General features: G+C 70.2%; 105 protein-coding genes (2 of these 105 only partly in view). 63 read left to right on the forward strand and 42 right to left on the reverse strand.

Translation table 11 applies throughout. From position 1 onward, the window contains the following. Positions 1-1,682: the 3' portion of a protein kinase domain-containing protein gene (locus ACQP06_RS08400; RefSeq protein WP_433671708.1), read on the forward strand. 484 nt of this gene lie to the left of the window's left edge; 1,682 of the gene's 2,166 nt are visible here — the last part of the coding sequence; the start codon falls outside the window, past its left edge; its stop codon occupies positions 1,680-1,682. Between the two features lie 131 nt (positions 1,683-1,813). After that, a complete protein-coding gene (locus tag ACQP06_RS08405; protein WP_433671709.1) occupies positions 1,814-4,915 on the forward strand; it encodes an FAD-dependent oxidoreductase in 3,102 nt (1,033 codons plus the stop codon). A 3-nt stretch (positions 4,916-4,918) separates the two neighbouring features. On the opposite strand, the gene ACQP06_RS08410 is transcribed toward ACQP06_RS08405, so the two are convergent. Continuing rightward, on the reverse strand, positions 4,919-6,334 hold the full coding sequence (locus ACQP06_RS08410; protein WP_433671711.1) for an FHA domain-containing protein: 1,416 nt from the start codon (positions 6,332-6,334) through the stop codon (positions 4,919-4,921). A 242-nt stretch (positions 6,335-6,576) separates the two neighbouring features. Between ACQP06_RS08410 and ACQP06_RS08415 the strand changes: the two genes are divergently transcribed. Further along, complete coding sequence (locus tag ACQP06_RS08415; protein ID WP_433671713.1) at positions 6,577-6,987, forward strand: hypothetical protein; 411 nt, start codon at positions 6,577-6,579, stop codon at positions 6,985-6,987. A 102-nt stretch (positions 6,988-7,089) separates the two neighbouring features. Here ACQP06_RS08415 and ACQP06_RS08420 read toward each other — a convergent pair whose 3' ends face one another. Both ACQP06_RS08420 and ACQP06_RS08425 read right to left on the reverse strand, forming a co-directional pair. After that, a complete protein-coding gene (locus ACQP06_RS08420; protein ID WP_433671714.1) occupies positions 7,090-8,628 on the reverse strand; it encodes a glycerol-3-phosphate dehydrogenase/oxidase in 1,539 nt (512 codons plus the stop codon). A 38-nt stretch (positions 8,629-8,666) separates the two neighbouring features. Next, positions 8,667-9,269, reverse strand: coding sequence for a TetR/AcrR family transcriptional regulator (locus ACQP06_RS08425; RefSeq protein WP_433671715.1), 603 nt, complete (start codon positions 9,267-9,269; stop codon positions 8,667-8,669). 128 nt (positions 9,270-9,397) lie between these two features. Between ACQP06_RS08425 and ACQP06_RS08430 the strand changes: the two genes are divergently transcribed. Next, a complete protein-coding gene (locus ACQP06_RS08430) occupies positions 9,398-10,966 on the forward strand; it encodes an FAD-binding oxidoreductase (RefSeq protein WP_433673270.1) in 1,569 nt (522 codons plus the stop codon). Next, positions 10,963-11,889: a diacylglycerol/lipid kinase family protein gene (locus ACQP06_RS08435; protein WP_433671716.1), complete on the forward strand. Its 927-nt coding sequence runs from the start codon at positions 10,963-10,965 to the stop codon at positions 11,887-11,889. The genes ACQP06_RS08430 and ACQP06_RS08435 overlap by 4 nt, the downstream gene beginning before the upstream one ends. Before the next feature lie 50 nt (positions 11,890-11,939). Here the strand turns inward: ACQP06_RS08435 and ACQP06_RS08440 are convergent, their stop codons facing one another. Beyond that, positions 11,940-12,578, reverse strand: coding sequence for a class I SAM-dependent methyltransferase (locus tag ACQP06_RS08440; protein ID WP_433671717.1), 639 nt, complete (start codon positions 12,576-12,578; stop codon positions 11,940-11,942). Positions 12,579-12,894: 316 nt separating this feature from the next. Between ACQP06_RS08440 and ACQP06_RS08445 the strand changes: the two genes are divergently transcribed. The 10 genes from ACQP06_RS08445 to ACQP06_RS08490 all read left to right on the forward strand — a co-directional run bounded on the left by ACQP06_RS08445 (position 12,895) and on the right by ACQP06_RS08490 (position 26,333). Next, positions 12,895-15,588, forward strand: a complete 2,694-nt coding sequence (locus ACQP06_RS08445) for a valine--tRNA ligase (RefSeq protein WP_433671718.1) — start codon at positions 12,895-12,897, stop codon at positions 15,586-15,588. After that, positions 15,585-17,030 carry a bifunctional tetrahydrofolate synthase/dihydrofolate synthase gene (gene folC, locus ACQP06_RS08450; RefSeq protein WP_433671719.1) on the forward strand — a complete coding sequence of 482 codons (1,446 nt, stop codon included), beginning with the start codon at positions 15,585-15,587 and terminating at the stop codon, positions 17,028-17,030. The genes ACQP06_RS08445 and folC overlap by 4 nt, the downstream gene beginning before the upstream one ends. Beyond that, the gene (locus ACQP06_RS08455) at positions 17,027-17,431 is read left to right on the forward strand and encodes a DUF4233 domain-containing protein (RefSeq protein WP_379101236.1); all 405 of its coding nucleotides are present in this window, start codon (positions 17,027-17,029) and stop codon (positions 17,429-17,431) included. Before folC ends, ACQP06_RS08455 begins: the two co-directional genes overlap by 4 nt. An 84-nt stretch (positions 17,432-17,515) precedes the next feature. After that, positions 17,516-17,932 (forward strand): nucleoside-diphosphate kinase, encoded by a 417-nt coding sequence (gene ndk, locus ACQP06_RS08460; protein WP_357090206.1) that lies wholly within the window; start codon positions 17,516-17,518, stop codon positions 17,930-17,932. A gap of 480 nt (positions 17,933-18,412) precedes the next feature. Next, positions 18,413-21,514, forward strand: a complete 3,102-nt coding sequence (locus tag ACQP06_RS08465) for a translation initiation factor IF-2 N-terminal domain-containing protein (protein WP_433671720.1) — start codon at positions 18,413-18,415, stop codon at positions 21,512-21,514. A gap of 549 nt (positions 21,515-22,063) precedes the next feature. After that, complete coding sequence (gene rplU / locus ACQP06_RS08470) at positions 22,064-22,375, forward strand: 50S ribosomal protein L21 (protein WP_357090204.1); 312 nt, start codon at positions 22,064-22,066, stop codon at positions 22,373-22,375. Between the two features lie 40 nt (positions 22,376-22,415). Further along, positions 22,416-22,682 (forward strand): 50S ribosomal protein L27, encoded by a 267-nt coding sequence (gene rpmA / locus ACQP06_RS08475; RefSeq protein ID WP_040806195.1) that lies wholly within the window; start codon positions 22,416-22,418, stop codon positions 22,680-22,682. 160 nt (positions 22,683-22,842) lie between these two features. Beyond that, positions 22,843-24,294 (forward strand): GTPase ObgE, encoded by a 1,452-nt coding sequence (gene obgE / locus ACQP06_RS08480; protein WP_433671721.1) that lies wholly within the window; start codon positions 22,843-22,845, stop codon positions 24,292-24,294. A 184-nt stretch (positions 24,295-24,478) separates the two neighbouring features. Next, positions 24,479-25,558, forward strand: coding sequence for a glutamate 5-kinase (gene proB / locus ACQP06_RS08485; protein ID WP_357090723.1), 1,080 nt, complete (start codon positions 24,479-24,481; stop codon positions 25,556-25,558). Positions 25,559-25,844: 286 nt separating this feature from the next. Continuing rightward, entirely contained in the window at positions 25,845-26,333 is a 489-nt protein-coding gene (locus ACQP06_RS08490; protein ID WP_379273029.1) for a DUF4254 domain-containing protein, read from the forward strand. A gap of 81 nt (positions 26,334-26,414) precedes the next feature. Here the strand turns inward: ACQP06_RS08490 and ACQP06_RS08495 are convergent, their stop codons facing one another. Together ACQP06_RS08495 and ACQP06_RS08500 are read right to left on the reverse strand one after the other, a co-directional pair. Beyond that, the gene (locus ACQP06_RS08495) at positions 26,415-27,515 is read right to left on the reverse strand and encodes a methyltransferase (protein ID WP_433671722.1); all 1,101 of its coding nucleotides are present in this window, start codon (positions 27,513-27,515) and stop codon (positions 26,415-26,417) included. Between the two features lie 170 nt (positions 27,516-27,685). After that, positions 27,686-28,525, reverse strand: a complete 840-nt coding sequence (locus ACQP06_RS08500; protein ID WP_433671723.1) for an SDR family oxidoreductase — start codon at positions 28,523-28,525, stop codon at positions 27,686-27,688. Positions 28,526-28,617: 92 nt separating this feature from the next. Here ACQP06_RS08500 and ACQP06_RS08505 point away from each other — a divergent pair, with 92 nt between their 5' ends. After that, positions 28,618-29,103: a MarR family winged helix-turn-helix transcriptional regulator gene (locus ACQP06_RS08505; RefSeq protein WP_357090195.1), complete on the forward strand. Its 486-nt coding sequence runs from the start codon at positions 28,618-28,620 to the stop codon at positions 29,101-29,103. Between the two features lie 5 nt (positions 29,104-29,108). Here ACQP06_RS08505 and ACQP06_RS08510 read toward each other — a convergent pair whose 3' ends face one another. The 3 genes from ACQP06_RS08510 to ACQP06_RS08520 form a co-directional block, all read right to left on the reverse strand. Then, the gene (locus ACQP06_RS08510; protein WP_433671724.1) at positions 29,109-29,288 is read right to left on the reverse strand and encodes a hypothetical protein; all 180 of its coding nucleotides are present in this window, start codon (positions 29,286-29,288) and stop codon (positions 29,109-29,111) included. Positions 29,289-29,325: 37 nt separating this feature from the next. Then, entirely contained in the window at positions 29,326-31,443 is a 2,118-nt protein-coding gene (locus tag ACQP06_RS08515) for a RecQ family ATP-dependent DNA helicase (protein WP_433671725.1), read from the reverse strand. A gap of 73 nt (positions 31,444-31,516) precedes the next feature. After that, complete coding sequence (locus tag ACQP06_RS08520; RefSeq protein ID WP_433671726.1) at positions 31,517-31,852, reverse strand: TetR-like C-terminal domain-containing protein; 336 nt, start codon at positions 31,850-31,852, stop codon at positions 31,517-31,519. Here ACQP06_RS08520 and ACQP06_RS08525 point away from each other — a divergent pair. Then, on the forward strand, positions 31,826-32,572 hold the full coding sequence (locus ACQP06_RS08525; protein ID WP_433671727.1) for an MBL fold metallo-hydrolase: 747 nt from the start codon (positions 31,826-31,828) through the stop codon (positions 32,570-32,572). The two genes, ACQP06_RS08520 and ACQP06_RS08525, sit on opposite strands and share 27 nt — an antisense overlap. Before the next feature lie 118 nt (positions 32,573-32,690). Further along, positions 32,691-33,170, forward strand: a complete 480-nt coding sequence (locus ACQP06_RS08530; RefSeq protein WP_357090189.1) for a hypothetical protein — start codon at positions 32,691-32,693, stop codon at positions 33,168-33,170. A 7-nt stretch (positions 33,171-33,177) separates the two neighbouring features. On the opposite strand, the gene ACQP06_RS08535 is transcribed toward ACQP06_RS08530, so the two are convergent. From ACQP06_RS08535 to ACQP06_RS08545, 3 genes are all read right to left on the reverse strand, one after another. Beyond that, positions 33,178-34,401, reverse strand: a complete 1,224-nt coding sequence (locus ACQP06_RS08535; protein WP_433671728.1) for an RtcB family protein — start codon at positions 34,399-34,401, stop codon at positions 33,178-33,180. 74 nt (positions 34,402-34,475) lie between these two features. Then, the gene (locus ACQP06_RS08540) at positions 34,476-35,699 is read right to left on the reverse strand and encodes a glutamate ABC transporter substrate-binding protein (RefSeq protein ID WP_433671729.1); all 1,224 of its coding nucleotides are present in this window, start codon (positions 35,697-35,699) and stop codon (positions 34,476-34,478) included. Positions 35,700-35,953: 254 nt separating this feature from the next. After that, on the reverse strand, positions 35,954-36,511 hold the full coding sequence (locus ACQP06_RS08545; protein ID WP_433671730.1) for a TetR/AcrR family transcriptional regulator: 558 nt from the start codon (positions 36,509-36,511) through the stop codon (positions 35,954-35,956). Positions 36,512-36,595: 84 nt separating this feature from the next. On the opposite strand from ACQP06_RS08545, the gene ACQP06_RS08550 reads away from it, so the two are divergent. The 3 genes from ACQP06_RS08550 (at position 36,596) to ACQP06_RS08560 (ending at position 37,959) form a co-directional block, all read left to right on the forward strand. Further along, positions 36,596-37,018 (forward strand): nuclear transport factor 2 family protein, encoded by a 423-nt coding sequence (locus ACQP06_RS08550; RefSeq protein ID WP_433671731.1) that lies wholly within the window; start codon positions 36,596-36,598, stop codon positions 37,016-37,018. Positions 37,019-37,108: 90 nt separating this feature from the next. Next, on the forward strand, positions 37,109-37,594 hold the full coding sequence (locus tag ACQP06_RS08555) for a MarR family winged helix-turn-helix transcriptional regulator (protein ID WP_433671732.1): 486 nt from the start codon (positions 37,109-37,111) through the stop codon (positions 37,592-37,594). Then, entirely contained in the window at positions 37,591-37,959 is a 369-nt protein-coding gene (locus tag ACQP06_RS08560; protein ID WP_433671733.1) for a DUF5313 family protein, read from the forward strand. The genes ACQP06_RS08555 and ACQP06_RS08560 overlap by 4 nt, the downstream gene beginning before the upstream one ends. A gap of 22 nt (positions 37,960-37,981) precedes the next feature. Here the strand turns inward: ACQP06_RS08560 and ACQP06_RS08565 are convergent, their stop codons facing one another. From ACQP06_RS08565 to ACQP06_RS08580, 4 genes are all read right to left on the reverse strand, one after another. Further along, on the reverse strand, positions 37,982-38,440 hold the full coding sequence (locus tag ACQP06_RS08565; protein WP_433671734.1) for a DUF4189 domain-containing protein: 459 nt from the start codon (positions 38,438-38,440) through the stop codon (positions 37,982-37,984). Between the two features lie 73 nt (positions 38,441-38,513). Then, positions 38,514-39,467: an alpha/beta hydrolase gene (locus tag ACQP06_RS08570; protein WP_433671735.1), complete on the reverse strand. Its 954-nt coding sequence runs from the start codon at positions 39,465-39,467 to the stop codon at positions 38,514-38,516. 46 nt (positions 39,468-39,513) lie between these two features. Next, positions 39,514-40,266 (reverse strand): SDR family NAD(P)-dependent oxidoreductase, encoded by a 753-nt coding sequence (locus tag ACQP06_RS08575; protein ID WP_433671736.1) that lies wholly within the window; start codon positions 40,264-40,266, stop codon positions 39,514-39,516. A gap of 34 nt (positions 40,267-40,300) precedes the next feature. Further along, entirely contained in the window at positions 40,301-41,428 is a 1,128-nt protein-coding gene (locus ACQP06_RS08580; RefSeq protein ID WP_433671737.1) for an LLM class flavin-dependent oxidoreductase, read from the reverse strand. Between the two features lie 197 nt (positions 41,429-41,625). Here ACQP06_RS08580 and ACQP06_RS08585 point away from each other — a divergent pair, with 197 nt between their 5' ends. The 7 genes from ACQP06_RS08585 (at position 41,626) to ACQP06_RS08615 (ending at position 47,748) form a co-directional block, all read left to right on the forward strand. Further along, entirely contained in the window at positions 41,626-42,381 is a 756-nt protein-coding gene (locus ACQP06_RS08585) for a glucose 1-dehydrogenase (RefSeq protein WP_357090165.1), read from the forward strand. Positions 42,382-42,393: 12 nt separating this feature from the next. Further along, positions 42,394-44,073 (forward strand): 3-oxosteroid 1-dehydrogenase, encoded by a 1,680-nt coding sequence (gene kstD, locus ACQP06_RS08590; protein ID WP_433671738.1) that lies wholly within the window; start codon positions 42,394-42,396, stop codon positions 44,071-44,073. Between the two features lies 1 nt (position 44,074). Beyond that, complete coding sequence (locus ACQP06_RS08595) at positions 44,075-44,806, forward strand: glucose 1-dehydrogenase (protein ID WP_433671739.1); 732 nt, start codon at positions 44,075-44,077, stop codon at positions 44,804-44,806. A 56-nt stretch (positions 44,807-44,862) separates the two neighbouring features. Further along, entirely contained in the window at positions 44,863-45,678 is an 816-nt protein-coding gene (locus tag ACQP06_RS08600; protein ID WP_379272998.1) for an SDR family NAD(P)-dependent oxidoreductase, read from the forward strand. A 245-nt stretch (positions 45,679-45,923) separates the two neighbouring features. Further along, entirely contained in the window at positions 45,924-46,829 is a 906-nt protein-coding gene (locus ACQP06_RS08605) for an LLM class F420-dependent oxidoreductase (RefSeq protein ID WP_433671740.1), read from the forward strand. Further along, complete coding sequence (locus ACQP06_RS08610; protein ID WP_433671741.1) at positions 46,826-47,152, forward strand: hypothetical protein; 327 nt, start codon at positions 46,826-46,828, stop codon at positions 47,150-47,152. The genes ACQP06_RS08605 and ACQP06_RS08610 overlap by 4 nt, the downstream gene beginning before the upstream one ends. Beyond that, positions 47,149-47,748 carry a Dabb family protein gene (locus ACQP06_RS08615; protein ID WP_433671742.1) on the forward strand — a complete coding sequence of 200 codons (600 nt, stop codon included), beginning with the start codon at positions 47,149-47,151 and terminating at the stop codon, positions 47,746-47,748. The genes ACQP06_RS08610 and ACQP06_RS08615 overlap by 4 nt, the downstream gene beginning before the upstream one ends. Here ACQP06_RS08615 and ACQP06_RS08620 read toward each other — a convergent pair whose 3' ends face one another. Beyond that, the gene (locus ACQP06_RS08620; RefSeq protein ID WP_433671743.1) at positions 47,749-49,359 is read right to left on the reverse strand and encodes a FadD3 family acyl-CoA ligase; all 1,611 of its coding nucleotides are present in this window, start codon (positions 49,357-49,359) and stop codon (positions 47,749-47,751) included. Between the two features lie 396 nt (positions 49,360-49,755). On the opposite strand from ACQP06_RS08620, the gene ACQP06_RS08625 reads away from it, so the two are divergent. Together ACQP06_RS08625 and ACQP06_RS08630 are read left to right on the forward strand one after the other, a co-directional pair. Next, positions 49,756-51,921, forward strand: coding sequence for a pyruvate, phosphate dikinase (locus tag ACQP06_RS08625; protein ID WP_433671744.1), 2,166 nt, complete (start codon positions 49,756-49,758; stop codon positions 51,919-51,921). Positions 51,922-51,943: 22 nt separating this feature from the next. Further along, complete coding sequence (locus ACQP06_RS08630) at positions 51,944-52,705, forward strand: tyrosine-protein phosphatase (protein WP_387301229.1); 762 nt, start codon at positions 51,944-51,946, stop codon at positions 52,703-52,705. On the opposite strand, the gene ACQP06_RS08635 is transcribed toward ACQP06_RS08630, so the two are convergent. Next, positions 52,702-53,727, reverse strand: a complete 1,026-nt coding sequence (locus tag ACQP06_RS08635) for a winged helix DNA-binding domain-containing protein (protein WP_433671745.1) — start codon at positions 53,725-53,727, stop codon at positions 52,702-52,704. The genes ACQP06_RS08630 and ACQP06_RS08635 overlap by 4 nt on opposite strands. Before the next feature lie 127 nt (positions 53,728-53,854). Between ACQP06_RS08635 and ACQP06_RS08640 the strand changes: the two genes are divergently transcribed. From ACQP06_RS08640 to ACQP06_RS08655, 4 genes are all read left to right on the forward strand, one after another. Then, the gene (locus tag ACQP06_RS08640) at positions 53,855-54,694 is read left to right on the forward strand and encodes a glycosyl hydrolase family 32 (RefSeq protein ID WP_433671746.1); all 840 of its coding nucleotides are present in this window, start codon (positions 53,855-53,857) and stop codon (positions 54,692-54,694) included. 111 nt (positions 54,695-54,805) lie between these two features. After that, positions 54,806-56,224: an L-fucose/L-arabinose isomerase family protein gene (locus ACQP06_RS08645; RefSeq protein WP_433671747.1), complete on the forward strand. Its 1,419-nt coding sequence runs from the start codon at positions 54,806-54,808 to the stop codon at positions 56,222-56,224. A gap of 1 nt (position 56,225) precedes the next feature. Beyond that, the gene (locus ACQP06_RS08650) at positions 56,226-57,701 is read left to right on the forward strand and encodes an FGGY-family carbohydrate kinase (RefSeq protein ID WP_433671748.1); all 1,476 of its coding nucleotides are present in this window, start codon (positions 56,226-56,228) and stop codon (positions 57,699-57,701) included. A 33-nt stretch (positions 57,702-57,734) separates the two neighbouring features. Continuing rightward, positions 57,735-58,394 carry a TMEM175 family protein gene (locus ACQP06_RS08655; RefSeq protein WP_433671749.1) on the forward strand — a complete coding sequence of 220 codons (660 nt, stop codon included), beginning with the start codon at positions 57,735-57,737 and terminating at the stop codon, positions 58,392-58,394. A 4-nt stretch (positions 58,395-58,398) separates the two neighbouring features. Here ACQP06_RS08655 and ACQP06_RS08660 read toward each other — a convergent pair whose 3' ends face one another. Both ACQP06_RS08660 and ACQP06_RS08665 read right to left on the reverse strand, forming a co-directional pair. Next, on the reverse strand, positions 58,399-59,706 hold the full coding sequence (locus ACQP06_RS08660; protein WP_433671750.1) for a bifunctional o-acetylhomoserine/o-acetylserine sulfhydrylase: 1,308 nt from the start codon (positions 59,704-59,706) through the stop codon (positions 58,399-58,401). Positions 59,707-59,732: 26 nt separating this feature from the next. Next, on the reverse strand, positions 59,733-60,248 hold the full coding sequence (locus ACQP06_RS08665; RefSeq protein ID WP_433671751.1) for an OsmC family protein: 516 nt from the start codon (positions 60,246-60,248) through the stop codon (positions 59,733-59,735). 168 nt (positions 60,249-60,416) lie between these two features. Here ACQP06_RS08665 and ACQP06_RS08670 point away from each other — a divergent pair, with 168 nt between their 5' ends. Then, positions 60,417-60,587 carry a CopG family transcriptional regulator gene (locus ACQP06_RS08670; protein ID WP_357279684.1) on the forward strand — a complete coding sequence of 57 codons (171 nt, stop codon included), beginning with the start codon at positions 60,417-60,419 and terminating at the stop codon, positions 60,585-60,587. On the opposite strand, the gene xylB is transcribed toward ACQP06_RS08670, so the two are convergent. The 5 genes from xylB to ACQP06_RS08695 form a co-directional block, all read right to left on the reverse strand. Continuing rightward, positions 60,578-61,966 carry a xylulokinase gene (xylB, locus tag ACQP06_RS08675; protein WP_433671752.1) on the reverse strand — a complete coding sequence of 463 codons (1,389 nt, stop codon included), beginning with the start codon at positions 61,964-61,966 and terminating at the stop codon, positions 60,578-60,580. The two genes, ACQP06_RS08670 and xylB, sit on opposite strands and share 10 nt — an antisense overlap. A gap of 13 nt (positions 61,967-61,979) precedes the next feature. Beyond that, the gene (locus ACQP06_RS08680; protein WP_433671753.1) at positions 61,980-62,987 is read right to left on the reverse strand and encodes a zinc-dependent alcohol dehydrogenase family protein; all 1,008 of its coding nucleotides are present in this window, start codon (positions 62,985-62,987) and stop codon (positions 61,980-61,982) included. Between the two features lie 101 nt (positions 62,988-63,088). Next, a complete protein-coding gene (locus ACQP06_RS08685) occupies positions 63,089-64,093 on the reverse strand; it encodes a glycoside hydrolase family 172 protein (RefSeq protein WP_433671754.1) in 1,005 nt (334 codons plus the stop codon). 106 nt (positions 64,094-64,199) lie between these two features. After that, positions 64,200-65,105, reverse strand: coding sequence for a tyrosine-protein phosphatase (locus tag ACQP06_RS08690; RefSeq protein WP_433671755.1), 906 nt, complete (start codon positions 65,103-65,105; stop codon positions 64,200-64,202). A 172-nt stretch (positions 65,106-65,277) separates the two neighbouring features. After that, positions 65,278-67,668, reverse strand: coding sequence for a PEP-utilizing enzyme (locus tag ACQP06_RS08695; protein WP_433671756.1), 2,391 nt, complete (start codon positions 67,666-67,668; stop codon positions 65,278-65,280). 166 nt (positions 67,669-67,834) lie between these two features. Between ACQP06_RS08695 and ACQP06_RS08700 the strand changes: the two genes are divergently transcribed. The 6 genes from ACQP06_RS08700 (at position 67,835) to ACQP06_RS08725 (ending at position 75,163) form a co-directional block, all read left to right on the forward strand. Further along, positions 67,835-69,343, forward strand: coding sequence for an FAD-dependent oxidoreductase (locus tag ACQP06_RS08700; RefSeq protein ID WP_433671757.1), 1,509 nt, complete (start codon positions 67,835-67,837; stop codon positions 69,341-69,343). Positions 69,344-69,386: 43 nt separating this feature from the next. After that, complete coding sequence (locus ACQP06_RS08705) at positions 69,387-70,337, forward strand: LysR family transcriptional regulator (RefSeq protein ID WP_379277833.1); 951 nt, start codon at positions 69,387-69,389, stop codon at positions 70,335-70,337. A gap of 299 nt (positions 70,338-70,636) precedes the next feature. After that, on the forward strand, positions 70,637-72,442 hold the full coding sequence (locus ACQP06_RS08710; RefSeq protein WP_433671758.1) for an alpha/beta hydrolase: 1,806 nt from the start codon (positions 70,637-70,639) through the stop codon (positions 72,440-72,442). Between the two features lie 94 nt (positions 72,443-72,536). Next, positions 72,537-73,697 carry a 3-hydroxy-9,10-secoandrosta-1,3,5(10)-triene-9,17-dione monooxygenase oxygenase subunit gene (gene hsaA / locus ACQP06_RS08715; RefSeq protein WP_357090110.1) on the forward strand — a complete coding sequence of 387 codons (1,161 nt, stop codon included), beginning with the start codon at positions 72,537-72,539 and terminating at the stop codon, positions 73,695-73,697. After that, positions 73,697-74,551: an alpha/beta fold hydrolase gene (locus tag ACQP06_RS08720; protein WP_213557303.1), complete on the forward strand. Its 855-nt coding sequence runs from the start codon at positions 73,697-73,699 to the stop codon at positions 74,549-74,551. Before hsaA ends, ACQP06_RS08720 begins: the two co-directional genes overlap by 1 nt. An 87-nt stretch (positions 74,552-74,638) precedes the next feature. Beyond that, entirely contained in the window at positions 74,639-75,163 is a 525-nt protein-coding gene (locus ACQP06_RS08725; protein WP_433671759.1) for a DinB family protein, read from the forward strand. Between the two features lie 7 nt (positions 75,164-75,170). Here ACQP06_RS08725 and ACQP06_RS08730 read toward each other — a convergent pair whose 3' ends face one another. Together ACQP06_RS08730 and ACQP06_RS08735 are read right to left on the reverse strand one after the other, a co-directional pair. Next, complete coding sequence (locus tag ACQP06_RS08730) at positions 75,171-75,800, reverse strand: hypothetical protein (RefSeq protein ID WP_433671760.1); 630 nt, start codon at positions 75,798-75,800, stop codon at positions 75,171-75,173. A 32-nt stretch (positions 75,801-75,832) separates the two neighbouring features. Continuing rightward, positions 75,833-78,136, reverse strand: coding sequence for an ATP-binding protein (locus ACQP06_RS08735; RefSeq protein WP_433671761.1), 2,304 nt, complete (start codon positions 78,134-78,136; stop codon positions 75,833-75,835). A 99-nt stretch (positions 78,137-78,235) separates the two neighbouring features. Here ACQP06_RS08735 and ACQP06_RS08740 point away from each other — a divergent pair, with 99 nt between their 5' ends. Beyond that, positions 78,236-78,667, forward strand: a complete 432-nt coding sequence (locus tag ACQP06_RS08740) for an MmcQ/YjbR family DNA-binding protein (RefSeq protein WP_433671762.1) — start codon at positions 78,236-78,238, stop codon at positions 78,665-78,667. Here ACQP06_RS08740 and ACQP06_RS08745 read toward each other — a convergent pair. After that, positions 78,658-79,587 carry an alpha/beta hydrolase fold domain-containing protein gene (locus tag ACQP06_RS08745; protein ID WP_433671763.1) on the reverse strand — a complete coding sequence of 310 codons (930 nt, stop codon included), beginning with the start codon at positions 79,585-79,587 and terminating at the stop codon, positions 78,658-78,660. The genes ACQP06_RS08740 and ACQP06_RS08745 overlap by 10 nt on opposite strands. A gap of 80 nt (positions 79,588-79,667) precedes the next feature. After that, positions 79,668-80,516 (reverse strand): alpha/beta fold hydrolase, encoded by an 849-nt coding sequence (locus ACQP06_RS08750; protein WP_433671764.1) that lies wholly within the window; start codon positions 80,514-80,516, stop codon positions 79,668-79,670. A gap of 54 nt (positions 80,517-80,570) precedes the next feature. Between ACQP06_RS08750 and ACQP06_RS08755 the strand changes: the two genes are divergently transcribed. The 3 genes from ACQP06_RS08755 to ACQP06_RS08765 all read left to right on the forward strand — a co-directional run bounded on the left by ACQP06_RS08755 (position 80,571) and on the right by ACQP06_RS08765 (position 83,461). Further along, on the forward strand, positions 80,571-81,167 hold the full coding sequence (locus tag ACQP06_RS08755) for a TetR/AcrR family transcriptional regulator (protein ID WP_433671765.1): 597 nt from the start codon (positions 80,571-80,573) through the stop codon (positions 81,165-81,167). Positions 81,168-81,184: 17 nt separating this feature from the next. Continuing rightward, on the forward strand, positions 81,185-82,324 hold the full coding sequence (locus ACQP06_RS08760) for an erythromycin esterase family protein (RefSeq protein WP_433671766.1): 1,140 nt from the start codon (positions 81,185-81,187) through the stop codon (positions 82,322-82,324). Positions 82,325-82,402: 78 nt separating this feature from the next. Further along, positions 82,403-83,461, forward strand: coding sequence for a hypothetical protein (locus ACQP06_RS08765; RefSeq protein ID WP_433671767.1), 1,059 nt, complete (start codon positions 82,403-82,405; stop codon positions 83,459-83,461). A gap of 3 nt (positions 83,462-83,464) precedes the next feature. Here ACQP06_RS08765 and ACQP06_RS08770 read toward each other — a convergent pair whose 3' ends face one another. The 4 genes from ACQP06_RS08770 to ACQP06_RS08785 form a co-directional block, all read right to left on the reverse strand. After that, positions 83,465-84,685: a bifunctional 3,4-dihydroxy-2-butanone-4-phosphate synthase/GTP cyclohydrolase II gene (locus ACQP06_RS08770; RefSeq protein WP_433671768.1), complete on the reverse strand. Its 1,221-nt coding sequence runs from the start codon at positions 84,683-84,685 to the stop codon at positions 83,465-83,467. Positions 84,686-84,864: 179 nt separating this feature from the next. Further along, a complete protein-coding gene (locus ACQP06_RS08775; protein ID WP_433671769.1) occupies positions 84,865-86,673 on the reverse strand; it encodes an MFS transporter in 1,809 nt (602 codons plus the stop codon). A gap of 102 nt (positions 86,674-86,775) precedes the next feature. Continuing rightward, a complete protein-coding gene (locus ACQP06_RS08780) occupies positions 86,776-87,393 on the reverse strand; it encodes a PadR family transcriptional regulator (protein ID WP_433671770.1) in 618 nt (205 codons plus the stop codon). Positions 87,394-87,430: 37 nt separating this feature from the next. Further along, complete coding sequence (locus tag ACQP06_RS08785; protein ID WP_357090075.1) at positions 87,431-88,264, reverse strand: IclR family transcriptional regulator; 834 nt, start codon at positions 88,262-88,264, stop codon at positions 87,431-87,433. Positions 88,265-88,511: 247 nt separating this feature from the next. Here ACQP06_RS08785 and ACQP06_RS08790 point away from each other — a divergent pair, with 247 nt between their 5' ends. From ACQP06_RS08790 to ACQP06_RS08815, 6 genes are all read left to right on the forward strand, one after another. Then, positions 88,512-89,006, forward strand: a complete 495-nt coding sequence (locus tag ACQP06_RS08790) for a flavin reductase family protein (RefSeq protein ID WP_357279627.1) — start codon at positions 88,512-88,514, stop codon at positions 89,004-89,006. 109 nt (positions 89,007-89,115) lie between these two features. After that, positions 89,116-90,282, forward strand: coding sequence for a Rieske 2Fe-2S domain-containing protein (locus tag ACQP06_RS08795; RefSeq protein WP_433671771.1), 1,167 nt, complete (start codon positions 89,116-89,118; stop codon positions 90,280-90,282). 11 nt (positions 90,283-90,293) lie between these two features. Next, a complete protein-coding gene (locus tag ACQP06_RS08800; protein ID WP_433671772.1) occupies positions 90,294-90,539 on the forward strand; it encodes a hypothetical protein in 246 nt (81 codons plus the stop codon). 134 nt (positions 90,540-90,673) lie between these two features. Continuing rightward, the gene (locus ACQP06_RS08805) at positions 90,674-91,756 is read left to right on the forward strand and encodes a 2Fe-2S iron-sulfur cluster-binding protein (RefSeq protein WP_433671773.1); all 1,083 of its coding nucleotides are present in this window, start codon (positions 90,674-90,676) and stop codon (positions 91,754-91,756) included. Between the two features lie 27 nt (positions 91,757-91,783). Continuing rightward, positions 91,784-92,662, forward strand: coding sequence for a VOC family protein (locus tag ACQP06_RS08810; protein ID WP_357090061.1), 879 nt, complete (start codon positions 91,784-91,786; stop codon positions 92,660-92,662). 46 nt (positions 92,663-92,708) lie between these two features. After that, positions 92,709-93,740 (forward strand): zinc-binding dehydrogenase, encoded by a 1,032-nt coding sequence (locus ACQP06_RS08815; RefSeq protein ID WP_433671774.1) that lies wholly within the window; start codon positions 92,709-92,711, stop codon positions 93,738-93,740. Here the strand turns inward: ACQP06_RS08815 and ACQP06_RS08820 are convergent. After that, positions 93,731-94,585, reverse strand: coding sequence for a class I SAM-dependent methyltransferase (locus ACQP06_RS08820; protein ID WP_433671775.1), 855 nt, complete (start codon positions 94,583-94,585; stop codon positions 93,731-93,733). The genes ACQP06_RS08815 and ACQP06_RS08820 overlap by 10 nt on opposite strands. 127 nt (positions 94,586-94,712) lie before the next feature. Further along, positions 94,713-96,353, reverse strand: a complete 1,641-nt coding sequence (locus ACQP06_RS08825; protein WP_433671776.1) for a nitroreductase family deazaflavin-dependent oxidoreductase — start codon at positions 96,351-96,353, stop codon at positions 94,713-94,715. 189 nt (positions 96,354-96,542) lie between these two features. Here ACQP06_RS08825 and ACQP06_RS08830 point away from each other — a divergent pair, with 189 nt between their 5' ends. Continuing rightward, positions 96,543-97,118, forward strand: coding sequence for a TetR/AcrR family transcriptional regulator (locus ACQP06_RS08830; protein WP_433671777.1), 576 nt, complete (start codon positions 96,543-96,545; stop codon positions 97,116-97,118). A 3-nt stretch (positions 97,119-97,121) separates the two neighbouring features. Here ACQP06_RS08830 and ACQP06_RS08835 read toward each other — a convergent pair whose 3' ends face one another. From ACQP06_RS08835 to ACQP06_RS08860, 6 genes are all read right to left on the reverse strand, one after another. Continuing rightward, positions 97,122-97,868 (reverse strand): short-chain dehydrogenase/reductase, encoded by a 747-nt coding sequence (locus ACQP06_RS08835; RefSeq protein WP_433671778.1) that lies wholly within the window; start codon positions 97,866-97,868, stop codon positions 97,122-97,124. A gap of 16 nt (positions 97,869-97,884) precedes the next feature. Next, positions 97,885-98,748 carry an SDR family NAD(P)-dependent oxidoreductase gene (locus tag ACQP06_RS08840; RefSeq protein ID WP_433671779.1) on the reverse strand — a complete coding sequence of 288 codons (864 nt, stop codon included), beginning with the start codon at positions 98,746-98,748 and terminating at the stop codon, positions 97,885-97,887. Between the two features lie 130 nt (positions 98,749-98,878). Next, positions 98,879-99,409: a PadR family transcriptional regulator gene (locus ACQP06_RS08845; RefSeq protein ID WP_433671780.1), complete on the reverse strand. Its 531-nt coding sequence runs from the start codon at positions 99,407-99,409 to the stop codon at positions 98,879-98,881. A gap of 42 nt (positions 99,410-99,451) precedes the next feature. Then, positions 99,452-100,321, reverse strand: coding sequence for a ribokinase (locus ACQP06_RS08850; protein ID WP_433671781.1), 870 nt, complete (start codon positions 100,319-100,321; stop codon positions 99,452-99,454). A 24-nt stretch (positions 100,322-100,345) separates the two neighbouring features. Further along, on the reverse strand, positions 100,346-100,684 hold the full coding sequence (locus ACQP06_RS08855) for a GNAT family N-acetyltransferase (protein WP_433671782.1): 339 nt from the start codon (positions 100,682-100,684) through the stop codon (positions 100,346-100,348). Beyond that, a complete protein-coding gene (locus ACQP06_RS08860) occupies positions 100,681-102,201 on the reverse strand; it encodes an MFS transporter (RefSeq protein WP_433671783.1) in 1,521 nt (506 codons plus the stop codon). Before ACQP06_RS08860 ends, ACQP06_RS08855 begins: the two co-directional genes overlap by 4 nt. Positions 102,202-102,261: 60 nt before the next feature. Here ACQP06_RS08860 and ACQP06_RS08865 point away from each other — a divergent pair, with 60 nt between their 5' ends. The 3 genes from ACQP06_RS08865 to ACQP06_RS08875 all read left to right on the forward strand — a co-directional run bounded on the left by ACQP06_RS08865 (position 102,262) and on the right by ACQP06_RS08875 (position 106,000). Then, positions 102,262-103,530: a glutamate-5-semialdehyde dehydrogenase gene (locus ACQP06_RS08865; RefSeq protein ID WP_433671784.1), complete on the forward strand. Its 1,269-nt coding sequence runs from the start codon at positions 102,262-102,264 to the stop codon at positions 103,528-103,530. A gap of 75 nt (positions 103,531-103,605) precedes the next feature. Further along, the gene (locus ACQP06_RS08870) at positions 103,606-104,490 is read left to right on the forward strand and encodes an AAA family ATPase (RefSeq protein WP_433671785.1); all 885 of its coding nucleotides are present in this window, start codon (positions 103,606-103,608) and stop codon (positions 104,488-104,490) included. A gap of 88 nt (positions 104,491-104,578) precedes the next feature. Then, positions 104,579-106,000: a vWA domain-containing protein gene (locus ACQP06_RS08875; RefSeq protein ID WP_433673271.1), complete on the forward strand. Its 1,422-nt coding sequence runs from the start codon at positions 104,579-104,581 to the stop codon at positions 105,998-106,000. Between the two features lie 4 nt (positions 106,001-106,004). On the opposite strand, the gene ACQP06_RS08880 is transcribed toward ACQP06_RS08875, so the two are convergent. Further along, entirely contained in the window at positions 106,005-106,418 is a 414-nt protein-coding gene (locus ACQP06_RS08880) for a secondary thiamine-phosphate synthase enzyme YjbQ (protein WP_433671786.1), read from the reverse strand. Positions 106,419-106,488: 70 nt separating this feature from the next. On the opposite strand from ACQP06_RS08880, the gene nadD reads away from it, so the two are divergent. From nadD to holA, 8 genes are all read left to right on the forward strand, one after another. Continuing rightward, complete coding sequence (gene nadD, locus ACQP06_RS08885; RefSeq protein WP_357090029.1) at positions 106,489-107,121, forward strand: nicotinate-nucleotide adenylyltransferase; 633 nt, start codon at positions 106,489-106,491, stop codon at positions 107,119-107,121. Positions 107,122-107,146: 25 nt separating this feature from the next. Then, on the forward strand, positions 107,147-107,575 hold the full coding sequence (gene rsfS, locus ACQP06_RS08890; protein WP_357090028.1) for a ribosome silencing factor: 429 nt from the start codon (positions 107,147-107,149) through the stop codon (positions 107,573-107,575). A 5-nt stretch (positions 107,576-107,580) separates the two neighbouring features. After that, positions 107,581-108,231, forward strand: coding sequence for a histidine phosphatase family protein (locus tag ACQP06_RS08895; RefSeq protein ID WP_433673272.1), 651 nt, complete (start codon positions 107,581-107,583; stop codon positions 108,229-108,231). Continuing rightward, positions 108,221-109,021, forward strand: a complete 801-nt coding sequence (octT, locus tag ACQP06_RS08900) for a diglucosylglycerate octanoyltransferase (RefSeq protein WP_433671787.1) — start codon at positions 108,221-108,223, stop codon at positions 109,019-109,021. Before ACQP06_RS08895 ends, octT begins: the two co-directional genes overlap by 11 nt. Then, positions 109,018-109,860, forward strand: a complete 843-nt coding sequence (locus tag ACQP06_RS08905; protein WP_433671788.1) for a DegV family protein — start codon at positions 109,018-109,020, stop codon at positions 109,858-109,860. Before octT ends, ACQP06_RS08905 begins: the two co-directional genes overlap by 4 nt. 179 nt (positions 109,861-110,039) lie before the next feature. After that, positions 110,040-111,071: a helix-hairpin-helix domain-containing protein gene (locus ACQP06_RS08910; protein ID WP_433671789.1), complete on the forward strand. Its 1,032-nt coding sequence runs from the start codon at positions 110,040-110,042 to the stop codon at positions 111,069-111,071. A 52-nt stretch (positions 111,072-111,123) separates the two neighbouring features. Then, positions 111,124-112,668: a ComEC/Rec2 family competence protein gene (locus ACQP06_RS08915; protein WP_433671790.1), complete on the forward strand. Its 1,545-nt coding sequence runs from the start codon at positions 111,124-111,126 to the stop codon at positions 112,666-112,668. Further along, positions 112,665-113,127: the 5' end (the start) of a DNA polymerase III subunit delta gene (gene holA / locus ACQP06_RS08920; protein ID WP_433671791.1), read on the forward strand. 512 nt of this gene lie beyond the right edge of the window; 463 of the gene's 975 nt are visible here — the first part of the coding sequence; its start codon is at positions 112,665-112,667; its stop codon lies beyond the right edge, outside the window. Before ACQP06_RS08915 ends, holA begins: the two co-directional genes overlap by 4 nt.

Below are 113,127 nucleotides of genomic sequence, written 5' to 3' on the forward strand. Positions count from 1 at the left end.
TCGGCATCGCCAAGATCGTCGGCGGCGAGGACACCCTGGTCACCAAGGCGGGCGAGATCATCGGGACCCCCTCCTACATCGCCCCCGAACAGGTTCGCGGCCAAGGGCTCTCCCCGGCCACCGACGTCTACGCCCTCGCCACCATGCTCTACCAGCTCCTCTCCGGCGTCCTGCCCTTTTCGACCGGATCCGACGCGCTGGCCCTGCTCTTCGCCCACGCCTACTCCGACCCCGTCCCCCTCACCGAGGTCGCCCCCTTCATCCCCCACCCCATCGCCGAGGCCGTCATGCGCGGCCTCGCCTCCGACCCGGCCGAACGCTACGACACCGCCGAGACCTTCGGCATCGCCATCGCCGAAACCGCCGCCCACTTCTGGGGCACGAATTGGCTCACCCCCGTGGGCATCCCGGTCATCGGCGCCGACACGATCGTCGCCGCGGCCACGGGCACCCCGCGCTCGGGCCCGGGCCCCTTCACCCCACCCCCGATGCGCGGCCCCCAGGGACCGTTCACCCCGCAGCCAGGCCCCCGGATGCCCACCGGCCCGGGGACGCGAACCGGGCCGGGAACCATGCCGCCGGGCGCGCGCACCCGGGATGCCGGATTCGGTCCGATAACCCCTGGGCCGCAACCTGTCCGATCGCAGCGGCTGCCCGACGCCACTCGTGCGGCAACTCCCGCCGATCGACGCTCGGCGCCGACGATGCGGGCGGGGCAGGGCCCAGGACCCGCGCCCGGCGGGGCTCCTCCCTCAGGTCATGGTGGGCCGAGGCCCGGGGGACCGGTTCCCGGGCCGGGAGGTGGCGGAAGGAGAGACGAACGCGGGGCCGCGGGTCTCGGGTTCGGGCCGACCCAGCCGATGGAGCGGGTTCGGCCCCGGGAGCCGATTCAGCACGGCGGGGTGCGGTTGGTGGAGGTGGCGCGGGCGGATCTGGTGCCGGTGCAGCAGGTGGTGACCTTGCCGTCGCCGCGGGTTCCGTTCCTGGTGGCGGGGCTGCTGGCGGTGGTGACCGGCGGGGCCGCGGTGCTCGGGATCGGGGCCGTCGGGCGGGAGGCGCCGCCGGTGGGGATGGTGCGGATCGGCGGGGTCGATCCGGCAGCCGAGACGGTGGTGCTGGATCTGTCCAAGCCGGTGCCGATCACGGTGTCGGGTGGGTCGGCCGATGGCGCGAAGCTGTCGGTGAATGTGCTCGGGCTGCGGGCCGGAGGCGAGGAGACGACGCTGGCCGGAGGCGCGGGGGAGGCGGCCGCGCCGGTGAACCGGTATGTCCTCGCCGGACGGCTGACCGGGGAATTGTCATTGTCCCGCAATGGGTCCGAGACGGCCGCCTATCGGTTCGGGGTGCGGACACAGCAGCCCGCGACCACCACGGCCACCGGGGTCGGGCTGGCGTTGCTGCTGTTGTTCGCGGCGGCCTACGCCGAATCGAACGCGCGGACGCTGCGACGCGGGAGCGCCCGGTTCGCGTCGACCGTCGGGCTGGCCATCAGTATGGGACTGCTGGGGGTGGCCGCCGTCGGCGCGGCGTGGGTGCTGCTCGGGCGGGAACCCACCCCGCTCGGCGTGATCGCCTGTGCCGCAGGCGGTGCGGTGACGGGACTGGCGCTCGCGACCGGGTGCAGACGGGTTGGGAAACGGTACCGCTACGTGCGGGTGCAGCGACTACGGGAGCGCGCCTGAAAATCGCGGTTCGCCGCGAACAGGTTCGGATGCGGGACACCGCGCCTCGACGGTAATGGTGAGCCCGGAAATCGGCGATACAAGCACGAGCGCGGCGCGATCGGCGGCCGCGCAGGGGAAGGGGTGGGAGCATGGCTGGTCGGCCGGTCATCGAGATCCGCGAATGGGGACGGCCCGCGCGGCGGCGCATGCTGGACGGGCCCATCGTGTTCGGACGCGACGGCAGCCACGAGGTGCTCGCCGACGGCGGGGTGTCCCGGCAGCACCTGCGGCTGGTGCCCACACCGACCGCGCTGTCCGTGGTCGACCTGGGGAGCCGCAACGGCACCACCGTCAACGGGGTGGCGTTGACCGGGCGGCGCGAACTGATGACCGGCGACGTGGTGCGGCTGGGACGCTGCGAGATCCTGGTGCTGCACATGCCCACCGCCGAACCCGACGGCTTCGACGGATCCGAGACCGTACTCGGGCCCTCCAGCGTGATTCCCCGGCCACCCGGCGCGGAACCCACCCCGCCGCCCGGCTGGGTGGCGGTCGCCAACCGGGTCCTCGGCCTCGACCCGACCGGACAGCGGAACCTGTTCCCCGCCTTCACCGAACTGCCCAGCCGGATCCCGCTGCGGGTCTGGCAGGGCGTGCGCGTGCTGAGCATCACCGCGTACCTGGCCTTGATCGTCACGCTGTTCGTGCGGCCGGCGGGCGGGCTGTTCGTCTTCTTCAAGATCGTGGTGCCGCTGCTGCCCGGGCTGTTCCTGATCGCACCGGGGTTGTGGCGCAACACCTGTCCGCTCGCCGCCACCAATCAGCTGCCCCGGCTGCTGCGCTTCACCCGCGGGGCCACCGCACCGGCCTGGTTGCAGCAGCGCGGGTATCTGATCGCGGTCGCCCTGTTCTTCGGCATCGCCGGATCCCGGGTGGCCGGACTCGATCGCAGCGGAATCGCCACGGGCATAGTGCTTTCCACGGTGCTGCTGGCCGCGTTCACCGGTGGCATCGCGTTCAAGGGAAAGAGCGGGTGGTGCTCCAGCATCTGCCCGCTGTTCCCGTTGCAGCGCGCCTACGGGCAGACGCCGTTCGTCACCATCGCCAACAATCACTGTCAGCCGTGCCTGGGCTGCGCCAAGAACTGCTTCGACTTCAAACCGCGCGCCGCCTACCAAGCCGATATGGCCGACCCGGATCCCGGCTGGAGCGCGCCGCGCAAACTGTTCGCCGCCGCGCTGCCCGGATTCGTCCTCGGATTCATGGTGCTGGCCGGGTATCCGGGTGTCGCTGTGCCGCAACGGTATCTGGCGCTGGGGGCGGCCGTGCTGGTCGCGGTGGGCGTCTACTTCGCGGTCGAGGCGCTGACCGGGGTGAGCGCGGCCGTGCTGTCGGCGGTGTACGCGGCCATCGCGTTGAACGGCTTCTACTGGTTCGCGGGGCCGGTGCTGCTCGGGGCGTTCACCACCGTCACCGGTGCCGGGGGAGTGGCCTGGCTGCGGTGGCCGATCAGTCTGTTCGTCCTGGCGGCGACGTTGCTGTTCCTGGCGCGTACCCGGGTCAGCGAACTCCAGTACGCGCTCACCACCGGGGCGCGCACCGAACCCGTGCTGCTGCCGTTCCCGCGCCCGCGCGAGGCCGAGAAGGCAACGGCTCCCGGCGCTTCGGTGGAGTTCGACGGCCGCACCGTGGCCGCCGAGATCGGTGTCAGCCTGCTCGACCTGGCCGAGAAGGCGAACCTGCCGCTGGAGTCGGGCTGCCGCATGGGCGTCTGCGGCGCGGACCCGGTCGCCATCCTCGAGGGCGGCGAGAAACTGTGCGCACCGACCGGCGACGAGCAGAACACCCTGCGCCGACTGGGATTCGCCGACAACACCCGCATGGCCTGCTGCGCGCGGATCAACGAAGGCGGCGTGCGCGTCTCGCTCACCCCGCAGCCCGGCCGCGCCACCGGCGACCGGCCCGCCCACTTCGACCGCTCCCTGGTGAGCCTGGTCGTCATCGGCACCGGCATCGCGGGCGTCACCGCCGCCGACTTCCTGCGCCGCGGCCACCCCGACTGCGAGATCCACCTGATCGGGCGGGAATCCCACGACTTCTACAACCGCATGGGCATCTCCCGGCTCATCCCCGGCCGCTCCGCCATGCAGGGGCTTTATCTGCAACCCGAGCAGTGGTACGAGGACCACCGGATCACACCGTGGCTGAATACCCTTGTCACACACCTGGATCCGCGTGCACAACGAGTGCACCTCGGCACCGGCGATGTGCTGCCCTACGACCGGCTGATCCTCGCCACCGGCGCGTCCGCCGCGCTGCCCGAGATCGAGGGCCTGCACCGGCCGGGCAGCTTCGTGCTTCGGGAAGCCGGGGACGCGCTCGACATTCGGGCCTATGCCCAGCAGCGGTCCTGCACCCGTGCCGTGGTCGCGGGCGGCGGCCTGCTCGGGCTCGAGGCCGCGTACGCGCTGCATCAGCTGGGTTTACGGGTCACCGTGCTGGAGCGCGGTTCCCGGCTGCTGAGCAAGCAGCTCGACGCGCGCGCCTCCGCCATGGTCGCCGACCACCTCACCCGGGCGCGGATCGAAGTCCGGTACCGGGCCGAAACAGCCGCGCTGACAGGCGATTCCGGTCCCGGTGGACCCGGCGGCCCGGGTGGATCCGCGGTCGACCGGCACCGGGCGGACCCCGTTCGCGGTGTCGTTCTGAAAGACGGCACCGTGCTGCCCTGCGAGGTCTTCCTCACCGCCACCGGTATCAAACCCAATACCGACCTGGCCGTGCGCGCCGGAATCCCTTGCCGTCGCGGCATTCTCGTGGACGACCGGATGCGTACCGCCGCGCCCAACGTGTACGCCGCCGGCGACGTCGCCGAACACCGCGACCGCGTCCTCGGCCTGTGGCCCATCGCGGCCGAACAGGCGCAGGCCGCCGCCGTCAACGCGCTCGGCGGACAGCAGGTGCTCACCGCGGAGACGCCGGCCACCATCCTCAAGGGCGTCGGACTGGAACTGTTCGGCATCGGCCGGGTCGAACCCGAGCAGCACGACGAGGTGATCGTCGTCGACGGGTCGCCGCGGCCCTCCTACCGGCGCCTGATCCTGTCCCAGGGCCGGGTGGTCGGCGCGATCGTCCTCGGCCACCACCCGACCGATGTGGCCGCCGCCCAGCAGGCCGTCCGCGCCCGCCTCGCGATCCCGCCGAACGCGCGCGACGCCCTCCAACGCGGGGACTGGTCAGCGCTGCAATGAGATTCACGCCGTGCGGTAGGTGAGCACCCGCTCGCCGATCCGCAGGCTCCAGCCCGCCTTCAACTCCATCGGCTGCTGACCCACCCGAACCCAGTCCGCCGCACCCGGCGCCGCCACATAGGTGCCGCCCGGTGTGCCCGCGTCCCGCACGAACACCTGGCCCTTCTCGACGAACACGCGCGCGTGCACCCGGGACACGTGGCGATCGCGCGCGATCACGATGGGCGAGGCCACCGCCCGCCGCACCGCCTCGTCGATCATCGGGTCGCGCCCGATCACATACGGGCGATCCAGCGGATAGGTCTCACCCTCCGCGCTCGTGAGCGACGCGCCCGGACCCGCCAGCGTGGACGTGGACGGCGGAGTGCCCGCCGCCCGCGTCTCGGCGACCTCGGGCTCCGAGACATAGGCGGCCGTCGGCGGCTGATCCTCCGGATCCGGCCGATCGTCCCGCCGCTCGGCGGGCTGCGACGGGGCCGCGGGCTTCTTCGTCATATCCGGGCCACCGGCTCGCGGAGTCGTCGCCGCGTTCCGGGGATGCACCGGCCCCGCCTTGGGCATCGAATCGGCCGCCGACGGGGAAACCGCCTGTCCGCGATCGGCTTCCGCGCCCGCCGAGGGGGCGGGGGTGAAGCCGGTCTGCGACTGCGTGGGTGTGACCCGTCGGGTCACCTCCGCATTCGCCTCGGAACCTGGCCCCTGCGCGTGCGGGGTGGGTGGCGCGGCGGCGTGCTGGGTGGGAGGCGGTGTGGACCCGCGCTGGATGGCAGGGCTCGACGCCGAGGCGGGACCGGACGCGACGACCGGACCTGACGGGTGTTGTGTCGCCGGGCCGGATTTGGCCAGGGGCCGCTGATCGGGGGCGCGGTTCTGCGGGGGAGCGGAGTCCTGTGCGGGAGCGTGCGCCGCCTTCGCGGGTGAGTCGCCGCCGCGCTGGGAAGGAAGTCCGGAGATGGGCGCGTGCAGGACTACGCCGCCGCCGGGCACGACGCCCGCGCGCAGGTCGCTGTGCGGGGTCTCGCCGGTCGCGCGGTCGGCGGACAGGGTGAGACGGCGGATCGGGTCCTGAATGATCTCGTCGGCCCAGGTCATGGCCCGTTGACCGGAGAGGACGCGGTGGCCCTCGGGGCCGTCGACGGTGGCGCTGACCGAGCCGCGCAGCAGGATCAGGATGCCGCCCGCGGTGGGGGCGACCACCCCGAAGGCCGGGGGCTGGGCGGTGCTGCTGGTGAAGACGGTGGCGGCCAGGCGCTGGGCGATGGCCATGCCGGGGTCGGCCGCGTTCGCGGCGGTCTCGGCCGCGCCGAGGATGCGGTCCGTGGACGGGCTCTCGCCGTGCAGGACGATCACCACGTTTCCGAACCGGGCGACCAGCCCGGCCCCAGGTATCACCCCGACCGTCGTCGGAATCCGACCCATCCGCGCCTCCCTCTGCCCGCGCCTCTCCCCGCGCTCGGAACATCGCAGCCAAGCATATGACCGTTCCACACTCGTGCATATGGCCGGACCACAGCCGCGTATCCGGCAGGTCCACAAGCCGATCGCGGCGACACGTGATCGGCGGATTGCGACAATGCGGCACGAAGCGGCAATCCGGGGGCCAGGATCGAGGCATCGTGCCGGGGCATTCGGCTCCGGCGGCACCCGATGAGGACCGAACCATGACGGGCTCGATCATCAGGACCACCACCGCCTCGGCGGCCACCCTCGCCACCGTCGCCGCGCTCGCCGCACTGGCCGCTCCCGCCGAGGCCACCGGCACCCGGGTCGGCATCGATCCGGGCATCAGCTTCGGCCCCGCCACCAACTACGGGACCGGTTGCTCCTATGACATCGACGGGATCGTCGACGACCCGGTCACCCCGGTCGTGTTCTACGACAACAGCGTTCCCTTCGCCGTCGCCAACCCCTCCGGCTCGCTGGCACAGGCCCGCTGGACGCCCACCACGCCCGGACCGCACCGCCTCCAGATCTGGCAGCGCCATGCCGATTCCCCGGATGTGTTCCCCTACGTCGACATCCAGGTGGGCACCGGACTGCCGACGGGCTCGGGCTGCGCCGTCACCGGCTGATCGCCGCGCTGTGCCTGCCTGCTGCTCGCGCCCATGCGGCACGTCCAAGAGAAACGCCTCGTATGGGCGGACAGCGGAGACGTGCCGGACGGCGGCTTTGGATTACAGGAAGGCGGCCAGCGCGGCCGGTTCGGCGGCCTTGCGGTCGGTGTCGACCAGCCCGATCCGGGTCCGGCGGTCGAGCAGATCGGATTCGTCCAGCGCGCCCTCATGGCTGACCGCGTAAGCGAATTCGGCCCCGGTGACATCCATGCCGGGGGCGACCTCCGCCGCCAGCGTCGGATGCCGGCGCGACAATTCCAGCACCGCGGCCGCCTCGCTGCCGTAGCGCTCGACCAGCCGCGGCGGGGCCTCGATGGCGTCGCGTTCCGCACCGGAGACCGCGCCCACCAGCGGCAGCGCGCGAGTGCGGCACGGCGCGGCGGCGAGCCGCGCGTGCCCGACGGCCGCGTCCACCGCGTCCTCGGCCATCTTCCGGTAGGTGGTGAGCTTGCCGCCGACCACGGTGATCACGCCGGTGGGGGAGGTCAGCACCGCGTGCTCGCGGGAGATGTCGGCGGTGCTGTCGTCGCCGGTGCGCAGCAGCGGCCGCAGGCCAGCGAAGCTGCCGCGGATATCGCTGCGGCGCAACGGCTCCCGCAGCACGGTGTTGACGGTGTCGAGCAGGAAGTCGATCTCGCCGTCGGTGGCGTGCGGGACGTCCGGCACCGGGCCGGGCGCCTCCTCGTCGGTAAGGCCCAGGTACACGCGGTTGTGCGCGGCCGGGAACGCGAAGATGAAACGGCTGGTGCTGCCGGGGATCGGCACGGTCAGTGAGGCGGTCAGGCCGCCGAACGCGGCCGCGTCGAACACCAGGTGGGTGCCGCGCGAGGGCCGCAACTCGATGCTCGGATCCACCTGATCGGCCCACACGCCGGTGGCGTTCACCACCGAACGCGCTGTCACGGACAGGGTTTCACCGGTCAGCGTGTCCCGCAGCGTGGCCGAGGTGCCGGTGACGTCGACGGCCTCGACCCGGGTCAGCACCGTCGCGCCCTCCCGTGCCGCGGTGCGGGCGATGGCCACCACCAATCGCGCGTCGTCGACCAGTTGCCCGTCCCAGGCCAGCAATCCGCCGCGCAGCCCGGACCGCCGCACCGTCGGGGCCAGCCGCAGCGCCTCCGCGGCCGCCACCCGTCGCGAGCGCGGCAGCACCGAGGCCGGGGTCCCGGCGGTCCGGCGCAGCACGTCACCGGCCAGGAATCCGGTGCGCACCAGCAGTTTCTGCGCCGTGCCGATGCTCGGCAGCAGCGGCACCACCTGCGGCAGGGCGCGGGTCAGGTGCGGGGCGGTGCGGGTGAGCAGGATGTCGCGTTCGACCGCGCTCTCGTGCGCGATCCCGACGCCGCCGCTGGCCAGGTACCGCAGCCCGCCGTGCACCAGCTTGGAGCTCCAGCGGCTGGTGCCGAACGCGAAGTCGTGCTTCTCCACCAGGACCGTGCGCAGCCCGCGCGCGGCCGCGTCCAGGGCCACACCGACACCGGTGATGCCACCGCCGATCACCAGCATGTCGATCGCGGACCCGTCGCCCAGCGCGGTCAGCTCCCGCTGCCGCCGCTCGCGATTGAGCGCGGAATGGGACGGAGCCGGATTGCTGGTCATGTCAGGGCCTTTCGGTGCGGTGTCGATCGCCGGACGCGTTATCGCGGTCCGGAGTCGCCGGGGGCGGGTGCGAGGTAGCCGTGCAGGGCGTGGGTCAGTTCGGCGTCGAGGTGGTCGCTGTCGACCACCACGGCGAAGGCGGACGCGGACTGGACCGCGGATTGGGCGATGAGCAGGAGCATGGCGGCCAGGTGTGCCGGATCGCCGTCGCGAATCGAGTTGTCGGCCTGGCCTTCCCGGATGCCTCCGGCGAACAGGTCGATGAGGGCGCGCTGGTTGCGGCCCAGGCGTTCGAAGACGTAGGTCTGCATGACGTCGGCGTCGGCGCGGAAGATCTTGGCGAACAGCGGGTTCCGCCGGATCATGGAGCCGCCGCCGACGATCGCGCCGACCAGGCGTTCCCGGGCGGTGCCGGTGCTGGGGGCGGTGTCGGCGACGATCTCGCGCAGTTCCCGCACCAGCAGGTCGGCCACCAGGGAACCGGTGTCGGGCCAGCGCCGGTACACGGTGGGCCGGCTGACGCCCGCGCGGCGGGCCACCTCGGTCAGGGTGGTGCGCCGGACGCCGAATTCGGCCACGCAGGCGCGCGCCGCGTCCAGGATCGCCCGGTCGACGGCGGAAGATGGTTCGGTAGAGCTCATGGTTGCCACCATGGGAGAGTAGTTGCCGTTACTGCTTGACATTCTATGTCACACTGTAACGCATGGTCGACACACAAGCAGCTTCCGCATCCACTGCGAACCCGGGCGAGCCGCAGGTCCGCCCGAGTATGGTGTGGGACGCCTGGGGCTCCCCGGCCGGACACAAACCACTGTCCGAGCAGATCCGGGGACTGCTCACGCAGGTTTTCGGGGTGTCCGGCGAGCCGGTGACCCGTCGCGATGAGGGCGACGTGCCGCTGCGCGCCTCCGCACTCACCCCGGACCAGCACGCCGGGCTCGTCGCGGTGGTCGGAGCCGAGCACCTCTCCATCGACCACCGCGACCGGCTGCTCCGCGCCGGCGGCAAATCCACCCCAGACCTGCTGCGCCGCCGCGCCGACGGGGAACAGGACGCGCCCGACGCCGTCGTCTTCCCCGCCGATCACGACCAGGTCCTCGCGGTCCTGAAGTACTGCGCCGCCAACGCCATCGCGGTCGTCCCCTTCGGCGGCGGCACCAGCGTCGTCGGCGGCCTCGACCCCGCGCGCGGCGGCTTCGGCGCCGTCCTCGCCCTCGACCTGCGCCGCCTCGACACCCTCACCGACGTCGACCCGATCAGCGGCACCGCCACCCTCGGCGCGGGCCTGTCCGGTCCGCAGGCCGAGGAACTGCTCGCCCGCCACGGCCTGTCGCTCGGCCACTTCCCGCAGAGCTTCGAATACGCCACCATCGGCGGCTTCGCGGCCACCCGGTCCTCGGGCCAGGCCTCCGCCGGGTACGGGCGCTTCGACGACATGATCCAGCGCTTCCGGATCGCCACCCCCGCGGGCGATCTCGACCTGGGCCGCGCCCCCGCCTCCGCCGCCGGACCCGATCTGCGCGAACTGTTCTCCGGCTCCGAGGGCGCGCTCGGCATCATCACCGAGGTCACCCTGCGCGTGCACCCGGTCCCCGAGACCACCGGCTACCAGGCCTGGTCCTTCCCCGACTTCGCCACCGGCGCCAACGCCCTGCGCGCGGTCATCCAGGGCGGGGCCGCCCCGACCGTCATGCGGCTGTCCGACGAGGCCGAGACCGGCCTGAACCTGGCTCGCGCCGGGGACATCGGCGGCGCGGCCGTCGGCGGCTGCCTCGCCGTCACCACCTTCGAGGGCACCGCCGCGCACGTGACCGCCCGCAGCGCCGAGGCCGCCGCCCTGCTGGCCGCCGCCGGCGGCACCGCGCTGGGCGAGGGCCCGGCCAAGGAATGGGAGCACGGCCGCTTCGCCGCCCCCTATCTGCGGGACGCGCTGCTGGACGTGGGCGTGCTGTGCGAGACCCTGGAAACCGCCACCACCTGGAGCAATCTCGCCAACCTGAAGGAGCGGGTGACCGCGGCGCTGGTCGAGGCGCTCGGCCAGCCGGCCCTGGTCATGTGCCACATCTCGCACACCTACCCGACCGGCGCGTCGCTGTACTTCACCATCGTCGCCAAGCAGGCCGAGGACCCGATCGCGGGCTGGGCCGTGGCCAAGAAGGCCGCGGGCGACGCCATCGTGGCCGCCGGCGGCACCATCACCCACCATCACGCCATCGGCGCGGATCACCGCCCGTGGATGACCGACGAGATCGGTGACCTGGGCGTCCAGGTGCTGCGCGCGGTGAAGAACACCGTCGACCCCACCGGAATCCTCAACCCTGGGAAGCTGATTCCGTGAGAACCATCCGCTCCATCGCCCTGGTGACCAACCCGCTGTCCGGGCACGGCAAGGGCGCCATGGTCGCTGTCGAGGCGGCCAACCGGTTCGCCGAGTTCGGCGTCCAGGTCACCGAGATCCTCGGCGACTCCGCCGCCGACAGCGAGCGGCTGGTCCGCAAGGCCCTGGCCGACCCGGACGCCCGCCCCGACGCCGTCGTCGCCGCGGGCGGCGACGGCCTGGTCGGCGTCGTGCTGCAGGCCCTGGTCGGCACCGGCATCCCGCTGGGCCTGATCCCGGGCGGCACCGGCAACGACCTGGCCCGCGAACTCGGCGTCCCCGACGACACCGCCGCCGCGGTGGCCACCATCCTGGACGGGCGCACCCGCGCCATCGATCTCGGCACCGTCGAGACCGAGGAGTCCGGCCGGGCCATCTGGTTCGCCACGGTCACCGGCACCGGCCTCGACGCGCGGGTCACCCTGCGCGCCAACGCCTTGCGCTGGCCCAACGGCCCGATGCGCTACACCGTCGCCGCTCTGCTCGAACTCGCGGGCAAGCTCGCGGTGCCCTACCGCATCGAACTGACCGGTTCCCCCGACCACCCGGACGGCACGGTCCTCGAACTCGACGCGGTCATGGTGGCGGTCGGCAACACCCGCACCTACGGGGGCGGCATGCTCATCACCCCCGACGCGCGGATCGACGACGGCCTGCTCGACCTCACCGTCGTCGGCGCCATGTCCCGCCTGGAAATGCTGCGCCTGCTCCCGACCCTGTCCTCCGGCAAGCGCATCGACCACCCGGCCGCGGTCCAGTACCAGGCCCGTGAGATCCGTCTCACCGCCCCCGGCGCACCCGCCACCGCGGACGGCGACCCGGCCGGTCTCCTCCCGGCGCTCTTCCGCGCCCACCCCGGCGTACTGGACGTCCTCGTCCCCTGAGTCGTCCACATTGGTGCCCCACGTCGAAAGGTGTGGGGCACCAGTCGTATTCAGGCCGGGCGGGCGATGAGCAGGTAGCCGGTCATCGGCCTGTTGGTGATCTCACGCTGATCGACCGTGAGGCCGGCCCGCTCCAGCGCCGCACGGACCTCGGCGACCGGTCGCAGCGTGAATCCGTAAGAGGTGAAAGGCATTTTCGCCATCCCGTCCGGGTCGCCGATGCCGATCACCAAGCGGCCCTTGGGCTTCAGGACGCGAGCCAGCTCGGTGCAGGCCGCGTCCAACTCGGGCACGAAATAGATGGTGTTGCAGGTGATTACGGCGTCCAGCGAGTCGTCGGCCAGGGGGAGTTGGGTCAGCGATCCCTCGACCAGGCGCAATCGCTTGGAGGACAGATCGGCCGAGTACTCGGCGCGGGCCCGGGACAGCATGTCCGCGGAGAGCTCGACTCCGGTCACGGTGCCGGTGGTACCGACCCGGCCCAGCAGCAGCGTGAGGCCGATGCCGCCGCCGAAGCCGATATCGGCGGCCGCGTCGGTGGGGGTGACCTCGGCGGCGGTGACCGCGGCCTCGATCAGGGGGCGGTTGCCTCGGTTGAGCACGCGGGCGACCACCTTGCCGAGGGTGCCGCTGGGGTGGCCCAGCTGGCCGGCGACCGTCGACATCAACCGTGTGACAATCGGATTCATGGATTTCAGGCTACCGCTCGGTTGCCTCGAAAGGGCCATGTGACGACACGGATACGACTCCGGTCACGACGCGGGAACAATGTGTCCGACACAACGTGATTGCAACGAAACCTGGTCTACCCTGGCCCATTTGGCTCAGAACCTGAGAATTGGCCAAGGATCCGGGGGAATGCGCCGAAACGGCGGTAGGCTGACCATCGAGGGCGGGGCTTTCGGTGTCCCTCATCCACCGAGAGCCCCGCCCTTCGGCTATCCAAAATCACCCCTGGGAAAAACCCGGTCGTTGGGCGATAATCCCAGCCCTTAGAATCACACGGTGACCAGCGCAGCCTCTGAGAACCCGCGTAATCGTGCCGATGCCCTCCCCAAGAGCTGGAACCCCAGCGACGTCGAGGCCGACCTGTACGAGCGCTGGGTAGGCGCCGGTTACTTCACCGCCGACCCGGGCAGCGCCAAGCCCGCGTACTCGATCGTGCTGCCCCCGCCGAACGTCACCGGCACCCTGCACATGGGCCACGCCCTCGACCACACCCTCATGGACCTGCTGACCCGCCGCAAGCGCATGCAGGGCTTCGAGGTGCTGTGGCTGCCCGGCATGGACCACGCCGGCATCGCCACCCAGACCGTGGTGGAGAAGCAGCTCGCCGTCGACGGCAAGACCAAGGAAGACTTCGGCCGCGAACTGTTCGTCGACAAGGTCTGGGACTGGAAGCGCGAATCCGGCGGCCAGATCCAGGGCCAGATGCGCCGCCTCGGCGACGGCGTCGACTGGAGCCGCGACCGCTTCACCATGGACGACGGGCTGTCCCGCGCCGTGCAGACCATCTTCAAGCGCCTCTACGACGCGGGCCTCATCTACCGCGCCGAACGCCTGGTGAACTGGTCGCCGGTGCTGAAGACCGGCATCTCCGACCTCGAGGTGGACCACAAGGAGGTCGAGGGCGAGCTCGTCTCGCTGCGCTACGGCTCCCTGAACGACGACGAGCCGCACGTGATCGTCGCCACCACCCGCGTGGAGACCATGCTCGGTGACACCGCCGTCGCGGTGCACCCCGACGACGAGCGCTACCAGGCCCTCATCGGCACCACCGTCTACCACCCGATCACCGGCCGCCAGATCCCGATCGTGGCCGACGACTACGTGGACCCCGAATTCGGCTCCGGCGCGGTCAAGATCACCCCGGCGCACGACCCCAACGACTTCGAGCTCGGCCTGCGCCACAACCTGCCCATGCCGACCATCATGGACATCACCGGCAAGATCGCCGACAGCGGAACCGAATTCGACGGCATGGACCGCTTCGAGGCCCGGGTCAAGATCCGCGAGCGGCTCGAGTCGGAGGGCCGCGTGGTCGGCCGCAAGTACCCCTACATCCACCAGGTCGGCCACTCCGAGCGCTCCGGCGAACCCATCGAACCCCGCCTGTCCATGCAGTGGTGGGTCAAGGTCGAGGGCATCGCCAAGGCCGCCGGCGACGCGGTCCGCAACGGCGACGTGAAGATCCACCCCGCCAGCCAGGAACCGCGCTGGTTCGAGTGGGTCGACAACATGCACGACTGGAACATCTCCCGTCAGCTGTGGTGGGGCCACCGCATCCCGATCTGGTACGGCCCCGAGGGCGAGATCGTCTGCGTCGGCCCCGACGAGCAGGCCCCCGAGGGCTACGTCCAGGACCCGGACGTGCTCGACACCTGGTTCTCCTCGGGCCTGTGGCCCTTCTCCACCATGGGCTGGCCCGACTCCACCGAGGAACTGCGCAAGTTCTACCCGACCAGCGTGCTGGTCACCGGCTACGACATCCTCTTCTTCTGGGTCGCCAGGATGATGATGTTCGGCATGTTCGTCTCCGACGACCCGGTGCTCACCGCGGGCAAGGACGCCAAGCAGGTCCCGTTCCAGGATGTGTTCCTGCACGGCCTGATTCGCGACGAACACGGCAAGAAGATGTCGAAGTCGCGCGGCAACGGCATCGACCCGCTGGACTGGATCGAGGAGTACGGCGCCGACGCCACCCGCTTCACCCTGGCCCGCGGCGCCCAGCCCGGCGGCGACCTCTCGGTCGGCACCGCGCACGTCAGCGCCTCGCGCAGCTTCATCACCAAGCTGTTCAACGCCACCAAGTTCGCGCTCATGAACGGTGCGCAGCCGGGCGAACTGCCCGCCCGCGACACCCTCACCGACAGCGACCTGTGGATCCTGGACCGCCTCGACGAGGTCATCGCCGAGGTCGACGGCGCCCTGGACCGCTACGAGTTCAGCAAGGCCCTCGAAGGGCTCTACCACTTCGCGTGGGACGAATTCTGCAGCTGGTACCTGGAATTGGCGAAGGTCCAGTTCGCCGGCTCCGAGGAGCGCGCCGCCAGCACCCGCGTCGTGCTCGGCACCGTCCTCGACGCCGTGCTGCGCCTGCTGCACCCGGCCGTCCCCTTCGTCACCGAGACCCTGTGGCAGGCCCTCACCGAGGGCGCGGAGGGCGAGTCCATCGTCATCTCCTCCTGGCCGACCGTCTCCGGCGCGACCGCCGACGCCGCGGCCGCCCGCCGCGTCGCCGACACCCAGAAGCTGATCACCGAGATCCGCCGCTTCCGCGCCGACCAGGGCCTGGCCGACAGCCAGAAGGTGGCGGCGAAGCTGATCGGCATCGATACCGCCGACCTGTTCGCGCAGGAAGCCGGCATCGCCAACCTGGCCAAGCTCACCGCCGCCGGTGACGACTTCGCCGCCACCGCGTCGCTGGAGGTGCGGCTGTCCGCCGCCACCGTGACCGTCGAGATCGACACGTCCGGCACCGTCGACCTCGACGCCGAGCGCCGCCGCCTGGAGAAGGACCTCGCCGCCGCGCAGAAGGAGCTCGCCGGCACCAACGGCAAGCTCGGCAACGAGGCCTTCCTGGCCAAGGCCCCCGACGAGGTGGTCGCGAAGATCAAGGCGCGCAAGGAGATCGCCGAGGGCGACGTCGAGCGCGTCACCGCACGCCTGGCCGAGATCGCCAAGCTGGCCGCCAAGTGAACGACGAACCGGAGCGTCAGTACTCGGAGGGCTCGCTGTCCCACGGCACCTCGCCGGTGGATCTCGCCGAAATGGCGCTGGTCGAGGCCGAACTCGACCAGCGCTGGCCGGAGACCAAGATCGAGCCGTCGCTGTCCCGGATCGCGACGCTGATGGACCTGCTGGGCTCGCCCCAGCAGTCCTATCCGGCCATCCACATCGCGGGCACCAACGGCAAGACCTCGGTCACCCGGATGATCGACTCGCTGCTCACCGCGCTGCACCGGCGCACCGGGCGGATCACCAGCCCGCACCTGCAGCTGGCCACCGAGCGCATCGCCATCGACAACGCGCCCATCACGCCGGGACGGTATGTCGAGGTGTACCGGGAGCTGCTGCCGTACATCGAGATGATCGACGCGCAGTCCAAAGCCGCCGGCGGCCCGGCCATGTCGAAGTTCGAGGTGCTCACCGGGATGGCCTACGCGGCCTTCGCCGAAGCGCCCGTGGACGTGGCCGTGGTGGAGACCGGACTGGGCGGCCGCTGGGACGCCACCAATGTGATCGACGGCCAGGTCGCCGTCATCACTCCCATCGGGCTCGACCACACCGAATACCTCGGCCCCGACCTCACCTCCATCGCGGGGGAGAAGGCCGGGATCATCAAGAAGGCCCCCGAGGACGAACTGTCGCCGCGCGACACCGTCGCCGTCATCGCCCAGCAGGAACCCGAGGTCATGGACGTCCTGCTGCGCCGGGCCGTCGAGGTCGACGCCGCCGTGGCGCGCGAAGGCTCGGAGTTCCAGGTGCTGTCGCGCCGGATCGCCATCGGCGGGCAGATGCTCGAATTGCAGGGCCTCGGCGGCGTGTACGACGAGATCTTCCTGCCCATGCACGGCGAACACCAGGCCCGCAACGCGGTGCTGGCCCTGGCCGCGGTCGAGGCGTTCTTCGGCGCGGGCGCGTCCCGTCAGCTCGATATCGACGCCGTGCGAGCCGGATTCGCGAGCTGCCTCAGCCCCGGCCGGATGGAGCGCATGCGCAGCGCGCCCACCATCTTCATCGACGCCGCCCACAACCCGCACGGCGCCAAGGCGCTGGCCGCGACCCTCACCAGCGAATTCGACTTCCGCAAACTGGTCGGCGTGATCGCGGTGCTGGGTGACAAGGACGCGGGCGGCATCCTCGACGCCCTGGAACCGGTCTTCGACGAGATCGTCGTCACCGAGAACGGCTCCCCGCGCGCCCTGCCCGTCGACGACCTGGCCAACCTCGCGGTCCAGCGCTTCGGCGACGAACGCGTGGCCGTCGCCCACGACCTGGCCGACGCCATCGAAACCGCCATCGCCCTCGCCGAAGGCGGGGAGGACGCCGAACTGGTCTCGGGCGCGGGCATAGTCATCACCGGCTCGGTCGTCACCGCCGGGTCCGCCCGCAGCCTGTTCGGAAAGGATCCCGCATGAGCGACGCCACCCCCGAGGTCCCGCCCCCCGCCACCGATCCGTGGAAGGGCCTGCGCGGCGTCATGGCCGGGACCCTGGTCCTGGAGGCCATCACCGTGCTGCTCGCGCTGCCGGTGATCAGCGCGGTCGGCGGCGGCCTGCGCTGGTGGTCGGTGCTCTACGTGGTGGGCCTGGCCGTGGTCATGTTCCTGGGCGCGGGCGTGCAGCGCCGCTCCTGGGCCATCCCGTTCAACCTGGCCCTGCAGGTGGCTCTGCTGCTGGGCGGCTTCATCCACATCTCGATCCTGGTGATCGGTGTGGTGTTCGTCGCCGTGTGGGTCTTCGTGCTGTTCCTGCGCTCGGACGTGAAGAAGCGCATGGAGGCGGGAACCCTGCCCAGCCAGCGCATGTCGGGGGCCTGAGTAGCGCCGCCGAATCGGGCAGCCCGGGGCATCCGCCCCGGCCTGCGTTTTTCCTGCCGAGCAAGCGACGGTTAGGCTTCACGGGTGACTGAGCAGACCTTGGTACTCATCAAGCCCGATGGCGTGGCCCGTGGCCTCGTCGGGGAGATCATCACCCGCATCGAGCGCAAGGGCCTGAAGCTCGCGGCCATGAAGCTCGTGAACGTCTCCGAGGAAGTGGCTGTCGTCCACTACGCCGAGCACGCCGAGCGTCCGTTCTTCGGTTCCCTGATCGAGTTCATCACCTCCGGCCCGGTCGTCGCGGCCGTGCTCGAGGGTGAGCGCGCCATCGCCGCCTTCCGTCAGATCGCCGGCGGCACCGACCCGGTCGAGAAGGCCGTCCCGGGCAGCATCCGCGGCGACTACGCCCTCGAGACCCAGTTCAACCTCGTGCACGGCTCGGACTCGCCGGAGTCCGCCAAGCGCGAGATCGACATCTGGTTCCCCGGGTTCGCGCACTGATCTTGCGGGAGCGTTTGCTCCCGCTTCCTCCTCGGCCGGGTCCGGGGCCACGCCCCCGGACCTGCCACCCAGCGGCCGCTCGCGAGACTCGCGAGGCCGCTCCGGGCCGCGTGGGCACGACGCCCCGGCACGGTGTGGGATACTGGCTCTGGAAGTGACCGACGCCGGCCGTTTGCGGCAGGCATCGTTCACCTCCGATTGACACCGCGGAGCGACGGACGATCATCGCTGCCGCCGACGGCTCCAAGACTCGGCCGCCGGGCAGGCACGCTGGATGAACGCTCGTGACGCGGAGTTGAGCCAACCAACCAGGCGCCACGTGAACTGTTAGCCCGAACGACGAGATACCGGTGATAACGGGCCACGCGGCGCGAAGACTTACGATCTCGCGCCTCCGGGCGTGAGGCCAACAAGACAGCGCCCCCGCGTCGGCCGCGTCACTCCTCGGAGGAACGCGCCCGGGGGCCCCGAGGAGATTTCGTGGCCGATCAAGAGCCGCAGGACGCATCGCAGGTGAACGGTGAAGGGGGCGCTCAGATCACCCCGGCTGCCGGACAATTGCCGGAACGGATCCGAGTGCACGCACTGGCGAAGCTGCTGGGCACCACCAGCAAACGTATTCTGGCCCACCTGACCGAGATGGGCGCGCAGGCGAGAAGCCCGCAATCCAGCCTGGACCGGACCGTCGCCGAGACCGTGCGCGACGCCTTCGGACCGCGTGATGTCGAGGCCGCCCCCGCCGGGCCCGAGCCGATCGCCGAGACCACCGTCGACGCCGCCATCGCCGCGGACGACGACCGGGCCGCCGACGAACTGGCCGCCGAGGAAGTGGAGGCCGCCGAGGCCGCCGCCCCGGCCGGCACCGCGCAGTCCACCCTGTTCGCCAGCCCCTTCCTGAGCGAGGCGCAGGCCGAGGAACAGGTCCAGTACCAGCCGTCCGCCGTCGTCGCGGCGCCGCTGTTCCTGTCGCCGGACGCCACCACGGTCGAGGAGACCCGCCGCAAGCGCCGCGAGCGCAAGCCCCGCGCCGAGGAGCCGGTGGCCGAGGAGAAGGTCACCGAGGACACCGCGGTCACCGAGGAGACCGCCGCCGAGGACGCCGAGGACGAGGGCGACTGGGACGGCGATCAGGATCGTGAGCAGCGTGAGGGCACCTCCCGCCGCCGTCGCCGGGGCCGTCGTGGCCGCGGCCGGGGCCGGGGCGAGCAGCACGGTGACGCCGACGGCGAGGACGGCGAGGAGTCCGAGACCGAGGACGAGTCGGCCGAATCCGCCGAGACCGACACCGCCGACGAGGACGACGACGCGGGTGTGCCCGAGGGGTCGAGCAGCCGTCGCCGCCGTCGCCGTCGCCGCCGCAAGGGCGGGGACGACAACGAGCCCGAGGTCTCTGACGACGACCCGCCGAACACCGTCGTGCACGAGCGCGAGCCGCGCAGCAAGCGCCGCGCCCAGGTCGACGAAGTGCAGGGCATCAGCGGTTCGACCCGCCTGGAGGCCAAGCGCCAGCGCCGTCGTGACGGTCGCGAGGCCGGCCGCCGCCGCCCGCCGATCCTGACCGAGTCGGAGTTCCTGGCTCGCCGCGAGGCGGTGGACCGGGTGATGGTGGTGCGCGAGAAGCAGTTCGCCGACCACCCGACCTCCACCACCCAGGTGGCGGTGCTCGAGGACAACATCCTGGTCGAGCACTTCGTGACCTCCACGGGCTCGGCGTCCATGGTCGGCAATGTGTACCTGGGCAAGGTGCAGAACGTGCTGCCGTCGATGGAGGCCGCCTTCGTCGACATCGGCCGCGGCCGCAACGGCGTCCTGTACGCGGGCGAGGTGAACTGGGAGGCCGCCGGTCTGGGCGGCAAGGAGCGCAAGATCGAGCAGGCGCTCAAGCCCGGTGACACCGTGCTGGTGCAGGTCTCGAAGGATCCGGTGGGCCACAAGGGCGCTCGCCTGACCACGCAGATCAGCCTGGCCGGTCGCTTCCTGGTGTACGTGCCGGGTGGTTCGTCGACCGGAATCTCGCGCAAGCTGCCCGACACCGAGCGCAAGCGGCTCAAGGAGATCCTGCGCGACATCGTGCCGCAGGACGCGGGTGTCATCATCCGCACCGCCTCCGAGGGCGTCTCCGAGCCGGAGCTGGCTCGCGACGTGGAGCGGCTGCAGGCGACCTGGCGCACCATCGAGGAGCAGTCCAAGCAGGGCTCCGGCGCGCCGAAGACCCTGTACGAGGAGCCGGACCTGCTGGTCAAGGTGGTCCGCGACCTGTTCAACGAGGACTTCTCGAAGCTGGTCATCGAGGGCGAGCGCGCCTGGACCACGGTCGAGAACTACGTCCGCACGGTCGCTCCCGACATGCTGGCCCGCGTCGAGCGCTACGACAACAGTGCGGTGGACGTCTTCGGCAGCCTGCGCATCGACGAGCAGCTGGCCAAGGCGCTCGACCGCAAGGTGTGGCTGCCCTCGGGCGGCACCCTGGTGATCGACCGCACCGAGGCGATGACCGTGGTCGACGTCAACACCGGCAAGTTCACCGGGGCGGGCGGGTCCAACCTCGAGGAGACGGTGACCCGCAACAACCTGGAGGCGGCCGAGGAGATCGTGCGCCAGATGCGGTTGCGCGACATCGGCGGCATGATCGTGGTCGACTTCATCGACATGGTCCTGGAGTCCAACCGGGATCTGGTGCTGCGCCGCCTCACCGAGGCGCTGGGCCGCGACCGCACCCGTCACCAGGTCTCCGAGGTCACCTCGCTGGGCCTGGTCCAGATGACCCGCAAGAAGCTGGGCACCGGCCTGGTCGAGGCGTTCTCCACCACCTGTGAGTCCTGCCATGGCCGCGGCATCCTGGTGCACAACTACCCGGTCGAGTCCTCGGCTCCGGCGGGGGACAGCGGCGAGGGCGTGAGCCGTCGCGAGGGGTCGCGTCGTCGTCGCAAGGACCGCAATGCGGCTGCCGCCGAGGCCGCCCCGGCCGTCGAGCCGGTGGCCGAGGAACCGGCCGAGAAGCACGAGGACGAGGCGGAGAAGGCCGAGAAGGCCGCCACCAAGCGGGCCCACCCGGTCGCACTGGCCATGGCCGCGCACACCGACCACCCCGACGAGGACGGTGTCGCCGAGGGCGCGCCGCTCACCAACGGCGCCGCCGCTGCGGCGATGACCGAGGTCGCCGCCCTGGACGCGTCGGCGGAGGCCGCCGAGCTGGTGGAGGAGGCACAGGCCGCGTCCGGTGCGCAGGCCGCCGAGTCCGCGCCCGCCGCGGACACCGTGGTGGTCGAGTCCGAGCCGGAGGGGATCGAATCGCCGATCGCCGAGGCGCACGCGGCCGTCGCGGCGATCGCCGCCCTGGAAGCCGCCGCGGCCGCGCCGGTCGCCTCGGGTCGTCGTCCCGCCCGTCGCCGGGTGGCGCGCACGGCGTCGGCTCCGGCCACCGACAGCAAGGGCGCGGTGTTCGTGCTCTCCAGCGGTGATCAGGCCGATAAGCCGGGCTTCAACCTCGACGACCTGGCTCCGGCCGTGGTGCCGCCGCGGGCTCGCCCGCGTCGCCGGTCCGCGGGCCGTCCGGCCGGTGCGCCGGAGGGCGAGAACTAGCCGGTCAGCGTGAGACGAGCTGTGGCCCCGCCGGATTCCGGCGGGGCCACAGCTTTTCCCCGGGGTGATGAACGCCATTCATGGATCGCTCACGGTCCGGCCATGTCGAGCACACAGGCTCCGGGCGTCCGATCACGACTGAAGAAGGAAATACCATGGGTTCCGCAGCCGACTTCCTGAGCGATGTGCTCGTGCAGACCATCACCAAGCTGCTCTCCGCCGGCAGCAGCAGCGTCAGCGCCAAGTAATCGCGCTGTCGGTCAGGATGGCCCGCCGGTCGCACCCGGCGGGCTTTCGTGTTTCCGGCCGGGGCGGCCCGGTTTGGTCGGGGTCAGGCCTGTCCTGTAGTCTTGGTCAGTCGCTGCCCCCTGCGACGGCACTCTGTTGTGACTAGTGCTGTGAGTGGGCCCGGTTCGGTTCGCAGAACCACTGGCCCGAGGCGGCGGTGAATACCCCAGACCAGTCTGCGGCGGTCCCCGGTGTGAATCGGATGACCGGCCGTGTGAGCATAGTGCCGAGCACTTGTAAAGAAAGAAGGGCAGCCGACCGATGGCAACGTACGCAATCGTCAAGACCGGCGGAAAGCAGTACAAGGTCGCGGTCGGTGACCTGGTGAAGGTCGAGAAGATCGAGGGTGAGCCGGGCACTGCGGTGTCGCTGGCGCCGGTGCTCGTCGTTGACGGCTCCGAGCTGACCTCCGATGCTGACAAGCTGGCGAAGGTTTCCGTGTCCGCCGAGGTCGTCGAACAGACCAAGGGCCCGAAGATCCGTATCCACAAGTTCAAGAACAAGACCGGCTACCACAAGCGTCAGGGCCACCGTCAGAAGCTGACGGTCCTGAAGGTCACCGGCATCAAGTAATCCGACTTGGGGTTCGTCACCCCTGCACGAGGAGTTAGTCATGGCACATAAAAAGGGTGCATCCAGCTCGCGCAATGGTCGCGATTCGAATGCCCAGCGGCTCGGTGTGAAGCGCTTCGGCGGTCAGACCGTCAAGGCCGGCGAGATCCTGGTCCGCCAGCGCGGCACGCACTTCCACCCCGGCGTCAACGTCGGCCGTGGCGGCGACGACACGCTGTTCGCTCTCGAGGCGGGCGCGGTGCAGTTCGGCACCAAGCGTGGTCGCAAGACCGTCAACATCGTGGTGCCGGAGCCGGTGAACGCCTGACCGGCGCACCGGAGTTCGCTCCATCAGCTTTTCGAAGCGGGTCAGGGTTTGTAGTAACCCTGGCCCGCTTTGCTGTTCACAGCCCCGCTTCCGGCATTCCTGGCCGAGGCCCGGGGCGTCACATCCAGTCGACAAGTCCTGAAGGAGGATGATCACCGATATGTCCAAATTCATCGACCGTGTCGAGCTGCACGTGCGCGCGGGCAAGGGTGGGCACGGCTGCGCCTCGGTGCGCCGGGAGAAGTTCATGCCGTTGGGTGGTCCCGATGGCGGCAACGGCGGCAATGGCGGGGACGTGATCCTCGAGGTCGACCCGAACGTGCACACGCTGCTGGACTTCCATTTCCACCCGCATGCCAAGGGCGGCAACGGCAAGCCCGGTGAGGGCAGCAACCGCAATGGCAAGCAGGGCGAGGGACTGCTGCTGAAGGTGCCGGACGGCACCGTGGTGATGAGCCTCGACGGCGAGGTGCTCGCGGACCTGACCGGTTCGGGCACCCAGTACGTGGCGGCGCGCGGCGGTCGCGGCGGGCTGGGCAACGCGGCGCTGGTGTCCAAGGCGCGCAAGGCGCCCGGTTTCGCGCTGCTCGGCGAGGACGGCCAGGAGCGCGATGTCGTTCTGGAGCTGAAGTCGGTCGCCGATGTCGGTCTGGTGGGCTTCCCGTCGGCCGGCAAGTCGTCGCTGGTGTCGGTGCTCTCGGCGGCCAAGCCGAAGATCGCGGACTACCCGTTCACCACGCTCGTGCCGAACCTCGGTGTGGTGCTGGCGGGTGACACCACCTTCACCGTGGCCGATGTGCCCGGTCTGATTCCGGGCGCGAGCGAGGGCCGCGGTCTGGGCCTGGACTTCCTGCGGCATCTGGAGCGTTGTGCGGTGCTGGCCCACGTGGTGGACTGCGCCACGCTGGAACCCGGCCGCGATCCGGTGTCGGATGTGGACGCGCTCGAGGCCGAGCTGGCCGCGTATCAGCCCGCGCTGGTCGGTGACACCGGTCTGGGTGATCTGGCCGATCGCCCGCGCGTGGTGATTCTCAACAAGGCCGACATCCCCGACGCCGACGAGCTGGCCGAGTTCGTGCTGCCGGAATTCGAGAAGCGCGGCTGGCCGGTGTTCAAGATCTCGGCGGTGAGCCGGGAAGGCCTGCGGCCGTTGACCTTCGCGCTCGCCGAGATGGTCGCCGAGTACCGCACCGGGCATCCGAAGGCGGAGCCGAAGCGCGCGATCATCCGACCGGTCGTCAAGGGCGACAGCGGTTTCCGCGTGATTCGCGATCCCGAGGTCGAGGGCGGCTTCATCGTGGTGGGCGAGCGCCCCGAGCGGTGGGTGCGCCAGACCCAGTTCGACAACGACGAGGCCGTGGGTTACCTGGCCGACCGCCTGGCTCGCCTCGGCGTCGAGGAAGAGCTGGTCAAGCTGGGTGCGGAGCCCGGCGCGTCGGTGACCATCGCGGACTACTGCTTCGATTGGGAGCCTTCGATTTCCGCGGGCGTGGAGACCTTGATGACCCGCCGCGGCGTGGACCCGCGTCTGGATCAGACCGAGCGCATCGGCGCGGCCGAGCGCAAGCACGCCTCGCGTGTGCGCCGTGGTCTGGTCACCGACGACGAGTAATACAGTGTCGCGCGGCCGTTCGCGAGGAGGCGAGCGGCCGGTGCGGACGGACAATGAATTCGGGTGCGACGGTGCGTGGGTATCGCGGGCGAATTGAGGTGTGGTGCAAGTGAGTTCGAGTGGCGCACAGGCCAAGGGAGCGGCGGAGCTCGGCGCTGACGGGCTCAGCGCCGCGCGGCGGGCCATCGCGTCCGCGCGCAGCGTCGTGGTGAAGATCGGGTCGTCGGCGCTGACCAGCCTGGAAGGCGGTCTGGACACCGGTCGCCTGGATCAGCTGGCCGACGCGGTCGAGGGCCGCATGCGCGCGGGGTCGGATCTGGTGGTGGTGTCCTCGGGCGCCATCGGCGCGGGCATGGCCCCGCTCGGATTGTCCAAGCGGCCCAAGGATCTCGCCACCAAGCAGGCCGCCGCGAGTGTCGGTCAGCTGGCGCTGGCGCACGCGTGGGGGACGTCGTTCGCCCGCTACGACCGGGTGGTCGGGCAGGTGTTGTTGAGCGCGGGCGACTTCGGTCGCCGCGAGCCGCACCGCAATGCGCAGCGGACCCTGGACCGGCTGCGGTCGCTGCACGCCATCGCCGTGGTGAACGAGAACGATACCGTCGCAACCGAAGAGATCCGGTTCGGCGACAACGACCGGCTCGCGGCGCTGGTCGCGCATCTGGTGGGCGCGGACGCGCTGATCCTGCTGTCGGATGTGGACGGCCTCTACGACGGTGATCCGCGTAAGGGTTCGGCGAACTTCATTCCCGAGGTGCGCAGCAGCGCGGATCTGGACGGCGTGATCGCCGGTTCGGGTGGTGCGCTGGGTACCGGGGGTATGGCGTCGAAGCTCTCGGCCGCGCGGCTGGCCGCCGATGCCGGCGTGCCGGTCTTGCTGGCTGCCGCGTCGGACGCGGCGGCGGCGCTGTCGGGTGCGACGGTGGGCACGGCCTTCGCGGCGCGTCCGGTTCGGTTGTCGGCCCGCAAGTTCTGGGTCCGGCACGCCGCCGACGCGCGGGGCGCGGTGCATCTGGACGCGGGCGCGGTGGCGGCCGTGGCCGAGCGTCGCCATTCCCTGCTGGCCGCTGGGATCACCGAGGTGACGGGTCATTTCTTCGGTGGTGACGTGATCGATCTGATCGCGCCGGACGGCGGGCTGGTGGCTCGTGGCGTGGCGGCCTATGACAGCGATGAGTTGCAGACGATGAAGGGCCGTTCCACGGCCGTGCTGCCCGACAGCATGCAGCGTCCGGTGGTGCACGCCGACGACCTGGTGAAGGTTTAGTCGAGCGTCGGTTACGGGCGAATCGCGCTGGGGGAGAGGGCAAGTAACCGTACAGACTGGGCGGTCGTTCTCCTACTGCAGGGGCAGTGGGAGGGCGGGGGAAGGGCGGTGGGCGGGACCGGCGATCGGTTCATGCTGGAGGTGCACCCGGTGCCGCATCGAGATGTGCCCTTCGCCGATAGCGGTTGCCCGGATCCGGCGCGGTCCGCCCTTGCCACGCCGGGCTCGCGGTCCGGTGGCCGCCCGCGGCTCCGGGTGCGCCCGCAGCGCCCGTGGAGGTATAGGTATGTACGTACCCCAACCTGATAGCACCCAGTTGTGGCGGGCGAGCGGTCGTGACATCAGATACGACCCGCCGCTGCCCGACTGGCACGAGCTGCTGGCCGCGTTCTGTGGTCACATCGGGGATCAGCCCGAGGACCACCCGGTCACCCGCTGGTCCCGCGCGCTGGCCGAACTGCATCTGCAGCGACGCCGGGTCCACTCCGGCGACGTGGGCGGAATCGACGAGCTACGCGCTCAGCTGGTGACGTTCATCGACGAGTGGGTGGCGAGCCGAGCGCTGCGGAGGGGTGCAGCGCGGGCCGAATCCCTGGGGGCCGTGGTGGATGCGATGGCGGCCGCGCACGTGCGCGCGGTGCATCTGCTCAGGACGGCCGAGAACGTGTCGGACGAACAAGTGCACGCCGCCTGGTTCCTGCTGGCGCAGATGGCGGACGGCTGGACCGATCGGGCCGCAGGGGTTGTCGGCCCGCGGATCCGCCGTACCGCCTGAAACGCCACCGGATCCGGGTGGTAGGAGGTAGCCCGCGGTGGGCGTGTGGATTGCGCCGCACACGCCCCGCGGGCGCCTCGTTCAGATCGTCGGACGGGCCTCGATGACACAGTCCGGCGCGGCGGTCGTGGTGACCCCGGTGAGCACGAAACCACTGCGGGACAGCAGGTTTCCGAATTCGTTCTGGGTCCGTTCCCGGCCGCCGCGGGTCTGGATCAGCATCTCCAGGTCGATGACCTTGCCCGGATGCGGGCGGTGGTGCTCGGGCATCACCATCTCGATGATCAGCAGCCGCGCTTCGGATTCCATGGCGGTGCGCACGGTGCGCAGGATGCGCTCGGCGTCGGAGTCGTTCCAGTCGTGGACGATGTGCTTGAGCAGGTAGGCGTCCGCGCCCTTGGGTACGACGTCGAAGAAGCTGCCGGGTTCGACGGTGAGGCGGCCGGTGAGCCCGGGGCCCAGCAACTGCTTCTCGAGGCCCTCGGCCACCCGCGGCAGGTCGAACACGGTGCCGCGCATGGACGGATGGCGTTGCAGGATGTCGACGAGCAGGCTGCCCCGGCCGCCGCCGACGTCCACGATCGAGCCGAAGCGCCCGAAGTCGAACGCGGTCTGCAGCGGTTCGGTGGCCAGGCTGCTGATGCTGGTCATGGCCCGGTCGAAGACCTCCCCGGCCTCGGGGTGCTGCTCGGTGAACTCGAAGAACTCCATGCCCTCCAGCTCGGTCCAGAGCGACCCGCCGGTCCGGACCGAGGTGGCCAGATGCGTCCAATGCTTGCGATGCAGTTCGGAGCCGAAGAAGACGAACAGATCGCGCAGCGTGACGTCGGTATCGGTGCGCAGCGCCTGCGAGACACCGGTCAGCTGGTAGCTGCCGTCCCGGCGCTGGTCGAAGACGCCCGCGCTGACCAGCAGGCGCAGCATTCGGCCCAGCGCGTCCTCGTCCACGTTCAGGGTGCGGGCCAGGTCGGCGACGGGTTTGGGGCCGTCGGCCAGCGCGGCGGCGATGCCCAGCTCCGCCGCCGCGCAGATGGCCTGGGAGACGTACCCGGCCGTCCCCAGCTCCAATAGCGCGATGTGGCCGGGGGCCAGCCGCCGGTGCAGGACAGCCAGGCTGTCCCGCAACCAGGTGACGGCGCGCAGGAGCGGCAACGGTGGGATCTTGGATGGTGCGGACGCCATGCTGAACTCCCCGGGATCGTTCGGCGACTGCGGGATTCGTCCGATCCTACGCGCCGCGTTCCTGGTGGGAGTCGGTTTCCGCGACGCCCGGGCAAACCGCCGGATATGGCCGGAATCGGACCGGCGTGGCGCGGCCGGCTCCCGTCGTGGACGGGCGGTTCGGGTCCGGTTCAGGCGGGGGCGAAGGCGGCCGAGTTCTCCCGGGCCCACTGTTCGAAGGTCCGGGCGGGGATGCCGAGCAGGGTCTCGGTGGTGTCGGCCGGGGCTTCGGGCGTGTCGGTGGTGATGGCCCAGATGTTCAGCAGGGCGCTCACGATGTAGGGCGGCATGGTGCGCGACATCTGCGCCTCGGCCTCGGCCGGGGTGATGGTGGTGATCGGGATGTCGCGGCCGAGGGCCGTCGCGAGGTGACCGATCTGCGCTCGGAAGCTGATCGCCTTCGGACCGGTGAGAGTGACTGTGCGGCCGCGCAATTCGCTGCCGGTGAGGGCGGCGACCGCGATGTCGGCGATATCGAGGGGATGGATCATGGCCAGCGCGGCGTCGGGATACGCGTGCTCGATCGGCGTGCCGGACGAGACGGCGGCGATCCAGCCGAAGGCGTTGCTGTCGAAGCCGCCGGGGCGCAGCACGGTGGTGGCGAGATCCGCTGCGGCGAGGGCGTTCTCGACGGCGAGGTGGTTCGCGCCGATGGGGTTGTCGGCGGCGTTCGGATCATTGACCGCGGAGGAGGACAGCAGCACGACGTGCTCCACCCCGGCGGCCGCGGCGGCCCGCGCGAAGGTGTCCGCGGCGGCGGGGTTGGCGTAGAGGAAGACCTGGCGCACGTCTTTCAGTGCGGCGATGAGGCTTTCGAGATCGTCGGGCAAAGTGACAGCGTCGATTCCCGCGGGGAGGTCGAGAGCCGAGGGGTCCTTGCTGGCCGCGCGGACCGGGAGACCGCGGGCGTGCAGGGAGGTGAGGACGGCGCGGCCGATCTGGCCGCGAGCGCCGGTGACGAGAATGGTCATGAAATGCATGCTGTCATGCACACAGTTGCTAGTCAACATGTATGTGCATCGATGCACGCAGATGCCGACATGCATGCAGATACGATGTGGGGATGACGACGGACGACCGCACCCCCGACGAGCTGCTGGATGCCATCGGCCCGGCCTTCGGCAAGCTCCGTCGCGGTGTCCTGCAGCAGGTCGAGAACCCGATCAGCGCCAAGGACTCCACCCGCGCCCTGGTGCTGGGCCTGGTCCTGGGCTGCGGGCAGGACGAACCGGGGGAGATGACCGTCGGCGGGATCGCCGCGGCCATGTGCGTGGACCCGTCGGTGGCGAGTCGCATGGTCACCGACAACATCAAGGCGGGCTACCTGCTGCGCGTGCCCTCGCAGCTGGACGGCCGACGCGCCGTCCTCGAGCTCAGCCCCGAGGGCCTGGAGTTCATGACCCGCTTCCGCGGACAGCAGCGCGCCGCCTTCGAATACATCACGGCCGAGTGGCCGGAACAGGACCGCCTCGACTTCGCGCGCCTCATGCTGCGCTACGTCGACGCCATCGAGAACCTCGAGAACCGGCGGCCCACCCCCGACGCCTGAGCGCGTCAGGGCCCGCTGGTGCCCCCGTAGGTCGCGGCCTTGCCGTCCGGGTCATGGCCCGGGCCGAAGTCGACGGCCGAATGCTCCCGGTCGACCTCCTCGATCCACTGCGCCGGCTCGGGCGGCAGCTTGCGCCAGCGCGCCCGCGGATCGTTGGCCTCGTCCGCGCTGTTCCCCGTACTCATGCTCTCTCCCTTCCCCGTTCGACGGTACGCCCGAAGGTCAGGAAGGGGTGGCCAACGCGAAGGGAAGGATCGCGTCGGCTCCGGCGGCGCGGAGTTGGCGGGCGGCCATGGTGAAGGTCCAGCCGGTGTCGGTGAGGGCGTCGACCAGCAGGATGGGGCCGTCGACGGCAGTGAGATCCGGTGTCTCCCAAACATTGTGGAGGGCGGCGACCCGGTGGGCGGAGTTGGCGGCGGAGACCGGGGGCAGGTCGGGGCGCAGCAGGAGGACGCCCAGATCCTGGAGGCGGCCGATCTCGGCGAGGCGGGCGGCCAGGGAGCGGGTCAGCAGGGGGCGGGCGCCCGAGTCGAGGGCCAGGACGGCGGTCGGGCGCTGGGCCCAATCCCATTCGCGCAGCACGGTGGTGCAGGCGCGGAAGACCTCGTCGGGGACCGGGGCGTCGGGGCCGTCGAGGAGCGGGCGCAGGCGCTGGCCCCAGCCGAGATTGCTGAGGCGGCCCAGGACGCGGCCGGTCTCGGGGCCGTCGGTGATCTTGCCGGACAAGGGGATTCCGAGTTTGGCCAGGCCGGTGGGCCACTGCTTGCGGGGCGCCAGGTCGATGCCGGGGCGGTCCAGGCGGGTGCGGATGTCGGCCAGGTCGGAGTCGTCGACCGCGGTGTCCTGGGTGGCGCCGGTGCAGTTGTCGCAGCGCCCGCAGTGGGTGCCGAGCACCAGGCCCGGGTCGTCGAGTTGGCTGCGCAGGAACGTCATCCGGCACTGGCTGGTGGACTGGTAGTCGATCATGGCCTGCTGCTCGGCCTCGCGGGCGACGCTGAGGCGCTCGTAGCGTTCGGTGTCGTAGACCCAGGGTTCGCCGGTGCCGAGCCAGCCGCCGCGCACCCGGCGCACCGCGCCGTCCACGTCCAGCACCTTGAGCACCATTTCCAGGCGTGAGCGATTGAGCTCCACCAGCGGTTCCAATGCCGCGGTCGACAGCGGCCGCTCGGTGTCGAGGGCGGCCAGCACCGAGCGCACGACGTGCTCGCGCGGGAACGCCACCGAGGCGAAGTAGCTCCAGATCTGGCGGTCCTCGCGACCGGGCAGCAGCACCACCTCGGCGCGTTCGGTGCCGCGGCCCGCGCGACCCACCTGCTGGTAGTAGGAGATGGGGGAGGAGGGCGCGCCCAGGTGCACGACGAAGCCGAGATCGGGCTTGTCGAAACCCATTCCGAGCGCGGAGGTCGCGATGAGCGCCTTCACCTCGTTGTTCAGCAGCGCGGCCTCGAGCGCCTCGCGTTCGGTGGGGTCGGTCTGCCCGGTGTAGGCGGCGACGTGGTGCCCGTGCGAGTTGAGCACGTCGGCGAGGTCGTGGGCCGCGGCCACGGTGAGCGCGTAGACGATGCCCGAGCCGGGCAGCTCGTGCAGTCGTTTGCTGAGCCAGGCCGTGCGCCGCACCGCGTCCGGAATCGTCACCACGGACAGGTGCAGCGATTCCCGGTCCAGGCTGCCGCGCAGCACCAGGGTGTCGGTGCCGATCTGGGTGGCCACATCGGTGACCACCCGGTCGTTGGCGGTGGCCGTGGTGGCCAGCACCGGCACCTCCGAGCCGAGATCGGCGATGAGCGTGCGGATCCGGCGGTAGTCCGGCCGGAAGTCGTGCCCCCAGTCCGATACGCAGTGCGCCTCGTCGATCACCACCAGTCCGGCGTCGGCGGCCAGCTTGGGCAGCACCGAATCCCGGAAGTCCGGATTGTTCAACCGCTCCGGGCTGACCAGCAGCACGTCGACGTCACCGGCGGCCACCCGCGCGTGGATCTCGTCCCATTCGGTGACATTGCCCGAATTGATGGTCGCCGCGACGACTCCCGCGCGCTCGGCCGACGACACCTGGTTGCGCATCAGCGCCAGCAGCGGCGACACGATCACCGTCGGCCCCCGCCCCTGGGCGCGCAGCAGCTTCGCGGAGATGAAGTAGACGGCGGATTTACCCCAACCGGTGCGTTGCACCACCAGCGCCCGCCGCCGGTGCACCACCAGCGCCTCGATCGCGACCCACTGGTCCTCCCGGAGCCGCGCGTCGGGCCCGGCCAGCTCCCGCAGCAGCCGTTCCGCGTCCTCACGCAGATCGGTGGACGCGGGGGCGGTGGGGGAGGAGTCGGTCGAGGTCACGCGCTCCATCGTGCCTCACCGCACCGACACCCCGGCGCCGCCGCCCGGATGTCCCGCGAACTTCGGACCCTCGCGCGGTCGGTTATCCGGTGCCCGAGTGGGCCGCGACCAGGGTGTCGACCAGGCGATCGAGCGGCAGCCACGGGAAACTCGGCCGGTCCTGGCGCAGCGTGACGAGGCCGTGCATCCCCGCACACAGGCATTGCGCGGTGGCCTCGGGATCGGGCGCCCCGGCGGCGGCCGCGGTGTCGATCAGCAGCTGAATCGTGGGGAGCCCCGGGAGTTGGCCGGTGGTGGGCTCCCACCCGGGCGTCCCGGCGGTGCCGAACAGCACCCGGTAGTGGCCGGGATGGGTGACGCCGTAGACGGCTGTCTTGTCAAGGAACCCGCCATGCTCACCGTGACCCGTGTCGTCCACGCCAGCGCCCTGCTCGATTTCGGCGGCGCACGCATCCTCACCGACCCCTGGCTGTCGGAGACCCGCTTCTACCGCCCCGGCGAGCCGCGCGCCTTCGCGACCGCGGCCGACCTGCCCGAGCTCTCCGGCATCGTGATCAGCCACGGCCACTACGACCACTGCGATCTCGACGCCCTGGTCCGGTATCCCGACAAGTCGGTGCCGTTCGCGGTCGTACCCGGCCTCGCCAAACAGGTGCGCGCCGCGGGTTTCCCGAACGTGGTCGAGTTGGCCCCTTGGCAGAGCACGCGTCTGGGCCCGGTCGAGGTGACCGCCGCCCCGGCCAGTCACGGCGTCCCCGAGGTGACCTTCGTGCTGCGGGCCGACGGCCACACCGTCTTCTTCGGCGCGGACACCCTGCGCATCGCCGAACTCGACGACATCGCCCGGCGTTTCCCGGATCTGGACCTGGCCCTGCTGCCGGTGAACGGCCTGCGCATCCGCCCGGTGCTCAACAAGCAGGTGGTGATGGACGCGATCGAGGCCGCCGACCTGGCCCGGGTGCTGCGCCCGCGCCTGGCGGTCCCGATTCACTACGCTTTCTCCAGCGGCCCGGTCGGCGATCGCCTCATGACCAAGGGCGACCGCGCGGGCGCGGAGCACTTCCGCGCCGCCGCAGCCGATCTGGCCCCGGAGACCAAGGTGCAAATACTCCCAACCGGACAGGCCTTGCTCGTGTGAGACACCGCCGGAACCCGCCTTGATTGCGGTGCCGTCAAGATCGGGCGGAATCCGCTGCGCGGACGGACAATAGGGTTCCGGGCACGAAGGGCGTCCGGGGGCGCGCAGGGAGACGCACATGCCGGAGAAGTTTCCGTCGCCCGCGGGGTGGACTCCGCCCGGGGCGCAATTCCGTAGCAGCAGCACGGTGTCGCGGACGGTGGCCGGCACGCTGGCGGGGTTGCTGATCACCCCCGTCGGGATCGCGCTGGCCGCCCGCGGCGCGGCCGGGACCAGACAGTGGGCGATCCTGGGGGATTTCGCCGACCGGGTCGGCTCGACCTTCCAGATCCTGCTGGCCGCAGCGCTTTTCCTGGTGGTGGCGGCGCTGGCCGCCTACTCCCCGGCGGGCACCGTCGTGGCCGGGCTGGTGTGGGGAGTGTTGCCCGGGATCATCCATTTCATCTTCCCGGACGACACCTTCCGGCTGATCGGCGATCTACCCCTGTCGGACGAAATGCATGTCGCGCTGTACCAGTGGTTGCAGACCGGATTCCCGCTCATCGTGGGCATCCTGCTGGTGGGCGCGGGTGCAGCGGCGACGTTCCGCCGCCGCTGACCCGTTCTCACCCCTTCACGCACAACACCTGCCGCAGCGTGGCGACCACGTCCACCAGATCCGCCTGGGCCGCGATGACCTGGTCGATGTCCTTGTACGCCGCGGGGATCTCGTCGATCACCCCGGCGTCCTTGCGGGACTCGACGCCTTCGGTCTGCTTCACCAGGTCGGCCACGGTGAACTGCTTCTTGGCCGCGTTGCGGCTCATCCGCCGTCCCGCCCCGTGCGAGGCGGACTGGAACGAGGCCGGATTCCCCTTGCCCCGAACCACATACGACCGCGTCCCCATGGAGCCGGGAATCAGCGCGAGGTCGCCCGCGCCGGCCCGGACCGCGCCCTTGCGAGTGACCAGCATGGGCAGTCCGTCGATGATCTCCTCCGCCACATAGTTGTGGTGGCAGGAGATGGGCTCGTCGAAACGTACTGCCAGCCCGTCGAATTCATCGCGCACGGCCTTGCAGACCAGCGCCAGGATGACGGCCCGGTTGCGGGCCGCGTACTCCTGGGCCCAGGTCAGGTCGCGCCGGTAGGCGTCCATTTCCGGCGTGCCGGAGAGGAATACGGACAGGTCGCGGTGCGGCAGGTCCTGGTTGTGCGGCAGTTCGCGGGCGACGGCCATGTGCCGCTGCGCGATCTCGTTGCCGATATTGCGGCTTCCGGAGTGCAGCAGGATCCACACGCGGTCCTCGGTGTCGACGCACAGTTCCTGGAAGTGGTTGCCGCCGCCGAGGGTTCCCATCTGGTTGTGGGCCTTGGCTTCCCGGGGCCGCACGATCGGATCCAGGGTGTCGAAGCCCTTCCAGAACCGCTCCCAGCCCGCGCGCATGGTGGTGCCCGCGGTGCGCTGGCCGAAGACCTCGGCGTTCAGGCGGTTCACGTCGACGGGTTCGCGGTGCGCCGCGAAGCCGACCGGCAGCGCCGCCTCGATGCGGGAGCGCAGCGAGTGCAGGTTGTCGGGCAGGTCGGACGCGGTGAGCGAGGTGAGCACCGCTTCCATGCCGCACCCGATGTCCACGCCGACGGCCGCGGGGGCGACCGCGTCCCGCATGGCGATGACCGATCCCACGGTCGCGCCCTTGCCCAGGTGCACGTCCGGCATCACACGGACGCCGTACACCCATTTCAGTTGCGAGATATCGCGCAGCTGCTGGAGCGCGGCCGCGCCGACCTCGTGCTCGTGGGCCCACATGAGCGTCTGCGCTCGGGTACCGCGCAGCTCGACGGGAAACATCGGACAGTCCTTTCCTTCGACTGCCTTTCACGGTAGGTCCACCGCCCGTCCCGGCGCACCGCATTATTTCGCGGTCAGGGTTCGACGAAGTCGGCGGTGAGGCTGCACAGCTTCCAGGAGCCTTCGCGCCGGATCATGGTGCCGGTGTAGTCGACGTCCTTGAAGTAGTGCCGGTATTTCTCGGGCACATTGGTGAACGTCTCGTGGAATGCGAAGGTGGCGGAGTCGGCGCCGGATTGGGTGACGCCGGTGACGGTATTGGTGTAGCCGGCATTGCGTATTTCCGGGCCCAGAGTTTTGTCGTATTGGGGGGTGTATTGGAAAACTATTTCGTCGATGGCGTCGGCGTTCTCGGGGCAGACCAGGGAGCGGAATCCTTCCCAGTCGCGGGCATTGGAGGTGGCGGCGACCGCCTTGGCGGCTTTCACCAATTCCGGGTCGAGGGTGGTGGGGTCGCCGGGTTCGACCGCGCGGTCGGGTGCATTGAACACCGCGGGCGCGGGCAGGGGTTTGTAACTGGTCGCGGTGAGGTGCTTTTCCAGTGCGCGCCGCCAGCTGCCGTCGTCGATCATCATGCGGATGATCGAGGTGATGCGCCCCTGCAATTCGATGTCGCCCTTGCGGACTCCGACGCCGTAGCGTTCGCGGGTGAACCGGTGGCCGGACAGTCGCAGCGTGCCGGGGTGTTCGTCGGCGTAGCCGGCGAGGATGACGTCGTCGGTGGTGACGGCGTCGACGGTGCCGGTGATCAGGTCGGCCACGCACTGCGGGTAGCTGTCCCGGGTGGTGAGGCGGACGAATCGGGCGAAGCTGCGGCGGATCTTGTCGGCGGAGGTGGAGCCCTCGGCTGTGCAGACGGTGCGCCCGTCCAGGTCCTCGGGCTGGTCGATGGCGCGTTCGCTCTGCCGCACCAGCAGGTCCTGGCCCGCCAGCAGATAGGGCCCGGCGAAGGAGACCAGCTGCTGGCGGGCGGCGGTGATGGAGTACGAGGCGACGACGAAGTCGACGGCGCCGGAGCTCACGAGGGTTTCGCGCTGGTCGGTGCGGGCCTCGCGCCAGGTGATGTGCTCCGGCATGACGCCCAGCTTCCCGGCGATATAGGTCGCGACGTCGACGTCGAACCCGCGTGGTCTGCCGTCGGTGCCCTTGACCGAGAGTCCGGGTTGATCGAATTTGATGCCGATGGTGAGCGTCCGCGGTGGCGGCGGTGGCGGCGCGTCGTCGGGTTTCGGTCCATTGCCGCAGGCTGCCAGGGCTAGACAGGCTGTGAGGGCGACGGCGCGGATCGCACGCTTCATCGGATCTGATCTCCCGTTGTCAACTCCGGCGGCAATTGGTCAGCACATGGAGCATCCAAGCATCAGAGTCGGGAGAACACGCGGAATTACGGAACCATGTGCGCGATTCGCCCATGTTTCAGTTAATTCCGCAATATTTCAGCGACCATTGCTGCGCGTTTGCGAGCACGGTCGGGGGACGCGGGCGGGCGGTCACGCGCCGAACCGGTCCGGAAGGGAGTGTGGGACAGTGTTGTCCGCCCCGGAGGCGCAGGTCAGCGGTTCGTGCGCAAGCCATCCGCGATCACGGCGAAGGTGCGCTCACGCAGTCCCGGTGCGGCTCCGGCTTCGTGGACGGCGAGGAACACGCCCTTGATGATGGTCAGCAGATCGTCGACGCTGATCTCGGGCCGCACCGCCCCGGCGTCCTGGGCGCGGGAAAGCAGCGTCCCCAGCGCCTCTTTCAGATCGTGGGACACCGTGCGCGGATACTCGGCGCCGCCGGAGCGCAGCGCGTCGGCCAGATCTCGTTTGACCCCGCCCTCGAGCACCATCATCGCGAGGAATTCGAAGAACACCGTGCCGGGATCCTCGGCCGCGGTCAGTTCGCGCGCGTGCGCGGTGATCTTCTCGACCTGATCCAGGATCGCGGCCTCGAAAAGCGCTTCCTTGGTGGGGAAGTGGCGGTACACGGTGCCCGCCCCGACGCCCGCCCGCCGCGCGATCTCGTCGAGCGGCACCGAGATGCCCTCGGCGGCAAAGGCTTCCTGGGCCGCGGCCAGGACCCGCTCGCGATTGCGGCGGGCGTCGGCGCGCAGGGGTCTGTCCGTCACGTCCGACAGCCTACTCAGCCGTTGACAAGCGGGGCGCACGCCCCGATTATTAAGCGGGTCCAACGTTCCGTTTAGGAGATGCTCATGACCACTTCCGTGGAAACCCCTCGTGACCTCGTGATTCGACTATTCGACACCCTGCCCGCGCGCGATGCGGATCGATTCGCGGCCTTGCTCGCCCCGGATGTCGTGTTCGAGATGCCGTTCCTCATTCCGGGCGAGCCGTCCCGGATCGAGGGCCGCGAGCAGATCCGCGCGTACCTCGCGCAGCGCTGGTCGGGCATGTCCGGCATCGAGATTCACGCCATTCGCCCGGTCATCCACGAGACTGCCGATCCGAACACTCTCATCACCGAGATCGACGTCGACGTCACGCGCCCCGGGACCGGCCGGGCGTGGGCGCGGACGTCGGTCAATGTGATCCGGGTCGAGAACGGCCAGGTCACGCTGTTCCGCGACTACATGGACACCGGCCGGATCGTGGCCATGCGGGCGTCGCGGGAGTGATGTGACGCCAATTACCCACCGGGTCGTCGACGAACAGTTAGTGCATTAACTATTATTGCCCTAACGAAGACGAGCGAGGAGGGCGGAACGGTGGAGGTCGACGACCCGCTGCGGCTGGACCGGCAGGTGTGTTTCGCGCTGGCCGTGGCGAACCGGTCGGTCCTGGCGGTGTATCGGCCGCTGCTGGAACCGATGGGCCTGACGCATCCGCAGTATCTGGTGATGCTGGCGTTGTGGGGTGAAGCGCCGATGTCGGTCAAGGACATCGGCGAGGCCATTCAGCTCGACTCGCCCACGCTGTCGCCGCTGCTCAAGCGGCTGGAGGCGGCGGGGCTCATTACCCGGCGGCGGGACAGCCACGACGAACGCAACCTGGTCGTGGATCTGACCGACGCGGGCCGCGAACTGCGCACCGAGGCGGAGAAGATCCCCCCGGCCGTGGTGGCGCGGCTGGGGGTGAGTCTGGCGGATCTCGAGGAACTGCGTGATGTGCTGAACCGGGTGAATGCCGCGGCGCGGCAGTCGGTTTCGGCGGAGACAGAACGCGCCGGATCGACGAAGGGACACCGGAAATGAAGCGCCCCAACCCTGCTCAGTGGCTGGCCTACACCTTCGGCAGTGTGCTGCCGGACGATTTGCGCGAGTGGGTGCGCAACGACCTCACCGGTGCGTGGGCGGTGCCCCGGCACATCGTGCGCCAGCTGGTGCCGTTGCTGCCGGTGTTCGCGCTCGCCTTCCTGCTGCCGGGCGAGCTGTGGCTACAGCTTTCGGTGATCCTGCTCGGCCTGCTGCTGGCGCTGTTCTACATCGTGGCCTACATGCCGATGAACCGTGCCCACCGATTGGTGAAGCACGGTTTCCCGGAGGATCTGGAGAGTCCGGCCCGGGCCGCGCGGCGGGCCGCCGAGCGCGCGGCCTACGAGGCCCAGTACCCGCACTGACGCCGCTGCTCGAAAGCGCTTGCTACCGAGCGTTTTCGGTGCAGGCGCTGGCGGCCACCCGGGCGGCGCGGGGCTGTGCGCTGCCCAGGTCGGGGAACGGGGGAGCGCTCTGGCCGAGCCCCGCGACCGCGTTCTGTTCGGCCTCGGCGAGGCTGGGTCCGACCGCCCAGCCCCAGGCGCCGTCCGCGCCCTGGGCGACCGCGCCGCAGCCGTCGCTGAAGCGCAGCACGATCTCGCAGTCGTAGCTGGCGCAGTCGCGGATCGCGGCGGCGTCGGCGACGACCCGGTTCGCGTCGGTGCCGGTGACCGCGGTGTTCTTCAGCCGGGACAGTGCGAGGGTGCCGTAGTACTGGGGTGCGGCGTCGGCGCTGCCCGCCAGGGCCAGGCCTGATGTGGCGAGCGCCAGGGTCGAGGTGGCCAATGCCAGGGCCGTGGTGAGCGTGGCCGCTCCGGTGACCGGGGTGGGGCGTGCAACCGGCAAGTGAGTTCCTGACGTTTCAAACGGGCGAACGCAGGTGATGCTAACCGGTCGGGCCGGGAACGAGCGGTGAAATTCAGACGACGGGCGTGCGCGCCAGCGCCCGGCGCAGCGCGGTGAACGCGGTCGCATTGGCGCGCTGGGTTTCTCGCAGATGGAAGGCCATCGACATGAACCCGTGCACGGTGCCGTCCCAGCGGTGGATCTCGGTCTCCACCCCGGCCTCGCGCAGCCGCTGCCCGTAGGCCTCGCCCTCGTCGCGCAGCGGATCGAATTCCGCGGTGGCGATGTGCGCGGGCGGCAGCCCGGTGAGGTCGGCGATGGTGGGATTGGCGTAGGGGTCGGACTTCTCGGCATCGGAGAACAGATACTGCTCCCAGTACCACCGGATGTGCGCCGCGGTGGTGAAGTACCCCTCCGCGTTCTCGGTGTGCGACGGCCGATCGCAGGCCGGATCCAGCATCGGGTACATGAGCAGCTGGAACGCGAGCTCGGGTCCGCCGTTGTCCCGCGCGGCGAGGGCGGCGACGGTGGCCAGATTGCCGCCCGCGCTGTCCCCGGCCACCGCGATCCGGCCGGCGTCCCCGCCCAGGTCCTCGGCGTGCTCGGCGACCCAGCGCAGCACCGCGGAGGCGTCGTCGGCCGCGGCCGGGAAGCGGGCGTCGGGGGCGCGGCGGTAGTCCACCGACACCACGATCGCGCCGGCCTCATTGGCCATGGTGCGGCAGAAGCGGTCGTGGGAGTCCAAGCCGCACAGCACGAATCCGCCGCCGTGGTAGAAGACCACGATGGCCGGAACGGGTTCGGCGTCCAGCGGCCGGTACACCCGCACCGGCACCTCGGGCGCGCCGGCCGGGCCCGGCACCGCGCGATCCTCCACTCCCGCAACGGGAATGGGCTCGACGGGGGCGGGGCGACGGGCGGCCAGGAAGGCCCGTGCTTCGACGGCGTCGAACACCTCGGTGCCCAATGCCGGGAACGCCGCGGTGGCGGCGTCGACGAAGGTCTGCCATTCGGGGGACAGGGTCATTACGGGCCTTCCTGGATCGCGCTGTGTCACTGCGGGGTTCGCGGAATTACATGCCGCGCGGGATGAACTTGCCCGCGGCCAGGCCGCCGTCGATGGCCACCTCCGCACCCGTGATGTAGGCCGAGGCGTCGGAGGCGAGGAAGGCGACCAGTTCGGCGACCTCCTCGGGCAGGCCGGTGCGCTCGAGCGGCAGGGTCGGGAAGCTGCCGGGGCCGGTGGTCAGGTAGGGCACCATCGGGGTGGCGATGGGGCCGGGGTACACCGAGTTGACCCGGATCTGGGACAAGCCCAGCTCCAGGGCGGCGACCTTGGACAGGCCGCGCAGACCCCACTTGGAGGAGCCGTAGGCGGAGTGGTTCATCAGGCCCTCGAGCCCGGACTGGGAGGAGATGTTCACGATGGAGCCGCCGCCGTTGGCGGTCATGGCCGGCAGCACCGCCTTGATGCCGCGGAACGCGCCGACCAGGTTGACGTGCAGGATTCGTTCCAGCTCTTCGGGAGTGGTCTCCGCGATCGGCTTCATGGTGTAGATGGCGGCATTGTTCACCAGTACGTCGAGCTTGCCGAAGGTGTCGACGGCCACCGCCACCGCGGCGTCCCAGCTCTCGGAGTCGGTGACGTCGTGGCGCACGAAACGGGCGTTCTCGCCGAGGGATTCGGCGAGCTCCTTGCCCTCGGCCTCGAGCACGTCGGTGATGACCACCTTCGCGCCGCGCCGGACGAACAGCGTGGCCTCGGCCGCGCCCTGGCCGCGGGCGGCCCCGGTGATCAGGGCGACTTTGCCTGTCAGATCAGCCATTTCGGTTTCCTTCTCTGTCTGGGTTGCGACGGTGCTACTGGGTGCGGAAGTGGGGGATGACCTTCTCCCCCCACTGACGGATGGTTTCCAGGCACGCCTCCTGGGGCACGGTGCCCATCTGGATGAGGCACAGGATCTCGTCGGCCCCGGCGTCGCGCAGCCGCTCGACGTAGGCGATGGCGTCCTCGGCGGTGCCGTAGGCGTGCTCGGTGTTGAAGATGGCCGTGGCCCCGGTCTTCACCGGGATCTTGGCCTCGTGCAGGTAGGCGACGTGCTCGTCGGCGACCTCGCGCATCTTGGCGAGTTCGTCCACGCCCGGGTCCACGGCCTCGTCGGGCACCGGGCCCGCGCCGTAGTAGTACTTGATGGACTGGGCGAAGAACCGCTGCCCGCGCGCGCCGATCTGCCGGGCCCGTTCGCGGTCGTCGAGCACGATGGTCGGGCACAGCGCCGCGAAGTGGTCGTTGACGACGGTGGACACCAGGCGTTCGCCGGTGCGGGCCGCGATGGCGTCGTCGTAGATGCGGCGCAGTTCGGCGATCTCCTCGATGCCCGCGAAACCCAGGACCAGTGCGCCGATTCCGTACTCGGCCGCCAGTTTCAGCGTGTCCTTTTTGGTGCAGGCCATGAACAGCGGGGGATGCGGGCGCTGCACCGGCCGCGGCAGCAGGTGGTGCGGGCCGATGTCGAGCAGTTCACCGTGGTATTCGAATTCGCCCTCGGGGTCCTGCCAGGCGGCGGCGATCATCCGCAGCGATTCCTCGACCTCCTGGTAGGTGCGGTCGGGATCGACTCCGCACATGGAGGTCTCGACGGCGGTCGCGCCGCGGCCCGCGCCCAGGTTCAGGCGGCCGCCCGACAGCACGTCGAGCATGGCGGCGCGTTCGGCCGCGCGGACGGGGTGATTGAAGTTGAACGGCATGCAGACCACGCCGTGCCCGATCCGGATCCGCTGGGTCTGCGCGGCCACCCAGGTCAGGAAGATCTCCGGCGCGCTCATGTGGGCGTACCACTTGAGCCCGTGGTGTTCGACGGCCCAGACGGTGTCGAAGCCGACCTGATCGGCCAGCACGGCCTGCTCGACGCAGTCGCGCAGCACCTGGGCTTCGTGGGCGGCGGTGGGATCGGTCATCTGCGCTTCGAAGATCATCGAGAACTTCATCCGAGGACTCCTTGCCGCGCAGTCGGGGCCCGTCGGTGGGCGCTGCCTCACCCGTCCGGGCGTCTATGCCTAAACGGAATACAACTGCACCCATAGCCTCAGGTCATGAGGTTGTCTCAGTGGCCGGGACCACACCGTGCCGGTCTTCCGCATCGGGACTTAGCGTCGGTTGAACAGCAGCGGAAGGACGGGATCAGGTGGGACAGCTGGACGGCAAGGTAGCGCTGGTGACCGGCGGCGCCCGGGGCATGGGAGCGGAGCATGTGCGCCGTTTCGTGGCCGAGGGCGCCAAGGTCGTGTTCGGCGACGTGCTCGACGACGAGGGCAAGGCCCTGGCCGCGGAGCTGGGCGACGCCGTCCATTTCGTGCACCAGGACGTCACCAGCGAAAGCGACTGGCAGGCAGCGGTTTCCGCGGCCGTCGCCACGTTCGGCAAGCTGGACGTGCTGGTCAACAATGCCGGCATCCTGCGGTTCAAGCGCATCGTGGAGATGAGCCTGGACGAGTTCCAGACCATCATGAACATCAACGTGACGGGCGCTTTCCTCGGCATCAAGACCGCCGCGCCCGCCCTGATCGAGGCCGGTGGCGGGTCCATCGTGAACGTGTCCTCGGTCGAGGGCTTCGTCGGTGCGGCCGGTCTGTCGGCCTACAGCGCGAGCAAGTTCGCGCTGCGGGGTCTCACCAAGTCCGCCGCCCGGGAACTGGGGCACTCGGGTATCCGGGTGAACTCGATCCATCCCGGCGGCATCGCCACCCCCATGACCGCGTCCGTGGCGGGCGCGTCCGGGGTGGACGGCAACTCCTTCTTCTCCGAATTGCCCATTCCGCGCTGGGGTCAGCCGGTCGAGGTCTCCGAGGTGGCGTTGTTCCTGGCCTCGGACGCCTCGAGCTATTGCACCGGAGGCGAATTCGTCGTCGACGGCGGCATGCTGACCAGCTGCGGCTACTAAGGAACGAGATTCATGGAATTCGAATTCGACGTCGTTGTGGTGGGTTCCGGCGCGGCCGGCATGACCGCCGCGCTGACCGCCGCCTACCGGGGCCTGTCGGTCACCCTGATCGAGAAGAGCAGCCTGTTCGGCGGCTCCACCGCGCGCTCGGGCGGCGGCATCTGGGTGCCGAACAACCCGGTGCTGCAGGCCGCGGGCGTGCCGGACAGCCCGGAGATGGCCCGCACCTACCTGAAAGCCGTTGTCGGCGACCGGGTTCCGGAGGCCAAGCAGCGCGCGTTCCTGGAGCAGGGCCCGGAGATGTTCCGCTACATCGGCGCCCGCTCCAAGCACTGGGCGTTCGCCTACGACCGCGGCTACTCCGACTACCACCCGGAGTTCCCGGGTGGTCTGGCGCAGGGTCGCAGCATCGAGCCCAAGATCATCGACGGCCGCCTGCTCGGCGCGGATCTGGACAAGATCAACCGCCCGACCATGTCCGCCCCCAAGGGCATCGCGATCACGGTCAAGGACTTCCACGACCTGAACATGATCGCCCGCACCTGGGCCGGCAAGAAGACCGCCATGAAGGTCGGCGCGCAGACCGCGCTGAACATGATCAAGGGCGCCAAGCCGCTCAGCCTGGGCAAGGCGCTCGCCGCCCGGCTGTGGCTGTCGCTGCGCGACGCGGGCGTGCCGGTGTGGCTGAACACCCCGCTCACCGACCTCGTCATCGAGGGCGGCACCGTGGTCGGCGTGCGCGCCGAGCACGAGGGCCGCACCGTCACCATCAAGGCCCGCCGCGGCGTGGTGCTGGCCGCGGGCGGTTTCGAGCACAACCTCGAGATGCGTGAGCAGTACATCGACGGCCCGCAGAACACCGGCTGGACCGTGGGCGCCACCGAGAACGTCGGCGAGGGCATCGTCGCGGGCCAGAAGGCCGGCGCGGCGGTCGATCTGATGGACGACGCCTGGTGGGGTCCCTCGGTGCGCAACCCCGACGGCCCGCCGTTCTTCATGCTGGCCGAGCGTTCGCAGCCGGGCGCGATCGTGGTCAACGCCAAGGGCGACCGCTTCGTCAACGAGTCCGCGCCGTACGTGAACGTCGTGCACACCATGTACGAGGAGGAGAAGAAGGTGCCGGGCAGCATTCCCGCGCACTTCATCTTCGACCAGAACTTCCGCGACCGGTACCTGTTCCTGGGCAACTTCCCCAAGCGGCCGCTGCCCCAGAAGTACTTCGACGCGGGCATCATCAAGCAGGCCGACACCCTGGCCGAGCTGGCGGACAAGCTGGGCATCCCGGCGAACAAGCTGGCCGCCACCGTCGAGCGCTTCAACGTCTTCGCCCGCAACGGCCGGGACGAGGACTACCAGCGCGGCGACTCGGCCTACGACCGCTACTACGGCGACCCGACCGTCAAGCCCAACCCGACCCTGGCCCCGCTCGAGCGCGGCCCGTTCTACGCGGTCGAGATGGTGCCGGGCGACCTGGGCACCAAGGGCGGCCTGGTCACCGACGAGCACGCCCGCGTCCTGAACGACCAGGGCGACGTCATCCCGGGCCTGTACGCGGCGGGCAACAACTCCGCCGCCGTCATGGGCAACGACTACGCCGGCGCGGGCGCCACCATCGGCCCCGCCATGGTGTTCGGCTACATCGCGGCCAATCACCTGGCCGACGTGGAATCAGCGGCAGCGCAGGAGAACTGACATGGGACGGGTTGATTCGAAGGTCGTCATCGTCACCGGCGGCGCGCGCGGCATGGGGGCGGCCTTCGCCCGCAAGCTCGCGGCCGAGGGGGCGAAGGTGGTGATCACCGACGTGCTCGTCGAGGCCGGGGAGGCCGTCGCCGCCGAGATCGGTGACGCCGCCCGGTTCTTCCCGCTCGACGTCACCGACGAGGCGGCCTGGAACGACGTGGTCGCGCGGACCGAGGCGGCCTTCGGGCCGGTCTCGGGCCTGGTCAACAACGCGGGCATCGTGCACGTCGACCCCATCGAGAAGCTCTCGGAGGCCGACTACCGCAAGGTGATCGACGTCAACCAGGTCGGCGTGTTCCTGGGCATGAAGGCCGTCATCGGCTCCATGCGCCGCGCCGGGGTGGGTTCCATCGTGAACATCTCCTCGACCGGCGGCCTGATCGGCTACTCGAACATCCTCGGCTACGTGGCCTCCAAGTGGGCCGTGCGCGGCATGAGCAAAACGGCCGCACAGGAATTCGCGGCCGACAATGTCCGCGTCAACTCGGTGCATCCGGGCATCGTGGCCACCGAGATGGTGGCCGCGTCCGAGCGGTCGGCGAGCATCGCGGCCAATCAGCCCATCGCCCGTCCGGCCACCCCCGAGGAACTCGCCAACATGGTGCTGTTCCTCATCTCCGACGACTCCTCCTACAGCACCGGCGCCGAGTTCATCGCCGACGGCGGCTTCACCACCCAGTAAGGCTCCGGTCCCCGGATTCGCCGGGGTTATTCGCGAAGCGAGACAAGGAAACACCCATGAAGGACTTCCACGGCAAAGTCGCTGTGATCACCGGTGCGGGAGCGGGCATCGGCCGGGCGCTCGCGCTCGAGCTGGCGCGCAACGGAGCCCAGCTGGCTCTGTCCGGCCGCAACTACGACAATGTCGCCGAGACCGTGGCGCTGTGCGAGAAGGTCGGTGCCAAGGCTCGGGCCTACAAGCTGGACGTGGCCGATCGCGCCGCCGTCTACGCGCACGCCGACGAGGTCGTGGCCGATTTCGGCAAGGTCAACATCGTCATCAACAACGCCGGTGTCTCGCTGACCGCCAATATCGAGGAAGTCTCCTGGGAAGACCTGGAGTGGATCTTCGGCATCAACTACTGGGGCACCCTGCACGGCGTGAAGGCGTTCCTGCCGCACGTGATCGCCTCCGGGGACGGCCATGTCGCCAATGTCTCCAGCATGTTCGGCCTGGTGGCCTGCCCCAGCCAGGGCGGCTACAGCTCGTCGAAGTACGCCATGCACGCGATCAGCGACGCGCTGCGCCAGGAGATGATCATCGCCGGGCACAATGTGGGCGTCTCGAGCGTCCACCCGGGCATGATCAAGACCGAGATCGCCTGGAAGGCACGGGCTGCCGCCAACCGCTCCCGCGACGACCTGGCCGCCAACTTCGACCGCCTGGCCCAGACCAGCCCGGAGGACTGCGCCAAGACGATCGTCAACGGCATCCGGAAGAACAAGCCGCTCATCCTGATCGGCAAGGACGCCAAGGCGATGAACGTCATGCGCCGCCTGCTCGGCTCGGGCTACATGAAGCCCCTGACCGCCCAGATGCGCAAGGAGATTTAACCCAGCTCGCGGGAACTCCCGTGCCCCGGTGCGTTCCGCACCGGGGCACGGCCCGAGGGGAGAGTGTGTGCAGCAGCCCCGCGCCATCCGGTGCGGGGCTACTGGACGTTGCCGGGTAAACATGCCATGACCTGCGGATATATCCGATCTCAGTGAACGGGATCTCTCCTGATTGTGACCTCCGCAACAGCCACGATCGACGGGTGGCTCAGGTTGGGCCGTACCCGGAAGGACGGAGGCGTCCGATGCGCATCGGCATGCTCATGCCATATCTCGACGGCCTGGTGACCTCGGGCGGATTCCTACGGGAGTTCGCCGCGGCGGCCGAGGAATGTGGGCTGGAGTCGATCTGGACCGTGGAACACGTTGTGGTGGCTCAGGATTACGAGCCGCTGTACCCGTACTCGCCCGACGGCCGGATGCCCGGCGGCGGCGGTATCGGGGTGCCGATGACCGATCCGCTGGAGACCCTGGCGTTCGTGGCGGCGGCGTCGAGCACGGTGAAGCTGGGCACCGCCATGGTGGTGGCCCCGCTGCACAGCCCGGTGGTGCTGGCCAAGCGGGCGGCCACGCTGGACCGGATCTCGGACGGCCGCCTGCTGCTCGGCCTCGGGATCGGCTGGCAGAAGGAGGAATACGCGGCGATCGGCGTGCCGTTCGAGGAACGCGGCACCCGGCTCGACGACGCCATCGGGGCGATGCGGGCACTGTGGACGCAGGAGCCGGCGACCTATCACGGCAAGCACGTGTCGTTCGACGATCTGTTCTGCCAGCCGCGGCCCGAGCGGTCGATCCCGATCGTGCTGGGCGGCAACAGCGCTCCCGCGGTGCGGCGCGCGGCGAAGGTCGGTGACGGCTGGTTCCCGTACACGATCTCCTCGGAGGATTTCGCGCGCGGCGCGGACAAGATCCGCGAACTGTCCGCCGCGGCGGGACGTTCCGAGGACGCCGTCGAGATGACGATCTGGCCCGGCTCGTTCGATTTCGTGCGCGAGTTCGACGCCGACTACGTGCGCCCCTACGTCACCGCCGGTGCGAGCCGCATCGTGCTGACCCCGCCCATGTTCGGCCCCGAATCCCTGCTCAACGGCGTGGAAAACCTTGCGGCCTACGTGGATCGGTACCGCAACGACGTGGAGTCGAAGCTGTGAACCCGGCGACCCCCGTCCGCGTGTTCGACCGCGTCGTCCTGCCCGCCGACCGCGCCGAGGACTGGCTCGCCAGGTGGCGCGGCGACTACCTGCCCGGCGCCACCGCTCGCGGCCTGCGCGCCCCGCAGGTGCTGCGTGAGCACACCGGCGCGGATTCGGTGGCCGTGCAGATCATCTGGGAGCTGCCGGGTATCTACGACTTCTACGGCATGCGCGCGGCGGCCGCCGCCGATCCGGGCGTGGCGGCCTTCTGGTCCGACACCGACGCGGTCGCCCTGACCAGGGAGCGGCGCGTCATGGCGGTGCAGGAGGTGCAGGCATGACTCGCTGGGTGATTCTCACCGCCCCGCCCGCCGACGACGCTGACGGCCGGCTGGCCGCCTTCGCCTCGGCGGCATCCGCGAATCCTGCTGTGGCGCACTGCTCGGCCGGGGTCGATCTGCCGGGCAGCGCGGGCGGTCTGGGCGCGCTGTGGGACCTGACCACCGAGTCGACGCCCAGCGCGGTCCTGCCGGGCCTGCCCGGTGCGGCCGACCTGGTACCGCTGGCCCCGGTGCACGCCCGCGTGGTCCGCCTCGACACGCCCCGCCGGGTGAAGCGCACCCTGCTGCTCACCGTCCGGGAGGGCACCTCCCCGGATACGGTGTCGCGCTTCGAATCCGATCTGATGGCCATGCCCGCCCACATCCCGGCCATCCGGTCCTGGTCGTTGAGCCGGGTCCCCGGCCACGCCCGCTGGACGCACGTCTGGGAGCAGGAGTTCGCCGACCCCGACGGCCTCAATGGCGACTACCTGCTGCACCCGTACCACTGGACGCATGTCGACCGCTGGTTCGATGCCGAGATCCCGGGCTCCATCGTGGACCCGGCGATCGCCCACCTGTACCGCTGGGCCGACGGCCCGGTGCTGGGGAACTGATCAGTCCGGGTCGCGCAGGCGCTGTTTGAGCACCTTGCCGCCGGCATTGCGCGGGAGGTCGTCGGCGAAGACGATCTCCCGCGGCACCTTGTAGCCCGCCAGCCGGGCACGGGACCATTCGATGATGGGGGCCGGATCGGCGGCGGCTCCGGCGACGGGGACCACGTAGGCGCGGCCCACCTCGCCGAGCCGCTCGTCGGGGATGCCGATCACGGCGACATCGCGGATGTCGGGGTGCCGCAGCAGGACTCGTTCGATCTCGGCCGGGTAGGCATTGAAGCCGCCGACGATGAACATGTCCTTGAGCCGGTCGGTGATGCGCAGGTAGCCGTCGGGGTCGACGGTGCCGATGTCGCCGGTGTGCAGGAAGCCGTCGGGGTCGATGGCGGCGGCGGTGGCCGCCGGATCGTCCAGGTAGCCGTGCATGACATTGGGGCCGCGGACGGTGACCTCGCCGGGCTCGCCGGTCTCGAGGGGTTTGCCTTCCCGGTCCACGATGCGGATCTCACTGCCGGGCAGGGGTTTTCCGACGGTGTCGGCGGCCAGTTCGGCGGGGGAGTCGGGTGGGCAGATGGACACCACGCCGATCGATTCGGTCAGGCCGTAGGCGGTGAAGACGGCGGGAATGCGCAGGTCCTCGTGAATACGGCGGACCAGTTCGGCGGGGATGGTGGAGCCGCCGGTGCCCGCCAGGCGTAGCGAGCCGAGCAGGTAGTCGTCGGGGCCGGCGGCGAGCAGGTCGGTGAAAAGCGTTGGCGGCCCGGCCAGGACGGTGATGCGTTCGCTCTCGATCAGCTGGAGGGCGGCGGCCGCGTCGAAGCGTTCCATCGGGACCATGGTGGCGGTGCGTAGCAGGCAGGCCAGGATGCCCGCCTTGTAGCCGAAGGTGTGCGAGAACGGGTTCGCCAGCAAATATCGGTCACGCGGGCGCAGGGTGACGACCTCGGACCATCGGGCGAAGACCTCCAGCGTCTGGCGGTGCGTGGCGAGTACGCCGCGCGGGGTGCCGGTGGTGCCGGAGGTGAACAGGATGTCGGAGATGGACTCCGGGTCGACGGCGGCGGTGCGTTCGATCGCGGACCGCGGCTCGATCACCGCGCCGGGGGCCAGGAACCCGGCCCACGAGCTGATGTCCCAGTCCGCCGCGCTCTCGCCGCGGGCGTCGTCGAGCAGGATGAGGTGCTCCAGATCCGGTAGCTCGACACCGGATTCGGCGAGCATGGCCGGATAGTCCGCGCCCAGGAACTCCTGCACGGTGCACACGGCTTTGGCGTGGCTGCGGGCCAGCACCTCGGCGGTTTCCGGGCCGCGCAGCCGGGTGCTGATCGGCACCAGGGTCGCGCCCGCGCCGAGCATGCCGAGGGCGGTCACGATCCAGCGGACACTGTTGGGAGCCCACAGCCCGACCCGATCGCCCGGCTCCAACCCGGAGGCGATGGCGGCCCGCGTCACCGCTGCGGCCTCCTCGGCCAGCTCGGCGAAAGTGAGCCGCCCGGCCGGTCCGGCAATCGCGACGGCTTCGGGATATCGCCGCGCCCGATCGGCCACCAGCGCCGGAATGGTCGTCACACTTCCGACCGCGGAGATGCCGCCCGAGTGCCGCCGATCCATCCGCCCATCCTGCCCCAGCCCTCTCACCCGATCGCCCTTTTTCGCCGTGCCATCCCGCTGACCGGGCGTGCCGTGTTGGACTGCCCTCCGCTTCGCTCCGGGCTGGTTCGCGGCGCTGGAGGTCTCGTTCTTCCCTCCTCCGCTCCTCCGCTTCGCTCCCCCGCTCCGTCAGTCCAGAACGAGACGCGCCGCGAACCTTTGGGTGCTCCTCCCCGCGCGTGGCGTCGGGGTGCCAGGCGGGATTCCGGTCATCGGGATGGGACTTGGGGGTGCGGGGCGTCACACGGCACCCTCGTTGTAGTGGAACCGTCGGGGGGACGGATATTGCCCGGCAGGCCGCTCGAGCAGCGGCGGAGCGCTGGAGTGCGAATGAATCCAGAATCTCGAAGGAGTGACATGACGGCCGGAACGGAGCTTGCGCAGCGCCAGGACCTCGCGGCGGGCGCGACCACCGTTGTCGAACTCGACGGCGCGTGCGGTTTGTCGCGGGACAAGATCGGCGGCAAGGCGTGGAGCATCGATCACATGCGGGCGCTCGGGCTGCCGGTGCCGCCCGCGTTCGTGATCACCACCGACGGCTGGGCCGACTACACCACCCGCGGCGCGATCGCCGAGGAGATCTGGGCGCAGGTGCTCGAGGGCATCGCCATGATCGAGCGCGGCACCGGCCGCCGCTTCGGATCGGCCGATCGCCCGCTGCTGGTGTCGGTGCGTTCGGGCGCGGCGATCTCCATGCCCGGCATGATGGACACCGTCCTCAACCTGGGTATGACCGACGCGGTGCAGCAGGCGCTGGCCGCCGAGACCCGCAACCCCGGCTACGCGGACGACACCCGCTCCCGTTTCGTGCACCAGTACCGCGAGACCGTGCTCGGTGACGCGAACGGCGTCGTCCCGGCCGACCCGTGGGATCAGCTGCGCGGCGCCATCGAGGCCGTGTTCCGGTCCTGGGATTCCCCGCGCGCCAAGACCTATCGCGCCCACCGCGGCCTGGCCGACACCATGGGCACCGCGGTCACCGTGCAGGCCATGGTGTTCGGCAACCTCGACGAATCGTCCGGCACCGGCGTGCTTTTCAGCCGCAACCCCAATACCGGCGACACCCCCGTCTACGGCGAGTGGCTGGTCGGCGGGCAGGGCGAGGATGTCGTGTCCGGCCGCCTGACCCCGCGCCCCCTCGACGATCTGGCCGTCACCCAGCCCGCTGTGCACGAGCGGCTCATCGCCGCCGCCGAGCTGCTGGAGCACGACGGCCGCGACCTGCAGGACATCGAGTTCACCGTCGAGTCCGGCACCCTGTGGCTGCTGCAGTCGCGTCCGGCCAAGCGGTCGGCCCGCGCCGCGGTGCGCACCGCCGTCGCCATGGTCGAAGAGGGCCTGATCAGCGCCGACGAGGCCCTGGACCGGGTGACCCCCGACCAGGTGCGCGAGGTGCTGCGTCCCGCCTCCGGTGACACCGGCGGCCAGGAGCCCCTCGCCCGCGGCGAATCCGCCTGCCCCGGACTGGCTTCCGGCGTGGTCGTGACCGACCCCGACGAGGCCGAGACCCGCGCCGAGGCGGGCGAGGACGTCATCCTGGTCCGTCCCACCACCAGCCCCGACGATCTGCACGGCATGATCGCCGCGCGCGCCATCGTCACCGAACTGGGCGGCACCACCTCGCATGCCGCGCTGGTGAGCCGCGAACTCGGCCGCCCGTGCGTAGTCGGCTGCGGCCCGGGTGTGGTGGCCGCGCTGACCGGTAAGACGGTCACCGTCGACGGCGGCGCCGGTCTGGTGCTGCCCGGCGAGGTCGTCGCCAAGCCGGTCGAGCAGTCCGTGCTCGACGACGTGCGCCAGCTCGCCCAGTGGGCGGGCGTGGACGGCGAACAGCTGGCCGAGCGCCTGGAAAACCGTTCCGCCGCAGGCGAGAACGCCGAGCAGGAGGAAGTGACCGCCGTGAACGCTTACGTCACCGAACTGGCCGTGCTGCGGCTGGTCGGCATCAAGGGCCGGGTGAACGCCGACAACCTGGCGCTCAGCCTGTTCGCCGACACCGCCGAGATCGCCTCCCGCTGTGAGGATCTGGTGACCGCGGGCTACTGCGCCACCACCCCGGCCGGCTTCCGCATCACCCCGGAGGGCCGCCCGCGCCTGGAGCAGCTGCTCGCCGAGGAGCGCGGCACCGTCGACGCGGCCGCCATGACCGCCGCCTACGACGAGTTCTGCGTCTTCAACGCCGATCTCAAGGTCATCATCACCGACTGGCAGATGAAGGACTCGGCCACGGTCAACGACCACGCCGACGCCGACTACGACGCCTCGGTCCTGGCCCGCCTCAACGGGACCCACCAGACCCTGCGTCCGCTGATCGCCCGCCTGGGTGGCCTGGCCCCGCGCCTGTCCCGCTACCTGGATCGCCTGGACCGCGCCGTCGATCGCATCGGCGAGGGCGACCATACCTACGTGGCGCGTCCGATCATGGACAGCTACCACACCGTGTGGTTCGAGCTGCACGAAGACCTGATCGGTCTGTGCGGCCTGACCCGCGCCGAAGAAGCGGCGGCCGGCCGTGCCCACTGAGCCCGTAGCGACCGACGCGCCCGTGACCACCGACGCCGTGACCGGCCGCTGGATCGACTTCGCCCAGATCGACAATGTCCGTGACCTGGGCGGCCTGCCGGTCGCCGGCGGCGGCACCACCCGCTTCGGCATCGTGCTGCGCTCGTCCACCCTGCAGCAGGCCACCTCCGGCGATCTGTCGCAGCTGGTCGACACGCTGGGCCTGCGCACGGTCATCGACCTGCGCCTGCCCGACGAGGTGGAGCGCGAGGGCTACGGCCTGATCGGCGATTCCGCGGTGCACATCGCGAACCTGCCGATCCGCAAGTCGCCCCAGTCCTCCTTGGCCGCACGGGATCTCGTCCCCGACAAGACCCGCGTCGACCTGACCGAGCTCTACGGTCAGCTGCTCGGCGGCAGCGGCGAGCACATCGTCGAGTCGGTGCGCCTCATCATCGATCCGGCCCGCCACTCGGTGCTGTTCCACTGCGCCGCGGGCAAGGACCGCACCGGCGTGCTGGCCGCGGTCCTGCTGGACGCGGTCGGCGTTCCCGCCGAGGCGATCGCCCACGACTACGCCCTCACCAACGAGCGCATCCAGAAGGTCCGCGACCGTCTCGACGCCCTCCCGTCGTACGAGGGCCTGCCGCAGACGAACACCGGCATCCTCGCGGTCTCCCCGGAGGTCATGCTCGGCTTCCTGGCGAACCTGCACGCCGAGCACGGCGGTGCGGCCGCGTGGCTGCTCGCCAACGGCCTCACCGAGTCCGAGCTCGAGCGCCTGCGCGAGGTCCTGGTCGCCTAAGCGGCCCGCTGCTCGAACACCACGTCGCCGCCCTCGCCCGGGGTGATGAACGGCAGCAGCCGTTCCGCCTCGGCGCGCAGGGCGGCTTCGTCGTCCGCGGCCAGGGCGTGCCACGGCGTGATCCGGATGGTCGACCCGTCCACATCCCACCGGCCGTGCACGAATCCGTCGATCAGGTACATCGGCACGCCGCCCGACGCGATCTTCGCGATCCGGGCCCGATCCTCGTCGCGGATGATCCGCCGCCGATCCCGATGCCCGAGGCAGGAATTGTCGAAGGCGGGCAGAAACCGCACCGGCGCAGGCGAATCCGCCGCCGCGATCGGAGCGTCCGGCACATCGAAGAGCTCGCGTCCCGCGTCATCCCGGAACACCCGGAGCTCGCCCCGCATCCCCTCGACCACCTCCGCGAGCTTCGTGACCCCCGCGAACTCCTGGATATCGCCCACGGTCGCCGGACCGTAGGCCGCCAGATAGCGCCGGACCAGAGTCCGCGGCTCCGGCCCCGCCGCCAACGGCCCGCCCACGATCTGCTCGGCCAGCGACACCGACACCGACCGCCCACGCCACGCGCCCCACGCTCCCGCGCCGGGGTGATGCACCAGGGGCTGGACGACGCCGAGCCCGTGGACCAGGTCGCGTGCGCCGCGTCCGGGGAACCGCTCCGACAGCAGCTTCCCCAGATCCCGCCGGGAGACGGCCCTGCCGTCCAGCAATTCCTCTCCGGCCGCGCCGAATTCGGTGATGTCGAGGCCATTCATCGCATCGCGCAGGTAGACCGAGCGCAACGTCGGCTCGACGGCCGGTCGTACGGTCGGATACAGCCACCGATAGTCCTGGGCGTCGGTCAGATGCACGGTGCGTCGAATCGAGGTGGCGCGCACCACGGTTCGCTGCTCCAGCAGCGCCGACAGCTCCTCGTGCCGGAACCCGCTCAGCCGCGACCACAATCCCACGTACGGCCAGTTCGGCTCCTGCCCCTGCACCGCGACGAGGTGCCGGATCAGGTCGGCGACGGGCATCGCGGTTCGTTCGTGCAACCGCTGACGTAGCAGCAGGGTGCGGTTTAGGGTTCGCAGCGAGAGTTCCGGCATGAATCCATTGTCGACAGCGACTAGGACAGTTCTTGTCCTATATGGAGGACGGGTTATGGGCACGGTGCGGGCGGGGGAGTTCCGGCACGTCTACGACCCGACCGAGGCCGGTCAGCGGTGGTATATCAACGATCATTCGCTGATCAGGGATGCCGGGGGACGGTGGCATCTGTTCGGGATCACGCATCCGGAACCGGCCGATCCCTTCGACGAGACCGAGTTCGCGCACGCCACCGCCGACGATCCGCGCGGGCCGTGGACCAAGCATCCCTCCGTGCTGGCGGTGGACCGGGAGCGGGGGGAGCGGCATCTGTGGGCGCCGTTCGTCGTCCACGCCGGGGACCGGTACTGGATGTTCTACGACGGCGGCGGAATCGACCGCACCGCAACGGGTATGGGCCTGGCCACCTCCACCGACCTGTTCCACTGGCGGCGGCATCCGGCGAGCCCGGTGTTCCGGGACGGCTACGACGCGCGCGACCCCATGGTGCTGCGGATCGGCGACGAGTGGGTCCTGTACTACTGCGCCACCAGCAACCCCGTGGGCGGCAACCATGTCGTCGCCTATCGGACCAGTCCGGACCTGGTGCGGTGGAGCGAGCGCCGCATCGCCTACACCGATCCGACGACCGGGACCGGGGCGGGCAATACCGAGTCACCGTTCGTGGTGCGGCACGGGGACGCCTGGTACCTGCTGATCGGTCCGCGCCCGGACTACGTCGGCACCGAGATCTTTCGCAGCGACAATCCCTTTCACTTCGACACCTCCGACCGCGTGGGCCACATCCGGGCCCACGCCGCGGAGGTGATCACCCATGACGGCGGCCTGTGGGTGACGCATGCCGGGTGGGGGCAGGGTGGAGTCGCGCTGGCGCCCTTGATCTTCCCGGACTGACCCGAAAATCCGATTTCGGGCGTGGCGGGCGGTCTGAACTGGGATTCTGGACGGTGAGTCGAGAGTCCCACCCAGTGCTGACGATCAGAACGTTGCGGGGAGGCAGGCACCATGGCCCGAATCGGCGTGATCAGTCTTTCCGACGGCCGCGACTATGTGCACGGCGGCATCGTCGGATTCATCAAGACGGCGGAAGACCGGCTGGTCGCCGAGCTGACGGCCGCCGGACACACCGTGATTCGGGGCCGGGAACCGGTCGCGAGCAATGACCGGGCGGTCGAGGTCGCCCGGCGGGTGGAGGCCGCGGGGGTGGATCTGACCGTGCTGCACTACGCGGTGTGGGCGTTCCCGCACTTCACCATGCTGGCGGCGGGCGCGCTGCGGGGGCCGCTGCTCCTGTTGTCGAACATCGACCCGGTGCAGCCGGGCATGGTGGGGATGCTGGCCGCGGGCGGGGCCCTCGATCAGATCGGGCGCGAGCACGCCCGGCTGTGGGGCGACCCGGCCGATCCGGAACTGATCGCGGCGATCGGGGTGCGGGCGCGGGCCGCGGCGGCGGTCGCGGGACTGCGCGGCAGCACCTTCGGGCGGTTCGGCGGGCGGCCCATGGGGATGAACACGGCGGTCGCCAATACCGATCAATGGCAGCGGGTGTTCGGGATCGACGTGGAGGAGATCGACCAGTGGGAGATCGTCCGCCGCGCCGACCAGGCCGATGCCGGTGAGGCGCGGGCGGCGCGAGAATGGCTGGAGCGCAATACCGCCGGGGTGCACTACGACGGGGTCAAACTGACGCCGGACCTGCTGGAGCGGCAACTGCGCTCGTATCTGGCGGTGCGGGATCTGATCGCGGAATGGCGGCTGGACTTCTCCGGCATCAAGGGCCAGCCCGAACTGACCCAGTACTTCGCCACCATGGACGTCACCGAGGCCTTCCTCAACGACCCCTACGACTGGAACGGGCCCAAACAGCCGCACGTCTGCGCCACCGAGGCCGATATGGACGGCGCGCTCACCATGCAGCTGCTCAAGCAGATCTCCGGCACCCCCGTGCTTTTCGCCGACGTCCGCCACTATCACGCCGACCGCGACATCTGGGATCTGTGCAATTCCGGCCAGCACGCCACCTGGTACGCGGCCCGCAGCGACGATCCGGCCGAGAACCTGGCCCGGGTGCACCTGTACCCGGAGGTGTTCTTCTTCCCGGCGGGCGGCGCGTCGGTGCACCACCTGGCCGCGCCCGGCGAGATGACCTTCGCCCGCCTCACCCGCCGCGACGGCGACTACCGCATGCAACTCATGCTCGGCGCGTTCGAGACCTACGACGACGCCACCAACGAATCGCTGATGAAGCAGTCCACCTGGGAATGGCCGCACGCCTTCGCCCGCCTGGACGCCGACGCCGGGGATTTCCTGTCCCGCTTCGGCGCCAATCACATTCACGCCGTCCCCGGTGATCAGCGCGCCACCGTGCGTGCGGCCTGCGAGCTGCTGGGCGTCACCCTCGACGAGTTCACCCGGGTGGCCTGACATGCTCCTCGGCATCGACATCGGCACTTCCGGATCCAAGGGCGTCCTCACCGACCGGGGCGGCGTGGTCGCCATGCGCGCCGAACGACCGCACCGGGTGTCGACGCCCCGGCCCGGCTGGGTGGAGCACGACGCGGAGACGGTGTGGTGGGCGGACTTCGTGGGCATCGCCCGCGACCTGGTGGCGGCCGCGGACGGCGAACCCATCGAGGCGCTCGCGGTGAGCGGCATCGGCCCGTGCCTGCTGCCCGCCGACGCGGACGGCCGCCCACTGCGGCCCGCCATCCTGTACGGGGTCGACACCCGCGCGGGCGTCGAAATCGAGGAACTGGACGCGGAATTGGGGCCGCTGACCGTGCTGGAGCGGTGCGGGTCGCCGCTCACCAGTCAGGCCGTCGGCCCGAAACTGCGCTGGCTCATCCGGCACGAGCCGCGGGTGTGGTCCGCCACCCGAATGTTGTTGATGGCCAGTTCGTTTCTCGTGTACCGCCTGACCGGCCGCTACGTCCTCGACCACCAGTCCGCCAGTCAGTGCGTGCCCATGTACGACCTGATGGCCCGCGACTGGGCCACCGACTGGGCGGAATCCGTCGCGCCCGGCCTGCGCCTGCCCGAATTGGCCTGGCCCACCGAGATAGTCGGCCGCGTCACCCCCGAGGCGGCGGCCGCCACCGGTCTGCCCGTGGGCCTTCCCGTCACCACCGGCACCATCGACGCCTGGGCCGAGGCGGCCGGGATCGGCGTCCGCGCCCCCGGCGACTGCATGATCATGTACGGCACCACCATGTTCCTCACCCAGGTGCTGGCCGACCCGCGCCCGCAACCGGGACTGTGGACCACCTGCGGAACCTGGCCCGGCACCTTCACCTCCGCCGCCGGGATGGCGACTTCCGGCGCGGTCACCGACTGGTTGCGGGCCCTCACCGGCAGCGACTTCGCCGAACTGCTCGACGAGGCGGCCCATGTCCCGCCGGGCTCCCGTGGCCTGCTGGTGCTGCCCTACTTCGCGGGCGAACGCACCCCGCTGTTCGACCCGGACGCCCGCGGCCTGATCGCGGGCCTCACCCTCACCCACCAGCGCGCCGACCTCTACCGCGCCGTCCTGGAGGGCATCGGTTACGGGGTCCGCCACAATCTGGAGGCGATGGCCGCGGCCGGCACCCCCGCGACCCGCCTGGTCGCGGTCGGCGGCGGCACCAAGGGCGGCCTCTGGACCCGCATCGTCTCCGACATCACCGGTCTGCCGCAACAGCTTCCGGCCGACACCGTCGGCGCGGCCCTCGGCGACGCCCTGCTCGCCGCCGAGGCCGTGGGCCTGGACACCTCGGCCTGGAACCCGATCATCGCCACCGTCGAACCGGATCCCGACACCACCGCGCACTACGGCCCGTACTACCGCCACTACCGATCCCTGTACGAGACAACGAAATCCACCGCCCACTTCCTCGCCCGGGAGCAACACCGCGCCGCACCCTGATCTCGGCTAAGGTCCGACCCGGAGGTGGGGCGGATGGCCAGATATCACCGCATCGCGGCACAGGACCTGGGTCGGCTGGGTGCGCTCAGCGACGGAATCTTCGCTGTGGCAATGACTTTGCTCGTGCTGGAACTGCACGTCCCCGCGAGCGAGACCTGGCGTCAGCGCGCCCTGTGGACCTCCGGCGCGGCCGCCGACGAGGAGCCGGTCTGGCACGCCCTCACCCACGTCGGCCCCCAATTCCTCATCTGCTTCCTGGGTTTCCTCACCCTGGGCATGTTCTGGATCGGCCAGCAGACCCAGCTCGGCCTGATGGATCGCGCGGACCGCACGCTGACCTGGATCCATCTGATGTTCCTGTTCGGCGTCTGCATGGTGCCCTTCGCGACCGCCCTGCTGGCCGCGTTCCCGCAGTCGCGCCTGGCCCTGCTGGTCTACTGGGCCGACCTGCTGTACCTGGGACTCGCGCAACTCGCCGCCCTGCGCTACGCCCGCCGCGCTGGTCTGCTCACCGCCGACGCCGCCCCCGAGGACCTGACGGCCATCCGCCGCCGCATCGGAATCGTGCAATTCCTGTACGCGGCGGCGGTGGCATTGTGCCCGATCAGCACCTATCTCAGCATCGGCCTGATCATCGCCCTGCAGGTGAATTCGGCGGTGTCCCCGCGGATCCGGCCCCTCGACCGCTTCTGACCGGCTAGGCGGTCGCGGCGAATCCGGCGCGCAGATCGGCGAGGATGTCGTCGATCCCCTCGATCCCGACCGCCAGGCGGATCAGGCCCGGCGTGACGCCCGCCGCGAGCTGCTGCTCCGGGGTCAGCTGCGAATGCGTGGTGGAGGCCGGGTGGATGACCAGTGAGCGCACGTCACCGATATTGGCGACATGGCTGTGCAGGGTCAGGGCGTCCACGAAACGCTTGCCGGCGTCCACGCCGCCCGCCAGCTCGAAGCCGATGATCGCGCCGACACCCTTGGGGGCCAGCTGCTTTCCGCGCTCGTACCACGGCGAGGACGGCAGGCCCGCGTAGGAGACGGCCGTGACTTCGGGGCGCCCGGTGAGGAATTCGGCCACCGCGGTGGCATTGGCCACGTGCCGCTCGAGGCGCAGGCTCAGCGTCTCCAGCCCCTGGCTGATGAGGAAGGCGTTGAACGGCGAGATCGCCGAACCCAGATCGCGCAACAGCTGCACCCGCGCCTTGAGCGCGTAGGCGGGCGCGCCCAGGTCGGCGTAGACGACGCCGTGGTAGCTGGAATCGGGTTCGGTGAAGCCCGCGAATCGTCCACCGCGCCAGTCGAAGGCGCCGCCGTCCACGATCACGCCCGCGACCGCCGCACCGTGGCCGCCCAGGTACTTGGTCGCCGAGTGCACGACGATGTCCGCGCCGTGCGCGAACGGCTGGATGAGGTACGGGGTGGCGACGGTGTTGTCGACGATGAGCGGAATCCCCGACCCGTGCGCGACCTCCGCGATCCCGGGGATGTCGAGCAGGTGGTTCTGCGGATTGGACACCGTCTCCCCGAAGAACGCCTTGGTGTTCGGCCGGATCGCCGCCCGCCACTGCTCGAGATCGTCCGGATCCTCGACGAAGCTCACCTCGATGCCCAGCTTCGGCAGCGTGTACCGGAACAGGTTGTAGGTGCCGCCGTACAGCCGCGGGCTGGACACGATGTGATCCCCGGCGCCCGCCAGGTTCAGGATCGCGAAGGTCTCCGCCGCCTGGCCCGACGCCAGCAGCAGGGCGGCCACGCCACCCTCGAGCGCCGCGATCCGCTGCTCCACCGCGTCCTGGGTGGGGTTCATGATCCGCGTGTAGATATTGCCCGGCTCGGCGAGCCCGAACAGCGCGGCCGCGTGGTCGGTGTCGCGGAACGCGTAGGACGTGGTCTGGTAGATCGGCAGCGCGCGGGCGCCGGTCGTGGCGTCGGGCTGCTGCCCGGCGTGGATCTGCTTGGTCTCGAAACTCCAGGTGGCGCTGGGGTCTTCGGGCAGGACGGACTCGGTCATCGGGGCCTCCGGTGGGTGGGGTGCTGCTACTGGGTGACGAGGGTGGTCTCGACCGGGGTGCGGCCGGTGGTGAGGTCCAGGACCGGGCAGTGCTCGTCGACGGCCCGCTGCAGTTCGGCGTAGCGCCCGGCGGATTCGGGGCCGCCGACCCGGACGGTGACGCGGACCGCCTGGAAGCCGGGCCGGACCGTGTCGTCCAGGCCGAAGAAGCCGCGCACGTCGAGATCGCCCTCGGCCTCGATGGCCAGGTCGTCGATGGTGATGCCGAGGCGCTGGGCCCAGAACCGGTAGGTCACAACCTGGCAGGCGATCAGCGAGGCCAGGTACACCTCCACCGGATTGGGCGCGGATCCCTCGCCGCCCAGCGCGGGCGGCTCGTCCACCCGAACCGTGTACCGGCCCAGCGCGATTGCGCTGCCCACCGTGCCCTCCGGCGTGCCCGCGGCCCGGAAGACCACGGTGGCCTGGGCGGGATCCGCCGCCACGGCACGTCCGGTCGCCTCGACGATATCGTTCAACGGGGTGCTCAACTCGGTCGTCATACCCGGTGAAGCTACGAGTCAGCGACCGGTGCTGACGATGGTTGAACTCGCCGTGAGCGCAATAGCCGGTACGTATCCTGGGCCTCGGCTACCTGTTCGTCATGTGATGGTTGCCAACTGGACGGTCGTTCGGCAGACACGGTGACACCGGGGTGGTATGAATTCGCGGTGGCATGGACTTTGCGGCTCAGCGAGGACGAAGAAGCTGCGCTGGGTGCGCAGGCGGCGATGGAAGGGCGATCCAAACAGGAGATCGCCCGCGACGCCATCCGGAACTACATCACCCGGCACAAGACGTGGGATGACTACCTGTCCGACGGCCCGGTCGTCTACGGATAGTACGTGTCTCTGATCTCGGCGTAGCGCTGGCGGATCGCGGCGCCGACTCCCGCTGCCAGGGTGTGGAATTCGGTGCCCGGCGGGGTGGGCCAGCGGGGTGGGCGGGGGCCGCCGCGCAGCGCCCAGGCGGCCTGGCGGGCCGCGCCCAGGGCGACGTACTCGCTCGGGTTGGGGACCGTGACGGTGCGGCCGAAGATGGTGGCCGCCGCGTGGGCGATGAGGCGGGAGCGGGATGCGCCGCCGATCAACAGGATTCGATGCGGGACCGTCGGCAGGCGGTCCAGGGCCTCGGCGATATTGCAGAGCATGCCCTCGATGGCGGCGCGGGCCAGATGGTGCGGGCGCATGGTGTGCGGGCGCAGGCCGTGCAGACTGCCGGTGGCGTGCGGCAGATTCGGGGTGCGCTCGCCCGCGATGTAGGGCAGCAGGGTGAGGCCGTCCGCGCCCGCGGGGGACTGCGCGGCCAGCACTTCCAGACCGGACACGTCGGTGCCCAGCAGGACCGCCGTCGCGTCCAGGACCCGGGCGGCGTTGAGCGTGCAGACCAGCGGCAGGAACGCGCCGGTGGCGTCGGCGAACCCGTTGACCGCCCCGGAGGGATCGGCGCTGGGCGACGCGGCCCGGGTGAACACCGTCCCGCTGGTGCCCAGAGACACCACCACGTCGCCGTCCGCGATGCCCAGTCCCAGGGCCGCGGCCGCGTTGTCGCCGGTGCCCGCGGCCACCAGCCGCCCGCCCGGCGTGTGCCCGGCGATCTCGGCCGGCGCGAGCACCCGGGGCAGGGCCGGACTGCGGCCGCGGAAGGCCATGGCCAGCAGGTCGGTCCGGTAGGCGCCGGCGGCCGGGGACCAGTACCCGGTGCCGGAGGCGTCACCGCGATCGGTGGTGGGCTCGGTCGCCGGATCACCGCCGCGCAGCTGCCAGGTCAGATAGTCGTGGGGGAGCAGCACCCGGACCGTCCGGTCGGCCAGTTCGGGTTCGTGGTCGGCGAACCAGCGCAGCTTGGCCACGGTGTGCGCGGCCAGCGGCACACTGCCCACCGCGTCCGCCCACGCCTGCGGCCCGCCCAGCTCGCCCACCAGCTGACTGGCCGCCTCCGCCGAGCGAGTGTCGTTCCACAGCAGCGCGTCCCGCACCGGATGCCCGGCGGCGTCGAGCGCCACCAGCCCGTGCTGCTGCCCGGCCACCGCGATGGCCTCGACATCACGCATCATGCGGTCACAGGCCGCGCGCAGCGCCTCCCACCACATGGCCGGGGGTACCTCGGTGCCGTCGTGGTGCGGAATCTGGCGCTGCCGCAATACCGTTCCGGTATCGGCGTCGCACACCACGATCTTGCAGGACTGAGTGGAGGAATCCACTCCGGCAACGACCGTCATTGGCCACCACCCTCTATCGTGCCGCCCGTCCGGGATGCAGCTGGATCTTGCGTCCGGTGCCCGCGCGGAAGGTCCGCAGGGCATCGCCGAATTCCTCGAGGGCGAAATCATGGGTGATCACGGTGTCCGCGTCGATCACGCCCTCGCCGAGCAGGTCCACCGCCCGGCCGAAACTGTGCAGTACCGCCATGGATCCGACGATGGTGATCTCGTCGTTGTAGATGCGGAACGGCGAGACGCTGGCCCGCGCCGCCGCCGGCGCCACCCCGAACTGCAGATAGGTGCCGCCGCGCCGCACCCGCGAGAGCCCGTCCTCGATCGCGGCCACCGCTCCGCTGCAATCGATCACGATCTCCCAGCCCTCGGGCCGGTCCATGTCGTCGGCCGACACGGTGGCCGCGTCCGCGCCCAGGGCGCGGGCGACGGCCAGCCGGTCGGCATTGGTGTCCACCACCGACACCGAGGCCGCGCCCGCCGCCGCGGCCAGCTGCTGCATGAGCAGACCCATGGTCCCCGCGCCGTAGATCAGATAGTGCGAGCCGAGTCGCCGTGGCAGCCCGTCGAATCCGTGCACCGCGCACGAGAGCGGTTCCACCAGTGCGCCGTGCGCGGGCGACACGTGCCCGGGCAGCCGATAACAGTTGGCGGCGGGCACTTTCACGTACTCGGCCATGGCGCCGTCCACGGTGTCGCCGATGGCGCCCCAGTTCTCGCACAGATTCCCGCGCCCGATCGCGCAATAGTGGCAGCGGCCGCAGAACAACGACGGATCCACCGCCACCCGGTCGCCGATTCGCACCCCGGCCGCGTCCGCGCCGAGCGCCACCACTTCCCCGGCGAATTCGTGTCCGGGCACGATCGGATAGGGGGTGGGCGGGAATTCGCCCTCGACGATATGGATATCCGTCCCGCATATCCCGACGGCGTCCACCCGGATCACGACCTCACCGGCGCCGGGTAGCGGATCCGGCACCGATTCGACCGAGAACTGTCCGGGCTTCTCGACGACCAAGGCTCGCATACGAATACCATGCACCCGCATGCCACGCGCTCGACGCGTTTTACGCAATAGCAATCGCATTCTTTCTGCTGTCCCACAATCGTTACGGGACGTTCGGGGGATCAGGGGAGCGATTGATACCAGAAGGCGGTGGACGCCACGTGGGCTCGGTCCAGCGGTAGGTAGTGGCCGTCTTCGCGCCAGCCCAGCGCCTGCACGGTGGCGCGCAACCCGGACTCGAAACAGATGGGGTCGGGAATGTGCCAGCGGTACATGCCGAATCGCTGATGCGGCTCGTAGATTCGATGCGGCGGCAGCACCTGCGGCATGCCCAGATAGGCGGTGGAGTAGGGGCGATAAGCGCCGTCGAGGTCGAAATTCCAGGCCCCGCCGAAATAGTCCTCGGTCCCGGTGCCGCAGAGGGTGGGGAATTCGGTGTCGTCGTCGAGATAGAACTTGAGCTCGCCCTCGCCCCACCAGCCGGTGGCGCGCGGCTGCACGGCCAGATACGTTCCGGCGTACCGGCCGGGGCCGCCGTCGATCTCGACGATCGGATGTTCCGCGGGCGTGCCCAGCGGATCGGAGCAGCGCCACCGGGCGTGCAGATACCCGGCGGCGCCCGGTAAGTCCTCTTCCAGATAGGTGATCTGGTAGTACACCGGCGCGGCCTGTTCGGACCCGTTGTGCAGGGTGATCAGCGCGCGGGAGTGGAACGGCATGGCCCAGTAGCTGTTCAGACCGCCCGCCGGCGCGACCACGATCATGGCGGAGTCGACGAGGGCCAGCTGATCCCAGCCATTGCAGAAGAAGTCGCCCAGCGGCACCGCGACGGCCGGTTCCGGCGCGTCGTCCCAGTACATCTGGAGCGTGAAATCGCGCAGCAGCGCGCGATCGGTGGTGAGCCACAGGTGCCGGATCACGCCGGGCCCGGAAAGGTCGGCGAGCGTGACGGTTTCGCCGGGCCGCAGGTCGATGGACGGCGAGACCTTCCAGCCCCGCCCCAGCCCCGCCGCCGCGAACGCACCGGTTCCGGAGATGGCGCGCCCGCCCCCACCGGGCTCACCGGTCGGGTTCTCCGCGCTCACCGAGCGGGTGCGCCGCCCGTCCAGCTGCCAGATCTCGTGCATTATGCGAATTTTCGCATGTAGATCGAAATTGGGAAGCGGACATGGGGCGGACACGCGAATGCCGACGCCGTCCCCACACACGGCGCCGGCATTGCGGAGGGTACTGCTAGGCCAGCTTGGACTTCAGGGTCGCGACGGTCGCGGCGTCGATGCCCAGGCCCTGCGACAGGAAGTTGTCGAAGGAGCCGTAGTTGGCCTGGACGGCGTCGAAGGCGGAGTCGAGGAAGGCGCGGTCGACGCCGAGGACCGGCTCGAACAGCGACGGGTCCGTGACCAGGCCGGCGTGGACCAGGCCGTCGAGGGTCGCCTTGTTGGCGGCGGCCAGGTTCTCGTTGGAGTCCAGGTAGTCGTTGTAGACCTGGCCCTTGTTGGCGCCCAGGGCGGTCAGCAGGATGGCCGACATCCAGCCGGTGCGGTCCTTACCGGCGGTGCAGTGGAACAGCACCGGGCCGTTGGCGTCGGCGATCTCCTTCAGCGCGGCCGAGAACTGACCGCGCGAGGTGGCGTCGGTGACCAGCCACTTGTAGTAGTCGATCATGTACTGCCGGCCCTTGCCGTCGCCGAGCAGCTGCTGCTGGACCTCGGGGCCACCCTGAACGGCCTTGGCGAAGAACAGGTAGAAGTCGTTGTTCGGGTCGTAGACCGGGATCGACTTGGCCGGGATGGAGCCGGGCAGCTTGTCCGGGTTCTGGGCGCGCTCGGTCGGGCTGCGGAAATCGATGACCTCGACGATGCCCGCCGACACCAGCTGCTGCTGCTCGGCCGCGCTCAGCTTGTTGAGGGCGTCGGCCCGGAAGACCGAACCGGCCTTGGTCTTGGCGCCGCCGCCGAGCGGGATGCCGCTCAGGTCTCGCGCGTTCGGGGCGCTGGGCAGGTTCAGCGAGACGCCCTTGGGGGTCTGCAGGACCGGCACCGGCGCGGCCACCGCGGGGGTGACGGCAATCGGGGTGATTGCGATGAGCGCGGCGGCTACACCGGTCAGAGTGCCGCGTACGGCGCGCGAGATCGTCACTGGGGGTATTCCTTTCGATGACGGACCGGGGCGTGGGTGTGTCCCGGTCCGGGTATAGATGCGCAAAGTGGAGACTGGTTGGTTTGTAGTTGGGCCGACCGGTCCCCGGTGGACCGACCGTCCTCGGGCGCGAGCGCGGCGCGCCCGAGGCGGGTTCGGTTGCGGGCCGCGCCTATTCGGCGTCGGCCAGCAACGTGATGGTCCCGGCCGCGCCGTCCACCCGGACGCGCTGGCCGTCCTGCAGGCCGGTGCTCGCGACCTTGGCGTCGACCACGCAGGGGACGCCGAACTCGCGGGCCACGATGGCGGCGTGCGAGGCCGAGCCGCCGATATCGGTGACCACCGCGCCCGCGTAGGCGAACATGGCGGTGTGGCCGGTGTCGGTCACCGAGGCGACCAGGATGTCGCCCGGCTCGATGTCGTCGTCGAGGGTCAGCACGCGCTTGACGGTGCCCTCCACCACGCCCGGGCTGACGCCCAGACCGGTGATGGTCTCGCCCACCGCGATCGCGCCGGAGACCTCCTCCGGCTCCCACGGGCCGTTGACCACGTCGGGCATGCGGACGGCCTGGAAGCGGGTGCGCTCGGCCCGGCGGCGCGCCACCCGCTCCTGCAGATCGGCGGGGGCCCACAGGATCTCGTCCAGGTTCAGGAACACCGAGTCCTCGATCTCGGTGAGTTTGCCCGCCTTCACCAGGCGCGCGGCGCGCTCCTGGGTGGCCAGGCGCAGGCAGTTGGTGACCCGGACGACGGCGTCGCGGGCGCGCTCGCGGTAGACGGTCGCGCCGACGGCCATCTTGGCGGTGCGGCTGGTCGGCTCCGGCACCGGTTCGCGGTGCGGCGCGGGCATTTCCGCGGCCCGTCCGGCGGCGGTGACCAGCAGTTCGGGGCGGTCGCCGAAGGTGCTGTTGATGAGCTCGCACTCGCCCGGACCGCGGTGGCCGATCTTGGCCAGCTCCTGGTCCAGGGCCTTGGAGAACTCCGGCGACTTCTCGCGGGCCGCGCCCACGTCACCGGTCTTGGCCAGCGCCTGCAGCCCGGCGTCCTTGCGGCACAGGCCCGCCAGCCGCTCCACGGCCAGCATGGTCTTGGCCGACTCCAGGCGGTTCAGGTCGATCTTGACCTCGCCCTTGTGGGCGGCGGTGGCCGCGCCGGTCATCATGACGCCGATGGAGGCCGCCTGCCACGCCTGGTTGAGGCGGTCGCGCCAGAGCAGGGCGCGGGCGTGCAGCTGCTCGTCGGTGAGCTCGGAGATCTGGTCGCGGTTCAGCGCCTCCGCGTGCGAGGCGGCATTGATCAGCTCGGCGGTCTTGCTGAACTGCAGGGCGGTCGAGGCGACCCGGCCCATGGCCTTGAAAGTGCCCGCGCGGGCGGCCATACCGGTCGGCATGGCGGGCCGGCCCTTGGGGTGCAGCTCGAGGTCGCCGATGGTGCCGTAGACGTCGCGGCGCACGCTCTCCTCGTCCCAGCCGGGCATGTTCTCGGCGGAGAAGACGCCGATGGAGGCGTTGATGTACATGTGGTGGCCGAGCACGCTGGTCACGCGGGACACCCAGTGCTCGAGCGCGATGCCCTCGATGGCGATCATGTGGCCCATCGCCTCGTTGCCCAGGCGGATGGCCCCGGCCTGCAGGTCGATGGTGAGCGGGGTGAGCGGACCGGGCAGCGCCTCGGAGGTGTTGGTGGCGGTGTAGACCGGGATGCGTTCGTCGACCAGATCGTCGAACTCGCCCTGCAGTCCCTCGGGGGCGGCGGAGGTCAGCTGGTAGCCGTCGGAGGTCGGGGCGTTCTGCGGCACCACGTGGGTCGGCAGCGGGATCGCGCCGCGGCGGTTGCGGAAGCCGGAGCCGCCGCTCTTGCGGCCGTGCAGGCCGCGCGCGGTGTCGGCGATGACCTCGGTGGCGTTCCAGCCGTAGCGGAAGCCCCACTCCTCGCGGGCCGCGCTCGCGTCGACCTTGGTCTGCGTCGCCGACGACTTCGGCAGCCACGCACCGTATTTCACGCCCGCCTCGGACAGGATGCGCTTGACCTCGGCGCTGGACACCTCGCCGGGCGCGGCCAGTTCGACCACACCGCCGCGCTGCGACAGCGCCGCCAGCACCAGGAAGCGCTCCAGGTCGTCGTAGTGCAGCACCTGCACGCTGCCCTTGCCGCCGCCGGTCAGGCTCTCCAGGGTGCGCCAGCCGCCGTGATCGACGCGGCGGCCCGCCACCAGCGCGGTGCGCACGATGAGCGCGTCGGCGCCGGAGCCGGCCACGATCTTCTCGACACTCGAATCAGCGCCCGCCGCAACGGGAACCACGAGGCGCGCACCGGATTCCTGGGCCGCCTTCGCGATCGCCGCGACCGCCGGGCCCGCCAGGTGCACGATCGCGTCGGCCCCGGCCGCGGCCCGCGCGCACACCTGCGCGTCGGACAGGTCGCCGACGGTCACCTCGACCCGCGGGTCCACGTAGCGGTGCCGCTGCCGGTCCAGACCGGATACCTCGTGGCCGGCGGCCAGCAGCATGCGCGCGACGGCACGGCCGCTCGGCTCGGTGACTCCGGTGACCAGAATCCGCATTGACTCTCCTCCTCGTGCAGGCGTCCCCAACCACAGTGACGCCGTTCACACACCATCCCTATTACACGAGGGTGTGACGGGTCGCAGTCCCGTTGAACGGGATCGGCGAATCGGTCAGCAAGATGGACCGCTAAGGAATGGCGGTCGGAGCGGGCACCGTCGAGGCATGACAGTGCGGAATTCGGTCACGCCGCGGGCGGCCGGCGAGGTGGGCCCCTACGACATCGAGACCGATGTGCTGATCGTCGGCTACGGCGCGGCCGGGGCCGCGGCGGCCTTCGAGGCCGCGCACGCGGGCGCGCAGGTGCTGATCGTGGACCGGGCGGGCGGTCCGGGCGGCGCGTCGGCCAATTCCGGCGGCGAGATCTACCTCGGCGGCGGCACCCCGATCCAGGTGGCCTGCGGCTTCGACGACACCCCCGAGGCCATGGCCGCGTTCCTGAAGGCCGCGCTCGGCGCGGGCGCGGACACCGCCAAGATCGACGAGTACTGCGCGGGCAGCGTCGAGCACTTCCACTGGCTGGTCGACCGCGGCGTGCCGTTCAAGCCGACCATGTGGAACGCCCCCACCTGGGTGCCGCCCACCGACGACGGCCTGATGTGGCTGGGCGAGAACAGCTGGCCCTTCACCGAACTGGCCCACCCCGCCCCGCGCGGGCACCGGCCCACCGCCAACGACTTCGGCGGCAAGCTGCTCATGGAGTGCCTGGCCGCCGCGGCCGAGGCCGCCGGGGCCACCACGCGATTCGACACCTACGTCAACACGCTCGTCGTCGACGAGGACGGCGTCGTGGTCGGCGCGGTCGCGCGCCGCTACGGCGAGGAGATCACCATTCGCGCCCGGCGCGGAATCGTGCTCACCACCGGAGGTTTCGTCGACAACGACGCCATGCTCGCCGCCCACGCGCCGCAGCTGCTCGGCCACACCAAGGTCAGCGCGGGCACCGACGACGGCTCCGGCATCCGGATGGCCCAGGCGCTGGGCGCGGCAGTGCGCCACATGTCCGCCGGGCAGGTCGGCATGTCCCTGATCCCGGGGCTGGCCGTGCGCGGCATGGTGGTCAACGCCCTGGGCCGCCGCTTCGTCAACGAGGACACCTACCCGGGCCGGATCGGCCAGCACGCGCTCTACCGCCAGAACATGGGCGGCAGCTGGGCGGGCGACGACACCGCGATGTGGGTCATCGTCGACGAGGAGGGCTTCGAGGACGTGCCCGAACCCCAGCGCTGGGGTGTGCGGCCCACGCACGTCGCCGAGACGCCCGAGGAGCTCGAGCAGCTCACCGGCCTGCCCGCGGGGTCGCTGAGCACCGCCATCGGCCGCTACAACGAATTCGCCCGGCAGGGCGCGGATCTCGATCACCACAAGGCCGCGCGCTGGCTGCGGGAACTCACCCCGCCGCTGGCCGCCATCGACGTGAAGGCCGGCGTCCGCCCGCCGTCGGAGGCCGGTGATCGGCGCGGCACCGGCGCCTCGGTGTTCACCCTGGGCGGTCTGCACACCGATCTCGACGGGCACGTGCTCGACCACGACGGCAAGCCGATCGCGGGCCTCTACGCCGCGGGCCGGGCCGCCAACGGGCTGCACGGGTTCGGCTACATTTCCGGAACCTCGCTGGGTGACGGCACTTTCTTCGGCCGCCGGGCCGGAACCGCCGCCGCCCGACGCGCGTGAACTCACGAATCGGACAGGCGGTTTCGATCTAGACTCGCTCGCTATGGATGTGCACTCGCGGCAGTTGCGGTATTTCGTCGCGGTGGCGGAGGACCTGAGTTTCACGCGGGCCGCGCAGCGGCTGCACGTGGCGCAGCAGGGGTTGAGTGCGCAGATCAAGCAGTTGGAGCAGGCCCTGGACCTGGTGCTGTTCATCCGGACCACGCGCAGTGTGGAGCTCACCGCGGCGGGGGAGGCGCTGCTCGAGGGGGTCCGCGGCGCGCTGACCACCTTGGGCCTGGCCGTGGAGCAGGCGCGGGTGGCGCAGCGGCGCGAGTCGGACCGGCTGGTGCTCGGGTTCCTCGAGGGCGCGGCGCTGACGCTCACCGAGCCGATCCTGGCGGCCTTCCGGGAACGGCATCCGGACGTGACGGTCGACATGCGGCAGTTCACCTACGAGGAGCCCGCCGCCGGTCTGGCCGACGGCAGCGTGGACGTGGCCTTCGCCCGACTTCCGTTCCGTGCGGACGGAATCCGGGTGGAGCCGCTGTTCGCCGAGCCGCTGGTGGCGCTGGTGCCCGCCGAGCATCCGCTGACCGCACTGCCCGAGGTGCGGGTGCGGGACCTGCTGGACCAGCCGCTGCTCGGCGCGGACAACGACGATCCGGTGTGGAATGCGTTCTGGGAGTTGCACGATCACCGCGACGGGACGCCCGCGCCGGTGGTGTCGCGGTCGAAGTCGCTGCTGGAGGAGCTGCACAAGGTGTCGGCGGGCGTCGGCGTGGTGCTGACCGTCGCGTCGGCGCGCTGGATGCCGTTCCCCCGGGTCCGGTTGCTGCCGATTGTCGATGCCCCGCGCAACGAGGTAACCGTGGCCTGGCCCGCGGAACACGAGACCCCGCTGGTGCGTTCGTTCGTCGAGATCGCGCGGGAGGTCCGGGCCGCGCGTCCGGAACTGGTCGAGCTGCTGGAACGGCCCGATTTCGAGGATCGGACACTACCAGCTCACCTCTGATTGACAAGTGCCGCTTGTCAATCACCGAAGAATAGCTGTTTCACATTGCTGGGGGGACGCCCTACTGTTGCCAGACGTGGGCGGACAACGCGGGGGGGCTGCGTCGTCCACTGCGAACCTCCCTGCGGTTCGTGGCCGCCTCATTTCTCGATGAGGCGCACCCCTCATTTCCCGATGAGGGAATCTCGGATAGCCGGCGCCGCCGGACACCGGCCTGAGCCCCCGGCGTCCGGCGGCGCCGGTGTCGTGCGCGCGTGTCGCTGCGGGCCGGGCGAGTCCTGGAGACCAGACTCGGAGACATGAAGGCCGACGGTCAGGACCTCGACAAGCCCGCCGACGACATGCCCGCCGACGACGCGCAGCCGGACACCCGATCGTTCCCGTCCCGCGTGTGGGCGGTCATCGCCCGCGTGGAACGCGCGATCAACCCGAACTATCCCGGCCTGATCGTGGCGTGGATCTTCTTCCTGTGGGCGGTGTCGCCCTCCCTGCTGCCCCGCACCTGGCTGTTCGAGGGCCTGGTCTGCGGGATCAGCGCGGCCATCGGCTACGGCGTGGGCTGCGTGCTGGCGTGGGCGTTCGAGAAGTGGGTGCAGCCGCGGCTGCCCGACTCCGCCGAGGGCCTGGCCAAACTGTGGAATCCGAGCGAAACCACCCGGGCCGTCGGCAAAGTCGTGATCCTGGTCGGCACCATCGTCGGCGCCGCGCTGGTGCTGGCCCGGTCGGCCCGCTGGCAGCGCGACCTCGAAACGCTGATGGGGATGGAACCGACCACCACGTCGAGCTACCTGCGCGCCGAACTACTGGCCGCGGCCACCCTGGCCCTGGTGATCGCCGCGTACCGCGTGGTGCGGTGGCTGATCCGGCTGATCGTGCGGCTGCTCAATATCGACTGGCACATTCCGCGCGGCCTGGCCTACCCCGGCGCGGTCGTCGTGGTGGCCGTGCTGGCGGTGCTGCTGTTCCAGGGCGTGCTGGCGAAAGCCTTCTTCGCCACGGCCAATTCGGCGTTCAGCCTGCGCAACGGCAAGACCTCGGAGAGCGCGATCCAGCCGCAGCTGCCCGAAAGGTCCGGCAGCCCACAGTCTCTGGCCGGATGGGACACCCTCGGTTCGGAGGGCCGCTGGTTCGTGGCCACCGCGCCGACCGCCGAACGGATCGCGCGGGTCACGGGAAAGCCCGCGCGCGAACCGATTCGGGTGTACGCGGGCCTGGACTCGGCGAAGGAGCCCGAGGACATCGCCGCCCTGGTGGTGCGCGAACTCGACCGCACCCGGGCCTTCGACCGCAAGGTGCTGGTGGTGGTGACCACCACCGGCACCGGCTGGGTGGACTCCACCACCGCCTCCTCGATCGAGTACATGTACGGCGGCGACAGCGCCATCGCCGCCACCCAGTACTCGTACCTGCCCAGCGTGCTGTCGTTCCTGTCCGACCGTGAGAAGGCCACCGAGTCGGGGCGACTGGTCATCCACGCCGTCCACGAACGGTGGGCCCAGCTGCCGCCGGAGCACCGGCCCAAGCTGCTGGTCTACGGCGAGAGCCTGGGCTCACAGGGCTCCGAGGGCGCGTTCTCCGGACTCGACGACATCCGCAGCATGGTGGACGGCGTGCTGTGGGTGGGCCCGCCCAACTCGAACCGCATCTGGAGCCAGATCGAGCAGCGCCGCGACGTGGGGACGCCGGAGATCCTGCCGATCTACGCCGACGGCCTCATCGTCCGCTTCGCCGCCACCGCACCGGATCTCGCCCGCCCCGCCCGCCAGTGGACCGACCCGCGCGTGGTCTACCTGCAACACGCCTCCGACCCCATCGTGTGGTGGTCGCCGGATCTGCTGTTCACCCAACCGGATTGGCTGAAGGAATCGCGCGGCGCGGATGTCTCCAAATCCATCCGCTGGTGGCCCATCGTCACCTTCTGGCAGATCAGCGCCGACCTCGCCAACGCGCAGGGCGTGCCCTCGGGCCACGGCCACCGCTACGGCGACCTGGTCCTCGACGGCTGGGTCGCCGTCGCCCAGCCGGCCGACTGGAACCCCGGCCTCGACGCCGCCATCCGCGAGGCCCTCGACGAGGACATCACCTGGGAGTACGCCCACAAGTGACCGACGTTCCGATGATCGGGACTATTTCGGTTCGAAACACCTGGATGGTCATAACTTCGATGGCAGGAAACTCTGCACGAGGAGGAACGCCCGCATGACTAACAAGGTGCTCGATCGGGTCCGCGATCTGCTGCCCGCGATCCGGGAACGCGCGGTTCAGGCCGAAGAGCAGCGGCGGGTGCCCGACGCCAGCATCGCCGAGCTCACCGAGGCCGGTGTGTTCCGCATGCTGCAGCCGGCCCGTTTCGGCGGCATGGAGGAGTCCCCGGTCGCCTTCTACGAGGTGATCCGCGCGATCGGCACCGTGTGCCCGTCCACCGCGTGGGTGTCCTCGGTGCTGGGCGCGCACCCGTGGCAGCTGGCCCTGTTCGAGGACCAGGCGCAGCAGGACGTGTGGGCCGAGAACCCCGACACCCTGGTGTCCTCCTCCTACGCGCCGACCGGCAAGCTGACCGTCGTCGACGGCGGCTACGAGCTGTCGGGCCGCTGGCAGTTCTCCTCGGGCTGCGACCACGGCCAGTGGGTGTTCCTGGGCGCGCTGGTGCCGACCGCGACCGGCATGGACTACTACACGGTCCTGGTGCCGCGCACCGATTACCGCATCGAGGACACCTGGAACGTGTCGGGCCTGGCGGGCACCGGCTCCAACGACATCGTCATCGAGAAGGCCTTCGTCCCGGCCTACCGCGCCTACTCGGCCGCGGATCAGGCCAACCTGATCGGCCCCGGCCAGGCGGTGAACACCAACCCGCTGTACAAGATCTCGTTCGGCGCGCTGTTCTCCAACACCATCACCGCCCCGATCATCGGCGCGGCGCAGGGCGCCTACGACGCGCACATCGAGCGTCAGCGCGAGCGGGTGCGGCTGTCCTACGGCGGTCAGAAGGTCTCCGAGGATCCCTTCGCCCACGTCCGGATCGCCCGCGCCGCTTCGGAAATCGACGCCGCCGTGCTCCAGATGGAACGCAACATGTCCGAGCAGCTGCGCTACGCGCAGGCCGGTGAGGAGATCCCGTTCGAGCTGCGGCTGGCCACCCGCCGCGACCAGGTGCGCGGCACCGAGCGCGCGCTCGAGGCGATCGACCTGCTGTTCAAGAACTCCGGCGGCCACGCCATCCGCCAGCCGAACATCATCGAGCGCAACTGGCGCGACGCCCACGCGGGCAGCGTGCACGTGATCAACGACGTGGAGCGCGCGCTGGCCATGTACGGCAAGGGCGCCATGGGCCTCGAGGTCGCGGATCGGATGCTCTGATGACCCTCACCGCGGAGAGCACCACCAAGTGGGTGACCGTCGACGGTCACAAGCTCCGCTATCACGAGGCCGGTGAGGGCCCGGCGCTGGTGCTGTTGCACGGCTCCGGCGCGGGCGTCTCCGGCTGGGCCAACTTCGGTGAGAACCTGCCGGTGCTGGCCCAGCACTTCCGCTGCCTGATCCTGGATCAGCCGGGCTTCGGCGAGAGCGGCCGCCCGGAGGTGTACGAGCGCAACTACCTGCGCATCGCCGCCGACGCGGTGATCGGCCTGCTCGACGAGCTGGGCCTGGAGAAGGCGCACGTGCTCGGCAATTCCATGGGCGGCACGGTCGCGACCCTGCTCGCGCTCGAGCATCCGGGCCGCGTGGACCGCGTGGTGCTGATGGCCCCCGGCGGGGTCGGGGTGAACATCCTCGGACCCGAACCGTCCGAGGGCATCAACCGGCTCATGGAGTTCAATATGAACCCCAGCGACGAGAAGGCCATGGGCTTCCTGCGGGCCATGGTCTCCAACCCGGCCACCCTCACCGAGGAACTCGTCGCCAAGCGCCTGAAGGCCGCCGCCGACCCGAAGGGTCAGGCCGCCCTGCGCGACGCCTACGCCACCTTCTACAACCCGAAGCTGGCCGAGCCGGTTCCGCTGTGGGCGCGGCTCAAGGGCATCAAGCAGGAAGTGCTGATCCTGTGGGGCCGTGACGACCGGGTGACCCCGGTGGAGGGCTCGCTCTTCGCGGCCCGGCAGATCCCCAACGCGGACCTGCGCACCTTCGCGCGCTGCGGCCACTGGGTCATGGTGGAGCGCAAGGACGCGTTCGAGCGTTCGGTGATCGACTTCCTTAACAACGGTCTGTAGCAAGCGGTTTCCCGGGATTCGGGGGGTGGGATTTCCCACCCCCCGAATTCGTTTTCCCGGCTTCCGGCCCGGCGTTAGAGTCCGACCATGACGTGGACTGCCCCCGAGGTCACCCGTTCCCAGCAGGTGTTGGTCGGTGACGAGCGCGCCGTGCTGCACTCCCTGCTCACCCGCGGCCGCGAGATTCTGCTGTGGAAATGCCAGGGCCTCACCGGCGCTCAGCTCGCGACCCGCAGCGTGGAGCCGTCCAGCATGTCTCTGCTGGGCCTGATCCGGCACATGACCGAGGTGGAGCGCGGCTGGTTCCGCATGCGCGCGGCCGGCGAGGAGCCTGGGTACATCTACTCCGACGAGGTGAACCGCGACGGCGACTTCGACGACATCGACCCCGCGCGGGCCGAGGCCGACTACGGTCGCTTCCTCGAGGAGATCGCGGTGTGCGACAAGGCCATCGCCGACCTGCCGCTCGACCACGCCACCCGGCATCCCCGCACCGGCAAGGACCTGAGCCTGCGCTGGATGTACCTGCACATGATCGAGGAGTACGGCCGCCACGCCGGCCACGCCGACCTGCTCCGCGAACGCATCGACGGGGCGACGGGCTACCAGTGACGCGTCGTCACTCCGCGGCGCGGCGGCGTCCCTCCGCGAAGAACTCGGTGAGCGCGTCGAGGTCGCCGAGTTCGGCGATCGTGCGAGCCGCGCCGAAGGACTGGTTCCAGAAGTCGCCGGAGCGCGGCCGCCACGGGCCGACGTAGGCGTAGGGCTCGCCGATCAGGGCGTCGCCGGGGGAGACGCCGTAGTTGACTTCGTCGAGGTCGATCCCGAGATCGAAATGCTCGGACCACAGCACCGGCGTGTGGTCGGGGGCCAGGGCGCGCAGGGCGGCATCGCCGAGTCCGTAAGCGCTGGTGAGGATCCGGGACTGCCGGGCGTCGACGAACAGGGGCACGTGCGGGTTGAAGGTCGTGCGGCTCGCGTACACGCCCTCCGGCATCCCGGGTTCGACGCCCGCCGCGGTGGCCAACTCCGCGATGGTCGCGCCGTCCAGCTTCCCGATCGGCGCGTCGTCGAGCAGCAGCACATCCGCGCGCACCGCGAGTCGCGGCTCCGACACCGTGGCGAATCCGCCCGGCACGGGGGTCAGCCGAATCGTCTTGCTGCGCAGGTATTCCGGCCCGGCCAGCAGTTGCTCGGCCACCGCGTGCAGGCTCTCACGGGTCCGGTGGTAGTCGTCGATGATAGTCATGCGAGCAAGTCCTCCGGGGTGCTGATCGGGAGCTACAGGTCGTGTTCGTGGGCCCAGGCCGCCAGCTGGGTGCGGGAGGTCAGGCCGAGCTTGGTGAGGATGTGTTCGACGTGGGTCTCGGCGGTGCGCACCGAGATGACCAGGTCGGCGGCGATCTTCTTGTTGCTGTGTCCGGCCGCCACCAGCCGGGCCACGTCCTTCTGCCGGCGGGTCAGCACATTGGTCTCCGACAGCGTCGCCGTGACGGAGCGGGCGGGTCGCTTGAGCGCGGGTGGTGCGGTGACCGGTTCCGGCTCCGGTGCGGCGGTGTGGCCGAGCGCGTAGTCGATGGCCTCGCTCAGCGGCAGGCTCGCGCCCGCGCCGAACGCGCTGCGGAAGGCCTCCTCGCCCAGCGCTTCGCGGACCTTGAGCCGCTCCTTCTCGCCGACCGCCACCGTGATGGTGTGCGCGAGCCGGATGGTGCTGCGCTGCAGGGACTCCGCCGCGCCCATCAGCCGGGCGGCCCGCTCGTGGTCACCGCCCGCCGACACCGTCCAGGCCAGGCCTTCGAAGGCCGAGGACAGCCAGATGCAGCGCTCGAACAGGGCCAGGCTTTCGATGGCGCGACCGTGGAAGTCGGCGGCCGCCTCGAGGTCGCCGCGCCGCCAGTGGTCGATGCCGACCGTCCACAGCGCCAGCCCGCCCAGCAGATGCGAGCCGCTCTCGGTGGTGAGTTCCAGGAACCGCTCGGCCAATTCGGTGCGGCCGGGCGCTTCCAGCACCATGGCGGCCATGAAGGAGAAGGCGTGCGAGTCCATCTCGATGGCGTGCTGTTCGTGCTCGGCCGCCAGGGAGATGGCGCTGCGGCCCAGTTCCAGGGAGCGTTCGCGGTCGTTGGCGAAGGCCAGCAGCGACTGATCCAGCGCCACCTCGGCGAGGATGTCGTGATCGTCGAGGCTCGCGGCCAGTTCCACGCACTCCGCGACCAGCCGCGCCGCGGATTCCTGATCGCCCAGCAGCGCGGCCAGCGAGCCCGCCGAGGACAGCGCCCGGGCGCGCTCGGCGGTCCGCGCGGGGTTGCGGGCCAGTGAGTCGGTGAGCCAGCGGTAGCCCTCGGACAGGAACCGGTTGTGCTCCCAGAACGGCCGCAGCACGGTCACCGTGGCCATGGTGTGCAGGGGATCGTCCTCCAGGCCCGACTTCAGCGCCGCGCGCAGGTTCGCGTGCTCGCGGCTCAGTTCGCGGAACCAGTCCACGTCCTCGGCGGTCCAGTACGCGGTCTGCCCGCGCATGGCCAGTTCCCGGTAGTGCTCGCGATGCCGGGCCCGAACCTCCTGCGCCGTACCGCGTTCGGCGAGCCGGTCGGCGGCGAACTGGCGGATCGGCTCCAGCATCGAGTACCGGGCCACGTCGCCGTCGAAGCGCAGCATCACCACCGATTTGTCGACCAGCCCGGTGAGCGCCTCGATGAGCGCGCCCGGCGCCAGCTCGCACACCGCCTCCGCGGCGTCGATGTCGAAGCCGCCCGCGAACACCGAAAGCTGTTCCCACAGCGTCTGTTCGGCGATGGTGCACAGGTCGTAGCTCCAGCGGATCGCGCCCTCGATGGTCTGCTGCCGTTGCGGCGCGGTGCGCGGCCCGGCGCTGAGCAGCCCGATGGTGTCGTCGAGGCGGTCGCGGATCTGTTCGGGGGTGAACATGCGCAGCCGCAGCGCCGCGAGTTCCAGTGCGAGCGGCATGCCCTCGAGGCGGCGGCAGATCTCGGCGAGCACCGCCCGATTGGCGGGGGTGGCCTCGAAGCCGGGGTTGGCGGCGGTGGCCCGCTCGATGAACAGCTGCAGCGCGTCGCCGTCCTCGCCCGCGGTGTCGGGCACGGTCAGCGGCGGCACCGGCATCACCTGTTCGCCGGGGATGCCGAGCACCTCGCGGCTGGTGGCCAGCACCCGCACATCAGGGGTGGTGGCGATGATCCGGCCGACCAGCGCGGCGCACGCCTCGATCAGATGCTCACAGTTGTCCAGGATCAGCAGCAGCCGCTTGTCGGCCAGGAATTCGGTGAGCCGGGGTAATGGCGCGGTGGACTCGTCGCGCAGATTCAGCGCCTCGGCGACGCTCAGCGTGACCAGGGCAGGATCCTGCACGTCGGCCAGCTCCACCAGCCACACACCGTCCGGGAAGGCCCGCGCCACCAGGTGCCCGATCTGCCGCGACAGGCGGGTCTTGCCCATGCCGCCGGGGCCCAGCAGGGTCAGCACCCGGGTGGTCGGCAGTAGACGTTTCGCGGTAGCCAGTTCTTCGCGACGGCCGACGAATGAAGTGACCTCTTCGGGGAGGTTTCCATTGACACGCCGCGCCATGGCGTCCAACCTATGTGATTTGCCGCATTCAAGGCCAGCAGGCTCGCATAAACCCAGCTCGCGGACGTCGTCGGTGTGTGCGGCGATACACTCGACCAGGTGCCGAGCAGCAGCCGCCGCGCCCGCCTCGCCGACGTCCACGACCTGGCCGGGGCCATGCCGCACGTCACCGTCGAGCACGGGCCCGCGGGCAATCCGGTCTATCAGGTGGGCCGCAAGTCCTTCGTCTACTTCCGCACCCCGCGCCCCGACGCCGCCGACCTGGAGACGGGGGAGCGCTACGACGACGTCATCATCATCTGGGTGCCGTCCGAGGACGACAAACTGGCCCTGACCCAGGACCCCGGCTCACCGTTCTTCACCACGCCGCACTTCCGGGGACACCTGTCGGTTCTGGTGCGCGGCAGCCGAATTCCCGAACTGACCCTGGGTGAACTCGCCGAAGTCGTGCAGGACGCCTGGCTTTCGCGCGCCTCGGCCACTCGCGCCCGCAAGTGGCTGGCCGAGAACGGGCCCGCCGCTCAGGGGTGAGCGGACGGCTCCGCGCCGTTCGGCCGGAGCGCCGCGCGCAGGCCGGCGATCAGGACGGCCTGTGCCGCACGGCCTTCCGGGGTCGGCGTCAGCGGGTAGACGTGCACCAGCTCCGCCGCCTCGTGATAGTCGACCGCCACGCCCGCCGCCCGGGCCTTGCCGACCAGCAGCCGCGCATCCGGCATCAGGATGTCGCGGGTGCCGCAGAACACGGTCAGCGGCCCGAGCCCGGTGAAGTCCGCGAACAACGGGCTGACCTGAGGGTCGGTGATGGGCAGCGATCCGCTCCAGTGCTCGCCGAGCACCAGGCCGCCGGGGCGGCCCAGCCACGGGTCGCTCGGCTGCACCTCGGCGATCTCCGGATTGCTCATCGAGAGGTCCAGGGCGGGGGAGATCAGCACCGTGCGCGGCAGGATCACCTCGTGCTCGTCACGCAGGAGCAGGGCGGTGGACAGCGAGATCTGCCCGCCCGCCGAATCACCGGCCAGGCACACCTCGCCGTATCGGGCCCGGTTGGCCAGTACCAGCTCCGCGAAGGCCGGGATGACCCGATCGGCGGTGCCGAAAGGGATGAGCGGGTAGATGGGAAGCGTGACAGTGGTTTCCGCGCGGGCCGCGATCTCCGCGGCCAGCCGCCAGTGCTGCGGCGCGATCTCGTTGACCCAGCCCCCGCCGTGCGCGTAGACGACATTGCCGCGGGCGCGACCGGACCGCGGCGTCAGCGTGTAGACGGGCCGGACCGAATCCTGGAGCACCGAGACCTCGACGTCCGAGCGCAGGCGGCGCGGCGGGCCGTAGGGCAGCGGCCGCAGGGTGCGCTCCCGGATGCGTTCCCGCGCGCCCTCCGCGGTGATGAACGGGCGGTTGGCGCGCGTGACCCGCAGATACCAGGGCACTATCCGGCTGAGCAGGCTGGGCATTCGCGCCTCCGGGGTGTCTCGGGTGCCCACACCGCGTCGTGTGGCCGCTTCCGCCGACGATACCGAAACCCCGGCCCGGCCTATTCGTTCTCGACGACGGCGCCGGTCAGGAAGGCGGACATGGCCTCGGCCACGGCGTCGGGGCGATCCAGCATCGACAGGACGTAGGCGTCGTCGAGTTCGCGCAGCCGGGCCTTGGGGATCAGCTCGGCCAGGCGGCGGCCGTGCTCGCGCGGCATCACCTTGCCCGCCGACGACCACAGGATCAACGCGTCGCCGGGGAAGTCGCGCAGTGCTTCGGTATTCGCGATGTACTCGGCCTTCGACCGCGGCGAGCGCGCGTAGCCGAGCAGGTCCCGTCGAATCCGCTTGTCCCGCAGGCCCGGTTCGGTCCAGCCGCGGACCAGGTCGTCGTCGATCGGGCGGCGCGCCATCCAGCCGAACATGACCGGGGTGGCGCGCAGCCACGACACCCGTAACTGCCTGAGCGCCAGCGTGACTCCGCCGGGCAGCGCGCACGCCACGATGGCGGTCTTGCCGGGCAGTCCGGGCGGGAAGTTGTCGAACGCCTCGCAGGGCAGCACGATCAGTCGCCCGACCCGCTCGTCGAGGCCGTACGCGGTGAGGAACAGCCCGCCGCCCCAATCGCTGTGCACCAGGGTGACGTCGCGCAGATCCAGCGCGGTGAGGAATTCGGCGAGCAGCTGATTCAGCCCCCGCATGCTCAGGTCGGCGTCCGCGCGCAGCGGTTCGGGATGCGCGCCCAGCGGCAGGTCCGGCAGGACGTACCGGAAGCCCGGGGGCAGCTTGCCGATCACCTCGTCCCACACCGTGTGATTCATGAGCAGTCCGTGCAGCAGCACCACCGCCGGTCCCGCGCCCCGCTCGGCGTAGTGCACCCGTCCCACACTCAGCTCGACTGTCGGCATCGCCTTCTCCCCTCTAGAGCACACGCTCTAGTGCGTTTGCTCTAGTCTGGACGGGTGAGCGAGAAGCTGTCAACCACCACCCGGGATCGCCTGGTCACCGCCGTCGCCGAGCTCATGCGCGTCCAGGGCTACAGCGCGATCACCGTCAAACAGATCACCGCGGCCTCGGGCGCCCCGATGGGCTCGCTCTACCACCACTTCCCGGCCGGGAAGGCGGGCATCGCGGCGGAGGCGCTGCGCACCTCGGGCGCGGCCTACATTCAACTGCTGCCGCTGCTCATGGACGCGCACGAGGATCTGCGCGAGGCCGTGCCCGCCGCGTTCACCGCCGCCGCCGAGACCATCGAGCAGAGTGGGTGGATGAACATGTGCCCGGTCGGGACCGTGGCCGGGGAGGTCGCCGACAGCGAACCCGGGATCCGCGAGGTGGCCGCGGACGTCATGCGGTCCTGGATCGACGAGGGGACAGGCTATTTCGTGCGGCGCGGCCTCGGCGAAGCCGATGCCCGGGAGCTGATGGTCGCCGTATTGTGCGCCCTGGAAGGCGCGTTCGTGCTCAGCCGGACCCTGCGCTCGACCGAGCCGTTGCTGGCGGCGGGACGGGCGATGGGAGCCCGCGTGAGCCAGTTGCTTGACATCAAGATTGGTTGAGGTTGGAGGGTGGGGTCATGTCGACCGAAACCACCCTCGCCGTCACGCCCTTCGATGACACGACCGCAGAGACCCTCGCGCGCTCGCTGTCGCACGCGGTCGTCGTCGGCATCGGCGAGTCCACCCGTTTCGCCCATCAGACCTTCGCCGTGCGCGCGGCGATCTTCCGAAACCTGTTCGAGCGCCACGGCTTCCGCACCCTCGCCGTGCAGGACAGCGCCGACGTCGGCGCGACCCTGGACGCCTACGTCCGCACCGGCGTGGGTACCGCCGTCTCCGCCCTCGACCTGTCCTGGCGGCCTTGGCGCACAGCGGAAATGGCGGAGGCCCTGACCTGGATCCGGGAATTCAATCAGGCCCACCCCGACGATCAGGTCGCCATCATCGGCGTCAAGCCGGTGCAGGCCAAGCCCGCGGACTACGACACCGTCCTGGACGCGGTCCGGGCCCACGCGCCGGACCGCGCCGCCGAACTGGCCACGCACCTGGACCCCATCCGCACCGCGCATACCCTCGACGAACACGTCCAGCGCGCCCGCGGCGTCCACCCGGGCCGCCTCTTCCTCGACCACGCCCGCGACGCGTCGGCGCTGGTGGCGTCGATCCCCGAACTCGGCGAGACCGTCCGCGCCCCAATGGCTTTGATCGAGGAGTTCCATCGGTACAGCGTCGCGGGCCGGGGGAGTTTCGCCGGCGACGGTGAGCGGTGGGCGGCCACGATCATCGGCCACCATCAGCGCACCGGATCGCGCACCGTGTACTGGGACGGCATCGCGCACGTCTCCGCCGGGGCCGCCGCGATCGGTCTGGCCGCGGGGCAGGAGGCGACCGCCAGCGTGGGTAGCGTGCTGCGCGAGCATTTCGGCCGCGACTACGCCGCGGTGGCGATCGGATTCCATCACGGTGATGTCGGCGTGGCTCGGATCCCTGCTCCGGCAGGAGATTTCCTGGACGCGAAGCTCGGTGAGGCGGGCCCGGAAGGGCTGTGGCGCGACCTGCGCACCGATCCGCTGCCGGGTCCGGCCAAGCTGCGGGTGATCAGCGGCGTGTACGACCCGATCCGGGATGCCGACGAGCACTTGGCGATTCGCGATCTGCCGGAGGCCTTCGACGTCCTCGTGCACATTCGCGAGGTGACGCCGGTCCGGTGGCTGTAGTCGCCGCGTTCGCGTGCGGGGCGAGCGGCGCGCCCGGCGGCGGTAGGTGTCGCCGACCGGGTCGAATACGCTGCGCCCGTGAGTGAAGACCTTGGGGAAGACTTCCGGCACCCGTCGGAAGAGCAACGGCGGCAACGCGATGCGGAGGCGAACGAGTGGTGGGGGCGCAACTACGGCCGAACGGTGGATCTCGGATCCTTCGGTGAGGCGCTGTCGGTCCTGCTGGCCTTCGACTTCGGCGATTGGTCACGGCGCGAGATCGACGGCGTCATCGAGAAATTGGCGTGGGAGTCCATCCGGGACGACTCCGGCGGGCTGACGTCGGCGACCGCGGGTGGCGCGGAGTTCGTCGCGGTGGACACCCTCCGCTCGGTCACCGGGCCGGGCTTCGGCCACGGCGAGGTCGAACAGCTGCGGCTGTCCTACCCCTGCGAATCGGCCCTCGTCGATCATGTCTTCACCACCGCCCTGGCCGAATGCGTCAGCGTCCTGGGCGAACCCGACCTGGTCGGCGGCCCGGGCGCGATGGCCATCTGGTGGCGCGGCCGCGAGACCCTGACCCTGGGCCGCTCGATCCGGCCCCTCGAGGTGAGCCTGCGGATCGAGCAGCGTGGTCCGGCCGAGGCCGAACGCGAATTCGCGTGGGAGTACGACGAGGACCACTGGCCCCGGGAATGCTGGCTGGCCTGGACGGACGAGTCGCGGGCCACGGATGCCGGGGCGTGGGGCCACAAGGAGCCCGACGCGGCCACCCTCGAGGAGCTCGAGGACCACATCGACCACTTGTTCCAGTCCCTGACCGTGGACCTGCCGGTGCTGTATCCCCTTGTCCCGCACGTGATCTGGGTGATCACCCTGGCCGACCGCCCGCACTGGGTCGCGCAGGGTTTCTTCGCCGCCAACTCCCAGTCCCGGCTCGAGGTCCGCGAGGACGACCACGCGCGCGGGCAGATGTACAACCACGGCGTCGGCGCGGCCCGGCGGATGGCGGCCGAGACCAAGGCCGCGATCCGCCGCTCGGGCGCGAAGTACCCGTCGGACTTGCGATTTCAGGCCTGGGTGTCACCGGCCAAACCGGCGTTGCAGGCGTTCCGGCTCGGGTTGCGGTGGGGCGAGCACCGGCCGGACGAGGCTTGACGACTAGCCGACCGCCGGAATGTCGGTCAGCAGGTGGCTCATCCGATCCCGCTTGGTGGTCAGGTAGTGCACATTGTGCTCGGTCGGCTGGGTCTGCAGCGGGATCCGGGCGTGCACCGCGATCCCGTGGGCCTGCAACCCGGACTGCTTGGCCGGGTTGTTGCTCAGCAGCCGAACCGAATTCACGCCCAGATCACGCAGGATGTGGGCGGCCGCCCGATAGTCGCGGGCGTCGATGGGCAGGCCGAGCCGGACATTGGCGTCCACGGTGTCGGCCCCGCCGTCCTGCAGTTCGTAGGCGCGCAGCTTGTTGAGCAGCCCGATGCCCCGGCCCTCCTGACCGCGCAGGTAGACCACGACCCCGCGGCCCGCGGCGGCCACCGCCGCCAGCGCGGCGTCGAGCTGTTCGCCGCAGTCGCAGCGCAGCGAGCCGAAGGCGTCGCCGGTCAGGCATTCGGAATGCACTCGCGCCAGGGCGTTCTCGCCCGACGGGTCGCCCAGGACCAGGGCCAGGTGCTCGTCACCGGTGTGGGCGTCGGCGTAGCCGTAGACCCGGAAATCGCCGAAGCGGGTGGGCAGCCGGGTCTCGACCTCGCGGGAGATGCCGTGCTCCAACCGTTTCCGGTACTCGATCAGGTCGGCGATGGAGACCAGCGGGATGTCCCACTCCTTCGCCAGGATCAGCAGATCGGGGAGCCGGGCCATGCTGCCGTCGTCATTGACCACCTCGGCGATGACGCCGGCGGGCCGCAGCCCGGCCAGGCGCATGAGATCCACGGCGGCCTCGGTGTGGCCCGGACGACCCAGCACGCCACGGTCGTTGGCGCGCAACGGGAACACGTGGCCGGGGCGGGAGAGCTGTTCGGCGGTGGTGCGCGGGTCGGCCAGCAGGCGCATGGTGTGCGCGCGGTCGGCCGCGGAGATGCCGGTGCTGACACCGGTGACGGCGTCCACGGAGACGGTGTACGCGGTGCCCTTGGGGTCCTCGTTGACCGCGGTCATGGGCGGCAGCCCGAGCCGGTCGCAGTCCTCGCCGGTCATGGGCACGCAGATGACGCCGCTGGTGTGCCGCACCAGGAACGCGATGTTGGCCGCGGTCGCGTGCTCGGCGGCCAGGATCAGATCGCCCTCGTTCTCGCGGTTCTCGTCGTCCACGACCAGCACCAGGCCGCCGCGGGCCACCGCCGCCACCGCGCTCTCGATGGAGTCCAGTGCACCGGTCATCGTCGACCAACCTCTCCGGCCGCACGAACGATGGCTTGCAGAACTGTGGGGCTAGCGGCCTATTACCAATAGAAATATGACTGACGGAGAACATCGAGGTCAGATCCCGCTCAATGGGCACGAAAACGGCCCGGAAGCCAATCGCTCCCGGGCCGTTCTCCCTTCAATCAGGTCCTACGTCAGTGGGCGGCACCACCCGTCGCCGGGGTCCGGCCGTGCTTCATGATGAGCGCCCCGACCAGCGCCACCGCCGCGGAGGCGGCCACAAAGTAGAAGCCCAGCTCATAACCCTTGTCGGCGTACAGCATCGGGATCTCCTGGGTGACCGGCGGCGCGCCCGTCACCGACACCACGGCCTTGACCGGGTTGGCGGTCAGGAACGCGGTGGCCACCGCGAGACCGATGGCCGCGCCCATGGCCTGCATGACGCCCAGCATGCCCGCGCTGATGCCCTGCTGTTGCGCCGGAACACCTTCCACGATCAGGTTCGGCGTGGACGCGTAGTAGAACGCGAACGCGACACCGTAGACCGCGCTGATCAGCGTGATGGTCTGCCACCCGTGCGACATGGCCGCGTAGGCCAGAGCGGAGCCGACGGAGATGGTCAGGGCCGTGATGAGCGGCCAGCGGGCACCGGAGCGCCGGATCCACAGACCGCCGAGGAAGCCGAAGAGCATGGCGATCAAGGACTGGGCGAGCGTGACGTGCGTGGCGTACTTCATCAGGGTGAAGTTGTCGCCGTAGGAGTAGCCCGGCTCCAGATCGACCTTGACCATGTCCGGCGGCAGGTGCTGGTACACCATCTCCGGCGGCACCTGAGCGTTGACGACCTCCGGGGTCACCTGAGCATTCACCTTCTCGGTCAACTGCTTGACCAGATCCGGCGGCAGGTCCATGCCCGGCGGCATGGCGGCCTTGGCCTGCGCCTCGGCCTGAGCGAGGCCCTGGGCCCGCGCCTGGGTGAGCGCCTGGGCTTGGGCCTGGGCCAGCGCACCGGACTTCACCTGCTCCCAGGTGGCGTCCTTGACCTGCGAGACCACCGCCGACGACGGCGGCGACTGGGTCATGTAACCGGTTGCGTAGGACTGGTATCCGATCATGAAAGAGGCCAGCAGACCGATGAACAGCACCACGCTGACGCGCGGGTTGAACAGCAGCTTCATATCCATGATGGGGTTCTTGGCCCGCATCTCCACGATCGGGAACAGCGCCAGCAGCACCAGGCCGCCGATCAGCCACACCAGCGTGGACGGCTTGCTCCAGCCCCAGTCCTGGCCCTTGTCCAGGTACAGCAGGGTGAGGGTGGCGCCCGCGCCGAGCAGCACCGCGCCGATGATGTCCAGGCGCTGCGGGGTGCGCAGCTTCGACTCCGGCACGAACACGATCAGCAGCGGAGTCATCACCAGGGTGAAGATGAACAGGAACCAGAACAGTCCGCGCCAGCTGGTGTGATCGGTGATGTAGCCGCCGATCAGCGGACCCGCGAGCGCGGAGACGCCCAGACCCGTGGAGGCGATGCCCAGGCCGATGGGAACCATGCGGCGCGGCATCAGGTCGCGGATCAGACCGTAGGACACCACGGTCGTCGCGATAGCCGAAGCCTGCAGCGCGCGGCCCACCAGGAAGATCGCCCAGGTGCTGGTCAGCGCGCACATGACCGTGCCGATGAGGAACAGCCCGGCGCAGACCAGGAACATCCGCTTCTTGCCGTAGATGTCACTGAGCTTGCCGATCAGCGGGGACACCGCGGCACCGAAGATGCCGAAGACGATGATGGCCCAGTTGATGTTCGCGCCCTGCTCGGGGAAGGTGGGGGCGATCTGGCGCAGGGCCGAGGCGACCATGACGTACTGCATCGGAGAGATCTCGGTGAACAGCACGATGATTGCGAGGACCGACCAGATCCTCAGGTTCGATGCGCCATCGAGACGACCCGAGTCGTCAGGCGCAGTTCCGGGCGGCACCGCGGTGTCGACGGAGGTGGACATAGTGCGTCCTCCAGGGTGGGTAGTAACACGATCCTGTGAACCGTGTCACGCCCGGGGAGTGCTGCCCATCACAAAGTCCGGTCAGTGGGAATTACCGGAATTCTATTTCTTCGTGGTCTTCCGGCGGCTACGCTGCCTCGCCAGTTTGTCCAAATCTGACAGCAAGTCCTCTGCGAATTCCTTCTCCGCCTCGTAATGCTTGACGCACCAACGCAAGACCGCGCTCGGATAGGCCCAATCCGGATTCACGTCCGCGCCCTCGGCGTCGGCCTGTGCCCGGCGGCGCATGGTCTCGGTGTATTCGATGTGCTGCTGCAGGATCTCGCGCATCCGGTCCGGCTCGGCCAGATGACCGAGCCAAGCCCGCAGCATCACACTGTGTTTGAGCACCGGCGCTTCGACGGGGGAGTGGTTGACCCACTCCGAGGCGGCCTCACGCCCGGCCTCGGTGATGGCGTACATGCGCTTGCCGCGCATGCCGTCCTCGGAGACCACGGTCCGCGACACCGCGTACCCGTGCTTCTCCAAACGCTTGAGCTCGGCGTAGATCTGGGAGAACGAGGGGCTCCAGTAGAAGAACTGCAGACTCCAGTCGGCCCACTTCTTGAGGTCGTATCCGGAGAGTTCCTCGGCATGCGAGAGCATTCCGAGCACCGCCCACGCGGTCGTGGGCAGGTCCGGAATCGCCCGCGCCTCCGCGGACGGCACGCCATCGATCATCATCGAACTGTATCGCCCCGGCATGTGCCCGCTCCGATCAACGCCAGTGCGCGCGACGCGGGAACAGGGTGCGGCCGGCCTCGTGGGCGACCTCGAGCACGACGCGGGCCAGCCGGTCGTAGCTCATGCCCTCGGCGCGACCCGACAGCGACAGCGCGGCGGGCGCGGTGCCCCGGCCCCGCAGCGGCGCGGCGACGCAGGCGATGCCGGCGATGGCCTCCTCGCGGTCGATGGCCACGCCTTGGCGCAGGCGGATCTGCTGCAGCTCGCGGGTCAGCGCCTCGGGCTCGCAGATGGTGCGCGGGGTCAGGCGCGGCAGGCGGGTGCGCAGCGCGGCCTCGGCGATGTTGGGCTCGAGACAGGCCAGCATGGCCTTGCCGAGAGCGGTTGCGTGCGCGGGCATCCGGCCGCCCAGGCGGGTGGGCAGGCTCGCGGCGAAGCGGCCGCCGGCCTTGTCCAGGTAGACCACGTCGCGGCCGTCGAGCACCGCCAGGTGGCCGACCATGCCGGTGCGCTGGCTCAGCTCGTGCAGCAGCGGGGAGACGGCGTCGCGGATCTCGTTGTGGTCGGCGGTCAGGCCGCCCAATTCGAGGGCGCGCATGCCCAGCCGGTAGCCGCCCGAGGTGTGGGCCAGCCAGCGCAGCTTGATCATCTGGTCGAGGATCCGGTGCACGGTGGACCGCGGCAGCCCGGTGCGCTCGACCAGTCCGAGCAGCGTGAGGGTCGGGGTGGAGGCGTCGAAGGCGTCCAGGATCAGCGTCATGCGCTCGATCATCGAGACGGGGACCTCGGCACTCGCGCGAGATTCCTTGGCGCGCATGGGGTTGTGGGGGTGTCGAGTATCCGCGGGCGGCAGCATGGCGATGGTCATATGTACCTCCGTTGGTTCATATCCGGGCTGGGTGTATCGGATGGGGCTATTCCGATTAGGCATGTACCTAGCTCGGACCTTGTGCTACCCATCACAGTGCCGCACGCCACAACCTGCGGAATCGGGAGAACTACGTAAAACCTACGGATCCGTGTCCCGATCACCGAACCACCGTGTTGACGCCTCCTGCTCACGACCTGCTGTCATGACTGCTAGCTATATTTCGGATCGAAATAAGGAGGAGCCGGTGCTCGATCAGACCCCGGCCATCGACGCGACGGCCTTCAAGACCGTCCTCGGGCGTTTCTGCTCGGGGGTCACCGTGATCACCGCCCTCGACGAGGACGAGCCGCTCGGCTTCGCCTGCCAGTCGTTCGCATCGCTGTCCATCGACCCGCCGCTGGTGAGCTTCTTCCCGGCGCGCAGCTCGAGCACGTGGCCGCGTATCCGCGAGATCGGGCGGTTCTGTGTCAACATTCTGGCCGACGACCAGGCCGAGCTCTGCCGGCAGCTGGGCCGCCCCGGCCCGGACAAGTTCGCGGGCGTCGAGTGGGCCCCCTCGGAGAACGGTTCGCCGTTGCTCGCGGGCGCCATGGCGTCGATCGACTGCGAGCTCTACGACGAGGCCGACGGCGGCGACCACACCATCGTCATCGGACGCGTGACCTGCTTGAATGAACATTCCGAAGCCAAGCCGCTGCTGTTCTACCGCGCCGCGTTCGGTCGTCTCGAGCATCCGTAAACGGGCCCGTCTCGACTATCAGTAGTCACCGCCCGGCCAGTGAGACTGCGCTGTCGTCACCGTCACACCGGCCGCAACCATCGAAGCAAGGCAAGGGAGAGGAATTCACATGACCACCACGGACAGTGAGGTGCGAGTCATCGATGCCGGGAAGCCCCCGACTCGATTCGCGCGCGGCTGGCACTGCCTGGGCCTGGCCGACTCCTTCCGCGACGGAAAGCCGCACACCGTCAAGGCTTTCGGCACCGAGATCGTGGTGTTCGCGACCGAGAACGGCGACCTGAACGTGCTCAACGCCTACTGCCCCCACATGGGCGGCAACCTGGCCGACGGCACCGTCAAGGGCGACTCCATCGCCTGCCCGTTCCACGACTGGCGCTGGAACGGCAAGGGCAAGTGCACCGGCATCCCCTACGCGCGCCGCGTGCCCCCGCTGGCCCGCACCAAGGCGTGGCCGACCATGGTCGAGAACAAGCAGCTGTTCGTCTGGCACGACCCGGAGAACAAGCAGCCGCCCGCCGAGCTGGCCATCCCGCGCATCGACGCCGCCTTCGACGACCAGTGGACCGACTGGACCTGGAACTCCATGATCGTCGACGCCAACTGCCGCGAGGTGGTGGACAACGTGGTCGACATGGCGCACTTCTTCTACGTGCACTACGGCTTCCCGACCTTCTTCAAGAACGTCTTCGAGGGCCACACCGCCAGCCAGTACATGACCTCCGTCTCGCGCGAGGACATGATGGGCGAGACCGCCAAGGCGCTGGGCGGCAAGAACGTGCTGCAGTCGGAGGCCTCCTACTACGGGCCGTCCTACATGATCGACTACCTCAAGAGCGAGAGCCCGAACGGTCTCGTGGTCGAGGGCTACCTGATCAACTGCCACTACCCGATCAACGAGAACCAGTTCGTGCTGCAGTACGGCGCGATCGCCAAGAAGCCCGAGGGCGTCCCGGCCGAGCAGGCCGCGGAGATCGCCGCCAAGTTCGTCGGCGGCCTGGGCAAGGGCTTCGAGCAGGACGCGGCCATCTGGAAGCGCAAGTCGCGGATCAACAACCCGCTGCTGTGCGAGGAGGACGGCCCGGTCTACCAGCTGCGTCGCTGGTACGAGCAGTTCTACGTGGACGCGGCCGAGGTCGCGGACGAGATGACCGACCGCTTCGAGTTCGAGGTGGACACCACCCGTGCGGTCACCGCGTGGGAGGCCGAGGTCGCCGACAACCTGGCCAAGCGCGACGCTGCCGTGGCGGGCCACGTATCCCATACCGGCGCCTGAGAGGCATTGCCATGGACGAGGTTTCGTGCCGGTCCTGCGGGACCTGCGTGCTGGTGGAGAAGTTCAGCGACCAGCACACCAGCGTGCAGTGGAACAAGGAAGCGCAGGCCGCGTGCACGGAACTCGAGCAGACCGGGTTGCGTTCGCACACCTGCCGTGAGCTGCGGGCCAGCATCGACGAGGCTGTCGCCTCGGGTGCGCTGACGGTCAGCACGCGGGATACGGACGTACAGACCCGCGGGCGAACTCAGGCCTGAGCGAGTGCCGGCCCGCCGCGGGCCGGCCTCCTCCGGGTGGGCCTTCCGACATCGTCGGCGGTCGGCCCCGGTTTACTGATACCCGCCTGGGCGGGTTCGAAACGAACAGCACAGGAATGGAACTGGTGGAACGGATGACGGTCACAGACTTCGAGGTAGACCAGGCCGTGGCAACCGCTCAGGTGAGCGGGATCACATCGGCGACGATCGTGCGCGTGGTGCACGAGACCGCCGACGCGGTGTCGCTCGAGCTCGTTCCCGACGCCGCGCACGCCGAACGGTTCTCCTACCGTCCGGGCCAGTTCCTGACCCTGCGTATCCCCAGCGACCTGACCGGCTCGGTGAGCCGCTGCTACTCGCTGTCGAGCGCCCCGCACGAGGGCGGCCCGCTCAAGGTCACCGTCAAGCGGACCGTCGAGGGCTACGGCTCGAACTGGCTGTGCGACAACGCCGCCGAGGGCCTGGCCCTGGACGTGCTGCCGCCCGCCGGCATCTTCACCCCCGACTCGCTGGACACCGACCTGCTGCTGTTCGCCGGCGGCAGCGGCATCACCCCGGTGCTGTCCATCCTGAAATCCGTGCTGGCGCAGGGCAGCGGCCACTGCACGCTGATCTACGCCAACCAGCACGAGAACTCGGTGATCTTCGCCGAGGAACTCGCCGAACTGGCTGCCGCGCACCCGGATCGGCTGCTGGTGCTGCACTGGCTGCAGTCAGTGCAGGGCCTGCCCAGCGTGGCCACCCTGGCCGCGCTGGCGCGGCCGTGGGCGGGCCGGGAGGTCTTCGTCTGTGGTCCCGGCCCGTTCATGGACGCGGTCGCCGCCGCCATGACCGAGCTGGGCGCGGACCGCAAGCGCGTGCACGCCGAGAAGTTCGTGTCGCTGTCCGGCAATCCGTTCGAGGTCGACACCGCAGCGAGCGAGGTCGTGATCGACGACGGCGACGCCGCGACCGTGCAGGTCGAACTCGACGGCGAGAACCACGAAATGCCCTGGCCGCGTCAGCAGACGCTGCTCGACACCATGCTCGCCAAGGGACTGGACGCCCCGTACTCGTGCAAGGAAGGCGCGTGCAGCGCCTGCGTGTGCCGCGTCCTGACCGGCGAGGTCACCATGCGCCGCAACGAGATTCTGGAGGAGGAGGACATCGCCGACGGCTATGTGCTCGCCTGCCAGGCCGTTCCGGTCACCGACGACGTCACCGTCACCTATTCCTGATATCCCGAACCCCCGAGGAGTATCACCATGGCTGCCTTCGCCTCGCTCGGCTACGTGCGCGCCCACATCGCCGATGTGGACGCCTGGCGCGCGTTCGCCTTCGACACCATCGGTTTCGCGGAGGGCACCGGCCCCAACCCGGACTCCATCTACCTGCGCGTCGACGAGCACACCTACCGCCTGGAACTGGTGCCCGGCGACCGCGACGCGGTCATCGCCGTCGGCTGGCAGGTCGCCGACCGCCGCTCGCTGAACCTGGTCCGGGAGATCCTGGAGCAGGCCAAGATCGAGGTCACCACCCTCTCGGTCGCCGAGGCCGTGAACCGGCACGTCGAGGAGGCCATCTCCTTCGTCGACCCGTCCGGCTTCACCATCGAGGTCTTCCACGGCCCGCTGCTGGACCACAGCCCGGTGGTCTCCAAGTTCGGCAACCGCTTCGTCACCGGCGATCTGGGCCTGGGCCACGTGGTGCTGCCGGTGCGCGACATCGAGGAAGCCCGCGAGTTCTACACCGAGGTCCTGGGATTCGCCTCGCGCGGCTCGTTCCGCGTCGGCCCGCCCGAGCACCCGATCTGGATCCGCTTCATGGGCGTCAACCCGCGCCACCACAGCCTGGCGCTGATCCCCGGCTCGCGCCCGGACGGCCCCGGCATCGTGCACGTCATGGTCGAGGTCGACTCGCTCGACGATGTCGGCCGCGCGCTGGACCGCGTCAACAAGGCGGGCTACCACCTGTCCTCGACGCTGGGCCGCCACACCAACGACAAGATGATCTCCTTCTACGTGCGCACCCCCGGCAACTGGGATCTCGAATTCGGTTGCGAGGGCATGCTCGTCGGCGACGACTACGTGGCCGAGGAGATGACCGCCGACAGCTACTGGGGCCACGAATGGGCCCGCGGCTAGGACAGTGAATTCGCGGTCGGCACCCTGACCCGAGGTAGGAAGAAACATGCGCGCGGTAGTCATGCGGAACCGGAAGCTCGTCGTGGACGAGATTCCGGAACCGGTGCCCGGTCCGGGGCAGGTGCTGGTCGAGACCATCGCCTGCGGGATCTGCGGGTCCGACAAACAGGCCCTCGACTACACCGACGAGTTCCTCCAGGCCTCCCGGGACAGCGGGGTGCCGACCTTCCTGTTCGATCCGTGCCGGGACCTGGTGCTGGGCCACGAGCTGTCGGCCCGGGTCATCGGCGCCGGACCGGACACGCCGTTCGTCGAGGGGCAGGCCGTGGTCGCGCTGCCCTGGGCGCTGGACCGCGCGGGCGACATCCACGGCATCGGCTACTCCAACGAATTCCCCGGCGGCTTCGGCGAGCGCATGGTGTTGCAGGCCATGGCGCTCGAACCGATCCCCGACCACGTGCCCCCGCACGTCGCCGCCCTCACCGAACCCCTCGCCGTCGGCTTCGGCAATGTGGCCCGCACCGGCATCGGGCCGGACGGTACCGGCATCGTGATCGGTTGCGGCCCCGTCGGTCTGGGCGCGGTGGCCGCGCTGGCCGAACGCGGCGTCGCCCCGATCGTCGCCTCCGACCCGTCGAAACTGCGCCGCGAGGCCGCGCTGCGGATGGGCGCGCACCGCGTGGTCGACCCGGCCGTCGAGGACCCGGTCGAGGTGTGGCAGGAAACGGCCGCACCCGGACAGAAGCTGCACGTGTGGGTCTGCGCCTCGGTGCCCGGCCTGCTCAACGACCTCATGTACAAGGTCCCGCGCGAGACCGCCATCCTGCAGATCGGCGCGGTCATGACCGACGACGTCATCCGCCCCGTCGTCGGCATCTACAAGGACATCTCGCTGCAGATGTGCATGGTCTACCCGCAGGAGGAGTACGCGAAGACCTTGCGCCGCATTGCCGACGGCACCGTCGACGCCGCCTCGCTCATCACCGATCAGGTGGGACTGGACGGGGTCGCGGACGCCATCGAGGCCCTGCGCAACCCCGACGACCACATCCAGATCCTGGTCCGCCCTCAGTTGTGAGCGCGCACCAATCGGCAGAAGTCCACGGGCGCAAGACCATCCGTGCGCTGCCAGAGCGCGGCGTCGACGGCTTCGCGTTGCGAGATGTGCTCGGCGACCGTGAATCCGTGCTCGTTCAGCAGGGCCGTCACCGACTCGGGGGAGAAGAAGCTGAGCATGGGCTCGCCCTGCTGCGCGGTGGCCAGGCGGGCGAATTGGGCGAACACCCGGCCGGATTCGTCCTGTAATTCGTCCGGGAGCGCGTATTCCATGACCAGTTCGGTGCCGGGCGTGAAACCGGACAGGGTGTCCAGGGTGGCCGCGATGGCAGGTTCGGTCAGGTACATGGCGACGCCCAGCCAGCTCACCAACGAGCGGCGATCCGGGTCGAAGCCGTGGGCCTTCAGCTGCGCGGTCAGATCGTCGCGCTCGAAGTCGACGCCGACGAATTCCACTGCCGCCGTATCGAATCCGGCGTCGGTCAGCAGCTCCCGCTTCCACGCCTGCGTGGCCGGATGGTCCACCTCGTAGACGGAGACCCGCCCGGCGGGCGCGGTGCGCCAGGCGAAGGTGTCCAGGCCCGCGCCCAGGATCACGTACTGCTCGAAACCGCCTGCCGCCAGCCGCGTCTCGGTGTAGTGCGCGCGGGCGCTGACCTGGGATCGGCTGCCGCTGAGGACCGGGTGATCACCGGACTCGCGATGGTAGGCCACGAGTTCGGCGGCTCGCTCACCCAGCAGCGTCGCGGCCACGGTGTCGCGGAACAGATGCGGCGGGTGATCCACGACCAGATGCGCGGCGCGCGCCGCGGCGGCGATCATCGCGGTCCGGCTCGGGCCCTTGTCGTTCGGTGAGCCGTCGTCCATCGAATTTCTCCCATCGTTCGAAAGTCGGCGAATAGCCGTGAGATCCGATGGTAGACAGGAGAATTCGATTTCGCTTTCATCATATCACAAGAAAATAACTTTCCGGTGACGGTGAATCGTCATCGGATCATCGATCCGTGAAGGTGATCCGGACGGTCACGGGATCGCTCTCGAGGGCGGCGAACATGCCGCGGGCCAGCGGAGCCAGCAGCGGGTGCGGGGCGAAGCCGCGGGTCCAGGCCACCACATCGTCGTCGGGGAGCAGGGCGGCGGTGCCGGTGCGCCAGCGATCGCCCTGGCGGACCCGGACATTCGGGTTCGCCGCGATGTTCAGGCCCCAGCCCGAGCGCATGCCGTGCTGGCAGATGGCCCACGCGCCCTCGTCGTCGAACAGCAGGGACACCGGAACCCGGCGCGGCTGACCGGACTTGCGGCCCACGGTCTCGATCTCGCTGGCGAAGGCGGTGCGGATGCCGACCTTGTCGAGGGCGCGCACGGTCGGGTTCATGACCGCGCGGCCGACGGCCCGCTCGATCCGGAACTTGCGAGCGGCCCGCTCGGCGGCGCTACGGGGCGCGGCGGGGCGCTTGCTGCGGAAGGCGTCGAAACCATTGCGGCGCAGCATGATCACTGCCGTCCGCCACGGCGATCGGTCCGGATCGGGGGCGTTGCCCGCGCCGAGCAGGTGCAGCTGGTCGGTGTGCCACTGCAGGTCGACCGCACCGTCCATGGCCTTGAGTCCGCGATTGGCGGCCAGGCGCGGCGGCAGGCTCAAGGTGATGTGCGGGGACCGCAGGGTGTCGGTGCGCTCGGTGATCAGGTCGGCCGCGGCGGTGGGGACCACCGCGGTCGGGCGGCCCAGGCCGATCACGTCGCAGGCCCCCTCGGACAGCGCCTCGGACATGGCCGAGCGGGACCGGAAGCCGCCGGTCACCGCGATCGGTACCGAGCCCGCGGCCTGCCGGGCGGTGCCCGCGTAGTCCAGGAAGTACGCCTCGCGGGCGCGGGTGCTGGCCGACACGGTGCTGGGACGGTTCAGCATGGCGGGGGATTCGTAACTGCCGCCGCTGATCTCGATCAGATCCAGCTGCTCGGTGGACAGCTGTTCGATGACCGCGCGCGACTCCTCCTCGGTGAATCCGCCGCGCTGGAAGTCCGCGGAGTTGAGTTTGATGCCCACGCCGAACCCGGGGCTCACCGCCGCGCGAATGCTCCGCGCCACCTCGAGCACGAAGCGCCGCCGCCGTTCGGCGTCACCGCCCCAGGCGTCGGTGCGCTGATTGGACAGCGGGGACAGGAACTGGGAGACGAGATAGCCGTGCGCGCCGTGGATCTGCACGCCGTCGAATCCGGCGGCCTCGGCGACCCGGGCGGCGGCGCCGAAGCGGGCGATGATGTCGAGGATCTCGTCCTCGGTCAGCGCGCGCGGGGCGGGGATGCCCGGAATGCCCACCGCGACGGCGGAGGGGGCGACCGCGCGGGTGCGGGTGACGATCGGATTGGCCTGCCGTCCGGGATGATTCAGCTGCACCCAGACCTTCGCGCCGCCCTCCTTGGCGATCTTGGCCCAGCGGGTGAGCGCGCCCAGGTGGCGTTCGTCCTCCATGGCCACATTGCCGGGCTCGCCGCAGTGCCGCCGGTCGACCATGACATTGCCGGTGACGATCAGGCCGTAGCCGCCGCGACTCCACTGCCCGTAGAGACGTTCCAGGCGTGCGTCGGGGGCATTGTCGCCATTCGCCAGTCCCTCGCTCAGGGCCGACTTCATAATGCGATTGGGTAGCACCTGCCCGCTGGCCAGGGGCAGGGGATCGGACAGGGTCGGCTCTGGGGCTGCCGGGGGCATAGGTGCTCCGATTCTCGTCGAAGTGCTGATCGGCGGACTACACTCGGTAGACCAATCGGTATATCACTGACGGTAGTACACCGATCGGTATACAACAAGGAGGAATCGACCATGGGTGCCCGCGACCGCCTCATCGACAGCGCCATCGCCCTGATGCGCTGCAACGGCATCGCCGGAACAGGCATCGCCCAGCTGCTCGAGCACAGCGGCATCTCACGGCGGTCGATCTACCTCAACTTCCCCGGCGGCAAATCCGAACTGATCGCCGAGGCCACCCGCGCCGCCGGGAAGGCCACCAGCGCCCTCATGCGCACCGTCACCGCGAGCACCGACCTCGCCAGCGCCATCGCCGCCTTCCCGGCCATGTGGCGAGAAGTCCTGGTCTCGAGCGATTTCGCCGCCGGCTGCCCGATCACCGCCGCCGCTCTGGGCCGCTCGGAATCCCCCGAGGCCGCCGACGTGGCGGGGGAGACCTTCCAGGAGTGGGAGACCATCCTCGCCACCCGCCTGGAAGCCGAGCAGGTGGAACCGGCCACCGCTCGCGCGCTGGCGACCACCATCATCGCCGCGGTCGAGGGCGCGGTCGTCATGTCGCTGGCGACCCGATCGACCGCACCCCTGGAACGCGTCGGCCGGCAGATGGCCGACCTCGTCGCCCTGCACACGGCGACGACGACGGCCGTCTGAGCGTCAGATCAGGCTCAGGCCACCGTCGATGGTGACGACCGTGCCGGTGGTGTAACCCGACCGGTCCGAAGCGAGAAACGCTGCCATATCGGCGATCTCGCGCGGGTGGGCCGGGCGGCCGAAGGGGAAGTCCGCGGCCATCTCGGCGAAGCGGGCATTGTGCTCGATGAGCGCGGCGATGCGCGCTGTCGCCACCGGACCCGGATTGATGCCGACCACCCGGATGCCGTCGCGCCAGCTGCGACTGCCCAGCGCGCGGGTGAAGGCCATGAGCGCGGCATTGGCGGTGCTGCCCGCGATGTACTCGGCGTCGGGGCGTTCGCCCGCCGCGCCGATCACATTCACGACCACGCCCCGGCCCTGTTCCTTCATGCGGGCGTAGACGAGGCGGCTCAGATTGATGTAGCCGAACACCTTCAGCTCCCACCCGTGCCGCCAGGCCTGCTCGTCGACCGCGGCGAGGGAACCGCCGGGCATGTCCCCGGCATTGTTGATCAGAATGTCCGGCGCGCCGGCGACAGCCGCGAGCCGCTCGATATCGATGGCCTCGCGCAGATCGGCCGGGTGGGTGTGGACCTCGACGCCGTGCACGGCGCGCAGCCGCTCGGCGAGGTCGTCGAGGCGTTCCTTGCCGCGGGCGGCGAGATGCAGATGGCAGCCTTCGGCGGCCAGTACGCGCGCGGTCTCCGCGCCGATGCCGGCGGACGCGCCGGTGATGAGGGCGGTCCGCCCGGTGAGTCCCAGATCCATGTGCTCGATTCCTGATTCAGTGGGCGGGGGCGGGTTCGATGCCGGACAGGCCGAGGGCACGCTGGAAGACGCTGTCCCGCAGCCGGGCCGGGATGCGGGACAGCCACACCGCCAGCCGCGCATCGGTTCCCGCGACATAGACGGCTTTGGGTCGCCGGGCCGCGACGGCGCGGACGATGGCGGCGGCCGCGACCTCCGGCGGGGCGTACCGCTGTCCGGCGGCCGCCGTGTCGAAGGCGACGAGCTGGCGTTCGTAGAGTTTCACCGTCCGCGGATCGGCCTGTGCCCGTGCGGATTCGGCGGCGGCGGTGGACTTGGCGAAGATCTCGGTGCGCATGGCCCCGGGCTGCACGATCGACACCGGGATACGCCACGGGGCCAGCTCGACCCGCAGTGACTCCGAATACGACTCCAGCGCGGACTTGCTCGCGCCGATCGGGCCCAGGAACGGGAAGGCGGCCCGGGCGCTGGCCGCGCTGACATTGACGATGCGGCCCCCGCCGGCGCGGAGCAGCGGCAGGAACGCCTGGATGACGCGTACGGGGCCGTGCACATTGACCTCGAACTGGCGATGCCATTCCTCGATGGGCACCAGTTCGACGGGGCCCTGCACGAGTACGCCCGCATTGTTGATCACGGCGTGCAGGCCGTGCCCGTCCTGGGATTTGTCGATGTACTCGGCGGCCGCGGCGACGCTGCCGGGGTCGGTGACGTCGAGGGTGATCTGGGTGATGCCGGGGGCATCGAGCTGGGGCGCCGGTGTGCGGACACCGGCGTAGACGTGAAATCCCTTGGCGGCCAGGGCCTGTGCGCAGGCACGGCCGATGCCGCCGTTCGCGCCGGTCAGCAGGATGGCGCGCACGTTGGTGGGTGCTGTCATGGGAAGCCTCGGATCGAGTCGCGGTTGATTCGCATGTACCCGGGTACATGAACAAGGGTACATGTCCCAAGGGACATGTCAATGGATACGAGTACCCCTGTCGATGCGAATTCCGGTGTGGTGCGGGTGTTTACCGATCCTCGGCGATCTCGTCGCGCGCCCACTCCGCCCATTCGGCCAGCGCCTCGTAGAGCCGGATCCCCGCCTCGACAGTGATCCGCTTGGACTTGGCGTGCGGGTCGTCGCCGAAATCGCCGCGGTCCTTGGCCAGCGCGAGCTCCCGGTACATGGCCGCGGTGTCGCCGAAGAACTTGGCCTCGCGCTCCAGATGCTCGTCCAGATCGGCGGGGTCCATCAGCCAGGAGAAGAACGACCGCAGCAGCGGTTCCACCCGCAGCGTGTGGTCGACCTCCTCCTCGACCAGCCAGCGGCGCACCTCGGTCAGGCCCGACTCGGTGATCCGGTACGCCTTGCGGCCCCGCGCGCCCTCGCTGTCGATCTCGATCATCCCGGCCTGGGCCAGCTTGCCCAGTTCGGCGTAGATCTTGGGATGCCGGGCGGGCCACACCGGGCCCAGCGCCTCCTGGAACCGCTGGGCCAGGTCGTACCCGCTGGCCGGGCCCTCCGCCAGCAACCCCAGCAACCCATGCCGCAGCGACATGCCACACCCTTTCGTCGAGCCTCAGCCCATCATCACATTCGGCTATCGAGCGCCGGCCGCCGCGAGTACCGCCTCGACCTCGTCCGCCGCCGGAACCGATGCGCTGGCGCCCAATTTCGTGGTGGCCAGGGCCCCGGCCGCGCAGGCCCAGGCGAGCGCGGCCGCCGGGCCCTCGTGCCAGTGCGCGGCGAGCGCTCCGGTGAAGGTGTCGCCCGCGCCGGTGGTGTCCACCACCCGCACCGGAAAACCGGGGTGGGCGAGCGCGAGCCCGCCGGGGCCGCGATAGGACGCGCCCGCACCGCCGAGCGTGGTGACCACGTGCGGGACGTCGCGCAACGCGGACTCCAGGCGCGCGGCCTCGCCCTCGTTCACCACGGCGATATCGACCTCGGCCCAGACTTCGTCCGGAAGGTCGCGCACCGGAGAGGGATTCAACAGCGCCACGGTGCCGTTGGCGCGCGCGTGCCGGGCGGCCGCGAGCACCGTCGGCACCGGAATCTCCAACTGGCACAGCAGCACATCCGCGGCCGCGATCGTCTCCAGATCCGCCGCGCGCAATTCCGTCATCCGCCCGTTGGCCCCCGCCACCACGATGATGGTGTTCTCGCCGCCCGCGTCCACCACGATGGTGGCGATCCCGCACGGTCCGTCCACCTCCCGAAGCCGTGCGATCCCGACCCCGTCCTCCCGCAACACCTTTCGCAGCGCGTCCGCGAACACATCCGACCCGACCGCGCCGACGAACTCGACCTCCGCGCCGGCCCGGCGCGCCGCGATCGCCTGATTCGACCCCTTCCCGCCCGGCACCAGCGCGAACCCGTCCCCGGACACCGTCTCCCCGGCCTCCGGCCGCCGCCCCACGGTCGTCACCAGATCCATATTGATGCTGCCCACCACCGCGATTCGCGCCATGGCCGGGACCCTAGTGCAGCCGGATCAGCCGAGGGCGGATTCGACGGTGGTGACGGCTTCGGTGGTGACCGGGTCGAGGATGTCGTCGAAGTCGTGGTGCTTCTCCACGTACGCCTTCACGAACGGGCAGACGGGGACGATGCGGCGGCCCGCCGCGCGGGTGGCGGTGAGGGCGGCCGAGATCAGCTTGGAGGCCAGGCCCTGACCGGCGTAGGCGTCGTCGATCTCGGTGTGGAAGAAGATGCGCTGACGGCCGTGGTCGACATAGGCGGTGAGACCCGCGCGGGTCTCGCCGACCTTGATGCCGAAGAACTGGGGGACGGTGTCGGTGGACTGGGTGACGGTCGGTTCGGTGGTGGTCATACGCGCTCGCTTCCGGTGGTCGGGATGTGGTGATCGGGTTCCAGGGGTGGGCTCGCCACCGCGGAGAAGGTACGGCATTCGGGCTCGCACTCGGGCGGGGCGGTGCGCAGGGCGTCGTCGCGGACGGTGAAGAAGGCCAGGGCGGCGGCCGCGAGCATGAGCACGGAGCAGGTCACGATGGCCAGGTGGAAGCCGTGCGCGAAATCGGGCGGGTTGGTGTACGCCGCGCCGGTGAGACCCGCGAGCGGCGGGATGGCGGCGACGCCGAGCAGCCCCGCCGCGCGGGCGACCGCGTTGTTGACGCCGCTGGCCACCCCCGCGTGCCGTTCGTCGGCCGTGGCCAGCACGGTCGCGGTCAGCGGAGCCACCGCCAGGGTCAGGCCGAGGCCGAAAACCAGTGCGGCGGGCAGGACATCGCGCAGATATGAGGTGTGCAGGCCGACCCGGGTCATGAGCAGCATGCCCGCCGCCGCCAGCAGCACGCCTATGGTGATGGGCAGGCGCGGGCCGACGCGCTGGGCGAGCGCGCCGGCCCGGGCCGAGAACAGCAGCATCAGCACGGTCACCGGCAGCATGGCCGTACCCGCGGCGATCGGATTGAACCCGGACACCACCTGCAGGGTCAGCACCAGCAGGAAGAACACCACGCTCATCGCCCCGTACATGACGAAGGTGACCACATTGATCGCGGTGAACTGCTTGGAGGAGAAGATGGTCACCGGCAGCATGGCCGCGGGATCCTCGTCCGGGCGCGAGCGCCGCCGCTCGACGATCACGAACGCCGCACCAGCCGCGACCCCTGCGATCGCGCTGCCCCACACCAGTATTCGGCTCGCATCGTGTTCGGGCGCCATGGTCAGCGCGTAGGTCAGCCCGGCCAGGCACAGCGCGGCCAGCGCCGCGCCCAGGACGTCGAACCGCCCGTGCGCGCCGGCATCCCTCGTCTCGGGTACGTGCTTGACCGTCACCGCGATCACCAAGGCGGCCAACGGAATGTTGAGCAGGAACACCCACCGCCATCCGGCCGCCTCCACCAGCCAGCCGCCCAGGAACGGCCCGATGGCTCCGGCCACGCCGCCCAGTCCTGACCAGGCCCCGACCGCCCGCGCCCGTTCCCCGGGCGCGAACGAGGCCTGGATGATGGCCAGCGATCCGGGTGTCAGCAGCGCACCGCCGACGCCCTGCAACGCGCGTGCCGCGATCAGCATCGAAATGTCCTGCGCCGCACCGCACAATGCCGAGGCGACGGCGAACCACACCACCCCGATCAGGAACACCCGCCGCCGCCCGTACCGGTCGCCCAGCGACCCGCCGAGCAGGATCAATCCGGCCAGGGTCAGCGTGTACGCGTTGACGGTCCACTGCAGGCCCGCCATGGACGCGCCGAACTCGTCCCCGATCCGCGGCAGGGCGACATTGACGACGGTCGCGTCCAGCATGGCCATCCCCGAACCGAGGACGGTGGCCAGCAGAACCCATCGACCGGTGCCCGAGGACAACCGGATGCTCGCGGTCATGGGTCCAAGGTAACAACCTGCCCGTGACCGGCGGCGGAACGCAGTCAGTAATCTGTCGGTATGACTGCTCCCACGACCACCGACCGGGACGCCGTCCGCGAGGCGGTGCACGACTCGGCGCGCCGGGCTCGGGTGGCGTCGCGGACGCTGGCCCAGCTCACCACCGCGCAGAAGGATGCCGCGCTGCACGCCGCGGCCGACGCGCTGCTCGCGGCCGCGGCCGCCGTCCTCGCGGCCAATGCCGAGGACATCGAGATCGCCAAGGCCGGCGGGACCGCCGAATCCCAGCTGGACCGGCTGCGGCTGACCGAGGCCCGGGTCGACGGGATCGCGGCCGGGCTGCGGCAGGTGGCCGCGCTGCCGGACCCGATCGGCGACGTGGTGCGCGGCAAGACGCTGCCCAACGGCCTCGAGATCCGCCAGGTGCGGGTGCCGCTCGGCGTGGTCGGCATGGTGTACGAGGCGCGGCCGAACGTCACGGTCGACGCCTTCGGGCTGGCGCTCAAGTCGGGCAACGCCGCGCTGCTGCGCGGATCGTCCTCGGCCGCGAACTCCAATGCCGCCCTGGTGAAGGTGCTGCGGGAAGCCCTTGAAGCGCAGGGTCTTCCGGCCGACGCCGTGCAGCTGCTGCCCTCCGAGGACCGTTCCAGCGTGACCCACCTGATCCAGGCCCGCGGCCTGGTCGACGTGGTGATCCCGCGCGGCGGCGCGGGCCTGATCAACGCCGTGGTGCGCGACGCGCTGGTGCCGACCATCGAGACCGGCACCGGCAACTGCCACGTCTTCGTCCACAAGGACGCGGATCTGGATATGGCCGAGTCCATCCTGATCAATGCCAAGACCCGGCGGCCCTCGGTGTGCAACACCGCCGAGACGGTCCTCATCGACCGGGCCATCGCCGAGGTCGCGGTGCCGCGCATGATCCGGGCACTCGAGGACAAGGGCGTCACCATCCACGGTGACCTGCCGGGCCTGGTGCCCGCCACCGACACCGACTGGGCCGACGAATACCTGTCCCTGGACATCGCTTTGAAGGTCGTCGACGATCTCGACGCCGCGGTCGACCACATCAACGAGTGGGGCACCGGCCACACCGAGGCCATCGTGACCGCCGACCTGAAGGCCGCGCGCGAGTTCAGCGCCCGCGTGGACGCCGCCGCCGTCATGGTCAACGCCTCCACCGCGTTCACCGACGGCGAGCAGTTCGGCTTCGGCGCGGAGATCGGCATCTCGACCCAGAAGCTGCACGCCCGCGGACCCATGGGCCTGCCCGAACTGACGTCCACCAAGTGGATCGTGTGGGGCGACGGGCAAATTCGCCCCGTGTAGGAAAACCCGGCTTCCGCCGGCTGAATTGGGGTCCGGGGGCTTCCCCCGGGACCCCCGAAAGTAGGAGGACCGCCCGTGGCTCCGACCACCGCGCCCACCCAGGAGCCGATCTTCTCGTCGGTCGACGATGTGATCGAGCGGCTGGCCCGCACCGGCTACCTGGCCGACAAGGCCACCGCCACCTCGGTTTTCCTCGCCGACCGGCTCGGCAAGCCACTGCTCATCGAGGGCCCCGCGGGTGTCGGCAAGACCGAGCTGTCCAAGGCCGTCGCCCAGGTCGCGGGCGCGGAACTGGTGCGGTTGCAGTGCTACGAGGGCGTCGACGAGGCGCGGGCGCTCTACGAGTGGAACCACGCCAAGCAGATCCTGCGCATCCAGGCGTCCTCGGAGAACGACTGGGCCGAGACCAAGGCCGACGTCTTCACCGAGGAGTTCCTGCTGGAACGCCCGCTGCTCACCGCCATCCGGCGCGACGAGCCGACGGTGCTGCTCATCGACGAGACCGACAAGGCCGACGTCGAGATCGAGGGCCTGCTGCTCGAGGTGCTCAGCGACTTCACCGTCACCGTGCCGGAACTGGGCACCATCGCGGCGAGCCGCAAGCCGTTCGTGGTGCTCACCTCCAATGCCACCCGCGAGCTGTCCGAGGCGCTCAAGCGGCGCTGCCTGTACCTGCACATCGACTTCCCCGACGAGGAGCTCGAGCGTCGCATCCTGGCCAGCCGGGTGCCGGAGCTCGAGCCCGCCGTCGCGGCGCAGCTGGTGCGGATCGTGCACGTGCTGCGCGGCATGCAGCTCAAGAAGCTGCCCTCGGTCGCGGAATCCATCGACTGGGCGCGCACCCTGCTCGCCCTGGGCGCCAAGGACCTCGACGACAAGACCGTGCGCGCGACCCTCGGCGTGGTGCTCAAGCATCAAGCCGACCATGTGCGCGCCCAGGCCGAGCTGAAGCTGGCCTGACGTCATGGCGGGCACGGGCCGGGAGAACACGCCGCGCGGGCTGGTGTCGGCGGCCATGCGGGCCTTCACCAGCAATGCCACTCCGGCCATGCCGGTGACCACGGTCCCGGGGCCGACGGCCGAGCACGGCCTGCCGGGGCATCTGGTCGGCTTCGTGGAAGCGTTGCGCCGCCGGGGAATTCCGGTCGGTCCGTCCGAAACCGTGGACGCCGGACAGGTTCTCACCGTCCTGGACCTGATGGATCGCGAGGCCCTGCGCGAGGGCCTGGCGTGCGCGCTGCTGCGCCGCACCACCCAGCGCGCCACCTTCGACGGCATGTTCGACCTGTGGTTCCCGGCCGCGCTCGGGGAGCGGATCGGGGCCGAGGGGATCGAGTTGCCGGTCAAGCCCGACGGCTCGGTCGACATCCTCGAACTGCGGAAGATGCTGGCGGAGCTGCTGGTTCAGGACCCCTCCGGCGAGCAGGCGCAGCAGTTGCAGGCGCTGGCCGCGCAGATGGTCGACCAGATGGGCCAGTACCAGGCCGCGGGCGGACCGTCCTTCTCCGCCTATCAGACCCTCAAGGATCTCCAGCCCGAACTGCTGGTGAGCAAGATCCTCGCCGGTCTGGCCCAGGGCATGGACAACTCCGACTTCGACACCGAGGTCGCCCGCCGCGCGGCGCGCCAGCGCATCAAGGGCTTCCGCGGCACCGTGGAGGCCGAGACCCGCCGCCGCGTCGCCGAACGCATCGGCCGCGAACGCGTCGCCACCTACGGCGTGGCCCGTCAGGCCGAGGACGCCGACTTCCTGCGCATCTCCCAGAACGAACTCGACGAACTGCGCCGCGGCAGCCAGCGCCTGGCCCGAGTCCTGGCCTCCCGCTTGGCGGCTCGCCGCCGCCGCTCCCGGCGCGGCGAGATCGACCTGCGCAAGACCATGCGCAAATCCATGTCCACCGGCGGCGTCCCCGTCAACCTGGTCACCCGCAAGCCGCGCCCCGGCCGCCCGGATCTGGTGCTGCTGTGCGACATCTCGGGCTCGGTGGCCGGATTCTCCAGCTTCACCATGCTGCTGGTGAACGCCCTGCGCGAACAGTTCTCCCGGGTCCGCATCTTCGCCTTCGTGGACCGCGTGGACGAGGTGACCGGCCTGTTCGACGCCGCCACCCCGCTCGACCAACTGACCCGCCGCATCTTCGCCGAGGCCGAGGTCGTCGGCATCGAGGGCCACTCCGACTACGGCTCGGCCCTGGAGGGTTTCGCCGAACGCTTCCCCGACGCCGTCACCAGCCGCACCTCGTTGCTCATCCTCGGCGACGCCCGCACCAACTATCGCGACCCCGCGCTCGACACCCTGCGGCAGCTCGTCGAGACCGCCAAACACGCGCACTGGCTCAACCCCGAGGCCGAAAAGATGTGGGGCACAGGCGATTCCGCGGCCAACCGCTACGCCGACATCATCGACATGCACGAATGCCGCTCCGCCCGCCAGCTCACCGCCCTGGTCGGCCGCCTCCTCCCCGTCTAGGAGCTCAGCCGGCCAGGAAGGACAGGCGCACCTGGCGGATCGGGTTGTCGACATTGAGGTCGACCATCGCGATGGACTGCCAGGTGCCCAGGGCCAGTTCGCCGCGGAGGACCGGGACGGTCGCGTAGGGGGCGATCAGGGCGGGCATCACGTGGGAGCGGCCGTGGCCGGGGGAGCCGTGCGCGTGGCGCCAGCGGTCGTCGGCGGGGAGCAGGTCGCGCAGGGCGGCGAGCAGGTCGTCGTCGCTGTGCGCGCCGAGTTCGATCAGTGCGATGCCCGCGGTCGCGTGGGGGACGAAGACGTGCAGCAGGCCGTCGCCGCCGGCGGTCACCTCGTGGAGGAAGGCCGCGCACTGCGGCGTGAGGTCGTGGACGACTTCGCTGCGGCCGGTTTTCGCTTCGATGAGGGTGCTCTGCATGACCACCATCGTCCTCCAGGGGGCCGCCGCTGCGCGGTAGGCGGCTCAGCCCCCGGTAAGCTCGCGTTTCGTGCATACGAACGGCCGCCGCAAGCTGGGCGTGATGGGTGGCACCTTCGACCCCATCCACCACGGGCACCTGGTCGCGGCCAGCGAGGTCGCCAACCGGTTCGACCTGGACGAAGTGATCTTCGTCCCGACCGGGCAGCCCTGGCAGAAGGGGGACCGGCCGGTCAGTCCGGCCGAGGACCGCTATCTGATGACGGTCATCGCCACCGCCTCCAACCCGCGGTTCTCGGTCAGCCGCGTGGACGTGGACCGCGGCAAGGAGACCTACACCGTCGACACCCTGCGTGACCTGGCCGAACAGCACCCCGACGCGGATCTGTACTTCATCACCGGAGCGGACGCGCTGGCCAGCATCCTCACATGGCAGGATTGGTCGGAACTGTTCGAGCTGGCGAAATTCGTCGGCGTGACCCGTCCGGGGTACGAATTGAATATCGACCATCTCGCCGATCACCTCCGCGATTTCCCGGAGGGCACGGTCACGATGATCGAGATCCCGGCCCTGGCCATCTCGTCGAGCGAATGCCGGCGACGGGCGGGGGAGGGCCGGCCGGTCTGGTACCTCGTCCCGGACGGGGTCGTCCAATACATATCGAAACGGCACCTGTACGTGTCGCAAGAGCGTGCATTGTGAAAGTGCGCAGGGAAGAGGTAGCAGGGTGACAGCATCGGCAGAAGCGGTCAAGATGGCGACGGTGGCCGCACTGGCCGCCGACGAGAAGCTGGCCGTCGACGTGGTCGTGCTGGATGTCTCCGAGCAGCTGGTCATCACCGACTGCTTCGTCATCGCGTCCGCGCCCAACGAGCGCCAGGTCAACGCGATCGTCGACAATATCGAGGACAAGCTGCGCGACGCCGGATACAAGCCGGTGCGCCGCGAGGGCACCCGCGAGGGCCGCTGGGCGCTGCTCGACTACGTCGAGATCGTGGTGCACGTGCAGCACGAGGACGAGCGCGACTTCTACGGCCTGGAACGACTGTGGAAGGACTGCCCGCAGGTGGCGGTCGAGGGGATCGGCGACCCGCGGACCGCGGCAGCGGACCGGGACGCCACGACAGATGAAGACAAGGCTGGGGACGACGAGTGAGCAAGATGGCCGGCGTCCGCCGGTTGATTCTGCTGCGGCACGGACAGACCGAATGGAATGCCACCGACCGCATGCAGGGCCAGACCGATACCGAACTCAGTGACATCGGCCGGCGCCAGGCCAAGGACTGTGCCCCCGATATGGCGACCAACGACCTGATCGCCATCGTCTCCTCCGATCTCAAGCGCGCCCACGACACCGCGCTGGCCGTCGCCGAATGCGCCGCCATGCCGGTCGTCACCGACCCGCGCCTGCGCGAGACCAACCTCGGCGACTGGGAGGGCATGGACCACCGCCAGGTCGACGCCCAGTTCCCCGGCGCGCGCAAGGCGTGGCGGCTCGACGCCCGCTTCACCCCGCCCGGCGGCGAATCCAAGCTCGAGGTCGGCGCGCGTTCGCTGCCCGTGGTGCAGGAACTCTTCGCCACCCGCGAGGACTGGCCCGGCCGCAGCGTCATGCTGGTCGCGCACGGCGGGCTCATCGCGGCCCTCACCGCGGCCCTGCTGGAACTGCCCGAGTCCAGCTGGCCCGCCCTGGGCGGCCTCGCCAACACCAGCTGGGTGCAGCTGACCAGCCACGGCCCCGGCATCGACCGGCCCGGCTGGCGACTGGACGTGTGGAACGCGGTCGCCAAGGCGGCTCCCGATGGCCTCTGACAACGGTGCCGACCGGCCGACGAGCGCCGCGGCAGCCGACGATTCGGTGATCGAGACCCCGCCGCAGCGCAAGGTGCTGGTCGTGGTCGCGGACTCGCTGTCCTACTTCGGCCCCAAAGGCGGTCTGCCCGCGGATCATCCGCGCATCTGGCCCAATCTCGTTGCCGCCGAACTCGACTGGGATGTCGAACTGGTCGCGCGCATCGGGTGGACCTGCCGGGACGCCTACTGGGCGCTGATCGGCGATCCGCGCGTGTGGGCCGCCGTGCCGAACGCCGGGGCGGTCGTATTCGCCACCGGCGGTATGGATTCGCTGCCCTCGCCGCTGCCGACCGCGCTGCGCGAGCTCATCCGCTACACGCGTCCGGCGGGCCTGCGCCGCCGGGTGCGCGAGGCCTACAACTGGCTGCAGCCGCGGCTGTCCCCGCTGGGCTGGCCGGTGGCGTTGCCGCCCAAGGTCAGCGTGGACTACCTGGAGCAGTCGCGGAACTCGCTGGCGCAGTTGCGGCCCGAGCTGCCGTTCGTGGCGGTGCTGCCGTCGGTGCACAAGTGTGAGGCCTACGCCGAGGTGCACACCGGCCGCGAACCCATGGTGCGGGCCGTGACCGAGTGGGCCGCCGAACACGACGTACCGCTGGTGGACCTCGGGGAAGCCGTGCGCGACAACGTGTTCAACGGCCCCGCCAACCCCGACGGTATCCATTGGGGCTGGGAGGGCCACACCGCGGTCGCGCGGGCCATGGTCAAGGTGCTGACCGAGGTGACGACCGACGAGGTACAACCTGCATGACCGTGGTGGTGGTGACCGACTCGTCGGCCAGTCTCCCGGCCGAACTCGCCGCCGACCTGGGGGTGCTGGCGGTGCCGTTGCACGTGCTGGTCGACGACCGCGAGATGCGCGAGGGCGTCGACGAGTGCGAGATCGACTACGGGTCCTCGCAGGTCACCACCTCCGCCGCCTCGCCGGGTGAGCTGCGCGCGGTCTACGAGCGCGCGCTGGAACTCAGCGACGGCGACGGCGTCGTGGCCGTGCACATCTCGCGGCAGCTGTCGGGCACCTGGGAAGCCGGACGGCAGGCGGTGCGCGATATGGACGCCGCCCACCGCATCCGGCTGGTGGATTCGCTCAGCGCCGGGCTCGGCACCGGCCTGCCCGTGCTCGCGGCCGCCCGCCGCGCCCGCTCGGGCGAACCCCTCGACGTGGTCTACGACTCGGCGGTCGCGGCCGCCAGCCGCGGGCGGGCGTTCATCGTGGTCAACCGGACCGAGCAGTTGCGCCGCGGCGGCCGATTGACCTCCGCCGCCGCCTTCTTCGGCTCCGAACTGGTGACCAAGCCGATCCTGCAGATCGTCGACGGCCGCCTGGAACTCCGCGAGAAGGCCCGCACCCGGTCGAAGGCGTTCACCAAACTCGTCGCCGCCGCGGTCGACGCGGCCGGCGAGGACGGCGCGGCGGTCGCCGTCCAGCACCTCGGCGCGGAGGACGCCGCCTCCACCATCGCGACTCAACTCCAATCCCTCATCCCCGGCATCCGCGAGGTGATCATCTCCGAGTTCGGGCCGACCCTGGGCGTCCACCTGGGCGTGGGAGCCGTCGGCGCGCTGGTCGTCCCGGGCGGCTGCGGCTGACAGAGTCCCCGCTCACCGCGGGGACTACCGGTCGGCCAGCGTCACCGGCTGGGGTGGGATGACGCGGCGGCCAGTGCTGGAAATCTGCTTGTCCACAATGGATTTCTGTATCCACAGCCCGACGAAAACGCCAGGTCGCGGTCCCAGCTCGAGCGGCCCCGGCTCCTACCGTGAGCCCCATGCCGCAACTCGACGAACGCACTCCACTTCAGCGCCTCACCGATCGCCCGGACAGCGAACCCCGTCCGAGCCCAACGGAATTCACCCCCGGCCGCCCGCACCCGTCCCGCTGGGACGAGGAATCGCTCGACGACCTTCGAGACCCCGACTCCGCCCCTCCCGCCTGGCTCTCCGAGCCGTGCGGTCCTGTCTCCCTCTGGCACGAACGCCTGGTCCCCGAACGCTTCCGCGGCACCCGCTGGGACCCGGGCCCGCGGGGTGTCCTCGTCCTCGCCGCCCTGGCCGTGTTCGCCATCCTTCTCGCCGCCTACGTGTCCCTGCGGGAAACCCCTGTCTCCCAACCGGTCCCACCCATCGCGCCCCTCAGTGACACCGCACCGGCCGGCCAGGATCCGCCCGCCATCGCCGCGACCGAACCCGTCGCGTCAGCAGGCGCTGCGCCGCGGCCGGCCGTTCCCGCACCGGTCGCGTCAGGTCCCGCCGTCCCGCCATCGGGTCGGAATCCGATCGTCGCCACCGCCGTTCCGACGCCGGGCGGGACCGCCGCGTCGTCGGAGCTGGTTGTCAGCGTCATCGGTCTGGTCGAGCACGGTGGTCTCCGTCGATTGCAGCCCGGAGCCCGGGTGGCCGATGCCCTGCGTGCCGCCGTCCCGCGACCCGAGGCGGACCTGTCGACCCTCAACCTCGCCCAGCAGCTCACCGACGGCGACCAGATCGTCGTCGCTCGTGCGACACCACGCACAACCCCCACCAGGGTCGGGAGCACGATCGTGAATTCCGTTCACTCCACCGCCGATTCGCCCGTCGCTACCGGACCTCCCCGTTCGACCGCCGCGGCCGCGAAGGTGAACCTCAACACCGCCACCGAATCCGAACTCGACACCCTTCCCGGCGTCGGACCGGTCACCGCGAAAGCGATCCTCACCTGGCGGGCCCGCCACGGCCGCTTCACCTCCGTCGACCAGCTCGCCGAAATCGACGGGATCGGGCACTCCAGGCTCAACCGCCTCCGCGACCGGGTCACCACATGAGCGCCGTGAGATGCGCTGCCGTGCCGCGGAGTCGCGAATCGGGGTGGCGGCGATGACGGCCGACGACGGGGCGGTGGGTGCGGACCACGGACCGGCCGATGTGCCGGAGGTGCTGGATGCTCGGCTGGTGCTTGCGGCGGTGTGCGGGTGGGGCGCAACGGTTGTCGCCGTGGTGGTGGGGTGGCAGGCGGGCGTCGGGGTCGCGGCCGGGTGTGTGGTGGCCGGGGTGGGCGTGTCCGCCCTGGCTGTTCGGCTGGCTCGGGTGGGTCGGGTCGGTGGGGTGGTCTGGGTCGTGTTGGGGGCCTTGCTGATCGGGGCGGGGTTCGGGCTGGCGGGGGCGTGGCATGCGCATCGGGTGCGGGAGCATCCGCTGGGGGCGGTGCGGGCCGGGCAGCGGATCGTCGCGGTGGTGGAGCTGGGCGAGGATCCGAAGCGATTGTCGGGCAAGGCCTTCGGTGGTCCGAAGGTGATGGTGCGGGGTGAAGTGGTCGAGTACCGGGTGGGCGGGCGGATCGTGCGGGCGGGCGGTGCGGTCACCGTGCTGGCTCCGGCGGGCGGGTGGCGGACATTGATGCCGGGGCAGCGGGTGGAATTCGGGGCGCGCGTGGGGCGTCCGTGGCGCGCCGACCTGACGGTGGCCGTGCTGCGGGCCGATGGCGCTCCGGTCGCCGTGGGTGCGGCGCCGTGGTGGCAGCGGGCCGCCGGGCAGGTGCGCGGGGATTTCGGTAGCTCCGCGCGTCGGGCACTGTCGGATGACGCGGCGGGACTGCTGCCCGGGTTGGTCATCGGCGATACGTCGGGTCTGACCGAGCACGTCGCGGAGAACTTCCGCGAGGTGGATCTGGCTCACTTGACCGCTGTCAGCGGGGCGAACATCACGATCTTGCTAGGGGCCGTGCTGGTTTCGATGCGCGCGCTCACGGTGGATCCGCGGATCGGGGCGATGGCGGCGGGCGCCGCGCTGGTCATGTTCGTGATCCTGGCCCGGCCATCGCCGAGCGTGCTGCGGGCCGCCGTCATGGGGGCGATCGCACTGCTTGCGGTGTGCACCGGGCGCCGGAAGCAGGCGCTACCCGCGCTGTGCGCCGCGGTGATCGGGCTGCTGGCATGGTCGCCGGGGTTGGCGGTGGATGCCGGGTTCGCGCTGTCGGTGCAGGCCACGGCCGGGCTGATCGTGATCGCGCCGGGTTGGTCGGAATGGCTTCGGGCGCATGGCTGGTGGCGGATTCCGGCGGACTCGTTCGCGGTGGCCGCCGCGGCCTTCGTGGTCACCACCCCGCTGGTGATCGCCATGACCGGCCACCTCAGCCTGGTGGCCATCGCGGTGAACATGCTGGTGGAGCCGGTGATCGCGCCCATCACCATCCTGGGGGCGCTGGGTGCGGTGTTCGCGGTGGTCTGGTCGCCACCCGCCGCGGTGGTCATCCACTGCACCGCCCCGCCGCTGTGGTGGCTGCTGACCGTGTCAGACCGGGCGGCGGCGCTGGGCGCGTCGGTCACCGTGCCCACCGGAGTGCGGTCGGGTCTGGTCGCGGCGGTGGTATGCGGGCTGGTGCTCGCGGGGTTGTCGGGGCGGACTCGTAGGATCGTTGCGTGAACCAGCGACCCGCGCCCCTGCATCTCGTGCTCGGTGAAGAGGAACTGCTGATCGAACGGGCGGTGGCGGCCATCACCGCACAGGCTCGGGCCACCACCACGGATCCTTCGGCGCTGCCGGTGGATCGGCGGCGGGCCGGCGATGCCAGCACCCCGGAATTGGCGGAGCTGCTGAGTCCCTCGCTCTTCGCGGAGGACCGGGTGATCGTGCTGGAGTCGGCGGCCGAGGCGGGCAAGGACGCGGTCGCGGTCATCCAGGACGCCGCGTCGTCACCGCCCGAGGGCGTGGTGCTGGTCGTGCTGCACAGCGGTGGTGGACGGGCCAAGGCGCTCGCACCGGCCCTGCAGAAGCTGGGCGCGGTCGTGCACAACTGCGCGAAGCTGACCAAGGCGGGGGAGCGGGTCGAGTTCGTGCGCAACGAGTTCCGGGCCGCCAATGTGAAGGTGTCCGCGGACGTGG

The sequence above is a fragment of the Nocardia sp. CA-136227 genome, assembly GCF_050955695.1.
In the GTDB taxonomy this organism is placed as follows: domain Bacteria; phylum Actinomycetota; class Actinomycetes; order Mycobacteriales; family Mycobacteriaceae; genus Nocardia.

Coding starts and splice junctions, on each gene's coding strand:
- ACQP06_RS08405 (WP_433671709.1), top strand. CDS start 1,814: ATGGCTGGTCGGCCGGTCATCGAGATCCGCGAATGGGGACGGCCCGCG.
- ACQP06_RS08410 (WP_433671711.1), bottom strand. CDS start 6,334: ATGGGTCGGATTCCGACGACGGTCGGGGTGATACCTGGGGCCGGGCTG.
- ACQP06_RS08415 (WP_433671713.1), top strand. CDS start 6,577: ATGACGGGCTCGATCATCAGGACCACCACCGCCTCGGCGGCCACCCTC.
- ACQP06_RS08420 (WP_433671714.1), bottom strand. CDS start 8,628: ATGACCAGCAATCCGGCTCCGTCCCATTCCGCGCTCAATCGCGAGCGG.
- ACQP06_RS08425 (WP_433671715.1), bottom strand. CDS start 9,269: ATGAGCTCTACCGAACCATCTTCCGCCGTCGACCGGGCGATCCTGGAC.
- ACQP06_RS08430 (WP_433673270.1), top strand. CDS start 9,398: ATGGTGTGGGACGCCTGGGGCTCCCCGGCCGGACACAAACCACTGTCC.
- ACQP06_RS08440 (WP_433671717.1), bottom strand. CDS start 12,578: ATGAATCCGATTGTCACACGGTTGATGTCGACGGTCGCCGGCCAGCTG.
- ACQP06_RS08455 (WP_379101236.1), top strand. CDS start 17,027: ATGAGCGACGCCACCCCCGAGGTCCCGCCCCCCGCCACCGATCCGTGG.
- rplU (WP_357090204.1), top strand. CDS start 22,064: ATGGCAACGTACGCAATCGTCAAGACCGGCGGAAAGCAGTACAAGGTC.
- rpmA (WP_040806195.1), top strand. CDS start 22,416: ATGGCACATAAAAAGGGTGCATCCAGCTCGCGCAATGGTCGCGATTCG.
- obgE (WP_433671721.1), top strand. CDS start 22,843: ATGTCCAAATTCATCGACCGTGTCGAGCTGCACGTGCGCGCGGGCAAG.
- ACQP06_RS08490 (WP_379273029.1), top strand. CDS start 25,845: ATGTACGTACCCCAACCTGATAGCACCCAGTTGTGGCGGGCGAGCGGT.
- ACQP06_RS08495 (WP_433671722.1), bottom strand. CDS start 27,515: ATGGCGTCCGCACCATCCAAGATCCCACCGTTGCCGCTCCTGCGCGCC.
- ACQP06_RS08500 (WP_433671723.1), bottom strand. CDS start 28,525: ATGACCATTCTCGTCACCGGCGCTCGCGGCCAGATCGGCCGCGCCGTC.
- ACQP06_RS08505 (WP_357090195.1), top strand. CDS start 28,618: ATGACGACGGACGACCGCACCCCCGACGAGCTGCTGGATGCCATCGGC.
- ACQP06_RS08510 (WP_433671724.1), bottom strand. CDS start 29,288: ATGAGTACGGGGAACAGCGCGGACGAGGCCAACGATCCGCGGGCGCGC.
- ACQP06_RS08515 (WP_433671725.1), bottom strand. CDS start 31,443: ATGGAGCGCGTGACCTCGACCGACTCCTCCCCCACCGCCCCCGCGTCC.
- ACQP06_RS08525 (WP_433671727.1), top strand. CDS start 31,826: ATGCTCACCGTGACCCGTGTCGTCCACGCCAGCGCCCTGCTCGATTTC.
- ACQP06_RS08530 (WP_357090189.1), top strand. CDS start 32,691: ATGCCGGAGAAGTTTCCGTCGCCCGCGGGGTGGACTCCGCCCGGGGCG.
- ACQP06_RS08535 (WP_433671728.1), bottom strand. CDS start 34,401: ATGTTTCCCGTCGAGCTGCGCGGTACCCGAGCGCAGACGCTCATGTGG.
- ACQP06_RS08540 (WP_433671729.1), bottom strand. CDS start 35,699: ATGAAGCGTGCGATCCGCGCCGTCGCCCTCACAGCCTGTCTAGCCCTG.
- ACQP06_RS08550 (WP_433671731.1), top strand. CDS start 36,596: ATGACCACTTCCGTGGAAACCCCTCGTGACCTCGTGATTCGACTATTC.
- ACQP06_RS08560 (WP_433671733.1), top strand. CDS start 37,591: ATGAAGCGCCCCAACCCTGCTCAGTGGCTGGCCTACACCTTCGGCAGT.
- ACQP06_RS08570 (WP_433671735.1), bottom strand. CDS start 39,467: ATGACCCTGTCCCCCGAATGGCAGACCTTCGTCGACGCCGCCACCGCG.
- ACQP06_RS08575 (WP_433671736.1), bottom strand. CDS start 40,266: ATGGCTGATCTGACAGGCAAAGTCGCCCTGATCACCGGGGCCGCCCGC.
- ACQP06_RS08580 (WP_433671737.1), bottom strand. CDS start 41,428: ATGAAGTTCTCGATGATCTTCGAAGCGCAGATGACCGATCCCACCGCC.
- kstD (WP_433671738.1), top strand. CDS start 42,394: ATGGAATTCGAATTCGACGTCGTTGTGGTGGGTTCCGGCGCGGCCGGC.
- ACQP06_RS08595 (WP_433671739.1), top strand. CDS start 44,075: ATGGGACGGGTTGATTCGAAGGTCGTCATCGTCACCGGCGGCGCGCGC.
- ACQP06_RS08600 (WP_379272998.1), top strand. CDS start 44,863: ATGAAGGACTTCCACGGCAAAGTCGCTGTGATCACCGGTGCGGGAGCG.
- ACQP06_RS08605 (WP_433671740.1), top strand. CDS start 45,924: ATGCGCATCGGCATGCTCATGCCATATCTCGACGGCCTGGTGACCTCG.
- ACQP06_RS08615 (WP_433671742.1), top strand. CDS start 47,149: ATGACTCGCTGGGTGATTCTCACCGCCCCGCCCGCCGACGACGCTGAC.
- ACQP06_RS08620 (WP_433671743.1), bottom strand. CDS start 49,359: ATGGATCGGCGGCACTCGGGCGGCATCTCCGCGGTCGGAAGTGTGACG.
- ACQP06_RS08625 (WP_433671744.1), top strand. CDS start 49,756: ATGACGGCCGGAACGGAGCTTGCGCAGCGCCAGGACCTCGCGGCGGGC.
- ACQP06_RS08635 (WP_433671745.1), bottom strand. CDS start 53,727: ATGCCCGTCGCCGACCTGATCCGGCACCTCGTCGCGGTGCAGGGGCAG.
- ACQP06_RS08640 (WP_433671746.1), top strand. CDS start 53,855: ATGGGCACGGTGCGGGCGGGGGAGTTCCGGCACGTCTACGACCCGACC.
- ACQP06_RS08645 (WP_433671747.1), top strand. CDS start 54,806: ATGGCCCGAATCGGCGTGATCAGTCTTTCCGACGGCCGCGACTATGTG.
- ACQP06_RS08650 (WP_433671748.1), top strand. CDS start 56,226: ATGCTCCTCGGCATCGACATCGGCACTTCCGGATCCAAGGGCGTCCTC.
- ACQP06_RS08655 (WP_433671749.1), top strand. CDS start 57,735: ATGGCCAGATATCACCGCATCGCGGCACAGGACCTGGGTCGGCTGGGT.
- ACQP06_RS08660 (WP_433671750.1), bottom strand. CDS start 59,706: ATGACCGAGTCCGTCCTGCCCGAAGACCCCAGCGCCACCTGGAGTTTC.
- ACQP06_RS08665 (WP_433671751.1), bottom strand. CDS start 60,248: ATGACGACCGAGTTGAGCACCCCGTTGAACGATATCGTCGAGGCGACC.
- xylB (WP_433671752.1), bottom strand. CDS start 61,966: ATGACGGTCGTTGCCGGAGTGGATTCCTCCACTCAGTCCTGCAAGATC.
- ACQP06_RS08680 (WP_433671753.1), bottom strand. CDS start 62,987: ATGCGAGCCTTGGTCGTCGAGAAGCCCGGACAGTTCTCGGTCGAATCG.
- ACQP06_RS08685 (WP_433671754.1), bottom strand. CDS start 64,093: ATGCACGAGATCTGGCAGCTGGACGGGCGGCGCACCCGCTCGGTGAGC.
- ACQP06_RS08695 (WP_433671756.1), bottom strand. CDS start 67,668: ATGCGGATTCTGGTCACCGGAGTCACCGAGCCGAGCGGCCGTGCCGTC.
- ACQP06_RS08700 (WP_433671757.1), top strand. CDS start 67,835: ATGACAGTGCGGAATTCGGTCACGCCGCGGGCGGCCGGCGAGGTGGGC.
- ACQP06_RS08705 (WP_379277833.1), top strand. CDS start 69,387: ATGGATGTGCACTCGCGGCAGTTGCGGTATTTCGTCGCGGTGGCGGAG.
- ACQP06_RS08710 (WP_433671758.1), top strand. CDS start 70,637: ATGAAGGCCGACGGTCAGGACCTCGACAAGCCCGCCGACGACATGCCC.
- hsaA (WP_357090110.1), top strand. CDS start 72,537: ATGACTAACAAGGTGCTCGATCGGGTCCGCGATCTGCTGCCCGCGATC.
- ACQP06_RS08720 (WP_213557303.1), top strand. CDS start 73,697: ATGACCCTCACCGCGGAGAGCACCACCAAGTGGGTGACCGTCGACGGT.
- ACQP06_RS08725 (WP_433671759.1), top strand. CDS start 74,639: ATGACGTGGACTGCCCCCGAGGTCACCCGTTCCCAGCAGGTGTTGGTC.
- ACQP06_RS08730 (WP_433671760.1), bottom strand. CDS start 75,800: ATGACTATCATCGACGACTACCACCGGACCCGTGAGAGCCTGCACGCG.
- ACQP06_RS08735 (WP_433671761.1), bottom strand. CDS start 78,136: ATGGCGCGGCGTGTCAATGGAAACCTCCCCGAAGAGGTCACTTCATTC.
- ACQP06_RS08745 (WP_433671763.1), bottom strand. CDS start 79,587: ATGCCCAGCCTGCTCAGCCGGATAGTGCCCTGGTATCTGCGGGTCACG.
- ACQP06_RS08750 (WP_433671764.1), bottom strand. CDS start 80,516: ATGCCGACAGTCGAGCTGAGTGTGGGACGGGTGCACTACGCCGAGCGG.
- ACQP06_RS08760 (WP_433671766.1), top strand. CDS start 81,185: ATGTCGACCGAAACCACCCTCGCCGTCACGCCCTTCGATGACACGACC.
- ACQP06_RS08770 (WP_433671768.1), bottom strand. CDS start 84,685: ATGACCGGTGCACTGGACTCCATCGAGAGCGCGGTGGCGGCGGTGGCC.
- ACQP06_RS08775 (WP_433671769.1), bottom strand. CDS start 86,673: ATGTCCACCTCCGTCGACACCGCGGTGCCGCCCGGAACTGCGCCTGAC.
- ACQP06_RS08780 (WP_433671770.1), bottom strand. CDS start 87,393: ATGATCGATGGCGTGCCGTCCGCGGAGGCGCGGGCGATTCCGGACCTG.
- ACQP06_RS08785 (WP_357090075.1), bottom strand. CDS start 88,264: ATGACCATCGCCATGCTGCCGCCCGCGGATACTCGACACCCCCACAAC.
- ACQP06_RS08795 (WP_433671771.1), top strand. CDS start 89,116: ATGACCACCACGGACAGTGAGGTGCGAGTCATCGATGCCGGGAAGCCC.
- ACQP06_RS08800 (WP_433671772.1), top strand. CDS start 90,294: ATGGACGAGGTTTCGTGCCGGTCCTGCGGGACCTGCGTGCTGGTGGAG.
- ACQP06_RS08805 (WP_433671773.1), top strand. CDS start 90,674: ATGACGGTCACAGACTTCGAGGTAGACCAGGCCGTGGCAACCGCTCAG.
- ACQP06_RS08810 (WP_357090061.1), top strand. CDS start 91,784: ATGGCTGCCTTCGCCTCGCTCGGCTACGTGCGCGCCCACATCGCCGAT.
- ACQP06_RS08815 (WP_433671774.1), top strand. CDS start 92,709: ATGCGCGCGGTAGTCATGCGGAACCGGAAGCTCGTCGTGGACGAGATT.
- ACQP06_RS08820 (WP_433671775.1), bottom strand. CDS start 94,585: ATGGACGACGGCTCACCGAACGACAAGGGCCCGAGCCGGACCGCGATG.
- ACQP06_RS08825 (WP_433671776.1), bottom strand. CDS start 96,353: ATGAAGTCGGCCCTGAGCGAGGGACTGGCGAATGGCGACAATGCCCCC.
- ACQP06_RS08830 (WP_433671777.1), top strand. CDS start 96,543: ATGGGTGCCCGCGACCGCCTCATCGACAGCGCCATCGCCCTGATGCGC.
- ACQP06_RS08835 (WP_433671778.1), bottom strand. CDS start 97,868: ATGGATCTGGGACTCACCGGGCGGACCGCCCTCATCACCGGCGCGTCC.
- ACQP06_RS08840 (WP_433671779.1), bottom strand. CDS start 98,748: ATGACAGCACCCACCAACGTGCGCGCCATCCTGCTGACCGGCGCGAAC.
- ACQP06_RS08845 (WP_433671780.1), bottom strand. CDS start 99,409: ATGTCGCTGCGGCATGGGTTGCTGGGGTTGCTGGCGGAGGGCCCGGCC.
- ACQP06_RS08850 (WP_433671781.1), bottom strand. CDS start 100,321: ATGGCGCGAATCGCGGTGGTGGGCAGCATCAATATGGATCTGGTGACG.
- ACQP06_RS08855 (WP_433671782.1), bottom strand. CDS start 100,684: ATGACCACCACCGAACCGACCGTCACCCAGTCCACCGACACCGTCCCC.
- ACQP06_RS08860 (WP_433671783.1), bottom strand. CDS start 102,201: ATGACCGCGAGCATCCGGTTGTCCTCGGGCACCGGTCGATGGGTTCTG.
- ACQP06_RS08865 (WP_433671784.1), top strand. CDS start 102,262: ATGACTGCTCCCACGACCACCGACCGGGACGCCGTCCGCGAGGCGGTG.
- ACQP06_RS08875 (WP_433673271.1), top strand. CDS start 104,579: ATGCCGGTGACCACGGTCCCGGGGCCGACGGCCGAGCACGGCCTGCCG.
- ACQP06_RS08880 (WP_433671786.1), bottom strand. CDS start 106,418: ATGCAGAGCACCCTCATCGAAGCGAAAACCGGCCGCAGCGAAGTCGTC.
- ACQP06_RS08895 (WP_433673272.1), top strand. CDS start 107,581: ATGGCCGGCGTCCGCCGGTTGATTCTGCTGCGGCACGGACAGACCGAA.
- octT (WP_433671787.1), top strand. CDS start 108,221: ATGGCCTCTGACAACGGTGCCGACCGGCCGACGAGCGCCGCGGCAGCC.
- ACQP06_RS08905 (WP_433671788.1), top strand. CDS start 109,018: ATGACCGTGGTGGTGGTGACCGACTCGTCGGCCAGTCTCCCGGCCGAA.
- ACQP06_RS08910 (WP_433671789.1), top strand. CDS start 110,040: ATGCCGCAACTCGACGAACGCACTCCACTTCAGCGCCTCACCGATCGC.
- ACQP06_RS08915 (WP_433671790.1), top strand. CDS start 111,124: ATGACGGCCGACGACGGGGCGGTGGGTGCGGACCACGGACCGGCCGAT.